79 protein-coding genes (1 of these 79 running past the window's edge) are annotated in these 115343 nt (G+C 38.5%); 40 read left to right on the forward strand and 39 right to left on the reverse strand.

The window, feature by feature from the left end:
• Both NU887_RS06150 and NU887_RS06155 read right to left on the reverse strand, forming a co-directional pair.
• Positions 1 to 2105 (reverse strand): Ig-like domain-containing protein (locus tag NU887_RS06150; RefSeq protein ID WP_258422492.1); only part of this gene is annotated, 2105 nt, incomplete at its 3' end.
• 489 nt (positions 2106 to 2594) lie between these two features.
• Positions 2595 to 9311 (reverse strand): LamG-like jellyroll fold domain-containing protein, encoded by a 6717-nt coding sequence (locus tag NU887_RS06155; RefSeq protein WP_258422493.1) that lies wholly within the window; start codon positions 9309 to 9311, stop codon positions 2595 to 2597.
• A gap of 834 nt (positions 9312 to 10145) precedes the next feature.
• Between NU887_RS06155 and NU887_RS06160 the strand changes: the two genes are divergently transcribed.
• From NU887_RS06160 to NU887_RS06170, 4 genes are all read left to right on the forward strand, one after another.
• The gene (locus NU887_RS06160) at positions 10146 to 10430 is read left to right on the forward strand and encodes a hypothetical protein (RefSeq protein WP_258422494.1); all 285 of its coding nucleotides are present in this window, start codon (positions 10146 to 10148) and stop codon (positions 10428 to 10430) included.
• A gap of 21 nt (positions 10431 to 10451) precedes the next feature.
• A complete protein-coding gene (locus NU887_RS21245; RefSeq protein WP_420839729.1) occupies positions 10452 to 10640 on the forward strand; it encodes a hypothetical protein in 189 nt (62 codons plus the stop codon).
• Positions 10641 to 10669: 29 nt separating this feature from the next.
• Positions 10670 to 10810: a hypothetical protein gene (locus NU887_RS06165; RefSeq protein ID WP_258422495.1), complete on the forward strand. Its 141-nt coding sequence runs from the start codon at positions 10670 to 10672 to the stop codon at positions 10808 to 10810.
• 238 nt (positions 10811 to 11048) lie between these two features.
• On the forward strand, positions 11049 to 15926 hold the full coding sequence (locus NU887_RS06170; protein ID WP_258422496.1) for a LamG-like jellyroll fold domain-containing protein: 4878 nt from the start codon (positions 11049 to 11051) through the stop codon (positions 15924 to 15926).
• 1029 nt (positions 15927 to 16955) lie between these two features.
• Here the strand turns inward: NU887_RS06170 and NU887_RS06175 are convergent.
• Positions 16956 to 17897, reverse strand: a complete 942-nt coding sequence (locus NU887_RS06175; protein ID WP_258422497.1) for a glycosyltransferase family 4 protein — start codon at positions 17895 to 17897, stop codon at positions 16956 to 16958.
• Positions 17898 to 18747: 850 nt separating this feature from the next.
• Here NU887_RS06175 and NU887_RS06180 point away from each other — a divergent pair.
• On the forward strand, positions 18748 to 19683 hold the full coding sequence (locus NU887_RS06180) for a UDP-glucuronic acid decarboxylase family protein (protein ID WP_258422498.1): 936 nt from the start codon (positions 18748 to 18750) through the stop codon (positions 19681 to 19683).
• Positions 19684 to 20242: 559 nt separating this feature from the next.
• Here NU887_RS06180 and NU887_RS06185 read toward each other — a convergent pair.
• The 6 genes from NU887_RS06185 to NU887_RS06210 form a co-directional block, all read right to left on the reverse strand.
• Complete coding sequence (locus tag NU887_RS06185; RefSeq protein WP_258422499.1) at positions 20243 to 21334, reverse strand: glycosyltransferase family 4 protein; 1092 nt, start codon at positions 21332 to 21334, stop codon at positions 20243 to 20245.
• Between the two features lie 383 nt (positions 21335 to 21717).
• The gene (locus tag NU887_RS06190) at positions 21718 to 22149 is read right to left on the reverse strand and encodes an acyltransferase (protein ID WP_258422500.1); all 432 of its coding nucleotides are present in this window, start codon (positions 22147 to 22149) and stop codon (positions 21718 to 21720) included.
• A gap of 133 nt (positions 22150 to 22282) precedes the next feature.
• Positions 22283 to 23200, reverse strand: a complete 918-nt coding sequence (locus NU887_RS06195; RefSeq protein ID WP_258422501.1) for a delta-aminolevulinic acid dehydratase — start codon at positions 23198 to 23200, stop codon at positions 22283 to 22285.
• A 289-nt stretch (positions 23201 to 23489) separates the two neighbouring features.
• Entirely contained in the window at positions 23490 to 24797 is a 1308-nt protein-coding gene (locus NU887_RS06200) for a UDP-glucose dehydrogenase family protein (protein WP_258422502.1), read from the reverse strand.
• A 6-nt stretch (positions 24798 to 24803) separates the two neighbouring features.
• The gene (locus tag NU887_RS06205) at positions 24804 to 25826 is read right to left on the reverse strand and encodes a DUF354 domain-containing protein (protein ID WP_258422503.1); all 1023 of its coding nucleotides are present in this window, start codon (positions 25824 to 25826) and stop codon (positions 24804 to 24806) included.
• A 50-nt stretch (positions 25827 to 25876) separates the two neighbouring features.
• Positions 25877 to 26875, reverse strand: coding sequence for a mannose-1-phosphate guanylyltransferase (locus tag NU887_RS06210; protein WP_258422504.1), 999 nt, complete (start codon positions 26873 to 26875; stop codon positions 25877 to 25879).
• 514 nt (positions 26876 to 27389) lie between these two features.
• Here NU887_RS06210 and NU887_RS06215 point away from each other — a divergent pair.
• The 10 genes from NU887_RS06215 to NU887_RS06260 all read left to right on the forward strand — a co-directional run bounded on the left by NU887_RS06215 (position 27390) and on the right by NU887_RS06260 (position 37793).
• A complete protein-coding gene (locus NU887_RS06215; protein WP_258422505.1) occupies positions 27390 to 28325 on the forward strand; it encodes a glycosyltransferase family 4 protein in 936 nt (311 codons plus the stop codon).
• 1075 nt (positions 28326 to 29400) lie between these two features.
• Positions 29401 to 30510 (forward strand): GNAT family N-acetyltransferase, encoded by a 1110-nt coding sequence (locus NU887_RS06220; protein WP_258422506.1) that lies wholly within the window; start codon positions 29401 to 29403, stop codon positions 30508 to 30510.
• Positions 30511 to 31000: 490 nt separating this feature from the next.
• Entirely contained in the window at positions 31001 to 31936 is a 936-nt protein-coding gene (locus NU887_RS06225; protein ID WP_258422507.1) for a polysaccharide deacetylase family protein, read from the forward strand.
• Entirely contained in the window at positions 31936 to 33057 is a 1122-nt protein-coding gene (locus tag NU887_RS06230) for a glycosyltransferase family 4 protein (protein WP_258422508.1), read from the forward strand. The genes NU887_RS06225 and NU887_RS06230 overlap by 1 nt, the downstream gene beginning before the upstream one ends.
• Before the next feature lie 260 nt (positions 33058 to 33317).
• A complete protein-coding gene (locus tag NU887_RS06235; RefSeq protein WP_258422509.1) occupies positions 33318 to 34991 on the forward strand; it encodes a GNAT family N-acetyltransferase in 1674 nt (557 codons plus the stop codon).
• A 259-nt stretch (positions 34992 to 35250) separates the two neighbouring features.
• Entirely contained in the window at positions 35251 to 35655 is a 405-nt protein-coding gene (locus NU887_RS06240) for a hypothetical protein (RefSeq protein ID WP_258422510.1), read from the forward strand.
• Between the two features lie 283 nt (positions 35656 to 35938).
• Positions 35939 to 36637 carry a hypothetical protein gene (locus NU887_RS06245; RefSeq protein ID WP_258422511.1) on the forward strand — a complete coding sequence of 233 codons (699 nt, stop codon included), beginning with the start codon at positions 35939 to 35941 and terminating at the stop codon, positions 36635 to 36637.
• A gap of 91 nt (positions 36638 to 36728) precedes the next feature.
• Positions 36729 to 37124: a DUF5675 family protein gene (locus NU887_RS06250; RefSeq protein ID WP_258422512.1), complete on the forward strand. Its 396-nt coding sequence runs from the start codon at positions 36729 to 36731 to the stop codon at positions 37122 to 37124.
• Positions 37112 to 37339 carry a hypothetical protein gene (locus tag NU887_RS06255; RefSeq protein WP_258422513.1) on the forward strand — a complete coding sequence of 76 codons (228 nt, stop codon included), beginning with the start codon at positions 37112 to 37114 and terminating at the stop codon, positions 37337 to 37339. Before NU887_RS06250 ends, NU887_RS06255 begins: the two co-directional genes overlap by 13 nt.
• Before the next feature lie 259 nt (positions 37340 to 37598).
• On the forward strand, positions 37599 to 37793 hold the full coding sequence (locus NU887_RS06260) for a hypothetical protein (protein WP_258422514.1): 195 nt from the start codon (positions 37599 to 37601) through the stop codon (positions 37791 to 37793).
• Positions 37794 to 38881: 1088 nt separating this feature from the next.
• On the opposite strand, the gene NU887_RS06265 is transcribed toward NU887_RS06260, so the two are convergent.
• Positions 38882 to 40276 carry an undecaprenyl-phosphate glucose phosphotransferase gene (locus tag NU887_RS06265; protein ID WP_258422515.1) on the reverse strand — a complete coding sequence of 465 codons (1395 nt, stop codon included), beginning with the start codon at positions 40274 to 40276 and terminating at the stop codon, positions 38882 to 38884.
• Positions 40277 to 41408: 1132 nt separating this feature from the next.
• Here NU887_RS06265 and NU887_RS21205 point away from each other — a divergent pair.
• Both NU887_RS21205 and NU887_RS06270 read left to right on the forward strand, forming a co-directional pair.
• On the forward strand, positions 41409 to 42563 hold the full coding sequence (locus NU887_RS21205; protein ID WP_476727038.1) for an MptA/MptB family glycosyltransferase: 1155 nt from the start codon (positions 41409 to 41411) through the stop codon (positions 42561 to 42563).
• A 401-nt stretch (positions 42564 to 42964) separates the two neighbouring features.
• A complete protein-coding gene (locus NU887_RS06270; RefSeq protein WP_258422516.1) occupies positions 42965 to 44599 on the forward strand; it encodes an Ig-like domain-containing protein in 1635 nt (544 codons plus the stop codon).
• A 163-nt stretch (positions 44600 to 44762) separates the two neighbouring features.
• Here the strand turns inward: NU887_RS06270 and NU887_RS06275 are convergent, their stop codons facing one another.
• Complete coding sequence (locus NU887_RS06275) at positions 44763 to 45140, reverse strand: LytR/AlgR family response regulator transcription factor (protein ID WP_258422517.1); 378 nt, start codon at positions 45138 to 45140, stop codon at positions 44763 to 44765.
• A 470-nt stretch (positions 45141 to 45610) separates the two neighbouring features.
• On the opposite strand from NU887_RS06275, the gene NU887_RS06280 reads away from it, so the two are divergent.
• Both NU887_RS06280 and NU887_RS06285 read left to right on the forward strand, forming a co-directional pair.
• On the forward strand, positions 45611 to 47245 hold the full coding sequence (locus NU887_RS06280) for an Ig-like domain-containing protein (protein ID WP_258422518.1): 1635 nt from the start codon (positions 45611 to 45613) through the stop codon (positions 47243 to 47245).
• 133 nt (positions 47246 to 47378) lie between these two features.
• Entirely contained in the window at positions 47379 to 48116 is a 738-nt protein-coding gene (locus tag NU887_RS06285; protein WP_258422519.1) for a hypothetical protein, read from the forward strand.
• A gap of 3 nt (positions 48117 to 48119) precedes the next feature.
• Here NU887_RS06285 and NU887_RS06290 read toward each other — a convergent pair whose 3' ends face one another.
• The 3 genes from NU887_RS06290 to NU887_RS06300 form a co-directional block, all read right to left on the reverse strand.
• The gene (locus tag NU887_RS06290) at positions 48120 to 49334 is read right to left on the reverse strand and encodes an arginine deiminase (RefSeq protein WP_258422520.1); all 1215 of its coding nucleotides are present in this window, start codon (positions 49332 to 49334) and stop codon (positions 48120 to 48122) included.
• A gap of 200 nt (positions 49335 to 49534) precedes the next feature.
• Positions 49535 to 51253 (reverse strand): lysine--tRNA ligase, encoded by a 1719-nt coding sequence (gene lysS / locus NU887_RS06295; protein ID WP_258422521.1) that lies wholly within the window; start codon positions 51251 to 51253, stop codon positions 49535 to 49537.
• A 70-nt stretch (positions 51254 to 51323) separates the two neighbouring features.
• Positions 51324 to 52511 carry a proline dehydrogenase family protein gene (locus tag NU887_RS06300; protein ID WP_258422522.1) on the reverse strand — a complete coding sequence of 396 codons (1188 nt, stop codon included), beginning with the start codon at positions 52509 to 52511 and terminating at the stop codon, positions 51324 to 51326.
• Positions 52512 to 52993: 482 nt separating this feature from the next.
• Here NU887_RS06300 and NU887_RS06305 point away from each other — a divergent pair, with 482 nt between their 5' ends.
• The 9 genes from NU887_RS06305 to NU887_RS06345 all read left to right on the forward strand — a co-directional run bounded on the left by NU887_RS06305 (position 52994) and on the right by NU887_RS06345 (position 62567).
• Positions 52994 to 54091 (forward strand): bifunctional 3-deoxy-7-phosphoheptulonate synthase/chorismate mutase type II, encoded by a 1098-nt coding sequence (locus NU887_RS06305; RefSeq protein WP_258422523.1) that lies wholly within the window; start codon positions 52994 to 52996, stop codon positions 54089 to 54091.
• A gap of 102 nt (positions 54092 to 54193) precedes the next feature.
• On the forward strand, positions 54194 to 55252 hold the full coding sequence (aroB, locus tag NU887_RS06310) for a 3-dehydroquinate synthase (protein ID WP_258422524.1): 1059 nt from the start codon (positions 54194 to 54196) through the stop codon (positions 55250 to 55252).
• A complete protein-coding gene (locus NU887_RS06315) occupies positions 55249 to 56475 on the forward strand; it encodes a 3-phosphoshikimate 1-carboxyvinyltransferase (protein ID WP_258422525.1) in 1227 nt (408 codons plus the stop codon). The genes aroB and NU887_RS06315 overlap by 4 nt, the downstream gene beginning before the upstream one ends.
• Positions 56476 to 56546: 71 nt before the next feature.
• Positions 56547 to 56915: a DMT family protein gene (locus NU887_RS06320; RefSeq protein WP_258422526.1), complete on the forward strand. Its 369-nt coding sequence runs from the start codon at positions 56547 to 56549 to the stop codon at positions 56913 to 56915.
• A gap of 1 nt (position 56916) precedes the next feature.
• Complete coding sequence (locus NU887_RS06325; protein ID WP_258422527.1) at positions 56917 to 57732, forward strand: prephenate dehydratase; 816 nt, start codon at positions 56917 to 56919, stop codon at positions 57730 to 57732.
• A 1-nt stretch (position 57733) separates the two neighbouring features.
• A complete protein-coding gene (locus NU887_RS06330) occupies positions 57734 to 58879 on the forward strand; it encodes a pyridoxal phosphate-dependent aminotransferase (RefSeq protein ID WP_258422528.1) in 1146 nt (381 codons plus the stop codon).
• Positions 58880 to 58906: 27 nt separating this feature from the next.
• Positions 58907 to 59755 carry a prephenate dehydrogenase gene (locus NU887_RS06335; RefSeq protein ID WP_258422529.1) on the forward strand — a complete coding sequence of 283 codons (849 nt, stop codon included), beginning with the start codon at positions 58907 to 58909 and terminating at the stop codon, positions 59753 to 59755.
• A 120-nt stretch (positions 59756 to 59875) separates the two neighbouring features.
• Complete coding sequence (locus NU887_RS06340; RefSeq protein ID WP_258422530.1) at positions 59876 to 60586, forward strand: SIMPL domain-containing protein; 711 nt, start codon at positions 59876 to 59878, stop codon at positions 60584 to 60586.
• Positions 60587 to 60752: 166 nt separating this feature from the next.
• On the forward strand, positions 60753 to 62567 hold the full coding sequence (locus tag NU887_RS06345; protein ID WP_258422531.1) for a metallophosphoesterase family protein: 1815 nt from the start codon (positions 60753 to 60755) through the stop codon (positions 62565 to 62567).
• 10 nt (positions 62568 to 62577) lie between these two features.
• Here NU887_RS06345 and NU887_RS06350 read toward each other — a convergent pair whose 3' ends face one another.
• From NU887_RS06350 to NU887_RS06365, 4 genes are all read right to left on the reverse strand, one after another.
• Positions 62578 to 63156 carry a helix-turn-helix domain-containing protein gene (locus tag NU887_RS06350; protein ID WP_258422532.1) on the reverse strand — a complete coding sequence of 193 codons (579 nt, stop codon included), beginning with the start codon at positions 63154 to 63156 and terminating at the stop codon, positions 62578 to 62580.
• A 38-nt stretch (positions 63157 to 63194) separates the two neighbouring features.
• Positions 63195 to 64319, reverse strand: a complete 1125-nt coding sequence (locus NU887_RS06355; protein WP_258422533.1) for a TIGR03364 family FAD-dependent oxidoreductase — start codon at positions 64317 to 64319, stop codon at positions 63195 to 63197.
• 3 nt (positions 64320 to 64322) lie between these two features.
• Positions 64323 to 65645 (reverse strand): DUF5690 family protein, encoded by a 1323-nt coding sequence (locus NU887_RS06360; protein WP_258422534.1) that lies wholly within the window; start codon positions 65643 to 65645, stop codon positions 64323 to 64325.
• Between the two features lie 81 nt (positions 65646 to 65726).
• The gene (locus NU887_RS06365) at positions 65727 to 66422 is read right to left on the reverse strand and encodes an HAD hydrolase-like protein (protein WP_258422535.1); all 696 of its coding nucleotides are present in this window, start codon (positions 66420 to 66422) and stop codon (positions 65727 to 65729) included.
• Between the two features lie 303 nt (positions 66423 to 66725).
• On the opposite strand from NU887_RS06365, the gene NU887_RS06370 reads away from it, so the two are divergent.
• Positions 66726 to 67295 (forward strand): HD domain-containing protein, encoded by a 570-nt coding sequence (locus NU887_RS06370; RefSeq protein WP_258422536.1) that lies wholly within the window; start codon positions 66726 to 66728, stop codon positions 67293 to 67295.
• Between the two features lies 1 nt (position 67296).
• Here NU887_RS06370 and NU887_RS06375 read toward each other — a convergent pair whose 3' ends face one another.
• From NU887_RS06375 to NU887_RS06400, 6 genes are all read right to left on the reverse strand, one after another.
• On the reverse strand, positions 67297 to 68955 hold the full coding sequence (locus NU887_RS06375) for a metallophosphoesterase family protein (RefSeq protein ID WP_258422537.1): 1659 nt from the start codon (positions 68953 to 68955) through the stop codon (positions 67297 to 67299).
• Positions 68952 to 70043 carry an alkaline phosphatase family protein gene (locus NU887_RS06380; RefSeq protein WP_258422538.1) on the reverse strand — a complete coding sequence of 364 codons (1092 nt, stop codon included), beginning with the start codon at positions 70041 to 70043 and terminating at the stop codon, positions 68952 to 68954. The genes NU887_RS06375 and NU887_RS06380 overlap by 4 nt, the downstream gene beginning before the upstream one ends.
• On the reverse strand, positions 70040 to 72589 hold the full coding sequence (locus NU887_RS06385; protein ID WP_258422539.1) for a phosphocholine-specific phospholipase C: 2550 nt from the start codon (positions 72587 to 72589) through the stop codon (positions 70040 to 70042). The genes NU887_RS06380 and NU887_RS06385 overlap by 4 nt, the downstream gene beginning before the upstream one ends.
• Positions 72590 to 72659: 70 nt before the next feature.
• Positions 72660 to 74216 carry a SusD/RagB family nutrient-binding outer membrane lipoprotein gene (locus tag NU887_RS06390; RefSeq protein WP_258422540.1) on the reverse strand — a complete coding sequence of 519 codons (1557 nt, stop codon included), beginning with the start codon at positions 74214 to 74216 and terminating at the stop codon, positions 72660 to 72662.
• A gap of 28 nt (positions 74217 to 74244) precedes the next feature.
• On the reverse strand, positions 74245 to 77463 hold the full coding sequence (locus NU887_RS06395; RefSeq protein ID WP_258422541.1) for a SusC/RagA family TonB-linked outer membrane protein: 3219 nt from the start codon (positions 77461 to 77463) through the stop codon (positions 74245 to 74247).
• Between the two features lie 603 nt (positions 77464 to 78066).
• A complete protein-coding gene (locus NU887_RS06400; RefSeq protein ID WP_258422542.1) occupies positions 78067 to 79395 on the reverse strand; it encodes a DEAD/DEAH box helicase in 1329 nt (442 codons plus the stop codon).
• Positions 79396 to 79684: 289 nt separating this feature from the next.
• Here NU887_RS06400 and NU887_RS06405 point away from each other — a divergent pair, with 289 nt between their 5' ends.
• The 3 genes from NU887_RS06405 (at position 79685) to NU887_RS06415 (ending at position 82134) form a co-directional block, all read left to right on the forward strand.
• Positions 79685 to 80221, forward strand: coding sequence for a dihydrofolate reductase family protein (locus NU887_RS06405; RefSeq protein ID WP_258422543.1), 537 nt, complete (start codon positions 79685 to 79687; stop codon positions 80219 to 80221).
• Between the two features lie 150 nt (positions 80222 to 80371).
• Positions 80372 to 81478 (forward strand): Gfo/Idh/MocA family protein, encoded by a 1107-nt coding sequence (locus NU887_RS06410; protein ID WP_258422544.1) that lies wholly within the window; start codon positions 80372 to 80374, stop codon positions 81476 to 81478.
• A 152-nt stretch (positions 81479 to 81630) separates the two neighbouring features.
• Entirely contained in the window at positions 81631 to 82134 is a 504-nt protein-coding gene (locus NU887_RS06415; RefSeq protein ID WP_258422545.1) for a hypothetical protein, read from the forward strand.
• A 468-nt stretch (positions 82135 to 82602) separates the two neighbouring features.
• Here the strand turns inward: NU887_RS06415 and NU887_RS06420 are convergent, their stop codons facing one another.
• Positions 82603 to 82866, reverse strand: a complete 264-nt coding sequence (locus NU887_RS06420) for a hypothetical protein (protein ID WP_258422546.1) — start codon at positions 82864 to 82866, stop codon at positions 82603 to 82605.
• 165 nt (positions 82867 to 83031) lie between these two features.
• Here NU887_RS06420 and NU887_RS06425 point away from each other — a divergent pair, with 165 nt between their 5' ends.
• Positions 83032 to 85977 (forward strand): FAD-binding and (Fe-S)-binding domain-containing protein, encoded by a 2946-nt coding sequence (locus NU887_RS06425; protein WP_258422547.1) that lies wholly within the window; start codon positions 83032 to 83034, stop codon positions 85975 to 85977.
• Between the two features lie 138 nt (positions 85978 to 86115).
• On the opposite strand, the gene NU887_RS06430 is transcribed toward NU887_RS06425, so the two are convergent.
• Together NU887_RS06430 and NU887_RS06435 are read right to left on the reverse strand one after the other, a co-directional pair.
• A complete protein-coding gene (locus NU887_RS06430; RefSeq protein ID WP_258422548.1) occupies positions 86116 to 86442 on the reverse strand; it encodes a hypothetical protein in 327 nt (108 codons plus the stop codon).
• Positions 86432 to 86752: a hypothetical protein gene (locus tag NU887_RS06435; RefSeq protein ID WP_258422549.1), complete on the reverse strand. Its 321-nt coding sequence runs from the start codon at positions 86750 to 86752 to the stop codon at positions 86432 to 86434. The genes NU887_RS06430 and NU887_RS06435 overlap by 11 nt, the downstream gene beginning before the upstream one ends.
• A 364-nt stretch (positions 86753 to 87116) precedes the next feature.
• Here NU887_RS06435 and NU887_RS06440 point away from each other — a divergent pair, with 364 nt between their 5' ends.
• Entirely contained in the window at positions 87117 to 90338 is a 3222-nt protein-coding gene (locus NU887_RS06440; RefSeq protein WP_258422550.1) for a UvrD-helicase domain-containing protein, read from the forward strand.
• A 28-nt stretch (positions 90339 to 90366) separates the two neighbouring features.
• On the opposite strand, the gene NU887_RS06445 is transcribed toward NU887_RS06440, so the two are convergent.
• A complete protein-coding gene (locus NU887_RS06445; protein WP_258422551.1) occupies positions 90367 to 90687 on the reverse strand; it encodes a type II toxin-antitoxin system RelE/ParE family toxin in 321 nt (106 codons plus the stop codon).
• The gene (locus tag NU887_RS06450) at positions 90684 to 90893 is read right to left on the reverse strand and encodes a hypothetical protein (protein WP_258422552.1); all 210 of its coding nucleotides are present in this window, start codon (positions 90891 to 90893) and stop codon (positions 90684 to 90686) included. The genes NU887_RS06445 and NU887_RS06450 overlap by 4 nt, the downstream gene beginning before the upstream one ends.
• A gap of 156 nt (positions 90894 to 91049) precedes the next feature.
• On the opposite strand from NU887_RS06450, the gene NU887_RS06455 reads away from it, so the two are divergent.
• Positions 91050 to 93899 carry a PD-(D/E)XK nuclease family protein gene (locus tag NU887_RS06455; RefSeq protein ID WP_258422553.1) on the forward strand — a complete coding sequence of 950 codons (2850 nt, stop codon included), beginning with the start codon at positions 91050 to 91052 and terminating at the stop codon, positions 93897 to 93899.
• A gap of 189 nt (positions 93900 to 94088) precedes the next feature.
• On the opposite strand, the gene NU887_RS06460 is transcribed toward NU887_RS06455, so the two are convergent.
• The 5 genes from NU887_RS06460 to NU887_RS06480 form a co-directional block, all read right to left on the reverse strand.
• Positions 94089 to 95591, reverse strand: coding sequence for a glycoside hydrolase family 32 protein (locus NU887_RS06460; protein ID WP_258422803.1), 1503 nt, complete (start codon positions 95589 to 95591; stop codon positions 94089 to 94091).
• 125 nt (positions 95592 to 95716) lie between these two features.
• Positions 95717 to 96130: a GxxExxY protein gene (locus NU887_RS06465; RefSeq protein ID WP_258422554.1), complete on the reverse strand. Its 414-nt coding sequence runs from the start codon at positions 96128 to 96130 to the stop codon at positions 95717 to 95719.
• A 345-nt stretch (positions 96131 to 96475) separates the two neighbouring features.
• Positions 96476 to 98614 (reverse strand): glycoside hydrolase family 97 protein, encoded by a 2139-nt coding sequence (locus NU887_RS06470; RefSeq protein WP_258422555.1) that lies wholly within the window; start codon positions 98612 to 98614, stop codon positions 96476 to 96478.
• Between the two features lie 61 nt (positions 98615 to 98675).
• Complete coding sequence (locus tag NU887_RS06475; protein ID WP_258422556.1) at positions 98676 to 101318, reverse strand: cation-translocating P-type ATPase; 2643 nt, start codon at positions 101316 to 101318, stop codon at positions 98676 to 98678.
• On the reverse strand, positions 101315 to 102403 hold the full coding sequence (locus NU887_RS06480) for a site-2 protease family protein (protein ID WP_258422557.1): 1089 nt from the start codon (positions 102401 to 102403) through the stop codon (positions 101315 to 101317). Before NU887_RS06480 ends, NU887_RS06475 begins: the two co-directional genes overlap by 4 nt.
• 363 nt (positions 102404 to 102766) lie before the next feature.
• Between NU887_RS06480 and NU887_RS06485 the strand changes: the two genes are divergently transcribed.
• From NU887_RS06485 to NU887_RS06505, 5 genes are all read left to right on the forward strand, one after another.
• Positions 102767 to 106144 (forward strand): methylmalonyl-CoA mutase family protein, encoded by a 3378-nt coding sequence (locus tag NU887_RS06485; protein WP_258422558.1) that lies wholly within the window; start codon positions 102767 to 102769, stop codon positions 106142 to 106144.
• 185 nt (positions 106145 to 106329) lie between these two features.
• Positions 106330 to 106746, forward strand: coding sequence for an OsmC family protein (locus tag NU887_RS06490; RefSeq protein ID WP_258422559.1), 417 nt, complete (start codon positions 106330 to 106332; stop codon positions 106744 to 106746).
• Positions 106743 to 106982 carry a hypothetical protein gene (locus tag NU887_RS06495; RefSeq protein ID WP_258422560.1) on the forward strand — a complete coding sequence of 80 codons (240 nt, stop codon included), beginning with the start codon at positions 106743 to 106745 and terminating at the stop codon, positions 106980 to 106982. Before NU887_RS06490 ends, NU887_RS06495 begins: the two co-directional genes overlap by 4 nt.
• A 27-nt stretch (positions 106983 to 107009) precedes the next feature.
• Positions 107010 to 108008, forward strand: coding sequence for a PDC sensor domain-containing protein (locus tag NU887_RS06500; protein ID WP_258422561.1), 999 nt, complete (start codon positions 107010 to 107012; stop codon positions 108006 to 108008).
• Positions 108009 to 110906: a PAS domain-containing hybrid sensor histidine kinase/response regulator gene (locus NU887_RS06505; RefSeq protein WP_258422562.1), complete on the forward strand. Its 2898-nt coding sequence runs from the start codon at positions 108009 to 108011 to the stop codon at positions 110904 to 110906.
• A 9-nt stretch (positions 110907 to 110915) separates the two neighbouring features.
• On the opposite strand, the gene NU887_RS06510 is transcribed toward NU887_RS06505, so the two are convergent.
• The 5 genes from NU887_RS06510 to NU887_RS06530 form a co-directional block, all read right to left on the reverse strand.
• Positions 110916 to 112226 carry a dihydrolipoamide acetyltransferase family protein gene (locus tag NU887_RS06510; protein WP_258422563.1) on the reverse strand — a complete coding sequence of 437 codons (1311 nt, stop codon included), beginning with the start codon at positions 112224 to 112226 and terminating at the stop codon, positions 110916 to 110918.
• An 83-nt stretch (positions 112227 to 112309) separates the two neighbouring features.
• Positions 112310 to 113575, reverse strand: a complete 1266-nt coding sequence (locus NU887_RS06515; protein WP_258422564.1) for a competence/damage-inducible protein A — start codon at positions 113573 to 113575, stop codon at positions 112310 to 112312.
• Between the two features lie 8 nt (positions 113576 to 113583).
• Positions 113584 to 114369 (reverse strand): SDR family oxidoreductase, encoded by a 786-nt coding sequence (locus NU887_RS06520; RefSeq protein WP_258422565.1) that lies wholly within the window; start codon positions 114367 to 114369, stop codon positions 113584 to 113586.
• Positions 114366 to 114866: a dihydrofolate reductase gene (locus NU887_RS06525; protein WP_258422566.1), complete on the reverse strand. Its 501-nt coding sequence runs from the start codon at positions 114864 to 114866 to the stop codon at positions 114366 to 114368. Before NU887_RS06525 ends, NU887_RS06520 begins: the two co-directional genes overlap by 4 nt.
• Before the next feature lie 136 nt (positions 114867 to 115002).
• Positions 115003 to 115343: the final stretch of a DUF4412 domain-containing protein gene (locus NU887_RS06530; RefSeq protein ID WP_258422567.1), read on the reverse strand. 589 nt of this gene lie beyond the right edge of the window; 341 of the gene's 930 nt are visible here — the last part of the coding sequence; its start codon lies beyond the right edge, outside the window; the stop codon is at positions 115003 to 115005.

Here is a 115343-nt window from a genome sequence, read left to right on the forward strand (position 1 = left end):
CCGTTGGTAGGGTAGTTTTGGTTGGATTGGAGCCGGTATGTAGTACCATTGGTAGTCCCATTGAACCTGAATTCAATTTTTCCGTTGGTTTGGTTCATCAAGAAAAACCCATCCGGAGAACCTTTGGAAATAATGGCCTTTTTAGCCAATGAAGAAGGTTTGATCCATGCGGCAATGGTAATTTCATTGTTGAAATCAAGACTTGGATTGTGGGGAACAGTACCGAAGCTGTTGGAACCGCCACTGAGCCTGAGTGCAAGACCTTCCTGACCGCTTACCCACGACATTCCGGAGGTGTTTCCCACTGTGGCATTATTGCCATTGCCCGAGTGGTCAATGAGTATGTTTCCGCTGTTTTCCTCCAGTTTCCAATAGCCTACAAGGTTAAGATCAGAATGAGTGTCTAGAACTGAAACAGACGAAGAGGAAGTAAAATCCCCATCTTCGGACCTTGCTGTAATGATAGCATCCCCAACAGATAAACCTGTTACCAATCCTGTAGAGTTAACTGTGGCAACCAATGGATTGGAAGAGGACCAAATTACATTTTTATTCGAGGCATTAGAAGGAATGATTGTGGCTGTTATTTGTTGGCTATCACCTACATTAACTGAAGTTGCCGTAGGAGAAGTACTTATTCCGGAAACTGGAACTACAACAGACTCAATTATGGAAAATACAATCGTTGTGGTAGGTCCCTCAGTTCCACTTCTGTTAGACCCTGAATACGGAATTGCAGATAAAGTATAAGTCCCTGCTGGTAAATTTCTACCGCTGTAATTTCCATTGCTATCACCAAATAAAGAATATGGAGCTCCGTTTTCTGTCCTTGATGCCGTGATTGGTCCTGTCAAAGAAATAAACACACTTCCGATTAACGAAGGTAGGGTATTTACTCTAAAATTAAGACTTAAGTTTTGTAGTTGTTCTAAATTTAGAATACTGCTATTTTCTAAGATGATGACATCATCATTTGTACCGGCGTTGACCAAAGTAAAGCTTTCAATACTGATAGAGGAGGTGTTTGGATTAACGGTTATTGAAGTACTTGCCGAAAAATCACCATCCTGAGTCCGTGCGGTAATCAAAGCTGAACCAACGGAAATTCCTGTCACCAAGCCAGTCGAATTTACACTTGCAACAGAAGAATTGGATGAAGTCCAGTTTATAGACTTATTGGTGGCATTTGTAGGTACAACAGTCGCAAAAATCTGTTGCGAACTACCTACCAAAACCAATGCTGTGCTAGGATTGACAGAAATACCCGTGACTCCGATTATTGAAGTGTTTGGTGAAACGGTAATAGTAGAAGTACCTGTGAAATTACCATCTTGAGTTCTTGCTGTAATGTTGGTTGTTCCTTCCGAAACTGCAGAGACCAATCCATTAGAACTAACAGTTGCAATAGCCGGGTTTGAGGAAGACCAAATAACAGTTTTGTTGGTTGCATTTGCAGGTGATACACTCGCAGCGATTTGTTGAGAATTACCAACTAACAAATTGGAATTGCTTGGAGTAACTGTTATACCCGAAACATTTATAATAGGGGGTTGTATTGAACAAGTAGTTTCGAGCTTATTCAAATCTCTTGGGCTTGATGCATTTTGATGAAGAATAATCCTATCTATTAAATGGTAGGAAGACCTTGCGGACAATTCCATCGTATACTCACCCGGTTTATCAAATTGGACAAATATAGGGTAGCCATTTCCATCGTTAGTTTGGGTTGTAAATGACCAGTTTAAATTGCTTGCAAAAGCTTTAAACCAACCTCCTGAACCTGCACCACTGACTGTTGGGCTTTTTCCACTGCCTCTTGGATATAGTTTTATACCATCTTTCTCAGCAAAAAAATCGTCGGCATCAGGAAACCTAACCCAAGCATCGTTATGTTCAGATTTTAAATCACCTCTTCCTACAGCGCTTCGAAATTGAAATTGATAGACTCCAGGTGTATTAATAAATATTGTAGTTGTGATTAGACCATTTCCTGGAACAGAGGTATATTGAGGACCTGTCCAAACTAGATATCCTGACCCGGTAAATCCTGTAACCGAGCTTTGGACAACCCAATTTGGTGAATAAGCCAGGTTTTCAGCTTCCATCACCACTAGACCATTGATTTCCTGAAATTGTGATTCACAATTAAATTCAGGAATTGAAGAATTATACCTTAAAAAATGGTCAAAAATAAGATCTGGATTCCTATTTGAAAACTCCTTATTCAGCAAGGAGTTGGTTTTATAGAGTGTATTAGGAATAAAAGAACTAGATAAAATAAAAACAAACAGGAGCTGGAAAATTGTTTTAATTTTTAGCTGATTCAAAGAGTTGATATAATAATTCATTTTATACTTTTTTATGTAAAAATTTTATTTTAAATAAATGCTTTTTTGATGATCAACAAATAATACTCTAAGAAAAACATGATTTCAATTGGAATTAACAGTCGACTTTAATCTATTTCTCCAAACTGGATTGATTTTTTTTAAAGTTCAATAACGCTGATTTCCAATCTTATAACACCCAATTTTTCCATTACATGATTGGCCTGATTTATATTCAGGCCAATCATGTAATGGAAAGTTCAACTTTTATTTCTTGATAAATTTGACTTGAGTAAATCTGCCATTACCCATATCTAACATGAGCAGATAAGTTCCTGCTGCCATTCTTGATTGTTTAAGATCAAGCAAAATCTCCCCATTTTCTGTAATAGTGGACTGATTGACATACATTCTACCCATCATGTCATATACTAAAATCCCAACTTTTACATCATCTAAGACATTCATTTTTATGGAAAGGACATCTTCCACAGGATTAGGATAAACTTTAAGGCCAAATTTGGAATTTTCAACTCTTTCCTGGGTATTTTTTTCGAGTGCTGAATTATTTTCTTGAGAGTTTGCTGATCCTCCTTTTATGACCGGATTCTCATTGGTTCTAAAGGATCCCCCTGAATTTGCCAAATTTAATATTTCGGTACTGTTTAGTGCTCTTCCGTACAGCCTGACTTCATCAAGGTCACCGGTCCACCTGTTGATACCGTCCCAAGCGCCAATTTGCAGATTGGTGGTATTAGGTCTGATGGTCACAGGAGCGTATGTTGCCGAATTGTCTTCTACACCGTTGATATAGATCACGGATTTTGTACCGTTGAATGTGACGGCGACATGCATCCAAGTTCCGTTGGTAGGGTAGTTTTGGTTGGATTGGAGCCGGTATGTAGTACCATTGGTAGTCCCATTGAACCTGAATTCAATTTTTCCGTTGGTTTGGTTCATCAAGAAAAACCCATCCGGAGAACCTTTGGAAATAATGGCCTTTTTAGCCAATGAAGAAGGTTTGATCCATGCAGCAACAGTAATCTCATTTGTGAATTCGAGGCTTGGATTGTGGGGAACAGAACCAAAACTGCCGGAATTTCCGGTGGGTTTGAGTGCAAGACCTTCCTGCCCGCTTACCCATGATATTCCTGTAATATTTACTACTGTTGCGTTGTTTTCATTGCCTGAGTGGTCAAAGAGTATGTTTCCTCCGTTTTCCTCCATCTTCCAATGGCCTACAAGGTTAAGATCAGAATGAGTGTCTATAACTGAAACAGACGCGGAAGAGGTATAATCCCCATCTTCGGACATTGCGGAAATGATAGCATCCCCAACAGATATGCCAATTACCAATCCTGTGGAATTTACTGTAGCCACATTTTCGTTAGAGCTAATCCAAATAATGTTTTGGTTTGTAGCATTGGTAGGAGAAATGGTAGAGACAAGCTGTAATGTACCTCCAACCTCTATGGATGGGTTAGTTGGACTAATAGATATTCCGGTAACAGGAATGTTGGGAATAACATCATCGACGATGGAAAATTGTATAGAAAGGGGTTTACCTGCTATGCCTGTACCGCCGGCTCCTGTGTATGGAGTAGCAACTATTGAATAATCGCCTAAGGGCAAACTGATGCCTTCATCACCCAGAAGGGAATAAGGTGCCTCATCATCAAATCTTGATAAGGTTACAGGCCCGGTTAAAGATAAGAATACGCTTCCAACTGAAGTTGGATTAGAAATTGCCTTTAAGTTTAATTCTAAGCCATTTATTTGACCCAATTGAACCTGTGAGCCGTCAGCCAGTTCTACCAAATCCACATTGTTTTCATTATTTATCAATGTAAAACCATCAACTTTTAATAAGGAATTAATTATGGGTATTTCTAACTCAAGGCCCATATCATATTTAATAAGCAAATTTGCCTCTGGATTGTCTTTTTCTCCAATATATTCAATTCTTAAAGTGTGGCTTGAATACGGCAATAACATTGAATTTGTAATACCACCTAGCACAACTGTGAAATCCCCTGCATCTATCCCTGTAAATGTGATTTCTTTTAAAATGATACCTTGATTTCCTTCAGAAATATCGATTTCAAAATCTTCTGAAATTCCATTGACCATATTGATAGCATTTGGACCAACGAGAAGGCTCTTTGATATAGAATTTCCAAACGGTTCATTCAATCCGTAAAATTCCATGTTTCTTTGACTTCCGCTTCCTCTGTTAGGTGAACCACCAGCAACGAATAATCCTTTACCCGAAACAATTCCCTGCGTACCATGTCTTCTGAAATTTAGATTGGGTCCTGTTGACCAGGTCTGAGTTTGTGGATCGAATATTTCTGTGATGTTTAGTGCTAATTCATTCCCAACTCCAGGAATTTCACCTCCGGCTATAAGCAATTTATTTTCAAAATTAGCAACGACAGCACCGGCCCTTGGTGTAGGAATATCTAAGCTACTTGGGAGTGTACTCCAAGTTTCTGTTTCAAAATCATAAACATCGACCTCTTTAATCACAGGTCCAAAAGTACCACCCGGTCCACCTGATAACCTCCCTGACGCGACATATATTTTATTCCCAATCGTTACTGCATGAAAATGATCTCTAGGTCGGGGTGCATCGCCCAAAACAGTCCAAATTCCTGTGGAAGGATCAAATTCATCAAAATAAGGCACATATTGACCGTTATGACCTAATTTATTACCTGCAATCACATAGAATTTATCATTATGAACAACAAGACCCGCTGATCCTCTTCTTCTATCTTCGGGGATTTCCGGTCCTTGAAAATATTGCTCTAAAACAGGATCAAAAATCCATACATGGGTCGCTGGTTTTTCATTCGGGAAAGCATTGTCTTCGAAAGCACCGATCACCCAAATATATCCTTTATACTCAGTCGCTTGGAAGTGGTTGAAACTTACTGGGGCTACTCCGCTAAGTGCTCTCCAGCTATCTTGATGGTAATCATAAACATCAATGGTTTTAGAATTTTCTCGGCCACCCATCACATAGAAATTTTCACCCGCCTGTACAAATGAAGCTTCGTGTCTCTCAGAGTAATTTTGATTTTCATTGACAATATTCCAATTTTCGAAAGGAAGAATAGTCCAAGAAAACGTAGTAAATTCTTGATTTGGTACAGGACTATTCGAATCAGTTGCCCAAATGGTTACATTATAGGTTTGGTTGGTTTGTGCAGTAGGGCTGACAGTTCCATATAGTCTTCCATTAACCGGTTCTATGTCAATCCCCGGAGGTAGGTTTAAAGCACTGTAAAGAATTGTACCTATACCTCCTGTGGCGGAACACAATAAATTACCATCAAGTACTTGATTAATAGTATTGATTTGATCCGGGATTGGATTTGTAAAAGATATAGGTGTTGAAAGAGTAGTTCCAATGACCTCTATGGCATTGATTATTGGATTACCTGTTTTTTTGACAAATTCAATATTCAATTGTCCGTCTGATACAATGACCTCAAATTGTTCTACAGCTGCAACACCCTTTCCATATTTCTGTACCAGATCCAAATTGCTTCTAACGGTGCTTCCTTCCAATCTGATATCAAACTTTCTTTGATCGATATTTATCGGACCTTCACTATTTTCACCCAAATAAAGATTAATGATATATACACCGTTTGGTAAAGGTATTGTGTATCGCAAATTACCCGCATCTGTTTTTTCTCTTTGGTTTCCAAAAATTGAATTGAAGGTAGATTCAGAAATATAGCTAGGAATTGATGTATGCTTGTTGTTAAAGAGCAGAGAACTGCTCGAGGAGGTTCCTCCGTTTACAGAATACCCTATCCCATTATACGTGCCGTTTTGATCGTTTGGAACCCAGTTGGGTGCATTATTTTCTCCTATTACCTCTTGTCCACCTGCATTGATTCTGTAAATGATTTGGTTTGCCCTAACGACTGAAATTTCAAAACTTTGTTCTACAAAATAACCGAAGGAGTCAGTGGCCCTCACGGTGATCACTCCTGTATAGGGAGAATCAGGAAATGTCAGGGTAAGCATATTGCCTTCAATCTGAACTCCAGTCAGAGATAATATGGTAGAACTGTATGAAAATGAAAGGTTTTCTACGCCGAAATTATCTCCAAAAAATTGTGACAAATCTATTTCCCTTGGCGGAGAGGATACCTGCCTTGTAATATTGGGAATTTGGTTGGTCAAATAAGGCTGTTCTCCATCCACCTTAAAGAAATCATAATTAATTAAAAACTCTTTTGAAGGATTAGCGGATGTGCCAAAGATACCAACAGCAAGGGGTTTGCTGATGTCCTGGACAGCCTCCAACACTTTCCCTGTGAGAATCATTGTCCCAAGACTAATAATTTCTCTGCTTCCGATTTTTATTTGAGGTTCTACAGTTCCAAGAATAGGATCAGCATTGATAATAAAAACAACTGTTTCGGAACCCATAGGGCGATCTTCAACTGACAAAGGAATAATAATAGGATTTGGATCTTCGATATCGTTAATTTCCAGTGAAGCCTTAATACTGGTTTTGGTTAAAACCAACTTCAAGAAATTACTCTGGGTACCATCACCCATTTGAATACCCATTTCACCATCATGGTCTATATCATAAAACCCATTTATTGCCTGAAATCCCAAAAGTCCGGCTGATATTCGAAATTTTCCTGTTTCATTGCCAACATTGATTCCAAATTGAAAACCTTTTTCTTGGTTATTGGCCAAACCATTTGCTGTACCGCCAGTCATAGCCATCAGCATTGCACCGGCAGCCCCACCATAAATATCGTTTTCTAGTGGGCCAAAACCGGGTTTGTCCAGCCAGTTTAGCCAATTTGGGTTTGATTCTCCATTATTCATCAACCCCGTAAGACCCAATCCTCGAAAACCAAAAGGCCTTCCTAATCCATCCGTTTTGTCAGAGAAAAGTTCATTATTTATAGGTAAGTTTAATACATCTCCTAATTGAAAAGGGTCTAATGCATCAAGTATGCCGTCACCATCATCATCAAGATCATTCAAATCAGAAATAAAATCACCATCAAAATCATTAGGTCTTGAGGCGCCATCGCAATAAGCAGTTCCATTATCAATTTCATCTTGGTTGGTGAATCCATCATTGTCATAATCTGCACTGGGATCATAAAAAGGATCACCTGGAGGAGGACAAAATGGGACGCTTGAAGGGGTAAGAATACTTATTCGACTATCATAAGTCGCCACCCAAATCGTCCCGGGAAATATGTCCTCATCTCCTTGGGTAGTAATGCCAAGAGCATTTCCTCCATTCAAAAACCATTTGTCTTCCTCTAAGGAAAGTAAAGTACCATCAGAATTTAACCTGACCAAATGCAAATAACCATCATTTCTGCCTGCAATAAGTGACCCTTTCAATACCCCATTAAAGTTTGATGCTTTATATTCATCCATCCCATTAGTATTTTTTTTCCACATTGTGACAAATGTAGGTTGCGGACCATTTGGATTTTGGTTTAAGGGGTCTCTATAATCAGCTTCATTTGGATTGGCAAGACTCAAAGGAACAGGAGGCCAGTTGACTGGTAGAGAATTTTGTGCATAAAAATCAAAACCCGGTTGGCCTGGAGCAATGGGTTCTAAAATCTCGGTACGGAATACTTCATTTGGAGTATAGAGTGGTGGTAAATTTACCCAGCCACCATCATCACCAATTGATTTGGTATACAATCCAGCTCCTCCGGGATTAAATGGAAAAGAGGCACCTAAGGAATAAGGGACTCCAGGGTTTGCCCGAATTGGTGTTGGATGCCCTCCATAATAACTGCCAAATTGATAATTATCTTTATCTTGCGTTATCAGTTCCAAATGGTCTTGATTCCTGACCCATTCGCCACTTGGTGATTTCTGGCCACTCGAGTTTCCGGGTTCTAAGCTATTATAATTATTGTTTACTATACTTGGAATCCCTTCATTTTCGGGCAATCCTCCCCAAGTTCCATTTGGCCCATTATCTGAAATAAATATCTTGCCTTCTTCGGTCACAACAAAATCGTATGCATTTCTATAGCCTGCAGAAAAAATCTGTACAGGTCCGTTTTCAACTATCATCCCCATATTCAACCCGTCATTTCCACCAAAGGGATCACCTACATCGATGCCATCATACCCCGGTTCATTGGGATTATAAATCCCATTGACATTTGGCCTTGAAGGATCATCTAAGGTAGGGATGTCGTATTTAAACTTTCTGCCTGATCTAGAATCGGTTTTGGTAGGCAGAACCTCAATTGCATCTAAATCAATGCTTAGCAAAGCAGCTGATAAAGCATATTCTGTAATCCAGGCAAAGCTTGCACTAGGGGCACCCGCATTGGTAAACCCCCCGCTGGCTACCAATAAATATGGTTTTCCATTAATAACAGTATATTCCACTGCATTAGGAGAATGATTTTCCTCTGATCTTGGCAAACCCCGTACCAAATCAACAGCATCCCAATTACTGCCAGTCCAAGTCAATTTTGTAATAATCCCAGAGTTGGTATCCAAGACTTTGTCTCCGGTGGGCCCCCCCCATTTTGGGTCACTGGAACTGACATAAATAATAGGATTTGATGCTGTTCCAACCACATCAATCCCAGTTATTTGTCTGGTTTTTCTTGATGATAAGTTCCCATCCCAAGCAGGTGTTCCAAGGTCATCGTAATTAGGAATGTTTTTGACATTAAAAATAATTTCATGGTTTGAAACAGTGTAACTGTTATTGGCATCTTTAATTATGGTATATACCTGAATTTCCCCTTTTCTTCGGGTTAAATACAAACGATTATCCGGGCCAAAAATTAAGGCTGTACCTTCGGAAGGTGGAGTAAAACCATTAAAATTTAAAGTGCTTAGGTCAAATTGCACGCTTTGACCATAAACAGGTATTTGGCCAAATGCCAAATAAAACAAAATTAGAGAATTTAGGAAAAGAATAGGAAACTTTAAAATATGACTCATGAAGATAAAATTTAATTGTTAAAAAAAACCTAATTTTTACGTTTGAGATAAATAAATTTTAAATGAATAATTAAATTTTGATAGAATAAATGCTATAAACATGGGTTATTTCTTATATTTTTAAAGTGGTGTAGATATACAAATCCATGCAGAAATTATTCTATAATTGTAAATTAAAATAACATTCAAATGTAAAAAAAAAATTTTAAAACGCAATAAACTGAATATGAAATATATTTTTTTGAGTTTAAAACAAATAATTTCTGAGAAACAATTTTTAATGAAGGGTAAGCTCTGCTTATAAAGCCTACCCTTTTTTCTGTATTTTCAGTTTACCACAAAATACAAATCTTTACATGAAAAATATAAATTTCTTCGGAAAGCCAATTTTTTCTCAGCTTCTTTCTTTCATTGACAGAACGGCTTTATCTCAGGTCCAAGCCATAGTCTAATAGTTGTTACTAGAAATTTTATACCTGGCAACATCTTGTGACCATGGTTTTCTTTTCTTTTAATTGAGTAACCTCGCTGTCAGAGCTTTCTGTCGGTCTTTTAGATTGGCAGAACAAACCTATATACCTTGGTATACCATCTCCGATGGTAACAGTAAAAGGCTCAGCAAATTGTTTATCGACATTTACTTGAGACTATTTGAAAATACTGTAATATTTTAACGGATAGCAGACTCAGAATGGAAGTTATTCAAAAGCTGTATATAATTATCTACTATTATAAGCTTGTTCAATGACAATCTTAGGGATATTGGAAGCCCCCAAAAGACTGAAAAAGAAATAAAAATTAAAAAATACGTTAAAATATTTGTTATTCGAGCTTATGGTTAGTGTAGTCAGGTTTACCGAAAGAAGCCGTATTGCCAAACTATCCTTAAACATTTCAATATTCCTGACGTCCCTTTTGTTGTCATGGATATGGGGAATACAGATTATCCGCAATACGCAAAGTGAACTGACAGAGGTAAGAGGTATTTATTTTATCACCAGAATGAGGGAGAAAGCCCTTTACAAAAGTATAAATGAATCCGATCCTCCTGATGAAAGAAACCTTGATATCCTCAAAGACGGAACTTTCTCGGTCAACCATACCGGAAATGGGGAATAAGAGGCTTGGAAGCTAATTAAGATTGCAAATTGGAATTATGAAAACTCTAAACTGCTTATCTTTTTTATAAAAAGCAAAGTTCAGGAAGCCTCCACTATTGCGGGGATATATAAGCACAATTGGCAGATTGAACTGCTGTTCAAAAAGCTCAAACAGAACTTCCCTCTCATATATTTCCTGGGCGATAACCAGAATGAAATTGAAATCTGAACTGGTGCTCCCTAAAATCACTTTTGCTAATGGAAGTTTTCAATAAGACAGTCAAAAGGAACTGGGTCTGCTCCAATATGATTGCTTTGGTCAGATTCCTCATGTTAAATTATATCCACCTGATCAATGTTCTGAACAATCCTGAAAAAGTGCTTAAAGAGGAACTATAGAACTCAGGTCAAACATCTTTTTTTTAACGTATAGGCTTGCTTTTCAAAACAAAATTATAAAAAACTACATTTCCCTCGCATTAAAACTCCTTTCACTATTTTCGATTTCAGTCGACCTTTTGTGGAAAAAAAATGATAGAAAAAAAATTCGGCAAAGTATTTGCTAAGAAATTTAAAAATTCACGTAAGTGATTTTTAAATTAACTATTTATTTGAAAGCCCTAGTAAATCACAAGCCATGTATTTGTTTTATAAAAAGACTCTGTTTCTTGCCTTTATAATTTTTTTCAATTCTCCCTTCGTTTTTTCACAAACTTATTCTGTTTCAGATTTTGATCCTAATCTTCAAAAAGTTATTGCTTTCCCCGGGGCCGAGGGTTTTGGCAAATATGCCTCAGGAGGAAGGGGAGGTCAAGTTCTCAAGGTGACAAATCTTAATGATTCAGGCCCTGGAAGTCTTCGGGATGCTGTAACAAGCTCTGGTTCAAGAATCGTAGTTTTTGAAGTGTCAGGGACAATCTTTTTGCAAAGTCCAATCAACGTGACTAGTCCCGATCTTACGATTGCAGGACAGTCAGCTCCAGGAGATGGGATCACAATAGCTAATCACCGCTTGAACTTCACCAATGCTAAAAATATAATCGTCAGATATATCAGATTCAGACCAGGAGATACCTCTGGATTGGAATTGCAAGCCGGTTTTGGCGTATACATAGACAATGCAATTTTTGACCATTGTACTTTTTCATGGGGCACAGATGAGATTGCATCATTTTACGCTGTCCGAAACTTTACCATTCAATGGAGCATTATCTCTGAAGCCTTAAACAACAGTGTACATTCGAAAGGCAGACATGGATACGGTGCGATTGTAGGTGGTAAAAACGTGTCCTGGCACCATAACCTTCTCGCCCATGCCATCGATAGGATGAATATGTTTGATCATATGGGTTTGTACAAAAACTCCCAAGAACTGGTGGAATGGAGGGGAGTAACTGATTTTAGAAACAACGTAATTTACAATTGGCAGGACCGTGCCTCAACCAACGGAGATGGAGGGAATTTTAACTTGATTAACAATTTTTATAAACCGGGTCCTGCAACTACATCATCTGAGGCCCGAAACTTTTTCTTGAATGCAACAGGAACCTTCAATGGAAGTAGCACGATTTATGGCAAGTTTTTTTTGAATGGGAACATATTGAATGGCAATTCCTCCGTAAGTACCAATAACTGGACAGGGGTAAAACTGGAAACTTCGGAGTTAACAAAACAATTTTTGGAAAGTACAAAGCTCAACTCCGCACTACCTACCAATGTCTATAGCTATATTCCCACTGGTCAAGAATCGTATTTTAGGGTGTTAGATTACTCAGGGGCCAGCTTAGTAAGAGACCCCGTGGATACAAGAGTCGTCCAAGAAACAAGAAATGGTACTTTCACCTTTTCGGGTTCAAAAGGGTCTCGATTTGGCATTATTGATAGCCAAAATGATGTCGGCGGCTGGCCAACACTAAGAAGTCTTCCAACGCCTTTGGATACTGACCGAGATGGTATACCGGACGCTTGGGAATCGGCCAATAACCTAAATCCAATACGTTCCAATGACCGAGAATATAATTTAAGTCCCTACTATACGGATATTGAGATGTACATCAATTCATTGGTGGATATTTTGGTTAAAAACCAATATCCTAACACGCCGCTTACAGTGGTACCTATTTTGCCAGCAGCTAATGCAAACAATATTTCACCAATGGATATTAGTTTTGCTTGGGAACTGGTACCCAACGCAGATACCTATCAAATTCAAATCTCAAAGTCCTCAACTTTCGCCAGTGGCAACATAATACTCAGCAATTTGAGAAACCTCAGTATTGTATACCCGAAATTAGATGCCAACAGCACCTATTTTTGGCGAGTAAGAGGGGTACGTAATGGGGTATCAGGATCCTATTCAAATACAAGGAGTTTTCAAACCAATTCGGTGAGTAATACTCCAGGCCAACCTTTGCTTCTTGAGCCCGATTCTGGAAAGGAAGGCGTTTCTTTAAACCCTGCAGTCAGCTGGTCCAAAGTGCCTAATGCCCTTAGTTATGACTTGCAGATTTCAACGGTTTCCAACTTTTCATCCACTATATTTAGCCAAATAGGAATCACTCCCACTAGTTACCAAAGTCCCAAATTGTTGGAAAACACAACCTATTTTTGGAGGGTTCGAGCCCGAAACTCGAACGGAATAGGATCATATTCGGCCACAGGAAGCTTCAAAACGGTTTCAATGAGTAGTGTTCCTGGATGGGTTATTCCTATTCGTCCGACAAATGGGGTTATCATCAATCCTGTTAATGTGGTTTTGGAATGGGAAAACCTCCCTGAGGCAGACACTTACAGATTAGTAATATCAACTAATAGTAATCTAAGTTCGCCATTTTTAGACAAGTCCGGTCTCACAGATAATTCTTTTACCATTTCCAATCTGGATCCAAATAAAACCTATTATTGGCGAATTGTGGGCGTAAATCGGACTGGGACTGGCTGGTATTCACAAAATTTTTCCGTTTTTAAAACCGGTTCTTTCACACAGGTCCCCGCTGTAATTCAATTGGCCAGTCCAGAACATGACTCAAATATTTTTTCCACTTCGATTACGTTTTCTTGGACGGAAAATCCAATTGCACAAAGCTATACCCTTCAGGTTTCAAATCGGGAGGATTTTGGAACCATGGTGGCCAATATTAACAACATTACTGGAACTTCGAGAACTATTAGCAACCTTCAAGTGAATACGCAATACTTTTGGCGGGTATGGGGAAGCAACGAGGCGGGGAACGGACCCGTGGGAGAGGTAAGGAAAGTGAGATCCGCCTCAGCTTCAACCGTTCCTTCTATTGCAATTCTCTCAAGCCCAAAGAACAGTGCTGTAGTGGGTGCCCAAAACGTGGAGTTCGTTTGGCAAAATCAGCCAAGTGCAGAGTTTTACCGTCTTGAGGTTTCTGAGTCTATAAACTTCAATTCCCTCACTTTTTCCCGTAGCTCGATCAGGGGAACCACCTGGATTGTTCCCCAACTTACAGCCAACAGAACTTACTATTGGAGGGTACGGACTTACAATCCCATAGGGACTGGACCATACTCAGCAATATCTATGTTTAGTACAACAAATGGGGATATAATTCTAGATCAACCAATTTTGGTGTCACCAACTAACGCAGCTTTAAACCAATCTAGGAATCTTACTCTTTTATGGAATCCCGTCCAAAATGCAACGGCTTACGAAGTCCAAGTCTCTGAAAACAGTACATTTTCAACAATTGCATTTTCCCAGACAGGCCTTTCTTCAAACAGTGCAAATTTCCAGAGTCTAATAGAGGGCAAGACTTATTTCTGGCGAATTAGAGCAAAAGCAGGAAGTATCGATTCCAATTGGTCGGCAGTCTGGAATTTTTCAACACAAGGGCAATCCGGAACCAATCCCTTGAATGTAGGCTTAATTGGATATTGGACCATGGAAGAAGGTAGCGGAATGACCCTCATGGATCAATCCGGGAAGAACAACCATCTTAGTATACAAAACACAACAGGTGCGACATGGGTACAAGGAGTAAAAGGAAATGCCCTAGCTTTGGCTGGCAGAAATTTTGCAAGTATTCCACATAACTCTAGCTTGGAAATCACCAGTGCCTTGAGTATGACTGCCTGGGTCAAGGCAACAAGTGTTCATCGAGGTACTATTCTGTACAAATCAGCTGGCAAGGGTTTTGAGTTGTGGTTCACTATTGATGGTAAAATTGAGTTTCGATTGAACAGAGCCTCAAACGGAACAACATACCGAATTCTTTCCAATTTTAGTTATAACAATTCACTTAACCAATGGATACACGTAGCCGCCTCATTTGATGGAAGGACCATGAAAATTTATGTCAACGGTGAAGAAGATGCATCCAAAACATTTACCACCTTCAACATTGGCACCACTTCTGGTAATTTGGTATTGGGATCAATGGATGGAATTCAACGCTGGCAAGGATCATTAGACGAAATTCGTTTGTTTAATCGGTCCCTTAGTCTAGAGGAGATCCTTTTAGCGATGAATAGTAGTTCAATACAAGAAAAACCTCTTTCAGATTTGATTGGCCATTGGCAAATGGAAGAAGGGTCAGGTAATTCACTTAAAGACGAAACTATAAATGGGCTCCATGCCACTTTTGTCGATAATTCAGGCATCACCTGGTCCTCCGGTAAGATAGGACAAGCTATATATTTGACCGGGAAATCCGACCGATTCGCTCTAGTGCCTCATCAGGAAGTCCTTTCAATTCCAAAGGAAATCAGCATTGCAGCTTGGGTAAAACCTAACATTCTTCATAGAGGTACTCTTGTTAGCAAATCGTCAGGAAATGGTTTTGAACTATGGTTGACAATGGAAGGAAAAGTAGAGTTTCGTCTGAATAGGACTAATAACGGAAGTACCTATCGAATAGTTACCCCATACAGCTATGCCGGTGATTTGGGGAAATGGATACATATAGCGGCAACATTTGACGGACGGACAAGCAAAATCTACATCAACGGTGAAGAGAATGTTAGTAAAACCTACGGTACAACGATTGGAATAAGTACTAGTGCTGGAGACCTTGTTATTGGTGCAATGGGGGATATCCAAAGGCTTAATGGTGGTTTTGATGACCTGCGTATCTACGGCAAAGCACTTACTGCTGATGAAGTTTTGGCTTTGGCAAAACCTGCGCAACAGGCCATGCGATTAATGGAGGAAACGAATGAGAAAGGTCAAATCAACAATCCCTCTAAAGCTGTAAATGATGAATTATTGCAAGATCATATAGTCGACGAACAAAAAGGGTTAAAGAAGGTCATTTTGTTTCCAAACCCGGTCGACAGTCAAATCAATTTGCGGAATCTATGGCTTGAAAATGATAAAATTTGGATAACCATCTACGACATTAACGGTCGCTTAATTCTGAATTCATATAGTCAGGTAGTTAATAGTACATTGTATTTGGATATCAATGATTTGGCTCTAAATAATGGTATTTATGTTCTCTTACTGCAGGATAATTCACACAGGGAAGTTTTGCGGTTTTTTAAGAAGTAGATAACTAGAGAGAGGCTATGCGAATTGACTTGGAAAATAAATTTCACAAATTAATGCATAAGTTATATTTGCAGTTAAAGTTGAATTGGTTGTTATATGGAATCTGTTGTCAAGATTCAAAGAAGATTTTTTGAAAAGTGCTGCTAGAAAGTCACTTTTTCTTGTTCTAAAAACTGTCTGAAATAGAAAAAAGTCCTTTTTTAGATTGTAAGACATAAAATTGTCTTTTAAGAGCTCGATAAAGAAGGTACTTCATTTTATCCAATGCTGAACAACTGTATCCATTTGATAAATCCCATATTTCCATATAATTGGCTATATCGCAAGGTTGTAAAATGGAAAAAATAATCAAAAACGATTATTATGTCCTGTTTAGCAGGTACTAGGTTTTTGGATAGAGCAAAGTTCCTTTCTCAAAGGAAAAGGGTGTTTCAAGGACAGCATTTTATTATTTGTGTAAGAAGTTCAGAATGAAGGAAACTTCTAAAATTTGACAACCATCATTTTCTGTTTTCACCCCTGATCTTGGTTTCTAAAGAAAACTGGTCGTCAGAATTAGTTGTCCATCGAGAGTAAGCAGTTAATTTTTCGAAAATGTGGATATCGAATTAATCAAAAAGCTTCTTTGTTGCTTGCTCTGCCGAGCTAGACCAAGAATATACAGCCTACCTATATTCGCTTTTGTATTAATTCACCCGCATGCCCGGTATTTAACAAAATACTTTTGATCTGATCGACATAGATGTTTTTGTATTTTTAAGCAAACGGTCCAATCAGATTCGGGTCCTGCATTAAAATAAGGTCGTTTTCTCCCTGTATATCAAATAGCTTGTGTAGGGGACTTTTTAACTCTCGGTAATGGTAATTTATCGGGTTTAAAAATGGCCAGATCAGCCAATTTTATGGAAAAAGACTTGAAAAGCAGTAAACTATAAAACCTGCATGAGAACAAAACAGCTTTGGGATGACGTTAATTGCCCATGGTCGATTTCTACAACCCTATTTCTAAATTGAAATTAATTTAAATAATTACAAGTAATCAGTTTGTTTGAAAATGTTAAGTGAGTCAATAAATTTTTTGATTTCAGAAACGGAATTTTCCCAGGTGTACTGTTCTTTCACTTTTTTATATGAAGTTTCACCCATTTCTTTGGCAAGAGTCGGTTGGTCCAATAATTGAATTAACCTATCAGCCATGATTTTGATTTCTCTATGATTTACTAAAAATCCTGTTTTTCCTTCTTCTACAAAATCAGGTAATGCCCCGATTTTGAGTGCAACTATTGGAAGTTTATAGGCCATGGCTTCCAAATAGACGATCCCAAAAGGTTCTCTTTTGGAAGGCATACAAAAAATTGAAGCCGATTCGTAAATTTTTTTAACTTCTTTGATAGGAAGTTTGCCCCAAATTTTAACATTTGGAACATCAATCTTGGGATTACATCCTACAATATCCAATTGTGCTTCAGGATGTGCTTTCAGGACTAATTTGAACGCTTCTATCAATTCTGGTCCTCCTTTTCTTTCCCAATCCACACCTACAAACAATATTTTTTTTCGCTGATACCTACCTAAAGGATAAATAATATCTGTTTGAGTGATATTGGCGCCAGCAAAAACGCATTTAACTTTTTTTGGATCAATTTGGTATTGGTTAAGGAGAGAGTTTTTAACATGGTTGCTCATGGTAAATATTCCTTGAGATCTTTTATAAAAATCCTTTTCTTTTCGCTGCCAAGATTTAACATTCAAATTTTCCTCTAAATATTCAGGGTATTCCAGATTAACCAAATGGGTATGGTCTGTATAGATAAAATGAGGAAAAGGACCTATTTTCCCATCAAAATTGGATTGGGTTTGAAATGTGAACAAGTAATCCTGACTTTTTGCGGCATTTTTGATCAACCTATTGGTGAGTTCCCAAAAGTAGCCACTTTTTTTTTCGTTTTCCTTGAGGCCTTTCCGAGTCAAATTTTTTGTAATTGGAATAGCATTAAGGGTCAATAAAAGCTTGTTTTTTAAGGACATCCTTTTCAGAAGTAATTCCAAATCAATTATTTCAATTTCATAGGAATGAAATATTGATTTAAATTCCTGGATTACAGCATTGTTTATGTGAGAAAATGATCCCAAATGGACAAACAATATTTTTCTTTTTTCCATTACCGTATTAAAATAAAATTGAAATATTCCTCTAAATTAATAGAATTTATTGCCCCTTAAGATAGCAAACACTAAAAATATTTCTTTCTTTAAAAACTGATTTTCTTAGGTTCTTTTTGTAAATAATGATTAGGATTTTCCTCAACTTTATATTCAGGAAAGAAGAATTGAAAAAGGAATATCACTCGGTATGTAGCTTTAATTTTCTATGTAAACTAATTATAACAATGTCTAAATTGAAGCAATTTCAAGAAACTATTCAGGCATTTTTTCTTAAATGAAGCTTAATTTTTTTACATTGATGTATATTATTTTATGAATAGCGATCATACACAAACTTAATCCAGAAAAATAAAATGTTATAATATTTTTGTTTTTTTTCTGATGTCAAATCAAGATATCATGTTTAATCGCGTAAAAAAAAATCATAGATAAAATCGACTTAAATTTTTGTATTTCCCCAACCCGAATCAAGCACAATAAATAATGTAATTTTATGAAAATCAAAACCATTATTGATTTTTACAGGTTTAGGTCATTAAAATAATTCTTTATTTATTATGTTTCTACCTGTTAGTTTTAATTTACTTTAAAAAAATAGATTAAGCTCCCATTTTTTAACGAGAATTTTATTTTCTTTGAGTTTAAATTAAAACTTATGAAAAGAATTTTGATTTCTGGGGGAGCAGGTTTTTTGGGTTCCCATTTATGTGATAGACTTTTAAAAGAAGGCAATGAAGTGCTATGTGTTGACAATCTTTTTACAGGAAGAAAAGTAAATATCCACCATTTGTTGGACAATAAAAATTTTGAATTTTTGCGACATGATGTCACTTTTCCATTGTTTGTTGAAGTTGACCAAATTTATAATTTAGCTTGCCCTGCAAGTCCTGTACACTATCAGTTTGACCCCGTTCAAACCACCAAAACAAGTGTTATTGGTGCGATCAATATGTTGGGATTGGCAAAACGTTTGAAAATCAAGATTCTTCAAGCTTCTACATCGGAGGTTTATGGAGATCCTGAAATCCATCCCCAACCTGAATCATATAAAGGATCAGTAAATACAATAGGAATTCGTGCTTGCTACGATGAAGGAAAAAGATGTGCAGAAACTTTGTTTTTCGATTACCATAGGCAACATAAAGTGGATATAAAAGTCATGCGGATTTTCAATACCTATGGGCCAAGAATGCATCCAAATGATGGTAGGGTGGTTAGTAATTTCATTGTCCAGGCCTTGAAGGGGGAAGATATTACTGTTTTCGGAGATGGAATGCAAACAAGGAGTTTCTGTTATGTAGATGATTTGATAGAAGGAATGTATCGCCTTATGAATTCAAGGGACGGATTTACAGGCCCTGTTAATATCGGAAACCCCGGAGAATTCACTATGTTGGAATTGGCCCAAAAGGTCATAGAACTTACTGAAAGTAAAAGTAAATTGAAATTCTTACCTCTACCTCAAGATGATCCGATGCAAAGACAGCCAATCATTGATTTGGCTAGAAAGGAATTGGATTGGGAACCAAAAGTACAATTGAAAGAAGGTTTATCAAAAACGATCGAATATTTTAAGAAAGTTATAAATTAGGTTTTATTCTCTTTTTCATAATCCATATTTCCTAGTTGTTATTCGAAAATAAAATTCTAAAGGGAGCTATCTATAAAATTGGATACAAGTGGGTTATTTTATTCGGGTATATTTTATTTCCATTGAAATAAAATAAGGTTTGAATTCGATTTGACTTAATTGATACTTGCTGAATTTAAACGATTCTCCTAAAATAATTATGGCTGAATCAAGTTTTAGAGAAATTCTTGAATAATGCTTTTCTAGATATTTAATGAGTTTGGTAATTAAACCAACGCAATTACTTAAAATCACCCTGAAAAAGAAGATACAACCTGGAGGCATGTCGAAATAAGATAAAAATCGGTTGTCTTGTTTTGTTAATGAAAATTAGTGCGTTAAAAGAAAAAATAAACCTAATCTTTAGTAGTATTTATCGGATCGATGTTAAGTAAAAAATGTTGAAATGATAATATTCCAATTAATTAAAGGAGGTTATTGAAAGTGAAAGTCTTTGAGCCATTGAGGTTGCATTCAATCCATTTATTTTCATGAGTAAAAATAAAAATTATGAAATCGACTAAATTGTTTCCTTCAATATATCCTCAAGCCTTTTAGCAACCTCCTTGGCATAAAAATTTTCTTTGGCAAACTGAAAGTTATAATCACTGATTTCTTGAATTGCATCTAAGTTAGATAGAAGGTCCTGAATTTTTCCAACTGTTTCTGTAGACAATGCTTCGAAGGGATTAATTGAAATCCCCATTTTTCCCTCAATAAAAAAATCTTTTACTCCTCCAACAATTGAGGTAACCAAAGGTAAACCAAATGCCATTGCTTCCAAAAGGCAAATAGGCATTCCCTCGCCATGCATACTTGGAAATAGAAATACATGGGAGGATAAAAAAGCATCCTTCTTTTCCTTGCCCGAAATATGTCCCAAAAATTCAATATTTGTGATCATTTCAGATTGGACATAATCTTTCAAAGAATCTAATGCTGAACCACTCCCTGCAATTTTGAATTGAAGTTGTTTATTTGGGAGTTGGTTTTGAAGTTCCCTGAATAAATTTACAGCTTCAAAAATTCCTTTTTCCTTTTCTATTCTTGCCATAAATAAGAATACAATAGGAAAATTAGTATGTTCATTCCATATTTTCCTCGAAATTAGGCCATCGGTAAGGAAAGAATCAACTACAGTCGTTTCAATATATATTTTTTGATTAAAACCCCATGAAACCAATTTCTCCTTAAACTCGGAGGCTAAGACTACCATAGAGTCTACTTTTTTGAATGATTTTAGAGGATATGCATTTGATTGCTTGTATTTGTCTGTTTTTATTTCATATTCTTTATCCCAACCATGAAAAAAAACTACCATTTTTTTGTCTAAAAGTTTGAGAATATTGATATACACTTGATCTCTTTTACACCCTGTGGCTGCAAAGGAGGTGTTTATCAAAAAAACATCATATTGGTTATTGATTAAATGAATCAAAAATTTGGAATAATCTAAAATGTATTGAAAAATAACTTTAGGACTTCTGATTGTACTCTTATTCCCCCTGAAAAAAAATTCATAATTATTTCCCATTACTTTTTTGAGGGAGGAAAAATAAACCGCAACCCCTCCGGGTTTGTCAAAATATGGAGTAAGTATCAATACTTTCATAAATCAGTGTGGTGAAAGTAATTCTTAGCAAATCAAATGCTTTAAATTACAAATGCAAAAACTTTCAATAACTTTCAATAACTTTCAATAACTTTCAATTATTCATTTTAAATGTGTAAATATAACAGATAGCAAAATTTCCTTTCAAATTGAAACAATTTTTGTTTTCCATTATTTAAAAACCCAATATTTACTTCCATCCCAATGAAATTGGAATTAGGCTTAAAAAACCTCTTTTTAGTAGTCTATATCCATCAGTGTTTTCAATTACAAACAAATGGGACTATCCAAATTAGAATACTGGATTGAAATAATATTTTGGTTATTGAGGGTTAAGATTTTACTTTCTGGGCATCTTTGTTTTTTTAAACATTTATGTGCTTTCAGTGAAAGTATCTTTTGTAGTTTCTATGATAACTTAAATGATCGATTCTTCTGTTCCTTATTTTTTTTGCAGGATTTCCTGCATAAATAGACCATGGTTCAGTATCCTTAGTTATGACAGAGTCAAGGGCAACAGCCGTACCTTCTGCAATTGTTCTTCCGGGAAGCACGGAGACACCCAAAAAAAGGCTTGCATTATCCTGAATAACCACCGAAGCACCTACGGTAGGGTATTCAGGATCATCCAAATCGTGTCCTAAAGTCATAATTTTGATGTGCCCTGCTAAATCAACATTGTCTCCTATTCGAATTCCTCTCCTTCCATCCAATAGTGAATCGTGTCCAATGGAACAATTCGACCCAATAACAATATTCCAAGGGGAATATACCCTCAAGCCCATTTGGATATTGGTGTCCTTACCAATTTTCATTCCATAAATGTATTTATAAATTAATCTTCTCAGAAAATAACTTGGAATCCTTGATACAATATGGTTGGCAAAGCTTAAATAAAAAAAATGAAAATATTTGATGACTTCACCTTTAAATCCGCTTTTTTTGAACCTATTTGTTTTCATATTCTTTATTATGATTTTGATATAGGTAATAACTTAAACCTGCAAACATCCATGCATTGTTCCAACGCATGAAAATAGTTTTATCCTTGTAATGCTTATGTATCCTAAAATAAAAACCACCGTTTTTATCTTGCATGTTATTGCACATCCATAATCCTACTTTCTTGGCCAAGTCCAACTTTCCAAATCGACTTAAGGATAAGAGAGACTGCGCAGCGGCAGTGCTGTCTATGGGGAAAATTTTGTTGTCATAAAATTTTGGAATCTCTTCATTTTCAAAAAAATTTGTGATATAAAATTGAAGGCCCTTTTCAAATTCATTCTTAAACTCTTGATCCTTACACAAATTCATGTAAGCGTCAATGCAATCCAAATTATAACCGGTATGGTAGTTGTCTGCCCAAGATCTTGCATCATGCATGGCATAAGGCCAAGAACCATTTTCTTTCTGAACCCTTGTCACATATTGGACAGCTGTTTTGGCTATCTTTTTCAATTCAGGGTCTGAATTGAAAAAATAAGCTTGTGAAAGTAATCTCGCTGCTTTTAAAGATGCATTCAATACAAATTGTTTGTCAACCGGCGAATATGAAAAGCAAAAGAGATCACCTTCATAAGAGCGGTTGAGGTCTTTTAATACGAAATTAACAGCATCCAAAATAATTTCTTTGATCTTTTCATTTGGGAAAATCAAATAACTTTCGAAAAGTGAGTTAGTGATGATGCCAGTGGCAACGCTTGTAGGTACATAAGCATTGATTTTTGTATACCTCGCCTCCCAATCAAAATCATAACCCCAACATATACCGCTATAACCAACTGACTTGTTTTTGACCAAAAGTTCGAGAAGAAATCCAATTTCTTTTTTATAAAACGCCTCATCTGAAGGGATTGCTTTTGCCAAATACGAATAAGCTTGAATACAAAGACCGATTGTAACAGGGTTTAGTCCCTTTTTTACACCAAGAACCTTCCTCAGATTGATGGGTATCCTTTTACAAACTTGTTGGGCCCCAAACCTTATCAACCTAGATCTAAGTAGAGGGAGTTTGAAGTAGGGAGACAAAAGAGTATCATAAGGATCGTAGCCTTTATATTTATTGTTTATTATATGCTCCTGAAGTCTAAGTGTGCCTGAAAGAATATCATTCATTTGAAGAATATTATATTTTTTTAAATAAAATGCAACTTATTTACCAACACAAACCATGATAATTGGCTAAATCCTCTAATTCTTCTATTCTAACAAGATCGATTACAGCCGATTTTTTTGAAAGTTCAGATTTAAATTTTTTACCTTCAAAGTTTTTATGGTTGATTAAAATGATATCCGCACTGTCAATGGCTTCCACCGGATCATTGGTGATGAGATCCGATAAATGGGGCAAATGTTCATCTATAAATTGTTTATTTGCGCCAACTAATTTTGAAAGGTGTACGTTTTTATCATATATTGACAAAGAATATCCCTTTCCAATCATTTTTTCTGCCAAATCTACAGATGGACTATACCTCAAGTCATCTGTACCCTCCTTGAAACTTAAACCCATCAAAGCTATCTTTTTCTTTCCTGTTCTTTGTATTATCTCAAATGCAAGTCTTTTTTGGTTTTCGTTAGAATCATGTATCGCATTGAGAACCGGAGAAAGTAAGTAATGGTCATGTGCTAAGGTGACCATACCCTTCAGATCTTTAGGAAGACAAGATCCCCCATATGCAAAACCGGGTTTGAAATAAGCAGGTGAAATATTGAGATGGGTATCTTTGCAGAATATTTGCATCACTTGATGTGAATCTATTTCAAGTGCCTTACAAATATTTCCAACTTCGTTGGCAAAGGTGATTTTTAGGGCGTGGAACGAATTGTTCACATATTTTATGATTTCTGCAACTTCTATTTCAGTTATCTCAATAGGAGCATCAAGTTCTTCATAAATTGAAGCTACCTTTTTTAAGGCAAGTTCATGATCACCCCCAATTACAGTAACTGCAGGGTTATAGTAATCTTTTACAGCCGAACCTTCTCGAAGAAATTCAGGATTAGATACAACGGAAAAGGCAACCCCTCTTTTTTTGCAGGAACTATTTTCTATAATTTCGCCGATTTTTTTATTGGTGCCCGGCATTACTGTACTCCTGATGATGACAACATGGAAGCTATCTTTCTTAGCGAGAGCTTCCCCAATTTGTTCAGCTGTTTTATAAATATAACTCAAATTTAAATGGCCCTGAGGAGAAGAAGGAGTACCTACACAAAGAATACTTACTTCTGAATTCAAAACGGCTTCCTCAGCAAAAACAGTTGCAGTTATTTTGCCTCTTTTAAACTCCTCTAAAATAATTGAATCTATATCTTTTTCTACAATAGTAGGCAATCCCTGATTAATCAGGTCTACTTTGAATTGATTTACATCAACTCCGATGACGTTGTGTCCATTTTTTGCGAGACAACCCAGGCTTACGCATCCAACGTAACCAAGTCCAAAAATTGAGATTTCCATTTTTTTTTATTTAATATATTGTTTGATTTTATTTTCCATAAATGTGTTCATATCATCCCATTCGAGCAATAAATCTTCCCGTATTTTATCTTGAAGGTGGGCTTTAGTTTCAGATTGGAGTGATGAATTAATTGGTGCTATCGCATTTTCCAAAGGGTAATGTTCTAAAATACCACGATCAATCAGCAGCTGATTGGCTTTCATTTCTCTGATACCGCAATAAATGCTAGGGACACCGAGCATAGAACCTTCCCTCGCCATGCTGTCACCCGAAGAAACAGTGAGTTTCGAATAGTAAATGAGAGAATGTATATCCTCTATAGGCTCCTCCAATAGGATCCAATTTGAAGGAAATTTATCTTTGATAGTTTTGTCTTCTAGTGAAAGTAAAAAAGGAAAGTTTTGATCGAGTTGGCTTGAAATACTGCAAACAATGGCATCCATCTGATTATAATAATTAAATGATTTATTGCTTACCTCTCTTACAAAAACGTAACCATAAGGCTTTAATCCAAATTTATCTAAGACAGCGGGGTTTGCTTTGAAGTAGGATGGGCTCAAGTAACTCCATTCCTTTAAACAGTTGAACCACTCAATTTTTGATGATTTCTTTATGATGGGTGGGAAAAATAATTTTGTAGATAGAATTTCGTTTACTTTGTTGATGCCTTTTCTCTCTGGATCATCATAAAACTGTAATAAAGGTACCTTGCAATATAAACATGCCAAGGCCAATGGCGCACTGCTTGCAGCAAGGCAAAGGTCAATTTTTTTTTCCTTAATTATTTTGATAAAATCAGCGGTTCTGACAACATTTCCATCCCAAAAAATTGACCATTTTGTTCCTCTACTACTTCCAACTTTAATGCATTCAAAACTTGGGTATTCCTTTTGTATGATTTTTGGCAATTTTCCCCGATCAAGGTAACAGATAATTACATTCCAACCCTGTCCTTGAAGATTTTTTGAAATGTTTTTAAATAGATTTAATTGAGCTGGATGTTTTATATCGATTAAAATATTTTTCATAATACAAGAAAGCAGAGATTAACTTATTTTAAAATAAATAAAAAAAAAAATCAAGATACAAGACTGGGGCTTTCCTTTTCAAGTTTTTCAAAAACCTGTTTTATTTTTTGAGATTCGTTTTTGTTAAGAATTAAAAATGCATCTTTAGTATAAACAAAGATGGTGTCTCTTAGACCTACAAATTCTAAGTGAATATCTATTCCTATTCCCATATTGCCATTTTCATCGGTCGGATGTCCTTTTGATTTCAGATATTGATAAATCGATTCAAATGAACCCATGTCAGACCATTCAAATGAGGACGGAATCACTTTTATTTTTCTCGTTTTTTCCATAACTGCGTAATCAACCGATATCGAAGGGATTTCCATCGTCTCAATTTCTGGTAAGAAGTTATTTACCTTTTTTCTGAAGGCGTTAAAGGAGGTTTCGAACACTTGAGGAGCATGAAGTTTAAGTTCTTCCAAATAAGCAGAGGCTTTGAAGCAAAACATGCCGGAATTCCATAGAAAGTTTCCTGATTTCACAAAATCAGAGGCAATTTCCAAATCAGGTTTTTCCCGGAAACTGATTACATGTTCCCCTTGGTATTCAATATAACCATACCCTGTCTCTACCCTTGATGGTAAAATTCCAAAAGTAACTAAATATCCATCTTTTGCCAGTTTTATTGCCTTCAATACATTATTTAAATATACGTCCCGGTTTTCAATCAAATGATCTGATGGAGTGACAAATAAAATATCGTCAGGCTCTGAGGAAAATGCTGCGAATGCGATGGCAGCTGCAGTATTTCTTGGACATGATTCAATTATTTCATCATAATCTTGAATCCCCAATGAAAGTAAATCAGCATTTGATAATGAATAATTATCTTTATTTCCAACTACCATAATTTGATCGCAAAATCCTTCATTTCTAAAAACGGTCTTCTGAAAGAGGCTTTGGTTGTCAAAAATCGGTATATATTGTTTTGGCCTAGACTTCCTGGAAAGCGGCCATAACCTGCTTCCAACCCCTCCCGACAAAATTACATTTATGATTTTCATGAGATAGATAGTTTATTAAATTAGATTGAAATTGATGTAAAAATAACACAAAAAACAAAAAACAAAATATAAAATACAAAAATATATATTTAAATTGGTTTTTAATCAAAAGTATCTTCTACAAATTTCTCCCAAAATGCTACATACTTTTCAAAAATAAAATAATTCTTTGAAATTGCACACCTGTTTTGAAAACAAACATTTGAAGAATGTATCTGATTGCCATCAAATTAAGAAACAATGCAGGATTTTTTTTTGAAGGATATATTGGTTAGGAATGCTAAAATTAATTAGTATTGGAATTTATTTGATCGAAAATTTATCTTAAATGGATTCCAGAAAAATGACAATTTTATTTTTTATCGGTTCCTTAACCTCAGGAGGTAAGGAAAGAAGATTGCTTGAACTCATTACTTTCTTGGGAAGGAATGATAAATACCGGCTTGTTTTGGTAACTAAAAAGACTGAAATTTATTTCGAAAATTTCAAATTTCTAAATATCGAATGGGTGCAAATGGAAAGTGAAAAAATTGGTTTAAAGACTTTTTCTGGCTTTTTTCAAATTGCAAAAAGAGTAAAACCCGACATCATACACACATGGGGTAATATTCAAACCTTAGTAACTATACCTTTTTTGGTAAAATTCCATAAGACAAAACTGGTAAATAGTCAAATTACTTCGGCCCCACCGAAAATTTTTTTAAAAGAGAAAATTGTTTCAAACATTAACTTCTTCTTTTCGGATGTAATCCTTTCTAACTCTTTTGCGGGCTTGGAAGCCTACAACCCACCAAAATTAAAAAGCAAAGTGATTTACAATGGGGTTAATTTTAATCGATTCCAAAAATTGTTACCCATAAATGAAATAAAAGAAAGATATGACTTAAACAAGAAATTTACCTTTGTTATGGTTGCCTCTTTTTCAGCAAATAAAGATTACCTAAGATTTTTTAAAATTGGAATTGAAATTGGAAAAATAAGGGATGACGTCAAATTTATTGGGATAGGATTTTTTAAGGGTGGTGGAGAGGGCCTTTTTCAGGAATGCGAAAAATTGACAAGTGGACATCCTAATCTTGTGCCAATGGCAGGAACCACCCATGTTGAATCCCTCATCAATGCAGCTGACATTGGGGTGCTATTTTCGAACAAAAAAGTACACGGGGAAGGAATTTCCAATGCATTGATTGAGTATATGGCTTTAGGTAAGCCTGTAATAGCAAATGATGCCGGAGGAACCAAAGAAATTGTAGAGAATGAAATTAACGGATATTTGGTCAATGACGAACCAGAGGTGGTTATTGCTAATTTGATAAATGATTTATTAAATGATCCTGAAAAAATGGAAACTATGGGGAAAAAATCCAAAGAACGGATATTCAAGGATTTTTCTTTAGACAGGATGGGTAAATCTTTTGAGGAAGTTTACAATGGTTTGATTTTGGAATAGGTCAATTCTTTTTCCTTCAAATCATTGTTTGCGTAAAATTTAGGATTATCTCATTAGAAAATTTAAATAAATAAAATGAATAGTTTAGGTATAATTTACCTGTCCTGATTGAAGCAACGAAGCATGACCCTGAGTGAGGTAACAAATTATAGGCCATTGACCAATTAAATTGAAAGTCATATGTCCTAACTAGAGAAATGGCTTTAAATCAAATAATGTTAAAAATACCTCGATTGAGGATGGTAACATTCCATTTAATTACTGATAAATATTTTTTTGAAGGAAATTTGTGGAAGGTATTCTCGATTTGATTTGAAATATTGACTATCCTTAAAATTATTGTACCTGTGAAATCTTCTTGCAACTTTCATTTCTGATAATAATATTTGTTTTATTGATATGATGGTCTTACCCCATAAAGCCTTATCTATTGAAGAAAATAAAAATTGAATTTATCTCTGCAGACTTCCAAAAGGGTTTAATAAATAGGTTAATTGGTGAACTTGCTTAAATTTAATTGATCGAATTACCTATGGTAAGTATGAATTATAAAATAATTCACACATTTGTAAAAGAATAGAAAATATCCAAAGTTGTATTCATTCCTTATCTCGTTAATCACCAAATTATTTTTCAATTAATTACTACCAAAATGCTCGATATTGAGTCCCACAAAAACACAAAAATACGGTTTCTAGAGGGTGATGTTTGTCTGAAAGAATTAAAGGAAACTGAATTATTGAAACAATGGAAAGATCTGATTGATAAGTCAAAGTCATCTTCAGTTTTTCAAACTCCTGATTTTGTGGTTCCTTGGATAAAAGAAAATAAGAATGAATTTTCACCTTTATTTGTTTTACTGTATTCCGAAAGTGAATTGGTAGGCCTTTTGGCCCTAGCCAGAAAAATAGACCCCAAAACAGGAAGATTATCCAAGCATTTAGTCGGTGCAGGACATTTTTATGCACTTTACCAGAATTGGGTACTTCTCGAAGGCTATGAGACTGTTTTTTGGGAGAAAGGGCTTTTAGGTTTAATTAAACATATTCCGGGTTGTGAAATCAACCTGAAATCATTGCCAAATTTAACTGCATACCAAGGAATAACTTCTAAAAATAGCGTTCTGAAATACAGTGCTATTGAAAAATATCATAATCCCATCCTTGACTTTGAATCTGAGGATTTTCAAAAAATAATCAATAAAAGGCATTTTAAGGCAAAATATAATAGAGTTAACAAATCAGGTAACCTTCACTTCGAAAATTTGACTTCCATGGAAAGGCTTTTGTTAGCTTTGGATCAAATTGAAGTATTTCATAATCTAAGGCAGGGTGCAGCTTTCAATAAAACACCATTTCCTTTGGATAAAGATGAAAGAAATATATTTATTGAATGGTTTAAAAAGGGATTGCTTCATGCAACAGCTCTTTGGTTGGATGACAAATTAATTGGAGCCATCATTATGATCAGAGATGGTAACCATACTGTCCATTTGGCCGGATTGATAACTTATTCTCCATTTCATGGAAGATATTCTCCTGGTTTGGTTCATTTATATTTGCTTGTTTTAAGATTAAAAGAGGAAGGGTTTCATTTCTTGAAGCTATCACCCGGATATGATTCTTACAAAGAAAGGTTTTCTAATGATAATGAAGAGATATACGAATTGTTAATTTCCGGGAATAGAATTGCTTTAATGAAAAGAAACCTCAGGGTTTTTTTTAGAAGAATAATACTAAAAAAGGGAATCCGACCCATGGAGTTAAGTGTTTGGATAGATAAAAACCGTGCAGCTTTCAAAAATAAATTGTTCAGATTCAAAAAAGGAAATGCACATAAAAACGTAAATTGGAGTCACATTTTAGGGAAAATTAATCCGGAAAAAGAAGTAAAAATATTAGATGATTTTGAATTCAAAGTATTAGACCTCACCCAATTGCTTCTTGTAAACGATTGTACTTTTGAGATATGCAGATGGGAATTCCTTCAGGATGCTTTAAAAAGATTGGAAGAAAACCAACTTTTTTTTACACTTACTGACAAAAAGAGATTGATTTTGTGTGTTTGGTATAATAATCCCGATGTTGTATCAAAAAAAATTAACAAATCGGAATTTCCTTATAATTCTAATGATATTTTTGCAGCCTTGGATGTTGATTTTAATCAATTAAAATTCTTGAAATAAAGTACAAAATTTAATTTGATAGTAAACACAAAAGTTTTTGATCAATGGAATTTTTATTTGATTTTTATAAATATTTTTGATCGAATTTCACTCACTTAAATTATTGAGAATATATAGTAATATTCCCTTGTTGAAATCATTAAAATGGCAATTAAATCGAATTCTTGGATGATGACCCAAAAATCCTATCCAAAGGCCTTCATATATCTTGTTTCTTATAAATTATTGAGAAACCGGTAAAAAATAGTTGGTTATCTCTATTTTTTCTACCCTATTTATAGCTGCCAATTAAATGACACTAAGGATTAAAATCTAGTTCTAAAGATTATAGGTTGTGCTCTATTTACAGTAAAAGAATATTTGAAAACCTGAGTCCTACATTAACCTATTTGTTGAAATTGCTTTAATTCTTATAACTTTATTTTCGCATCTTGGTCAACATATATTTAGGAATTAGTAATTTAATTGAAGAATCCCTTCGGCTATTGATATGAAATTTAAAAACACTGTCATAAACTTCCATGTAATTAAAAATTCAGATTGGATGGAGCGTATTTTTATTTTACTTAAAAAACATTATAATTTCGTTTCACTTTCTCAGCTTGAGAATTTCTACTTTAGAGGTTTAGAACTTAAGAATGCCTGCCATATTACGGTAGATGATGGAGATTTAAGCGTTTATACCCATTTGTTTCCCCTAGTAAAAAAATATAAGATTCCTATTTCAATTTATGTTTCGCCCCTGTGTGTCAAAACAGATAGCAATTTTTGGTTTCAAGAAATAGTTGGTTATGATTTTCAAAAGTTATTTGAGTTTTATTCAAAGATTTATGGCAGTACATTACGATTCGAAGGAAGGCACCAACTTTATGCAGTTTTGAAACAATTACCTATAAAAGATTTGATAAATCTTATTGATGCTTTTAGGTTGTCACAAGGTATTGAACCAAAACCTCGAATGGGGCTAAATTTAGAACAGTTATTAGAATTGAAAGCATCAGGACTTGTGGAAATAGGTGCACATACTTACAATCACCCAATTTTGGCCAATGAGGATATGAATACAGTTGTGTTTGAAATTAAGGATTGTATTTTGGAGTTAGAGGATATGATTGGTGAAAAAGTAAAATGGTTTGCATATCCTAATGGTGTACCTACCCTAGACTTTTCCAATCGCGAAATGGAATTACTGAAAGAATGTGGAATCAGATTGGCCTTTTCAACAGAAAACAAAAGGTTTTCGATGGAAGATAATCCCTTAAGTATTCCTAGGACAGGAATTTCTAAAGGAAACCTATCTTTTATTTATCTAAAATTGCTTTTTGGTAGCGGTTGGGATATATTGAAAGAATTATTTAATTCAAATAAAGAAATTAAGATTAGAAAAAAATATTTTCAGAAAGGAAAAAGGCTTAATCTTTCATAATGAAATCAAATGGACTAAAAGTACTTGTTTTCGTTCCCCATTTTTTCAAACAGGGGGGGGTTGCCTTGTTTTATAAATCATTACGGCCATTTTTCGGATCAAACTTCAAATATTTTTTCAGGGGGAATAGATCCTCACACAATGAAAATTGGGCAATTTTCAATTATTTCATTGATTATATAAAGTTTTTAATTCATTTATTATTTCACAAAACTGATTTTATTTTGATCAACACTTCCTTAGCCAAGTCCGGATGCAGTAGAGATGCTGTTTTTATTTACATACTTAAGCTTTTTCATAAAGATTTTATGGTTTTTTTTCATGGTTGGAATAAGGACTATGAGCAAAGGATTGAAACAAACAAAGGGTTTAATAAATTTCCGTTAAACCAGTTTAAAAAAGCCTCAACTGTGGTTGTATTGGCAAAAGATTTTAAATCAAAATTGGAGTCTTGGGGGTTTGATCAAAAAATATACTTGGGGAAAACAGTTGTGGAAAATAACTTGATAGAAGGATATGTTAACCCTACCAAAAAATTTCTGGATGAATCTATTTTCACTTTTATTTTTTTAGCGAGAGTAGAAAAGGCAAAAGGTATTATTGAAGCACTTCAGATTTATAGGCAAATTCAACTTATTAATCCGAGCAAGAAAATGCAATTTAAGATAGGGGGAGAGGGTAGTTTTCTCAAATCTGCCAAGGATTTCGTGACGATGAATAATATTCAAGATGTTCATTTTTTAGGTCATGTAGAGGGTCTTGAAAAGAGACTTCTTTTGGAAGAAGGTCATTTTCTCCTTTTTCCGTCCTATTCTGAGGGAATGCCATTGTCAGTTTTAGAGGCAATGGCATTTGGGATTCCTTGTATGGTTACAGCTGTTGGAGGCTTAAAAGATTTTTTTGTTGACAAAGAAATGGGTGTATTACTTGAAGACCTGGATATGATAAAGGCCGCAGAAAATGTGAATGCGATCATTAACGATCAAAATTGGTTAATCCAAATTTCAGAAATGAATTACCATTTTGCCCAAAAAAATTTTCTTGCTTCCCATGTCGCAGAATCATTAAAGGAACTTATTGTTGACGTTTATAAAAAGAAAAGTCATGCTCAGAAATTTTAATGGGCGATCTTTTGTGAAACCAATTATTTTAAAAAAATTCTATTCAATGAATTGGCATACACTCAAAATTTCAACCTAAATTAATTTTGGTGTAAAGACCTGAAATTTAGAAAAATTAAATAATCACACAATTAACACCTTTATTTTTAGGTTAACATAGTATGCCAGTTTTTAAATTTAAAATACCTATTATTTTTCTACCTTAATTTTGGGAATCCATGTTTGTGGGTATATAAATTAAAATTAACCATCAAAATCCGATGAACAATTACAGTTTACATTTGCCATTGCAGTCTCGAGCTTTAATTATAAATGAGGATTTCTTGAGGGCATGGGATGAATTACATTCTTTCTGCCCTTGGGCTACAATTTTTCAATCAAAAGATTTTGTTTTGACATGGTTTCAATGTTTTACAAGCCATGAACCTACCATAATTTGTGATTGGGATGGTAAATCCATATCAGGACTATGGGTTTTGACTGAGTCAAATGGAAGATTTACGGGTCCGGGATTTGATTTAGCAGAATACCAAGTATGGTTATCCACGCCTCAAAGGCAAAATGATTTTGTGGAATCCGCTTTGAAAGAATTTCAAAAGACTTTTCCTTCTAAATCCATTTACATGAAATATGTCCCTGGAACTACACCTCTTGATGTCTTCAAAACAAGCAGCTTTCTTAAACATCATTCATTTTTTAGACATTACATTCATCCAATCATGCAAACGGATAAAGAAAGCCTTCAACTTGAACTTAAAAAGAAAAATAGAAAAGAGAAAATTAATCGTTTAAATAGGATAGGAGAATTGCGCTTTTCAAGAATAACTGATTTTAAGCAATTTGAATTATTGATCGATGAAATGGCATTGCAAAGTGATTTTCGGAAGGGTGCCCTTTACAACAAAACTTTCTTTTTTAATGAACCTCATAGGAAGGACTTTTTACTTCGATTATTTGATTTGGGGCATGTTCATGTAACTTCCCTGTCAGTTGACAATATACTTATCGCATCCAATGTTGGGATAATGGGTACAGATATTGTCCACCTTCAAGGAATAAACTGCCATTCCCCTTTCTATTCAAAATATTCACCTGGAATCTTACATTTTTTAATGTTAGGAATAGAATTAAGTGATACAAACATCCCCTATTTCGACTTGACTCCAGGAGGGGCGGATGGGTATAAATCCATTTTAGCCAACAAACAAGGAGATGCGTTTGAATGGTGGTTTGGCCCCAAAACCTTTGCATGGGGGGTGAAATTCAAGGAAAATTTAAAGCAAAAAGTAAAAAAAGGATTGGAGAAACAAACTAATACGGCTTTCAATTGGAAAGAAATCTTTGATGCTTATCTTATTTGGAAAAATTATTTAATGGGTTTTAAAAATAAAATATTGAATGCCCAAATACCATTCACCACCTATTTCTTAGGTTCAAAATCCACATGTATAAGACTTAATGTCTTAGATATTTTAAGGCCATATCACGGTGAAAGTTTAACTGAAAATGAAACATTGAGTAATCCTATACTTCGCAACAACAAAATTTCGGACCTTTTCTTTTGGGACGAAAAAAAAGCAGGAATACCTAGATCATCTTTGTTTTTGGATTGTCTTAGCAGAATTGAATTTGGGCAACAAATGTTTACGTTAACGCAAGACAATGAACTATTTGGAGTTGTTTGGATAATCCCAATTGATGCCAAAAGAAATAATGAAGAAGAAAGGAACATTTCTGGAGAAAAACAATACGTTTTATTATGTTCCTGCTATGAATTAGGCAGAGAAGAGGAATTATTAAAAATGTTATCCAATATTCATAGAAAATCAGTTCCAGAAGATTTTCATTCAAACTGTATTTTTGAATTAGCAGATAATCAAAAAAAACTATTGAATTATATAAAAAATAAAAAAACCCAATTTTCTAAGGTATAAAGTAGAAATTCATGTTGAGGTAGTTTTATACCGCCTTTCTGACCAAAATATAAGTTTTCAGGTTTTAAGATTAATTCAAAGTTTTTGAATCCGGCATAAAGGAATTGATTGTTTATTTCAATGTATAATGCTTTACCCGATTTTTAGATCCAATTCAAAAGTAGCAAGATAAACCGACAACAATTATGACTATTAGAACAATTACAACTTTTCAAATTCGGCAACCTGAAAATCCGAGAGGACCTAATTACTTACTTTTATGAACGGTTTGAAGGAAATGCACAGTTTAATGAACACTCCCCTGACAACCCGAAAACTCGACAACCATTATAATAATTATAACAATTATAAAAATAATAACCATTATAACAATTACAACTCCCAATCTTCCACCCTTCCAAAAATCCTTTATCCGTCTTCCAACCTTAGTTCTTCCCAGCGCCATTTTTTCATTCTTAATTCATCAATCTTCATCTCCACAAGAAAATTTCCCTTCTTCCCTCCTGAAAACCTGATACTAGAAAATCGGACTTCCCTAGAACCTGACAACCTCGAAAACTCCAGAACCATTACAACAATTATAACCATTACAACTCCCCATCTTCCATTCCTCCGAGTAGGAGCAAAGCCCTACCAAAGTAGTACCAAAGTAGTAGCAGAGTAGTACCAAAGTAAGGGATAGTGCGAGCTTACCCCCCTAGATACATACTTTCTTAAAATTCTCCGACTTCACCACCCCAACTCGATAACCGGACTCCCGACAACCATCACAACAACTACAACCCTTCCAACCCCAAAAAAATAAGCCGAATAACCCTTAAACAAATAACCTCCAATCCTTCCTCATTTTCCTAACTTTCCTTTTTTTCCGTATAGTACACTTTCGTTATGATTTGAGCAGACTTAGTTTCAATTTTGAGTATGTTTCACATAAACCATAACAAAAAATGGCAAGACAATCCAGTTTCTTAAAGTTAGAAGGCACCATTGGAGATGTTACCTTTTACAAAGGAGCAAACGGTTCCTTTGCAAGACAAAAAGGAGGAATCAGCAAATCTAGGATCCTCAATGATCCTAATTTCCAGAGGACTCGGGAAAACCTCGCAGAATTTGCAAAGGCAGCTGCAGCCTCACAGCTTTTGAAAAATGCTTTCAGGGAAATCACACTCAGGTCAAAGGACCTCAGAACCCACAACAGGCTCTATGCCCTGGCAATGAAAGTAATCAAATCCGATCTCGTAAGCCCAAGAGGAGAAAGGAACTTCGCTTTGGGTGACCATAACCTGATCAATGGCTTCCACTTCAATGTCAACTCCCTTTGGGGTACAGCAGTGTTTGTCCAGCATACCATGGAGACTACGCCCACTGACCTGAACGTGGCATTTCCTGAGTTTATTCCTGGTACCAAACTAGCAAGGCCAATGGGAGCTTCACACGCGAGGATGTTTTTGGTGGCTACTGCCCTAAACCTCGCAGAGGGTACTTATGAGACCAACTTGGTTTCATCTGTGGATATTGAAATCAACCAGCAGCCTTTAACAGGGTTTCAGGTTTCCATCCCCAAGATTGCTACTGCCGGGACCATACAGGTCTATGCGATTGGGGTGGAGTATATGCAGGAGGTCAATGGGGGAATGTACCCATGAATGACAAAACCCACAATTCGGCAAAAATCATCTTTATCGAATAGGACCATGCTGATACACCTCGAACGCGAATATTGGCCCGGTGGTACCAATGGCACCATCAGGTTCGACGGATACAAAATCTGCCATACCGTTATCCACATGGCGGAGAAACAACCCCGATTCTTGTATTCCTGAAGGGGCATACCCTTTGGAAAGGGAATATTCTGAGGAACACGGTTGGCACCTTATTATCAGGGATGTATCTGGAAGGGGATTGGTCAGAATCCTGCCGCAGGCTCCGAAAATTGGAGCTGCCACCTCAATCACTCCTGTTTCTAAAATCATTGGAGAAGGACGGGGGTCACAATCACGCCATGCTTTTGAAAAGTTCAAAGAATTGGTTTACTCCATCATGGACCAGAATGAGGATGTCATCCTTGAAATCAGAAGTTTTCCAGATGCGGCTTTAAACCTTGTGCAGTTTGAACTCTCATGGATGGATTAGAGATACAGCCGATGATGGAAGGGATCATCTCCCTTTTACTCACCATCATCACCTACCACCTGAGTTCCATTTCCCGGGAAATGAAGCAGTTCAAAAAGGATTACAGCGAACTGAGAAACACCTGTAACGGGCTGATTTCTGAGCAGGTATCCATCCGGACCAAATTGGATGGGTTGATGAAAAAAACCAAAAGGAAACCGGAATTACCGGATTGAATAATTTAATTTAAAATTAATCAGGGGTCAAAGTGATCCCTGATTTCTTAGACAATCAACTATAGATGTCTAAATTTATTTTGAAAAACATTTGTGATAAATTGAAATTAAACTTATGTTAACATTAGTTTACGTGAAAAACAACATGGAGTGACCTATTCACCCACAGATTTTATGGTCATTGACCTTTTGCTACCGGAAGGGCCTATCAGACTTCCCTTCCCCGGTTTTTATAACTTATGTCTGACCCAACATGAGTATGGCAAAAAGAGAACGAAGTGTCATTTATGCAAAGGACATCATGAAAATTACAGGAAGAAGCAAAACATACGCTTATGGTTTGCTCAAGAAGATTAAGGCTTTTTTCAGTAAAGATAACCACCAGTTGGTCACTATTGATGAATACGCCCGATTTCATGGTATACCGGTTGAAAAGGTGATGGAATACCTCTAAACAAAAATGGTGGGCAAATTGTCTCTACACCTTTGGTTTAGGTTTCCTACACCCTATAGGATCGAGAACTGGTATTCTTCCGGCCATTAGCCGCTTGAGGTTTTTTGTGTTTCTTTATTCAGGTCTTTTGAATTCCCTGAACACGGATCGTACAAAATTATTTGGGTTCTGACTTCCAGGAGTAAAAAAGTGGTGATGGTAGGACAGCGTTCACTAAGGTATTTTTATCGAAGATTTGCTTCTCGGCAGGACAATTTATATGTCCGTGGTGCGGTTTCAATTAAAATTGCTTTGAATTCTAATCACTTCCTGTTTCATTTATTTAAGAAAATTCAAGAAACAAACAGAATTCAAAAACAAAATAATGTCTCTAAGGAAAGGAGGAGGGATCAACAAAAAAATATTGAGGCAATCCTGCGAAAACCAACGTCTCACCTTTTGTCTTGAGGCACATTGTTGTTCCTAGACTTCCTGCTGTTTTCTTGGATGTAACTGCTTAAGAAGGTATTGCTCCGAAGTACAACAAACTTTTCATTCTTGGTTATTTTCACCTACGTATCTATTCAGCTTTAGTTTTAGTGGCAAAATTTTGCTGTTAATTTTACCAAACATACATATCTTAATATGAAAGGGATGATTTTTCTATGGTAGAACAAGATAAAACTTCAACTTCGTTTTTTTATTACTATTGAATCCAATTTTTTGCATGCACACATTTTTTATAAAAATTCCTGAATGAAAGTGAAACGGATAATTTAAAGACCCGGTAGAAGGTCGATAATTCCAAACATAGGGAAATCAGGATACAGTCTTTTGTTAAATTAAGGAATTAAATATTGGATTTTATTTCACAAAAAGTAATATGGCTTTTAAGAAAGAAAATATCTCCTGCCTTTTAGAAGGCAGGTTTTTTTCTAACCCAGTCCAATAATGAAAAGGAAAAAAGTAATCAGCTAATTTTATCTTAGAAATCTCTCAAATTTAAATTTTGGATGTGATACTTAACTTGTGCCTTTAATATTTAAAACCAAAAAGGTTACCCTATGCTTGGGTAACCTTTTGGATTTTATTAATGGATTATGAAGGACTTAAAATGCTTCCTCATGCGTCTTCTTACCAAAAACTGTCAACCAGATAATTTTGATATCGAAGAGTAAAGTCCATTTTTTCAAATATTCCAAATCATGGGAAGTTCTTTGTTTCTTTTGTTCTTCTGTCTCCATGGGACCTCTCCATCCATTTACTTGTGCCCAGCCTGTAATTCCCGGCTTGTAATAATGCCTGACCATATATTTATCTTCAGTTTCCTGCATCACTTGATTGAGGAATATCCTATGTGGACGAGGACCTACTACACTCATCTCACCCGTCAATACATTGATAAACTGAGGCAATTCATCCAAACTGTATTTTCTTAGAAATTTACCGATTTTGGTTATTCTTGGATCGTCCTTAACTGTCGATTGAGTCCCTCCAACTACACTGTCATTGGTTTTCATCGACCGGAATTTAAATACCTTGAATTGTTTCCCACCTTTTCCTACCCGAATAGGGGTATAGAATACCGGACCTGGAGAATCCATTTTTATCATTATACCGATAACCACAAATATTGGAGAAAGAAAAAGCAATACTGTGGATGCAAAAACAATATCAAAAATATTCTTTAAAAGGTTTGGAAACCAATTATCCAAGGGCAACTGTCTTATATTGACCAACTGTAGATCTCCAAATTGGTAAGTTTTAAAATTCTCACCAAATATTCCCTGATAATCGGGAACAAAACGAATTCTCGTCCCATGATAGTCAGCAATTTCCACAATTGATTTAATTTTATCCATTTCATTGTAAGGCAATGCAATGATGATCTCGTCAGCAAAATTATATTTTAAATATTCCTTTAAGCTATCAAGGGTAGCGACGGTCCTTTCATGCTTGCTTTTTCCATTTACCTCAGGGTTGCAATCAATAAAACCCTGAACTGCAAACCTCGCGTAAGAACTTGATTCTAAAAACCCTGCTACTTTATTTGCCAATTGACCAGAGCCTGCAATTAAAGTTGTACTCATTTTGGTTCGCCTTTCCTTGATTGGTGCGGCCAACCTGATTACCAAAGAATTTGTGATGATTCCCAAAGAAGGTATGCCTGCCAGGATTGCAATCAATAAATTCCTAACATCTTTTGGGAAAGAAAATACCAAATAAAGTATTCCGATGATTCCTGCCAGAATAAAGTAAGTTTTGAAATACTTACTTAATCTTGATTTTACAAATGAACTCCCAGTCCATTCTACATATAATTTATTAGAATAACCTATGATTAGCCAAAGTGAGATTAATCCAAGCAAAAAGACAATTTCCATTTTTTGGAAATTGAGGTCATTGATTCTGTAAAAATACAGTGAAATAAAGAATGCAATTGTCAAGCTGATTACGTCCCAGAAAACCAGAATTGGAACGTTTGATTTTTGATGATTTGTCATAGCCTTTAAAAATTTAATTGTAAGATAGATTATCGAGCGTTTTACCGTTTAAATAATTAACTGAAAGATGAAATGTCATTTTAGGCTTTAGAACGGTTGCAAATATACATAAAATTGTATTTCAATTCCGTTAATAAGCTTTTAAATAATCATGTCCACCAGGTTAATTTTCTCCGTTTGATGCTCCAAATATAGAAGCATAAAATTTAAATAAAAATAAAATGCATAAAAAATTATTCAAAAAGCAAAAAATATGATTTAAAAACTAAAATAAGATGAAATGATTTTTTAAAAAAAATGAAAAATAAATTCATATGTTTTTTAAAATTTCGAATTTTGGAGGTCAAAAGCTATTAAAATTTAATTTTCCAACAATTATTTACATTTTTTTGATACTTACATTTGGCAATAAATACCAATAATGTGTTTTTTTTATTTTTTGTGAATAATTTATGTTCCGATAAAATCAAAAGGACTTTAATCTCAGAAATTTGAATTACAATGTATATGCCAAATCAAGGATTCTATACTTTCCTAAGTTAGAAAAACGTAAAAGTTGGATTTGGAAGTTTGTTTTTCTATAAATATTTAGAAACTTAAATTCAGTTTATACAATTTCAGAAAAATTGATGAAAAGCGTTCCTCAAATACTGTCATTTAAACCTTGGAAAACTTGAACAGGATAATGTGAAATTAAGGGTATGTCACATAGGATGGTTTGATTTGGGTCTTTTTTATTAATTGGGTAAGTAAGGGTATTCTTTTATTATGATCCGCAATTAACATTTAATAATTACTCCTAAAAGTCATTTACTATGAAATTGCAAACACCTTATTCAAAAGAAATGTCAGCCAAATTTTTATTTCCTTATTTAGTGACAACTATTTAAGATAGAAAAATATGTCAATAAAAACTGCCAACTTTAAAATCGATTATTTACAATAATTAAACTACTTGGATTTGAAATTTTCAATTTCCTTCTTTTTATACCTTATTTCCATTTTCTTTTTGGGTTATTGGATTCCAAGGGAAGAATTTTGGCTGACTTTGTTTTTTTATACCACCTGCTTTTTATCTTATTTCATAATTTATTCTGAAATAAGTGAAAAGGGTTTTTCTTTTAAATTTGGAATGCTTTGGGCATTGGTATTAAGGATTACATTAATCTTAGCAATTCCAGAACTTTCAGATGATTTTTACAGATATATTTTTGATGGACACTTGCTGAAATTAGGCCTTAATCCATATTTGACGTCACCATCTGAAATACTACCAATGTTGGAAAAAACTTCAGATTCCTATTTAGGTTTTCTGTTTGAAAACTTAAATTCTCCTAATTACTTTTCGATTTATCCTCCTTTACACCAAGCATTTTTTTACTTAGCATCTCTTGCAGGTGAATCTTTGTTGAAGAACATTATAATCCTTAGAATTTTCATAATTCTTTTTGATTTTTTGAATATTTACCTGCTTTACAAAATCATGAACCTGTTAAATAAACCAATTTCAGGAATTTGGTTATATGCTTTTAACCCGCTTGTGATCATCGAGCTCACAGGGAATCTTCATTTCGAGGGTTTGGTTTTGACGGGTATTTTAGGCTTGGTTTATTTTTGGATCAAAAAAAGAAAAGGGTTTGCAGCCTTGGGTTGGTCCTTTGCCATAGGAATCAAATTAACACCCTTAATTCTTGGACCAATACTGTTACTTGGTTTGAAAAGAAATAAAGTATTTTCTTTTTTTCTATTTTCTTCAGTTTTTATTTCAACCTTTTTATTTCCTTTGATTTTCTCAAATGGATTTCAAAAATTTTGGCAAAGCTTTCGCCTTTTTCAAAGCACATTTGAATTCAATGCCTCTTTGTACTATTTGACAATTTGGATTTCAAGGTTTTTCATTGACTATAACCCCATTGCCTACGTCGGACCTATATTAAGTTTTGTGGCTTTCGTCTCCATCATTTTTTTTAGTTTAGTATACAAGGCAAGGGATAATGAAAAATTATGTTTAGGGATCATATATGTCTACCTTATTTATCTACTTTTCCAAAATGTTGTCCATCCATGGTATATCATACCGGCTTTTGGAATCAGTGTTTTGACTGGGAGTAGGATTTTTTTGGTTTGGACAGGGTTGGTTTTTTTGTCCTATTATACTTATTCAAATGAGAATTTTGATGAAAGTGGTGTTTTACTGCTGGTAGAATATGGGATTTTATTTGTCTTTATTTTAAAGGAAATTTATTTTAAACCTCTATCGCCTAAAAACAAACCGGGGATTGAATAATTTTTCAATTGCCGGTTTTTAGCGTATTTGATGTTTCTTCATGATAATTAATTGCATATCAGACCCTTATTTTTTTGAAAGACGCCATGATAAAATTCTGTTTTTTTAAATCCCTTTAAAATTTTCTATTATCATTTCGTTCTTAAAAAATCCGATTGTTTTTAAAAGATTTTATTTTGTTATTTGTTTGAATACAAGAGCTTAAGTTCAGTAGGTATTGTACTTTACTTTAAGTAGTCGGATCAAAAGACGAAGCCCAAATTTTGTGTTTTGATTTCCAGTAGTAAATGATTGTAGCCCGGTAATTAATTAATCAAAATCATTTCAATTGTAAATTCCTCCACTTTCTCTTTCATAGAATGCTGGCTGATATTATTGAAAATCTGAGAAATTTAATTCACATGGGAAAAGTGACCTTTAAAATTGAGTTTTTAAACTATTTGGGCTATACACAAAAGATCTGCATACTGTTTGTTTTTTTTATTGGGTTGAGTTCATGTGCAGGCAATCTTTTTGAGGATGAGGATTTCATTGATGATATAAGCATACAGTACCAGTCCCTTTCTTCCAAATATGGTAAAATCGGTATTTCTGATGCCGCCAATGATGGCATAGAGGAGTTTTACTTTCTTGCTCAAACTGTTGAAAAGCAACCAAAATTTAATGGAAAATTCAATCCGGATTTATCCCCAATTGTGGAAATAAGTGATGATTTTGATTTCAAAGTGATTCATCAAAGATTCACTTTAAATGAAAATGGGGAAAGTAAAGTTAAGATTGACAGGCAAGGGGAATTCTATTTTGTGAATTGGAACACACTTCAATCAAAACCTACAAAAGGAAAAATTTATAGAATCAGGGTTAGGGTAAATGACAATATCCTCGGTTTCGCAGATTTTGCGATCATATCAAACAATGCCAGAGAACCAAACAGTAACATCCAAACCCTGAGGCTAAATGAAAATTTGAAGTTAGCCTTCAGGATTGAGCAAAAAATATGTCCTGCAAAAATTGAATTGTCACCCAATGAAGCGACTGTAATGGTCTCCGGTAAGCAGCAGTATGTGGCTAGGGTCTACAATTATTATGGAGAAGTCCTGGAAAATCAAAAAATTAACTGGTCCGTTTCGGATGAGGAAATTGCTTCAACAGATCAAAATGGACTTGTGGTTGGGAAGAAATTTGGATTTTCAGCTGTTAAAGCTACTGCAAATGATGTTTCGGCAACCGCCTTTATTTTTGTTCAAGAAAATGATGATTCCCCCCGTCCTGGCAAGGATGTCGTTGTATTCAATGATGTCAATCCTTTTTTTGACGAAGGCATAGAGAATCCCAATAACCAATTGATGGTCAAGAATCTTGTCAATTTTTCTACACCCGGGATCAGGAATCTCGGTACCAAAATCTGGTTTGATTGCGGCAGATCCTCCGCCCATCTGAAAGAAAACCCCATTCCTTGCGGTTCCTCATCACGTTATGATCCTCTAAGGAATTTGATCAGAAATGAAGGATTTGTATTGGAGGATATTTCCTCTTCAGCTGGTACATTGATTGACATTCCGATTGATGTCAAAGTAATTTTTTTATGGCTTCCAACTGTTCATTTCCAAATCGAAGAAATCAATACACTAAAGAAATTTGCAGAAGAAGGAGGAAGGATCATTTTCATTGGGGAGTGGGATGCATTCTATGGAAATCAGGGATTGGATGTAGAAAATAAATTTTTGATCAACATGGGAGCATTCATGAGAAACATAGGAAAGGCAGTGGACTGTGGTTACAACACTCTCCCAAGCGCGTCTTTGAGAGCCCATCCAATAACAAGGGGAATTGAAAACCTAACCATTGCCTGTGCTTCGGCAATTGAATTGGGACCGAACGATTTTGCATTGTTTTATGATAAATCCAACCGCTCGGTACTGGCAGGCGTCGCCCAAATCGAGACTCAGCCTATTTCTGAATTGGTTTCTATGGGAAATCTTGAAGGGTTAAATCTTAAAATCAAATCAAATTCAAAAAATACTGCTGGCTATTGATAATGGGAATTGAAAAAAATGATTGAATCATGATAAATCCTGTGGTTATCTTTGGTGATTTTCCAACAGTGATTAAATGCTACCTTTCACTACCAAAGGCCTTTTAAATTGAGTTTTATTAATGTTTTTTGGATTTTGAGAGGTAATTATATTTTTAGAATTTTCAGATTTTTGGAACGTTGTCGAAAATTTCATTTAAAATCGTTTCTTTATTCTGGGTAATCCTAATCTTAATCCCGTCAACCATTTCTATCGTTCCTCCTTCAGATTTCAATATTTTTTTTATATAAATAGGATTGATTAAATGGGAATGGTGTATCCTGATGAAACCTTTTTTTGAAAAATAACTACATATTTCCTTAAGATTTCTGGACACTATTCTAACTTCAGTTTGTTTGGCATCATGAATATTGGGTGAGATTATTTTACAATAATTCCCATTTGCTTCACACCTTATTATTTCATAGATATTTAGGATTTCAAAACCATTCAATATAGGGATGGCAATTTTTGATATCATCATATTTTTTATCCTTTCCATGGTTTTATTAGGGTATGGATAGTATACAAAGTGGATTATTTAGAGGGCAATAACCCATTTAAAATCAAATAATTTATAATCAAAACATTACAGATTCAAAACAGAGGTACTTTTTAATACTCAAGCAGACATATTTTATTTAACCAATCATCTTGGAAAAAAGTAATTCCCACTTTGATTAATAATAAATATATGAAATTAAAATGCTGAAAAAACTATTTGTATAACATTTTTTTAGGGTTAAATAAATATTAAATATTTAAAAATAACTATTTTGAAGATTTTTTACACATTCAAAATAGGCAATGGTACCAAAAATGAAGGCAACTGTACATTGATCTCTCCCAATAAGAATTGTTTTAACCTTTAATGGATTGGAATTTCTAATTTTATCATTCCCAGCAGGTTAAAAAACGATTTTACTTCATTCAATAACTATATCAAATTCTAACCTTTAATTTTTAAAAAAAATGAAAACCTATTTTAATTACTTCAAGTCTATTCCAAAATTTAATCTTTGGAAAATTCAGTTTTGGCTGTTTTTATCAGTTGTTTTGGTAGCATGGTCATGTTCAGAAAGCATTTTTGACGATGAGGATATCAATAACGACATCGCCATTTTATCTCAATCATTATCCTCCACTTTCGGGAAAATGGGTGTTTCCGATGCTGCAAATGGTGGCAATGTGGATGAATTTTATTTTTTGGCACCTACCATAGGCCAAGAGCCAAAATTCAATGGAAAGTTTAACCCAAATCTATCGCCAATAGTGGAAATCAGTGATGATTTCGAATTCAAGACTGTACTTCATTCATTTTCAAGGGAAGGATCAGGTTCAAATAAAATCATTTTAAATTCTGTAGAAGAGTTTTATGAAGCTCAATGGGATACTTCAAAATCAAGGGCGGAAAAAGGGAAAATATACCGGGTTAGGGTTCGAATTGGGGAAAAGGTTTTGGGATTTGTTGATGTGGCGATCGTTTCCAAAGAAACCAAAAAATTGGATAACAATATCGTACCATTGGTCGAAAAACAAACTCTAAGAGTTGTATATAGGCTTGAAGATAAAACATGCCCTGCCCGAATTGAAATTACACCAAAAGAAGCGACAATACTGGTAGATGGCGAGCAAAAATTTGAAGCAAAAGTGTATAATTTTTATGGAGAGTTATTGGAGAATTTGAAAGTTGAGTGGTTTGTTTCAGAAGAAGAAGTTGCATCAGTAGACCAAAACGGTTTGGCAAAAGGTAAGAAATTTGGTTTGACCAAAGTCAGTGCAAAATCATTTGATGTGGAAGGTTCTGCTGATTTGTTTGTGCAGGAATCTGTAGCACCTCGTCCAGGTAGAGATGTGGTGGTGTTCAATGATGTTAACCATATTGATAATACTTCATTGAATAATCCCAACAATCTTTTATTGGTTAGGAATTTGATTAATTATACTACGGTTGGTGATAGGGCAAATGGTACCCGCGTATGGTTTGATTGCGGAAGAAACTCTGGCTATCCTGAATCTTGCAATACCTCTGGAACCCATTCGAGACTACATAATGAAATCAGGAATTATGGCTTTGACCTGGATTTTATCAATTCATCCAATACACCATTGACCTCAATTCCTGATGATGTCAAAATCCTTTTCTTGTGGCTTCCAAAAGTTCAGTTTTCTGTTGCGGAAATTAATGAGATGAAATCATTCGCTGAAGAAGGCGGAAGAATTATTTTTATCGGAGAATGGGATGGCTTTTATACCAGTGTAGGTTTGGCCGTGGAAAATCAGTTCCTAATTAATATGGGTGCTTTCATGAGAAATGTAGGAAATGCGGTTGATTGTGGATACAACATTCTTCCTGGCACATCCTTAAGGCCCCATCCAATCATGAGAGATATGACGAATGTGACCATTGCCTGTGCATCTGTAATCGAACTAGGACCAAATGATTTTGCCCTTTATTATAATTCGAGAAACAACCTCGTTTTGGCAGGCGTGGCTCAAATTGATACTGCACCAATAACCGAATTAAAAAGCAGCAGGCTTGATCCTGGGTTCCTTAATGCCCGTAGAAATGCCGAACTTGATCCTGAAAAATCTACAGGGTACTAAAAAGAACTTAAAACTTAATCAAATCAACCTGAGGGAAATCAAATTTCCTCAGGTTTTTTTATTTTAGGGGAAAAGATTTTTATGGAGTAATTGACTTGTTACATTTGAAACCATATAAATTCAAAAAGAGTCTATGAAATTCCGACCCGTCTGTATCATTGCCATTTTGATTGGTTTGTTTACCTGTTGCACCCCATCTGCTGAAAAAAAAGCAAAAGCAATCATCGAAAAGTCAATTATTGCTCATGGGGGTGGAGAAACTTGGAAATCTTTAAATTCCTTTTCATTGGAAAAAGAATCTTGGCTATTTCTTGAAAATGGAGAGGTTGAAACACATTCGGTCCAAAACCTTGAATTTAGGCATCAGCCTTTTTTTGAAGCTAAAATTACCTGGAAAAAAGACAGCCTTGTCCACAAAGTGATTTTTGACGGAGTTAAGACAAGGTATTGGATGGGGGAAAATGAAATCCAAAATGAGGGCTTTTTGGATAGTAAAAAAAAGGATATTGATGCTGCTTACTATGTATTGACAAAACCTTTTGACCTATTTGAGCAAACCAAAAAATTAGAGTATCAAGGGGTTCATAAATTGGAAGATGGGAGGGAAGTAGAGACTGTTCAGGTGATTGACGGCGATCCAAATGATCCTGCTGTGGATATTTGGTGGTATTATTTTGATAAAGAATCTTTTCAGATCATTGGCTACAAAGTCAAAACCAGCGATCATTTCAGTATGGTATATAACTTAGATTGGGATAATTCAACCGGATTACTTTTTCCCAAAAAGAGAGAAAGCTATCGGGTGGATAGCTTGGGAAATCATTTTTACCTGAGGGCGAAATATGACTTTAGAAACTATTCAAAAGAATAGCTACTAGATTTTTGCCCTACTCAGTGGCATAGTCATACATCTAGGTCCGCCAAGTCCCCTTGATAGTTCTGATGATGGGATTTCAAGAACTTCTACACCCATATTTCTCAAAGCACGGTTGGTGTGGATATTTCTGTTGTAGGAAATCACCCTTCTTGGCCCTATTGCAAATACATTGGCACCGTCAAACCATTGCTCTCTCATAGAATAATCAGGTTTTCCGTCAGCTGTCGAAAGGATTTCAAGATGAGGAATTTCTTTTTCCAAAACTGTTAAAAGGGATTCATTCAAAACCTGTCTTTTGATATTTACTTTGTCGTCATGTATATCTTTCAAAGTGTAAAGTGAAGTCTGAAGGACAGAGTTTAATGCATCAGGATAGGTCAACACAAGGTTTTCATCCAAGATCGTAAAAACAGTATCGAGATGCATGTATTGTCTTTTTTTAGGCAAATGAACTTCATAGACTCTTTCGACGCTTCCCTCAGCCAATAAGGCTTTGGCTACATGGTAAATTGCTTTTTCATCTGTCCTTTCAGAATTTCCGATGGCCACAGCATGTTTGGATAAAACAATTACATCCCCTCCTTCAATACTTGGCGGGGAATCATGACCGTTGATAGGATAGAGACGGTTTACATGATCTTTGAAATCAACATGGTTTTCAAATATTGCCCTAAGAATATTGGCTTCCCTTTGTCTCCCTTCTTTTTTCATACTTGAGAAAATGATTCCTCCGGGGGTAATGGCCATGGGATCCCTTTGAAAATACAGGTTGGGACTTGGAGGAATGACAAATGCATAATCCAACAACTCGCCTGAAGACAGGTTTGGGATTTTCCGTTTGAGTTCATGGACTTTTACTCCTGCAGTCAGGGCCGTTGCGCATTCAGCTGTGGACAATCGGTCAAGAATATGTTCCTTAAAATGGGTCAGACCGGATTTAGTCAAAGCGTCATGCATGAGTTTTTCCAATATTCCCCTGTTAGAGAGAACCTGAATCAACAATTCATGAAGCCTATATACCTGTGCTCCGGTGGTTTGTTTGATTAGGTCAGTAAAAAAATCATGCTCCTTTTGCATCGCCTCAAGATAAGGAACATCCTCAAATAGAAGTAATTCCTTGTTGTAAGGAGTAAGCCGGTCAATTTCTTTTCCGGGGCGGTGCATCAAAACCGCTTTCAAAGTTCCAAATTCTGAGTTGAGACGTAGGTTCATATACTTTAAAGAATGGTCTGTTTAATTGATAAATAATTAACAATTATATTTAATCATTGTAAAATTATCAAAAAATAGTGTAAAAATTTAATAATATAAAAAACTGAAATCAAATTTTATTGATGGGATTGGATGTTCAATTCATAAAAGAAAAAAGACCGAAAACATGTTTTCGGTCTTTATTTAGAATTATTCCTATATCAAGAAAGCCATTTCTCTACATCCTCTTTTGTAGGATTGGAAACTTCTAGTTTCAGTTTCTTTCTCCTTCCGCAAACATCATTAAAGAGCTTGTTTGGATCCATTTCTTTCAACTGCTCGATGGTTTGGATATTCATGTCTCTGATTACAGGCAGCAATCCGATAGGGATGCCCAATTCCATAAAATCCTCATCTGAAGCGATTTTCAATTTCTTTTCAGGCCTCATTTGCGGGAAGAATAGGACTTCCTGTATGGTGGTTTTGTTTGTCAGCAACATCGTGAGTCTGTCTATTCCGATTCCCAATCCTGAGGTTGGAGGCATGCCGTATTCCAAAGCACGGAGAAAATCCTCATCCATGGCCATGGCCTCATCATCTCCACGAGCAGCCAATTTCAACTGATCTTCAAACCTTTCCCGCTGAACGATCGGGTCATTCAATTCCGAATAAGCATTGGCGATTTCTTTTCCATTGACAAATAGCTCAAATCGTTCCACCAATCCTTCTTTGGATCTATGTTTTTTGGCTAAGGGTGTCATTTCTACAGGATAGTCGGTGATGTACGTTGGTTGGATCAGATTGGCTTCCACTTTCTCGCCAAAAATTTCATCAATCAATTTGCCTTTACCCATGCTGTTGTCCACCTGAATGCCCAGATCTAGACATACCTGTCTAAGACCTGCTTCATCCATTTCGCTAACATCAATTCCCGCATATTCCTTGATGGAATCAAACATCGTTAACCTTCTATATGGCCCGGCAAAATCAATCTCTTTGTCAGCAACTTTCACTACAGTATTACCATGGATAGAAAGGGTGACTTTTTCGATCAAATCCTCGACCATTTCCATCATCCAGATGTAGTCCTTATAGGCTACATAGATTTCCATACTTGTGAATTCGGGGTTGTGGGTTCGGTCCATTCCCTCATTCCGGAACATTTTACCAAATTCATATACGCCTTCAAAACCACCGACAATCAATCTTTTGAGGTACAATTCATTGGCAATCCTCAGGTAAAGAGGCATATCCAGGGTATTGTGGTAAGTATTGAACGGACGTGCTGCTGCTCCTCCATGAACCTGCTGCAGGATGGGAGTTTCCACTTCCAGCCATCCGTGGTCATCAAAGTAACGGCGCATATTGGTAATGACCTTTGACCTTGTTACAAAAACCTCTTTCACTTCAGGATTGACCGTAAGGTCCACATACCGCTGTCTATATCTCATCTCAGGATCCGTAAACCCATCATAGATATTCCCTTCTTCATCTCTTTTTACGACAGGAAGGGGTTTGATAGATTTTGAAAGAATCTTCAAATCTGTGACATGGAGAGATATCTCACCCGTTTGGGTAGTAAAAATATAGCCCTTCAAACCAATGAAATCACCGATTCCCAAAAGTTTCTTGAATACTGTATTGTAGAAAGTCTTGTCTTCATCAGGGCACAAATCATCCCTTCTGAGGTAGATCTGAAGTCTTCCCGTAGAATCTTGGATTTCAGCAAAGGACGCAGAACCCATGATTCTTTTGGTCATCAATCTCCCTGCAATTGAAATATCCTTATAGTCAGTTTTTCTATTTTCGTAATTTTTATGGATATCTTCTGCTGTCACGTTGACAAAGAATGATTCAGCAGGGTAGGGGTTAATTCCCAACTTCATCAATTCTTCCCGGTCTTTTCTTCTTTCTAATTCCTGTTCGCTTAATACCTGCATTTCTCTATATGTTCAGTTCAAATAATTTTTAACCAATAACCAATAACCAATAACCAATAACCAATAACCTCTATTTCTTAGCCACTTTTCGCCTTGCGATTTCTCTTTTTACCAAGTCAAATTCCCTGCTGCTTTGGCCGGCAACCGAGGTGTTTTCTTCTGCCCTTCGGGATAGGTAAGGCATTACTTTTTCTACCGGTCCATAGGGGACGTATTTTACCACATTGTAACCGGCTTTTGCAAGGTTGAAGGAAATGTTGTCACTCATTCCATATAGCTGAGCAAAATATACACTTTCCTCTGAAGGGTTGATTCCATATTTTGAGATCAATTCCGTCAAAAGGTAGTTGCTTTTTTCGTTATGGGAACCGGAGACCAAGCCCATCGATTTGATGTTTTCAACACAAAATTCAAGGGCGGCATTATAATCCTTGTCTGAAGATTCTTTGGTTGGTTGGATGGGGCTAGGATATCCTTTTTCTGCGGCACGGTCTCTTTCCTTCTCCATATATGCTCCCCTGACTAATTTAGCGCCCAGCAAATATCCTTTTTCCAAGGCAACCTTATGGTCTCTTTTCAATTTTGCAAGTGAATCATGCCGGTACATCTGATAAGTATTGTACACAATGCAGGATTGCTTATTGTATTTTTCCATCGCATCATAGGCCATTCCATCGATCACATCCTGGAACCAAGATTCCTCCGCATCTATCAATATTTTGGTATTTGCTTTATAGGCTGCTTTACAAAGCTCATCAATCCTGATTTTGAGTTTATCGAATGAAGTCTTTTCCTTATCATTTAAAGTTTTACCATCTTGGATTTTGGTCATGATCTCAAAATCACCAAGTCCTGTGACTTTAAATACGGCAAAAGGAATATTTTCATCACCGGCGGATCTTTCTATAGTCCTTAGGATCTCATTTTTTGTAACTTCATAACTCGCTTCATCGCCTTCTCCTTCTACAGAATAGTCGAGGATGGTATGGATATGATATTTGGCCAATTCTTCTAATGCATGCTGACAATCATTGATGTCTTCTCCTCCGCAGAAATGTCCAAACATTGTTTTTTTCATGATTCCCTTGATGGGGAGGCCAAGGGCAAAAGACCAGTTGGCAAGCTTGGTTCCAACACTTACAGCTAGATTGTTGTTGACTGTAGCGAAAATCAGGTACATTTTTTTTAGCTCGGCATTGGATTTTGAAGCAAAGGCAACTTCAAGATTTTCAAAAGAAATATTGGGTTTGACAGGCATATAACTCAAATTACGGGGCAAATATATTAAAAAAACCTCATGGGGTAGGGGAATGTTTTGTTATTTGATGCCATATATAATGGAGTAAATTACAAAAACCTGATTATGAATGTTTGGATATATGAATATCCAATAATCAGCGAAAAAGCCAATTTGATTTCATCTTTTTCAAACCCCAATGCAAAATTATATTTTGAAATATACTTATTTTCTGATTGTACTTATTGAATTCTTAATGGTTCGTCTGATTTTTGAATAAAGAGTAAGAAATTATTTATAAATTAATTTGTTTTTAAAAAAGAGGCTCTTACTTTTGAAACATGTTAATCGCAGCATTCGCCTTCTTTAGCTTTTATTACTTTTACTTTCGTCTTCAAAGCCGAATCGGAGCTGCTTATTGTCTAGAAAAAATCTAAAAAATCATAAAGCAAAAAAAGCCCGGTTCGAAAGAGTCGGGCTTTTTTTATTAAACCTATCAAATCATGAAAGACCATTTACAAATCAAAGACTGGGGATTCGGAATAGAAGGCCATGTCATCATCGCAGGACCTTGTAGTGCTGAAACTCCTGAGCAGATCGAAAAAGTCTGCCTGGACATGAAAAAAGAAAACATGGTTCCTGATATGTTCCGCGCAGGAATCTGGAAACCTAGAACGAGACCGGGAAGCTTTGAAGGAATAGGTGAAGAAGGTTTGAAATGGATGGAAATTGTGAGGCATCACCTCAATATCCCCATCACAACCGAGGTTGGTAATGCTGCTCACGTGGAATTGGCATTGAAACACAAAGTCGATGTACTTTGGGTAGGAGCCAGAACTACTGTCAATCCATTTGCAGTACAGGAAATCGCCGATGCGCTCAAAGGAGTGGACATTCCTGTGATGATCAAAAACCCAATGAATCCAGACTTGCAGCTTTGGATCGGTGCTTTGGAAAGAATGCATGCAGTCGGAATCAATAAATTGGCGGCAATCCACAGAGGATTTTCTGATTCTTATGACAAAAGATTCAGAAACAAACCAAATTGGTCTATGCCGATCCACTTGAAAAGAGAGTGGAAAGGAATGGAAGTGATCAACGACCCGAGTCATATTGTTGGAAACAGAGAAGGAATTCTCGAAACCGCGCAGAGGGCAATCAATTTTGGTCTTGATGGTTTGATGATTGAGACTCACCATGATCCGGATAACGCCTGGTCTGATGCCAAGCAGCAGGTTACGCCAAAAAGATTGAAAGAAATCCTTTCTTTAATTGATTTCAAAGATACCCTAGGAAGTGAAAACCCTGGAGAAAGATTGAATGATTTGAGATCTGCAGTTGATCATTTGGACGATCAATTGTTGGATATTTTACAGGAGAGATTTTCCTTGATCGATCAAATCGGTGCCTATAAAAGAGAACATCACCTTACTGTATTCCAATCTGACAGGTGGAAATTTGTCATGGAATCCAGGACCCAAAAAGGAGTGCAGAAAAACCTTTCAGAGAAATTCATGAAAGAATTGCTTTACTGTATCCACGAAGAATCTGTGAAAAGGCAGGAAAAGCAATTGAGAGAAGCTGATCCCGTGAAAAAATGAAGGTAAGAAGTAAAAGGTAAGAGGTATCTGTCCTCACCTCTTACCTCTCACTTCTTACCTCCCAAAATAGATTTTCTATTTATACCTTAAATCCCCAATATTTTGGAGTCAGTAATATTTTCAAATAATATCTCTTTTGATTTGAGTAAATACCTGAATCAATTGGGCTATTCCCAATTGGGAGTGATCTCAGATTCAAATACTTCAAAATTCTGCTATCCGATTATCGAGAAGCTTTTGCCGGAAGGCCATAAACATTTTTCTTTTCCTGCCGGCGAAGCCAACAAAAACCTCAACACCTGTTCCCAAATCTGGCAATGGATGACAGATGAAGGCTTTGACAGAAAAGCTTTGATCATCAATCTTGGTGGGGGAGTAACAGGCGACATGGGAGGTTTCTGTGCGGCAACTTACAAAAGGGGAATCCGATTTATCAATATTCCGACAACTCTGCTCTCTCAGGTGGATGCCAGTGTCGGTGGAAAATTGGGGATTGATTTCAATGGTTTCAAAAACCACATCGGCGTATTTACCCAACCTGAACTTGTTTTGATTTCTGAAATTTTCCTTCAAACCCTTCCTTTGGAGGAAATGCGTTCGGGTTACGCTGAGGTTTTGAAGCACGGCTTGATCCAAAATGCCAATTACTTTTCTTGTCTCAAAATCGCAGATTGGGAAAAGCAAAATTGGAGGGAGATCATCGAAAAGTCTGTTCAGATCAAAAGGGAAGTGGTAGAAAAAGATCCTAAGGAAGCTGGATTGCGAAAAATTCTGAATTTTGGACATACGATCGGCCATGCTTTCGAATCTTTTTATCTCAATACCGATAAACATTTGCTCCATGGTGAAGCCATTGCGGTAGGGATGGTTTGCGAGGCTTTTCTTTCCCATAAAAAATCAGGATTGCCAAAAGAAGATCTCCAAATCATTACTGATGCCTTGACTGAAATTTACGGGTTTTTTCAGTTTTTCGAAGCTGATATCGATGATATCATCAAATTGTGCAGTCAGGATAAAAAGAATGAAGGATCAACGGTAAACTTTTCACTTTTGAGAAGAATAGGCAATTGTGATTACAACATCAAAGGAACAGCCGAAGAAATCAAAGAAGCCATCTCATTTTACCAATCATTAACTTCACAAGTTCAATTAAACCAATGAATCCAACCTTGGAAACTTTATTTCTAAGCCAGATTAGTGCTTTTCAACCTACAGTCATCCCGCTTCCATCGTCCAAAAGTGAAAGCAACAGGGCATTGGTCATCGATGCGCTTACCGAAGGTGAGAACAAATTAAGCAACCTTGCCGAAGCGCGTGATACCCAGACCATGATCAGGTTGCTAGGAGAAAATCCTGCAATATTTGATGTCTTGGATGCCGGTACGACAATGCGGTTTTTAACTGCTTTTGTTGCTGCAACCAATCAAAATAAGGTCATGACCGGAACGCCCCGTATGTGTGAAAGGCCAATCGGGATTTTGGTGGATGCATTGAGAGAAATAGGTGCGGAAATCCATTACATGAATAAGGAAGGTTTTCCACCTTTGGCCATTCATGGCCTGAAAGAACAAAAAACAAATAAAATCACAATCCGGGGAAACGTCAGTTCCCAATACATTTCAGCACTGTTGATGATTGCGCCGGTGCTTCCTATGGGACTCGAATTGGAACTGACAGGAAAAATCGGATCGAGGACATATATCGAAATGACCCTTGAACTCATGGCTGCTTTTGGTATAAAGTATGCTTGGGAAGGAAATTTCATCAAAGTTTCCCATCAAGCTTATCAACCTACCCAATTCAATGTCGAAAGTGATTGGTCGGGAGCAAGTTATTGGTTCAGCTTATTGGCATGTTCAGATGAAGGAGAATTGTTTTTGGAAGGCCTGAAAGAAAACAGCCTGCAGGGTGACTCCAAAATCGTGGACATCATGGACAGGCTTGGTGTCAAAAGTGAATTTCAAAATGGTGGGGTCAAACTCACCAAACAACCTGTCAAAGGACTTGATTCCTGGGATTTTACACATTGCCCGGATCTTGCACAGACAGTGGCTGTGACTTGTGCGATCATTGGTCAAAAGACAAAATTTACAGGATTGGAAAGTTTGAGGATCAAGGAAACTGATAGGATTTATGCTTTGCAGCAAGAATTGGGGAAGTTCAATGCCCAACTCAAAGAAGGAGAAAATGAAGTTTTTACCTTGATTCCTTCCGTGACAATGCCTAATGAGGTCCATATTCACACCTATGATGACCACAGGATGGCCATGGCATTTATGCCGCTGATGACCAAAACGAAGGTGATTATCGAAGATCCTTCAGTGGTTAATAAATCGTATCCGAGTTTTTGGAAACACGTTTCCTTAATAGACATTAGACATTAGACATTAGACAAAAGACACAAGACTTTGGGTCTTTCCTCTCACATCTCAAATCTCCCGTCTCACATCTAGAAATGAAAGGCACCTACACAATCCTTCTTCTGATCCTTTCCAATACCTTTATGACCATGGCCTGGTACGGGCATTTGAAATTCAAAGACTTGAAGTGGTTTGAAAATCTCGGTTTGATCTCGATCGTTTTGATCAGTTGGGGAATCGCTTTCTTTGAATACATATTTCAGGTTCCTGCCAATAGGATAGGGTTCAGAGAAAACGGCGGGCCTTTTTCTTTGGTAGAATTGAAAGTGCTTCAGGAGGTAATCACTTTGGTTGTATTCATGATTTTCACTTTGGTGTTTTTCAAGAATGAAACCATCAAACTAAACCATATCATCGGCTTTGGATTTCTGGTTTTGGCAGTTTATTTTATTTTCAAAAAATAATATGAAAGTCGCCATTCAGGGAATTCCGGGATCTTTTCACCATCAGGTTGCGCTAAATTATTTTGGGGCAGAAACTGAAATCGAGGGTTTCAGGACTTTTGAGGAAGTCGCCAAGGCAGTTCAAAGAAGGGAGGTTCCTTACGGAGTCATGGCGATCGAGAACTCCATTGCTGGAGCCATTCTCCCAAATTATGACCTTATCGACAGGCACGGTTTACATATTTTTGAAGAATACTACCTGCCGATTTCCCACAACCTTATGGTTTTGCCTGGGCAAAAAATCACGGATATCAAAGAGGTAAAATCCCATCCTATGGCATTGCTTCAGTGCAAGCGATTTTTTGAGGATTATCCTGATATAAAATTGATCGATGATGTGGATACGGCTACTGTTGCAAGGCGGATTTCTGATGAAAAAATCAAAGGATTGGGTGCCATTGCAAGCTCGACAGCCGCAAAAATCTATGGTTTGGAAATCCTAGCCCATGACATTCAGACGATCAAAAACAATTTTACCCGTTTCATACTCCTGCAAGAAGACAAACCGCAGCAATCTGAAAAACCCAATAAAGCCTCATTCAAAATCACTATCAGAAATGAAAAGGGAAGTCTTGCCAAGCTCCTGACTTTGCTCAGTGAAAATGACCTTGACTTGAGTAAAATCCAATCCATTCCGGTTATTGAAAATCCCTGGCACTATGCGTTTTTCATAGATGCGCAATTTGACGATTACGCCAAATACCTGAAGGCCATCGACGCCGTCAATCAAAATGGGGGAGAAGTGAAGATTTTTGGTGAATATGTAAGCAGGAAATAAGATGAAGGGATTTTCCAAACGGACAGATAGCATTCAGGAATATTACTTTTCCCAAAAACTCAAAGAGGTCAACCGACTGCGGGAGGAAGGAAAGCCAATCATCAACATGGGAATTGGAAGTCCGGACCTGCCGCCTCATCCATCTGTTGTAGATGCTTTGCACCAATCTTCTTCATTGCCAACGAGCCATGGCTACCAAGGCTATCAGGGAATTCCTGCTTTGAGAACCGCCTACGCTGATTTTTACCAAAGTCATTATGGGGTAAACTTATTAGCCGATGCGGAAATATTGCCCCTATTGGGTTCAAAGGAAGGTATCATGCACATTTCCATGACTTTTTTAGACGAGGGAGATCAGGTTTTGGTCCCAAATCCCGGTTACCCAACCTACACTTCTGTGACCAAAATGCTTTTGGCGGAGCCTGTTTATTATGACTTAAAATCAGAAAATGGCTGGTATCCTGATTTTGATGAACTCGAAAAAAAGGACTTAGGCAAAGTCAAACTGATGTGGGTCAATTATCCGCATATGCCTACAGGCGCTAAGGCTGATTTGAAGGTTTTAGAAAAGCTGATTGCATTTGGGAGAAAGCATCACATCATAATCGTCAATGACAATCCCTACAGCTTTGTTTTGGAGGATAATCCAAAAAGTATTTTCCAGATTACAGGAGCCAAAGAAGTAGCTTTGGAACTCAATTCCCTCAGCAAAACTTCAAATATGGCCGGTTGGCGGGTTGGTTTTGTCGCAGGTAAACCCGAATGGATCACTGCCATCACCAAAGTCAAAAGCAATATGGATTCAGGGATGTTTCTCGGAATCCAACAAGGGGCCATCGCAGCCATGTCATTGGGAAGGGATTGGTATGGAGGACTGAATGAAATTTATTCCAAAAGAAGAAAACTGATTTGGGAATTGGCAGAAAAATTGGGTTTGGAATTTGAAAAGGACACAGCAGGCATGTTTGTATGGGCTAAATTGCCTCAGGGAAAAACATCTGATGAATTGTTAGATAACCTACTTTACAACAAATCTATTTTTGTTACACCCGGACATATTTTCGGAACACAAGGGGAAGGTTACATAAGATTTTCACTTTGTGTCAAAGAGGAATCCATCAAAGAAGCAATAAATCGATTATCATAAACGCATCACCCACATATATTTTCAACAATGAAAAAAATACACATTATCGGTTTGGGTCTATTAGGAGGATCTTTTTCCCTAGCATTAAAACAAGTTAAGCCGGAAATCCATTTTACCGGATTCGATTCCAATCCCCAAAACCTTCAGGATGCACTTACTTTAGGCATCATCGATGAAGCCAAAGAAAAGGCCGATGCGGACACAGATATCATCGTTTTGGCCACGCCTGCAAATACTTTGTCAGAATTATTAATCCAAACTTTGGATGAAATTGGTTCTGAAACATTAGTGATGGATTTCGGATCGACCAAAGAATTGCTTTGTCAGGCGGTTGCAGAGCATCCCAAAAGAGATCACTACCTGGCCGGCCACCCGATAGCAGGAACAGAATATTCCGGCCCAAAAGCTGCCAAAGCGGACCTCTTGGACAGAAAGGTTTTTATCATCTGTGAAATGGAAAAGACGGACATCCACCTGAAAGCCAAAGCATATGAGATATTGGAAGCGCTGAATATGAAACTGCGGTTTATGGATCCTGAGGAGCATGACAAGCACTTGGCCTTCGTTTCCCATCTGTCGCACATTACTTCGTTTATGTTGGGCAAGACCGTTTTGGATAAAATGGAAGATGAAAAAAACATCTTTGACATGGCGGGAAGTGGTTTTGCTTCGACGGTCAGGTTGGCCAAAAGTTCGCCGGGAATGTGGGCTCCGATTATGCAGGAAAACAAGAAAAATATCCTTGAGGCTATGAGCTTGTACATTTCTAACCTTTCGAAGTTCCGTGATAAAATCATTGCCGATGACTACGAAGGATTGTACCACGAAATGGAAAAAACCAACAAAATCAAGGATATCCTGGATTTGGGGAAATAATCAAGTTTGCAGTAATCAGCCTCTGTACAGTATCCACCGGCAACTTGTTTTTCTGTTTACTGAAAAAAAACTGGCCTAAGTTTTGAATCTTCCGTACAAGACTTAAAAAAAACCAATATTATGAAAAAGCTACTATTTGCATTGCCGTTTTTATTCCTGTTGGGATCTGTTTTTGCACAGGAAAATATTCCGCTTATTCAGGTCGAGGGAACAAGCGAACTCAGCATCATGCCGGATGAAGCATTGATGTTTATCAACCTCTCAGAAAAAGCACTGAAAGTTTCCGAGGCTACCAATGCACTGAACAAGAAGACAAAATCAATTGAGGATGCTCTCAAAAAAACCAGGGTAAGCGGATACACTTTTACCGTGGACAATTATTTTGTCAATGTCAACAGGGTTTATTCCAACAACTCTTCCAAAGACAGTGGCTATGTTGCTGCCCAAACCATCAAAGTCAGGGTAAAAATTGCAGAACAGAATTTGGTGAAAATCACTGAAGCATTGCATCAGACGACAGATATGACTTACAATGTGCAGTTTCAGGTTTCGGATGCCTTGAGAAAATCATCTGCTGCCAAATTGCTCGAACTCGCCATTGCTGATGCAAAATCAAAAGCAGAGGTAATTGCAAAATCATTGGGGTTGTCAAAACTCCAAGTCCATAATGTCACCTATACCTCAGGAAATAACAACTACATGCCCGTCATGCGTAATGCCAAAGCCATGTTGGCCATGGATACGAGTGAATCATACCAAGAACCGACTTTCAGTCTTGAGGAGCAAAAGCTCAATGACAGGGTGATGGTTTCTTTTTCATTTTCAAAGTAGAAATATGAAAAAGTAAGAATATCAAAATTGAAAGCCACTGCTGAAAAGTACCAGCCCTTTTTGGCGGTGGCTTTTCTGTTGATGATTTTATAGCAGTTTCTTAACAGCCCCTTCATCTCTTTTATTTTTCTTCTGTTTAGTATTGGTAAACAAAAATCCGGTTCCAATGCTGACATTCCTATTCCTTTTTTCCTTCCTGTTTCCAAATATTTCGATTCAATCCTCTGATTCAATCTCCAAACCTGCCAAAGAATTCTGGTTTTGGAATCAGTATGACCTTCCAAGAAATGCAGCTACAAAGTCTTCTGATGAAACCGTTTATTTGAAAGATTTTAAAAAGTTTGGTTCAGGTTTTTCTGACTCATCAAACAGCCTGAATCAACCGGTTTCTTCTATTTTTCAGCTGTTTGAAAACTTTTCTGTCGGTTTTTCCAAACCGTTTACTTTGGAGTTTTTGTTACTCACCCATGTCAATAATCCGGTTGGGATTTCTTGGGAATTTTGGAAAGAAGATGATTTGGAATTGGCTATTTCGGTATTTGATAAAAAAGTGACTACCGGCATGATAGAAAAAGGGATTTGGCAGAATTCAGAATTCAATTCCAAATCCTGGAAAAAATACTGGAATCACTACTTGCTAAACTTTGATGGGAAAAACATCACACTTTTTGAACAAGGCGAAATGGTTTGGCAAAAGGAATTGGACAAAACTTTGGAAGGAAGTCAGTTGGTCTTAAAATCCTTTTTGGAAAAGGAGCCTTACATGGAAGCCCATGATTTAATAAAGAAAGCGGCGATATTCAACCAAGACCTCACAGAACAGGAAATTGCCAGTATTATTTCGAAAGTAGAAAAGCAAATCAGTGCAGGAAAGCTCTATTCTGACAAGTTCCATTTGATGGTAGGTCCATATCTCAATGATATTGGTGAGAATTCTGCCCAATTGGTTTGGGAAACAGATCGGGCCTCCAAAGCCATCTTGACCTATGGAGAAAAACTTCCCTTGGAAATGTCTAAGAATTTTGACTCAGGAAACGATCTCATCAGAACCATTACTTTAGAAAATCTGAATCCCGGGACAACCTATTTTTACAGGCTGGATTTGGAATCTGAAAGCGGAGAGAAATTATCTACTCAGGTTCTTTCTTTCCAAACAGCAAAGCAAAGAGGCAATCCTTTTCTTTTTGGAATCATCAGTGATACAGAAAGCAGACCGCAGGTCAATAACCAAGTTGCCCAACGACTTTGGGAAGAAAGACCTGATTTTTTGATTCATCTAGGGGATCTGACGGATGGTGGATGGAAAGATTCCAAGTTTGAGTGGACAATGGAATATTTTCAGGGAACGGGGGTTTTAACTTCAAGGATTCCCATTGCGACTGTTCCGGGAAATGGGGACGGAGACCTTCATTGGTACAAACAATACCATCCGCAATCAGGTGAAAAGGGCTTTTACCGTTTCGATTACGGAGACGCTTCCTTTTTTATGCTCAACAGCAATCCCCGAAAAGACCTTCAGAAAGGAGGAGAACAGTATGTTTGGCTAGAAAATGAAATGGCCAAAAGTGGAGCAAAATGGAAATTTGTCGTGCTTCACCATGCACCTTATTCTGCAGATGAGGATGATTATGGCAATACCTGGAAGGAACCCGGAAATCAGGGTGATTCACAACTGAAAGACTTGATTTCACTGGTTGAAGCCAATGAAGTTGATATGGTTTTCTTCGGACATCTGCATACTTATATGCGGTCGCATCCTTTGAAAGGGGACAAAGTCGATTCTGAAAAAGGAACAATCTATGTGCAGGCAGGAGGATCTGGAGGCAACTTGGAGGACAATGCCCCTGCCAGAACCTGGTTTACCGCAAAAAATTACAGAGGACATCATTATTGTACCGTTCAAGTCGTTGGGGATTTTTTGGAACTTAGAACTTACAATCTGGAGGGTGGCTTGATTGATTCTTTCCAAATAAAAAAGTAAAATCAAGAGCTTATTCCATATTTTCAAAGAAATAAACAACGAGCATCCTTACTATTTCCTTTCCTTCATTGACGGGATTGTGCTCCAATCGTCCGTCAAAAAGCATGGAATCTCCTTCAAAAAGTTCGACGGTCTGATCACGGAAAATGTATTTGACTGTACCCTGAAGGATATATTTGAATTCAAACGCATCGGTGGTTACAAAATTTCTAACTGAACCGGGCAAGATTTCGAGCAAAACAAAATCGACTGCTCCTGATTTGATTTTTCTTGTGAAGATGCGCTCGTACTGATAGCCTGAAGCAGGTTCTTTTTCGAATTTGCTGTATTCTTCTTTCCTGAGAACCAAAACTGGAGCTTCCCTACCATCAAGGCTAAGGTCATTGAAAAAGAAGTTCAGATCCACTTCCAGGGCTTTGATGATCTGCATCAGCACGAGCAGCGATGGGAGTGTCCTCGAGTTTTCAATCTGTGAGATCAAACCCTTCGTGACGCCCGCCCTTTCGGCAATTTCCTGAATGGTAAGGTTTTTATCCTTTCTGATGCTTTTGATCTTTTGGCTGATCTGAACCAAGATTTCGTTTTCCATAATGAAAAATAGCAGGATATCTAAATATACCCTAGTCCTTAGCTTATTTTCTCTACCACCTCTTCGCCTAGACCAAATGAAAGCGTCATTCCCGCTCCGCCCATTCCATTGACAATCCAGACTTGTGGACTTGCCTGATGGATAAACTCCGTCGCTCCATCAGTCATCTTGGGGTAAATCCCATGCCAGGAAGATTCCAAAGTCCAGTCTTTGAAAGCCGCAAAAGTTTTCAAAAAATCAGTGATTTTTTTGTTGATATCCTCCCTGTCAAACGGATCCAAATGCCTGCCATACTCGTGGCTGTCACCGATGGTCAGTTGCCCGTTTCCATTTTGGGAAACCATCACATGGATACCGAGATCCAATAAATCAGGATATTGTTCCTCATATATAGACTTGAGTTTGGCCAAAGAAGGAGCTACATGAAAACCTTTGTAATGGATAAAGCTCAGGCCTGCACAAAGCGGCGGTCCGATACGCCAATTCTCCGGTTGCTTGGCAAGGCGCATCATCTGAAGTTTACATTTGGTGATGGGAGTGGCATCAAAAATTTCGGGATAGAGCGTTTCAAAATCTGCTCCGCTACAGACAAAAATCTGCTCAGCTTCCCAGGTTTGGTTTCCTGACCTGACTTTGTTTCCGTTGATTTCAGTGACTGCCTTATTCCATTCGAAGGTTACATTTTCTAGAGATTCAAGGAAAGCAGCTGTTTGCCAGATGGCTTCCCTGGGATCTACGATCATTTCTTCTTCTGTCCAAAGTGCACCTTTGAGCCCATTTACGATAGCGGCCTTGCTCTTTTCTGCGGTCTGTGCTGGATTTAAATGAAAGGCTGATTTGATGCCCTGCATTGCTGCCACATATTCTTCGACCACCTGATTTTCCAGGTCAGTATATGCAAGGTGTAATGATCCGGTTTCTTCTGCCCAGAATTTTGCCTTCTTGCTCATTTCCATCCAAATTGCCCTTGATCGCATAGCCCTGTCAAAGGTCGGACCTTGTGCTTGTCCGACTGGCCATACCATTCCAAAGTTCCGGATGGATGCACCAACCGGTTTGGGATTTCTTTCGATGACGGTGACTTTCCAACCTTTGTTTGAAAGTGCTCTTGTGACGGCCAATCCGACGATTCCTGAGCCAATGACGATTGCTGATGGTTGCATGGTTTATATTTTTGAAGCCAAAGAAATGTTTTCAACGGTTCCCGACTCGTAGGTTTTTGTTTTTCTTTTAAAATATAACAGAGTAAAAAGCATCATTCCTGTCCCGATACTTAGCATCACCAAGATGCCTTGGGTGTAGAAAAGGTGCCAACTCATGTCCTGCAAAATACCAAACTGTTTGATGGTGACGATACCCACCGAACCCAAATATCCGAAGCTATCTGCCAGGTACATCAGGAATCCCACATTTCCTGCTGACTTGAACGAGGCAATCAGCCTGTCAAACAACAGACAGTTGAATGGAATGTAGCCCATATAAATCCCTGTCCCGGTCAAGACAACCCAAAGGAAGGGTGGAATGAGGCCCAACTGTAGCAAAATAGTAGCGCCTACGGCCAGGACAAGTCCTGCAATGATGATCCAATGGTATAGGAACAGTGCCTTTTGGTTGTTTTTGACCAAAACCAAGAGCGCCATCATGACCAAAAGAATTAGGGTAATAGGAATTTCTGTTTGTGTAAGTAGCTCAGGATTGACATTGATTCCCATTGTCTCCCATATTTCCACCGCAAAATTGTCTCTGATGTCACGGAGCGCGGTAAGCACCACATAGACCAACACAAGAATGATGATTCCCGGCTTGAAAGCATTGAAGAAATCAACTCTTTCTTTTTTGGACATGGGCGTTCGGACAGAGCGCAAGGCCACGTCTTCGCGATTTGGTGGAGGAGTCTGATTGAGCAAAATAACAGAAATCACAAGCAAAGGCATGAAAATTCCACCCGTCCAAAATGGCATCCAAAGTTCGGAGACAGCCCATTCGTCCATCAGGTATTTACCTATTGTTTTGACCAAACCGGAGGAGAAAACAAAACTGACAGCCAGGATACTTCCCATCATTTCAGTAAATTTTCTCCCTTCCAGGTAATGGAAAACCAATCCCCAAATCAATCCCAACGGAAATCCATTGACCAAAAAACAAAGGATATTGAATGGTGCTGGTAGTACCGCAAAACCCAACAATCCCATCCACGAAATGCCGATTAAGGTTAAAATCAAAACCGCCCTCCTTTCAGGTTTGAGTTCTGAGATCATTTTGATACCATAGAATTTGCTCGCCATGTAGCCAAAAGTCTGCGCCAAAATCAGCCAGACCTTCAGGTCCATTCCCATAAATAACTCCCCCTCAAAAGTCGCTGCCGCAAAAGGTTTTCTAAAAGCATACATGCTGCTATAAGTCAAAAAGGCCATCACTGCCGCAAACAAACTCATGCTAAAGTTGCTGCTTTGGGCAAGTTTTTTTGAGACGAAAGGAAGCTTCAGCATGGGAAAAAAATAGAAATCTGAGTCGTTTTTTAAGGAACTCTCCAAGGGTTCCGAACCCTTGGAGAGTTTGGGAGACTTTGATTATTGGTCGATCAAATCCAGAATTTCTGTCAATGAATTGACGATGTGTGTAGGGTGATGCTTTAGCAGTTCTTCTTCTGAGAACGCTCCTGTGGTTACTGCTATATTCATCAGGCAACCTGTGTTGATTCCTTCATTGACATCGACTTCAGTGTCACCTATCTTGATGACTTCCTTGGGGTCCTTTATTCCTAGTTTTTCCATCATCACATGGATCATATCTGGAAAAGGCCTGCCTTTTTCCACTTCATCGCTACATACTGTGACGTCAATCAGCGGGGAGTTTTTCCAACCCACTCTTTCTAAAATTACATCTGTAATATCCCTGCTAAAACCTGTATCAAGGCCGATTTTAATTCCTTTTCTCCGAAGTGCATTGAATGTATCTTCCGCATCATCCATAGGCTCTATGCCGGGTGCATGACGGTAATATTCGATCATGTTTTGGACAAAATCCTCGTGTATGGCATCGATGAGATTTAAAGTAATGATTCCTTTATCCGATACATGGTTGGATAGAATATCACGGATGGCCAATGGCTTAGGATATCCCATCTTTTCGTTTGCCTCTGCCAATGTCACATTTTCAAAACCATGTTGGAGAAATGCATGCTGAAATGATCCTGCCACATTGCTATTGTCTTTTATGGTTGTCCCCGCGATGTCAAAAACTGCGAGTTTGATGGCTTTTTTCATTGGTGATATCTATTGATTTTGATGTTCTTGGTTTGAAATAAAGTGTTTAATTCTCATCCATTTGATTTATTGAATTAAACATAAGTTTAGCAAAAATAAACTTTGTGGAATTATTATTCAAAAAAAATACAATTACTATTCTGTTAACATTTAAGTCGCAATTGATGATTTAGCCTTAATCAATAAATAAATCATTAAATTACTCTTGATTTCAACATTTTTTTATTTAACCTTTTCTTAATTTAAATTCTATCGTGAATCGAATCGGATAGATTAATTTAGTATTTATAAACATTCAACAAAATGATGAATTCCCTTTCAAAGGAAGAAAGAGTCAAGATGGTTTTTGACTTGTATGAAAAATTTGGTCATGCGGATTATATCGGTGAACCCGTTTCCCAGATTGAACATATGTGCCAATCCGCCCAACTTGCCCAAAAAGAAGGTTATGACGACGAAGTGATTTTGGCAGCTTTTTTCCATGATTTGGGCCATTTGTTTGCCATGGATCGAGATCTTGAAAATATGGGAGGCTTTGGAGTAAAGAGGCATGAACAGATAGGCGCGGACTTTTTACGTGAAGTAGGTTTTCCTGAGAAAGTAGCCAAACTTGTTGAAAACCACGTGCAGGCAAAACGTTACCTTACTTTCAAATACCCGGAATATCTACAAAAACTTTCCGAGGCAAGCCTGATGACTTTGGGTTATCAGGGTGGTGTCATGACCTCCATGGAGGCCGGAAATTTTGAAAAAGACCCTTTGTTTGATCTTTCGCTAAAAATGAGAACTTGGGATGAATTGGCAAAGGAAGAAGAAATCCCAGTTCCGGATTTGGGATACCTTAAGGAAATGGCGCTGAAAGTGATCGATTGACTCATTTTTCAAGAGAAAAGGAGTCAATCACCTTTCCTGATTGGTTTACGGCTTTGAATTCCAGCTTTTTGTTAGTGGCATCAATCCTGCCAAAATGGTGCTCACGGATGAGTTTGTCCATAATAGGAAAATCTTCTTTATTCCCTTCAGACTCCAATCCCCCTCCGGCGCCACCAAGAATCAAAATGGCAGTCTTTCCATTTGGATGATCCAAGATCAACCTTTCATAGTCATGGGTATGGCCCGAAATCACCAAATCGGCCAAACCTGATTCCCAAACCGGTTTCAACAAATTTTCTATGCTTTGCTCCCCATGATACCCTATCCAACCTTGACTGAAGGGTGGCTGGTGAACCAATATGATTTTCCAGGCAGCATCTTTCCATTTCTTTGATTTGATTTCCTGTTGAAACCATTCGAATTGCTCCGTATTGGCCGGAATCCCGACAGGAAAGTTTTCATTGGGGTCCAAAGCGATAAATGAACAAGGCCCTGTTTGCCAGGAATAGTAATTTTTTTGGTTGTCTGCTTTGAGCACTTTTCGGAAAGGCTCAGGAATCCAGGTTTGATATGAACCATCATAATCATGGTTTCCTGGAAGTAAATAATGGGGAACAGCAATAGGTGAGAGGTACTGAAGCAATTTTTGGTATTCACTTTCAAGTCTGCCGTTTCCTACCAAATCACCGATTCCTACGGTGAAATCAGGATTTGCCTCTTTGATCTGTTCAAGGATTTTTTCAAACGATTTCCATCCTCCTTGGCTGTCTGCCCAAAGTGCAAAGCTGGTTTGGATTTTCGATTCCACCGAATTGGAAGTGTAGATAGGAGATTTGGTCTCTGACATCTCAAACCTGTAATGTTGGATTTTCTCATTGGGTAAAAATGCAGAATAGACTCCATCATCTTCAATCGCTAAAGTAGAAAGATGCAGGTTTGCCGAATCCTTACCATAAAAAATCCATGATTCATGTCCCTTTTCTCCTGTCCACCTGAGGAGAATTTGGTCTTTATCATATGGTAAAATAACCGGATCAGAAAACCAAATGGGATACCTTTTGGATGTCATCTCATCAAAATCAACCTCTTTCTGCCATAGCATATGCTTATCCTCCCTAACCTTCCCAAACCATTCTGAATCAAAGTTTATAGTGGCTTTTTCCCAGGTTGCAATCGGAATCCATTTTACAGTTCCAAGGCCGCCTGCCACAGCATTGTTAATCACTCTAATGGTAATTTTTCCATTGGTTTTAGGGATTTGATAGACATGATTTTTGTCAGGAAGGATGGGATTGTCATCTACCCAAACCTGTTGTCCATCGTCTGCACCAACTATCAACACTCCATTTTCCAGTTCAAAATCTCCGGAGTACCAGATGTTGGAATTGGGAGTTTGGATGCGGTGCGGAAGGTTTATTTTCAAGCCTGATTTCAGATTTGGAATTTCTGCTCCTATTCCTTTCAAAGTGTCCCAACCATGGAATTCCCAACCGATGGACAATTCATGGATTTCATCTTTTGGTACAAAATCCCAAACAGATCCCATTGACTTGTCCTTCCAATAGGACATGAGAGAGGACGAAAAAGTCGATTTTATTTCCTGCTCTTTAGGCTGGCATCCACTCAAGAGAATGAGTAAAATGAAAACCTTGAATCTCATTTTCCCAAGATTGTAGGAATGACTTCCCCTGCTTTTGTGACCGGATATTCAAATCCCAACAATTCCACCATCGTCCTTGCCACCTGCATAGCAAAGCTTTGCCCTTCTTGCCTGACTTCACCTAGTGCAGGTGTGTCAGGTCCTATGGCTGCTATCCAGATTTCATCTGAATTCGGTGTATTGACAGAATGGCTCTTCCAGTTTACTTTGGGATAGACTCCCCGGCCATGGTCTGTCATGATGATCATAGTAGTCTTATCTTGGTATTGGGGATCATTTTGGACAAAATCCCAGATCTCACGGATGTAAGCATCAGTCTGTCTTGCTGAGAGCAAGTATTGGTCATACCTATCGTCGTGGCTGTAATCGTCAGTTTCACCATATCCTATATAAAGGACTTTTGGCTTCCTTGTTTTCAACTCCTCCATCGCATAATGGTGGGTAAAAAAATCCAACCTCACACCGCCCCAAGGACCACGAATCTCATCTTGTGCACGGTTTAGGAAAGTCTCGATTTCAGTCAAATTTTCACCTTGGGCTTTTTCAAATCCTGCATTTAGTTTCAATCCGTTCCTGTCTCTGTTGAGGATAGCAGGGAACACATCCCAAGATGCAAAAGCTGCAATCCTATTTTCAAAACCTTGCTGCTTCTGGAGAAATTCCAAGAAATTAGGGTTTGGGTTATTTTCTTTGCTGTTACTATTGATGCGCTCATCGTCTGGATATCCTGCAAAAATCTCATTGTAGCAAGGTTTGGAAAATACCATCCTGTTTTTATCATTCACTTTGCTGCCAAGTTTTCTGTTGCCATGCAACTGTCCTTCCTTAGCAATGACTTCCCAAAAGAAAGGCATCAAAGTTTCCCTTCTGACTTTTGGGTCGAGGTGCCAAAAGGTTTCAGTGAGTTTTTCGGGATCCTGTGCGTATTTCGTATCCACTACCAAAAGAGAGTCTGCACCTGAAAATACCTCCTGCCATCTCAAACCATCCAAAGTGATGAAAATCAGGTTTTCAGTTTTAAGATTTTGAGATGAACTTTCCCGAATCAATCCCAGAAATACTAATCCGATCAAAAGTAATTTTTTCATACGTTGAATGTGTCTTGGTCTTGGATAAGGTTTCCCATCTGCGGATCTGTTTTTGAAGGCAAGCCGGTTTCTATTCTTCCTGCAAGTCTTCTTTCAAATGACTCATTGTCTTGGATTTTTAATGCATAATCGTACCAACCAAAACTTTTCTCGGTGTCCAATATGATCGTTTTCTCTGAGGTTGGATTAAGGGATATTTCAGTCCTTACTTTGCCGTAGGCTTGGTCTTCCAAGACCAAGTCCAGTGTTTTGACCTTGTCGTGGTTATTGATAGTGAGAATCAACTTGGGATTTTTAGGGTCTTTGAGGTCGTATGTTGCATTGACTTCGACCAAAGGTTCATTTCTCATTCCTTTGAAACTTCTGAAAAACCCATTTGGACCATAAGCATCCAAGTGGTATAGTCCGTTTTCAAAATTGACCAAAGGCCATTGGTAATCTAGGTCTGTCCCCGGCTCCAAGGCAAAAGACCATACTTTCATCGGCAGCCATTTGCCGTTTTCCAAATATTTGGCAGGAGCATAGACTTGGAAGGGTACCCCTGCTGTCTTTTTCCCAAATACTTTATCAGAATTTTGAAAAACTATCCTGAATGATTGTTGAAAGAAATCCATTCCCCCATCAAGGTATAATTCATAAGTGAGCGCATTGGAATTTCTTGTTCCGGCTTCCTGCTTAGGTAGGACTTTGGATTTCCGTCCCGCTTTTTTGACCGTTTGGATTTCGGTTGAGGTAAGGGGCCCGAAGTTGTCAGGCAGGTTTTTGAAACTTGCTTGGTGGATCATTTTCATAAATTCTTGCTGTACTACGGGTTTTGGAAATTCAATTTTCTCGCCATTATAGGGTCTGAAAGCAGAAGTGAGGTCACCACAAACGGTCCTTCTCCAGCTACTGATATTGTCTTCTATGATGTCTTTTCCTGTTTTGTGTTTCAGAAATTTCTCCAAAAACATCAGCGAAGAGGTTAGATCACAGACTTCTGAGTTGACCCAGCCACCACGTGTCCAAGGGGAGGCGATAATCAGCGGAACCCTATATCCCAAGCCAATCGGACTTTGTCGGGCATTCTTAGATTTCATCCCAGGTTTGGAGAGTTCTTCCTCCATGGTGACAAATTCGTCCTTGGTTTCGATGCCTCCTGTTACTTTTCCGGAATTTAGATCTGTGGGATGCGGGGCTACAAAAGGAGGGATATGGTCAAAATATCCGTCGTTCTCATCATAATTGAGTATAAAAATGGTCTTCTTCCAGACTTCAGGATTTTCGGTCAGGATGTTCATTGCCTCGGAGACATACCATGCGCCATACCAGGGGGCCGATGGATGGTCAGAGAATTTTTGCGGGGCAACCAGCCAAGATACCGTTGGGAGTTTTCCTTCTTTGACATCTTTGCGAAATTCGTGGAGGATGTCGCCTTTTGGGATCTTTGTTTTGAAGGCTTTTCCATCTTTTTCATATTCCATCCATTCTGTCTGGTGAAAATCCGGATCCTCTGAATTGATCGTAAAAGCTTTTTTGTGGAGGTTTTTCTCTGTTTCAGAAAGCTTGTCAAAGTTGTCCGGATGATACTTCACTAAAGTTTCCTGGACATATGCCAGCTTTGCTTTGTTTTCCTCCATTGCTTTTTCTATTCCATCGACGGGATTGGATTTCATCCTATGCTCTAGCTGGTCGATGGATTCTTGGAGTTCTTTTTCTGCTTTTTGTAAAAATGGGTAGTGGCTTTTGGCAAAACGAACATGGTATTGCTTGAACCATTCCAGGTTATTGTCTGTGAAGTTGGCTAAAAATGATTCGTCTTCGTCCTCTAAGCCTGATGACAAGCTGATTTCATTTTGGTAAACTCTCCATGATACACCGTTTTCTTCCAGTCTTTCAGGATAAGTCTTCCAATCCACTTCTTTGGAATAGGTGGCTTCAGAGTTGCGGACAACAGAAAAGCCGTCTTTGGGATTCCTGCTTTTTCCGGTCCAAAAATACATCCTGTTGGTAGTGGTACCGGTCAGGGCTGAGCAAAAATGCTGGTCGCAAACTGTAAAAGCATCTGCCAATGCATAATAAAAAGGGATGTCTTCTCTCTTATAATAGCCCATGGTCAAAGGCACATGGCTGAATTCCTTGTTTCCTGGTCTTTTGGATTCTACCCATCCATCATATTTTCCTTCATTCCTTGCATCAACCTGATTTTCCCAAGAGTGGGGAATGTCACCCATCCAGGTGGCTTTGGTATTTTGTATATCGAGGTGAAATGGCTTGTAGGTATTTCCTGCTTTGTCAGGTTGCAGCCATACAGGCAAGCCATTGGCAAGCTTGATCGCTCTTGGGTCATTGAATCCCCGGACTCCCTGAAGTGAACCCAAGGCATGGTCAAATGACCTGTTTTCCTGCATCAAAAAAACAATGTGTTCGGCATCTAAAAAAGTCGTGCCGGCTTCCGGACTGATAGCCATGGCTTTTTGGATGGCTGCAGGGATTCCTCCCCAAAGCGCCATACTTCCTGAAAAAATTGCTGCCTGCTTGAGAAATTCTCTTCTGTTATTTTTCATGGGTATTGTTTAAAATTCCTGCCTGTCCCGGTATCCGGAACAGGCAGGAATCTATCATTTTTCAATTAAATTATCTAGCTAAATCCCACCAAACCCTAGTAGAGATTCTGTCTTCACCTTGCCTTGCTAGTGCAGCTCTGTAGTTGTCTTCGTTCAAAGCCTGCACAGAAGAAGGATACATAAACCTCCTTGGAACGTTTGGTTCAAAAGCGGCCGGTCCGGGTACAATTGTTGGGATACCTGTTCTTCTCCAATCGTACCAGTTTTCCAGACCTGAGAAATAAAGGGCAATCCATTTTTGGGTACCGATTTTCGCAAGTTTTTCAGCTTGAGTTCCTGTGTAAGCTACACTTGGTTGGGTAAAGTATTCTGTTCCAACCATGAGTCTGTCAGCGATTTGTGGAAGATTTACTAATCTGTATCTAGCTTCGTAGTAGTCAAATGAAGCGTTGATGCCATTTAGGTAATATTCCTCAGCCGAACCTGTGCTGATATAATCTCTTTCTCTAGCTTCTGCAAGGAGAAACTGTAATTCTGAGAAATTCATCAATATGGTTTGGTATCCTGTTGGGTTTGCACGGGGAGTACAGGCAGAACATGCCCATAGGAAACCTACCCTTGAAAGGAAGTTGGAACCTCCTTTAGCGGGGTCACCGGAAGGGGAATATTGCAAAGCTTCTTCGTCTGAAAGCCCATTGGGTACTCCGCTATAATCATCAGGGTTACCGACTACACCCGCACCGGAGGCATTGGTAGGCTGTGCATATGCAAAAAGCCTTGCGTCATTGAGTCCTTTCAAGGTTAATTCCATGTTCTTGCTCAACCTGTACTCGTCAAAAGAACCTGAACGGGTTGTGTATAGATTGTGCTGATTGGGTACGTCCGAAAGATGCTGGAGCACCCCATGGTCATCATTACCTGTGAAAATCGGAAACTGTGCCGGGTTTGCTAGAATTTGTTGCAATTCAGCAGAAGGATTTTTTCTCAAAGAAATCCTCATCAAAACCCTGATGCGAAGTGAGTTTGCGAATTTTTTCCATCTGACAATATTTCCACCAAAAAGGATATCCCCCCGAACAGCTTCATTGCTTGATCCAAGAAGGTCGTTTGCTTCCCTCAAATCCTTCAAAATACCTTCATAGATGGCTTCTTGTGTATCAAACTCCGGGTAGTTGATACCGTCCTTTGCCTGGGTGGCCTGTGAATAAGGTAACTCACCATAGGCATCTGTCATGAAAGAATACTGAAGAGCACGTACGACTTTGGCTATTCCGACATAATTATTCTGGCCCAAGGGCTCAGAGATTTTGATGATATTGGTAATGTCCCTTTGAGAATTGTAAAAACTGCCATAAGGATCGCCAAAAGGTCCCCAATTGTAACGGTCCTCATTAGTAAACTGGATTTTGGCAGTATACTGCATGACCACATTTCCGATTCCCCATGCCTGACCTGCATGTTGGTTGGCGGTTGTCCTGAGAATCGTCGGCAGTAAAAGAGAAGAAGGGACAGTTTCCGGTGAATTGGGATTGCTGTTGATTTCTTCAAAATCACTTGTACAGGCTGCAAACCAACCCAATTGAAGGGCTAGGAAGGCAGTGAATAGTTTTTTGATATTGGTTTTCATAACAATATATGTTCAGAAATTTTTCTGGTTAAAACTTAAGGTTGATATTGAAACCGATACTTCTCGTAGATGGGAAGGACATATTTTCAACTCCAGGCTGGAGGGTACCTCCAGACATGGATAAGGTTTCTGGATCGAAGTGTGGGTTTTCGGTCCACAAAGCAAGGTTTCTGGCAACAAGGGAAATTTTGATGTCCTCAAAAGGTGATTTTCTGATCAATTCTCTAGGGATATTATATCCAAGAGTTACCTCTCTCAGTTTCACATAAGATGCGTCATATTTTGCAGCCTCCACATTATTTCGCTCGTAGTACCTGTTGTGCCAGTTTCTGGATGTGATTTTGATGGTATTGGGAGTAAATGTGCCATCTGCATTTTGGATGACTCCAGGGCTGATGATTCCGTTGCCTTCCACAGAAAGGTCATACCCGTTTTCTCTTCCAAGAAGGGTTTCTTCCAATTGTCCCGAAGTGCTTCCGATGGTTTTGGTTCTTGAAACTACAATTCCTCCATATCTGATGTCAAACAGGAATCCGAGGTTAAAATTTTTGTAGGTGAAGTTATTTTGGATACCAAGCATCCAATCAGGATTGTAATTTCCCTGAAGTTTCAATTCCGAATCCCTCAAAGGAGTTCCTGTGCTGTTATGGATGATTTGTCCAAAATATGGGCTGTTTTCATCTTCCACTCTGGCAAAGCCGACACCATAGATATTTCCCATTCTTTCTCCGATCCTTGCCTGTACAAAGGCTCCGTTTCTCTCTGTCAAGGTGTATGTATCAAGACCTTCAGTCAGTTCAAGGACCTTGCCTCTATTTCTTGTAAAGTTTGCCACAATATCCCAACGGAATCCGCTTTGCTTCTTAATTGGATTAGCAAGCATGACGATCTCAATACCTGAATTCTGGATTTTTCCTGCATTGATGATTCTGCTGTTATACCCTGTTGCGATGTCCAATGTGATCGGGATGATCTGGTCCCTTGTGACATTATCGTAGTAAGTGAAGTCAAAACCCAACCTGTTTTCGAAAAACCTCAAATCAAGCCCAAATTCAGTAGAAGCTGTTCTTTCAGGCCTCAAATCTGCATTGGAAAGAACTGAAGATTCTGTCTTTGCTTGGTCAGAACCCCATGCCACTTGGTTGTTAAACACATTGGTCAAACTGTAAGGGCTCGTATCATTACCGACTTCTGCATAAGCTGCACGTACTTTTACCAAACTGACACTTTTTGGCATCTGGAACATATCCGATACGATGGCACTCAAAGTCGCAGATGGATAGAAATAGGAGTTGTTGTTTACAGGCAATGTTGAGGACCAGTCATTTCTTCCCGTGATGTCCAAAAACAGGATGTTTTTGTAACCAATTTGTCCAAAACCGTAAAGAGAGTTAATTTTTTTGGTGCTGTTAAACTGAGAAGTCTGGAGTGCAACTGCCGTATTGGTGAAGTTGTATATTCCCGGGATAAGAAGCTCAGGCGCCACCACCTGCATGAATCTGTTTTCTTGAGACATCAGGTTGCCACCAAGTGCAATATTGTAAGTCCAGTTCATGTTTCCTGTTTCAGAATAAGAAAGCAAGAAATCAGAGTTTCTTTCCATAAAATAGACATTGTCTTCTCTGTAATTTCCTCTCGGGAAACGCTGTGTAGAGAAAGCCCTTTTTCTGTCTCTCAACTCATTGTAGGTATCCAAACCGGTCCTGACCATCAAGTTTAGTTTTTCGGTGATTTTGTAATTAAGAGAAACGTTTCCAAAGACCCTGTCTTTCTGTTGTCCATTGGTGTTTTCAAAAACGTTGAAATAAGGATTGTCGTGGTAGTTGTAGTTATAGTTAAACTGCTGAACTCCTTCCAAGCCCGGCATCCAATAGTCCCTCAGGTTACCGGTGTTCAACTGACGGCCATACCAAATCCACAGGTACATCAGGTTTTCTGTACCATAACTGATGTTTGGCCTGTTGCCTGAATTTGTGTTTTGGTAATTGAAAGTTGAGTTCAGAGTGAGTTTATCCGGAACAATGTTGATTCCGGTATTCATTGCCAAAGTATTCCGCTTCAAGTCCGTATTTGGCACAATTCCTTTCTGATCAAGGTTGGTCCATGAAAAACGCACATTGGCTTTATCATTTGCAGCGCCGACTGAGACATTGTTTGCCAAAGTCACTCCGGTCTGGAAAAAATCGTTAATGTTATTCGGTTGGGATACCCAGGGAGTAGGAGTAATTGTACTTCCTGTAGGAGCATTCAAATCACCACCTCTAAAGCCCGGAATATTTCTTGGTGAATCAAATTGGGGAATAAGTAATCCCTTGTCCAACTCAGGACCCCAGCTCTCATCTACGCCGTCCGCAATTCCTGAGCCGGCACCATCCACAAAAGAAAACTGGCCGTTATTGCCTTGGCCATACCTGTCCTGCCATTGCGGCATTACCAATGGACTGTCAAATGTTGTATTGGAATTGATCGTCACTCCAAATCCTTTTTTGCCTTTTCCTGTTTTGGTGGTGATCAGTATAGCACCGTTTGCAGCACGTGAACCGTACAAGGCTGCGGCAGCTGGACCTTTCAAAACCGTCATTGAAGCGATATCATCAGGGTTGATGTCACCGGCAGCATTTCCATAATCCACTTCCTGGTTTCCGCTTCCTGATGAACCGGTAAGGTTATTACTGATAGGAATTCCATCCACTACAAAAAGAGGTTGGTTAGCATTGATGTTCAAAGAAGATTCTCCACGGATTGTTACCCTGGTGGATCCCCCTAAACCACTTGAACCGTTTGTTACATTGACACCGGCCACTCGACCGCTAAGAGAATTGAGCACGTTGGTTTCTCTGGCTTCAGAAAACCTATCTCCATCCACGGTCTGTACGGCATATCCCAAAGCTTTGGCATCACGCTCCATGCCAAGTGCAGTGACCACTACTTCTCCGATTTCAATCCCTTCTTGTAAAGTGATATTGATGATGGATGAATTACCGACAAGTCTTTCTGTTTTTTCAAATCCAATAAAGGAAAAAACCAGAGTGTCGGAAGGGGTAGTCATTAAATTATACAAACCATCCAGATCGGACACGGTGCCTCTGTTGGTGCCTTTGACCAGTACACTTGTACCGGGTAGCGGTTGCCCTGCCGGGTCAGTAACTTTTCCTTCGACCCTTTTTTCTTGGGCGATGGCTGATAGTGTCAATCCAAAAAAGAGGACCAACATCCATCCGACGCGCTGTAATCTTGCCGTTTTCATGTTGTTTTGGTAGAAATTTTTGATATAGTTTGATTTAAAAGTTTTACCAAAGCTAAACTTTTGAGTTTTTTTACCGGTTAAGAAATGGTTAACTTAAGGTGAATTAATTTTATGTTAAATGATTAAAAAATGCCTTTTTTCGATCAAATATGAATATTTGGGAGATAATATTGGAGGGTAAAAAAGATGTAGTGTTTAGTAAAAGTTAGGTTTTTGTTAAATAAAAAAGTATATAAATAGTAAACAATAGGGAGGAAAGGATTAAGTACCTGAAAGTACTAAGTACAATGTACCAAGTACTAAGTAGCTAGACAGTGAGAAGAAAAAGGTAAGAGGAGCAGGAGGTTTAAAAAATTGGAAGTTTCCTGGGTTGGAAAAGACTTTGGTTTGGAAGTTGCAAAAGAATTGAGTAGGTATATGTGAAATTGAAGATAAATAGGAATACCTCATTGCTATTCTATCATTCCGTATTATGGTTATAATCTCGCACGTTTCGGGCTGAGATAAACTAGATTAAGGATATTCAGTTAACCATATAATCAATTAACCAATTAAACCCAAATCAGTTAACCAATTAATCCTTTAGCCAATTAACCAACAACCTCACCTCGCCACCTCAATTTTCACCTTGCTCTTTTTCAGTTTCTCATTACGGATTTTATCAAGGGTTTTTTCGACTTTCGATCGTTTGACAGCCACATAAGAAGAAAAATCCAGAAGTGTAATCAACCCGATGTCCGATGTTGTCAAGCCTCCTTTTTGTGTGAGCAAACCCACAATGTCGCCTTTGGAGATTTTATCTTTTTTGCCAGCACTGAAATACAGGCATTCAAAGGATGATGGCTGCACAGGTGCCAAAACCTCCGTCACAGTTGTTTCCTCAACAGATTTGTCAATATAATCAGGCAGAACTTCATCATTTGCCAAAATCAGATAGCCGTTGCCTTCAGCATGCATCCTTGCGGTTCTTCCATTTCGGTGGGTAAATGCATCTTTTCGTGGAGGCAACTGATAGTGAACCACGTGCATGATTTCGGGAATATCGAGGCCACGGGATGCCAGGTCGGTTGCGATCAGGAGATTGTAAACTCCACTGCGGAATTTGATCAAGTTTTTTTCTCTGTCAATTTGTTCCATTCCTCCATGCAGGACCCCATGTTCAAATCCATTTCCGGTCAGCAGCATACTGATCCGGTCCACCGCATCCCGATGGTTGCAAAAAACAAGGCAGGGTTCATTCTGAAATCCCGCCACCAAGCGCATCAAAACCTGGACTTTTTCCTTACTCGAAGTATGGAAAAGTTTGAGTTCAAGTTTGGAATCTTCCTCGTCCTTCAGGTAATTTATAGTAGTTGGATTGCTGAATGGCAGGAAGTCAGGCAATCTCTCCAAAACCGTAGCTGAAGTCAGTAAATGTCGCTGTGTCTGGGTCTTCAGGCCACGGAATATAATCCTCAACTGCTCATGGAAACCCATTTGCAATGACTTGTCAAATTCATCCAAGATGATCATTTTGATTCCTTTTGTATCAAAAGATTCCTTCTGGACATGGTCCGAAAGTCTTCCCGGCGTTCCAATTACCACAGCAGGCGCTTCGCTGAGGCTGTTTTGTTCGACCTTCATGGCATGACCGCCATAGACAGTACTTACTTTGAAAGGAGTTTTCATCCCCTTAAAAACTTGCTCGATCTGTATCGCCAACTCCCGTGATGGGACGATGATCAGGGCCTGGACTTCCTTTAGGTCTTCCTGAAGTGCATCCACCAAAGGAATCAGGTAAGCCAATGTCTTCCCCGAACCGGTAGGTGCCAAGAGCATGATATTGTCGGTTTTGGCAGCACTTTCTATAAAGTCCGATTGCATTTCATTGAATGCATCGATAGAAAGGTTCTTTAAATATCTGGCGTGGGATGAAGCGGTATTTTCTGACATGGGGCAAAGGTACGGAAATAAAGTTTGGAGGAGGAGGGAGTAATTAGGTATGGATGGAAATTAGAATCTTTTACTTCTGGGGAATTTCTTTTTGGAACACCGGTGGGGAGGAAGAAATTTTACCGGTCCGGCGAGGCAAAGTGTGGGCGAGGATTAAAATTACTTGTCCCGATGATTATCGGGATTGGTTACTTTTTGTTTCAAGACAAAAAGTGACACATGAAGAGAACTTCAAAAATTTGATTTAATGATTATTTTAGCTTTTTTGAATAAGGAAAAACTCCAACCTATGGACCGAAAACTCATCTTATATATCGCTATGAGCCTGGATGGCTATATTGCAAAGAAGGACGACAACATTGATTTTTTGAATATGGTCGAAGTTCCGAATGAGGATTATGGCTATGCAGATTTTTTGCAGGGCATAGATACAGTCATTTGGGGAAGGAAGACATTTGACAAAGTAGTTTCTTTTGGTCAGGGTGTTCCCCATCAGGACAAAGCGGTTTTTGTTATTTCAAGGACAAAAGAAGGAAAGCAAGAACATGCCACTTTTCACAATGATGTAGTCGATTTGGTCCGAACACTCAAAAATCAATCAGGAAAGTCGATTTATTGTGATGGGGGAGCAGAGATCGTGTTCGAACTGCTGCAACATCGGATGTTTGATACTGTCATTGTCAGCGTGATTCCACACCTGCTTGGAGATGGTATCCGCTTATTCAAGGAGGGAAATATCGAACAAAATCTCCGATTCAAAAGAGCCATCACCTATCCTTCGGGCTTGGTTCAGTTGTGGTATGAGGTGAAAAAGGAAAATGCCTGAAAAGCGTAAAGGATTAGCGTTTAATTCATTCACTTCAATTGGTGGAAAGGTGATCTGAAAAGGAATTACTTTGTCTGCTAGCCTTTTTTCTACATTAGATAAATGAAAATTCCCATCTTGTATATTCCATACTCCAACCCAAGTCAAACCATGAAAAACCTCCTCCTTTTTCTTTTCATTTGTTCCTTTTTTTTTCAATACTCATTTGCACAGCAAAGCAGTAAACCAGTTCGCATGGCGATGATGGGACTTTCTCACGGACATTCGCCCTGGATTTTCAATAGAAAAGACAAGACTGATGTGGAATTGGTGGGGATCTACGAACTGGATGCAGCCCTTGCTGCAAGCTATGCCAAGCGCTACAACTTGGATCAAAAACTGTTTTTTACCGATGCCAAAGCGATGCTTGATGCTACAAAGCCGGAAGCGGTTTTGGCTTTTGGTTCCATTTATGCCCATTTGGAAGCCGTGGAACTCGCCGCTCCTCGAGGGATTCATGTCATGGTAGAAAAGCCGCTGACATACTCTCTCGACCAAGCCAAGAAAATGGAAGCTTTGGCCAAAAAACACGGAATCCACCTCCTCACCAACTTTGAGACTTCCTGGTATGCAAGCACCGAGAAGACCTATCAATTGCTTCAGGATAAGGAAGCTTTTGGGCCGATCCGCAAAGCTGTTTTCCATCATGGACACCGGGGTCCCAAAGAAATCGGAGTGGGGAAGGAATTTCTGGATTGGTTGACAGACCCGGTTCAAAATGGCGGAGGAGCACTGATTGATTTTGGTTGCTATGGTGCCAATATCATGACTTACCTGATGGAAGGGCGTAAGCCTATTTCCGTCACAGCCATTACCAACACCTACAAACCGGACATTTATCCCAAAGTGGATGATGAGGCGACAATCATTTTGGATTATGGAGATGCACAGGCGATTATCCAAGCTTCTTGGAATTGGCCTTTTGACAGGAAGGACATGGAAGTTTATGGAAAGACCGGTCAGGTAATCAGCGAAAACAGGTCAAAGATGCGGACACGGATTTGGGACATTCCTGAGGAAAAAACCTTCGAAGTTCAGCCCGAGGAAGTCGGGGTGTATGTAGATCCTTTTTCCTATTTCGCAGATGTGATCCGGGGCAAAATCAAAGTGGAAGACTACAACCTTTATTCTCTGAACAATAACATGATTGTCGCAGAAATCCTCGATGCAGCTAGGAAGTCAACGGAAAAAGGGGAGACGGTATTTTTGGGGAAATAGGGGTTTTGAGAGGTTAGATTGAAAAAATTCTTTTAGTTTTATTGGATTTCTTACCTCAATGTTTGGGAAAGCATCCTGAATTGGAATGCTTTCTCTTACTGTTGGACAAAGAAAGATGTTAGCGGTAACCTTAGACGACCAACATTACGACAATGACGGACAAGAAAATTGACATAGACCAAATGATGATTGACGAGTGGCGACAGCTTGGTTTCTACTACGACCTTGACGAGAGACTTGGCGTAAACCAATGGAGATTTTACGGTAGCAAAAGCGGACTTCAGAATTTCGTAAAACTTCTTGACGATTATACGAACAGCCCAAGTCGGGACATAGTTTTTGAACACGACCATTACGGACCATATATGTATTTAAAAATTATTACGCTTGACGACCAAGCAATAATTACTGACAACGCTATAGGTGGGACAATTGCTGACTTGAAAAAATTAAGAAAAATCATTGCTGACAAACTAAGCAAAGCAGAGCCTGGACAAACTTTTAATATTGACAAGGACTACGGAATAAACAACACAGTTACAGCCAAGTTTTTTGTAATGGCTGACAACTTTGATCCCGTTTCAATGGATGAACTAATTGTATCTGGCCGACAAAAAATAGTAAATCATAAACACTCCCCTCAGGGTCTGGATTAACGTTTGATGTTAGGGCTAGGTGTAATTTGTAATTACACCTTTATATTTTTTGGAATTTGTAATTCCAATTTTCCTAAATAGCAGCATTTATTGAATCTCATCTTTCGACCGAAAACCAATGAATTTTTTCGTGTCAATATTGTATCAAATCGTATCAAATCGTATCATTTTGCAAATGTGGGTTCAAATTGATTTTTATTGCATAAAAAAATAGTAAGCCAAAAAACATAAAACGATTAGTCCTAAAATAAGGTAATAAAGCCTGGTAATCATTTTGGAAACCGACCTTCTCCAAAATCTATGTGCCCTGGATTCCAGGTAGAGCGTGGGGTTTCTTTTTTCCAGACTTACATCTTGAGTTGCATAGGGATTTTCAGCCATTTTCTTGCGGCCTTTTCTGAGGTTCTTATTGTCCTGAATCGATTGATTCATCTGTGACATCATCCCTTCCGCACCCATAAATTTTTGTTAATTAGTAATTAGAAAATAAGCCAAGCAACCCATAATCACAAATCCCAAAGCCACATAAACCCATTTGGTCAACCTGATTGCAGAATCTTTTCTCTCAAATCGGTGGTCGATCAATTCTTTGGTATAGGTTGAATTTCTCTTTTCAGCCTCGATAGATTTTGAACTATAAGGATTGTCTCCCAATTTACTTCTTCCGGACTTGATGTTCCGGTTGTTTTTCAAAGAGGAGAGCATGTTTAAAACCGATGTTCCGCCTGACATAATTCGTTTTTTAATTCCTAATTTCAATTTAAAAAGAAAATCCAGACCCTCAATAGTAATATCCATTTAGTATCAATAAAATATCCATTCCATTTCAAAGATTCTATTTCACCTTAATTTCAAAATCAATATCGCGAAGCATTTTCTTTTATTTATTTTTGAACCATGACTTTGACCAAACCTAACCTATTGCCTTTATTGGAGAATTTGGCTACCCAATTAGAAGGGGAACTTAAATTTGACTCTCTTACCAAAACTCTTTATGCCACGGATGCTTCCGTATATCGGGAGATTCCTTTGGCTGTCGCCTTCCCAAAATCAGAATCCGACATCCAAAAACTGATCCTTTTCGCTAGTCAAAACAAAACTTCCCTGATCCCAAGGACAGCGGGAACTTCACTCGCAGGACAATGTGTCGGTAATGGTATCGTGGTGGATGTGGCAAGAAACTTTACCAAAATCCTGGAATTCAACAAAGAAGAAAAATGGGTTCGCGTGCAGCCTGGAGTAGTCCGGGACGAACTCAACCAATTTTTGAAACCACACGGATTGTTTTTCAGTCCGATTACTTCCACTGCAAATCGTGCCATGATCGGCGGGATGGTGGGGAACAATTCCTGCGGGACGACTTCGATCGTCTATGGGACCACGAGGGATAAGGTTATTGAGTTGAAAGTTTTTTTGAGTGATGGTTCGCAGGTGGTTTTTGGCGAATTATCCCAAGCTGAATTTGAAGCCAAGTGCCATTATGAAACTTTGGAAGGACAGCTTTACCGTCAGGTCAGACAGGAACTTTCCAATCCGGAAAACCAAAAAAACATTGAAGAACAATTTCCAAAGAAAACCATTCACCGCCGCAATACAGGCTATGCAGTAGATGTTCTTTTGGAGTCCGAAATATTTACCGAAGGTGGAGGAAAGTTCAATTTCTGCAAGCTATTGGCCGGTTCGGAAGGAACATTGGCCTTTACCACAGAGATCAAAATTCTCTTAGACCCTGTTCCTGATCCATTGGAAATCGTGGTGGCCGCGCATTTTGAATCCATCCACCAAAGCATGAAAGCCGCGCAAGTGGCGATGAAGCATCCTGCGACTGCTGTGGAGCTGATGGACAAAATCATTTTGGATTGTACCAAAGAAAGCATTGAATACAGCAAAAACCGCTATTTCGTTGAAGGCGATCCGATGGCATTGCTGATGATTGAATTCACTGGAAAAACTGAAGTTGAAGCAAGGGAGAAAGGAGACAAACTGATTGCTGACCTGAAAGCTGCTGGTTTGGGATATGCCTATCCAGTGATCGGGCCTGACCTGACCAAGTCCGCCTGGGCTTTGCGTAGTGCAGGTTTAGGGCTTTTGGCGAATATTCCCGGCGACCCAAAAGCCGTGGCATGTATTGAAGATACCGCGGTAGACATCGATGATTTGGCGGATTATATTGATGAATTGGATGAAATCCTCAAGGGATTCAACCAAAATCCCGTTCACTATGCCCACGCCGGTGCAGGGGAAATCCACATGCGCCCGATTTTGGATTTGAAGAAAAAGGCCGATCAGGAGGAGTTTTACAGGATTTCCGAGGCTTCTGCCAAGTTGGTCAAAAAATACAATGGTTCCCTCAGTGGCGAACATGGAGACGGCCGTGTCCGTGCGCCATTTATACCGATGATGGTGGGTGAGGAAAATTACCAATTGCTCCGCAGGGTAAAATACACATGGGATCCTGATAATATATTCAATCCCGGCAAGATTGTGGACACAGCACCGATGAATACTTCATTGAGGTATGAAGCCGAAATGGTGACTCCGGAGCAACACACCCTGATGGATTTCAGTGCAGCAGGGGGCATTTTGAGGTTGGCGGAAAAATGTAACGGTTCAGGTGACTGCCGCAAACTGCCGGCATCGGGTGGCACGATGTGTCCAAGTTATCAGGCTACAAGAAACGAAAAAGATACTACCCGTGGCCGTGCAAATACTTTACGTGAGTTTTTGACTTTGGACAAAAAAGAAAATGCCTTTGACCATCCGGAGATCAAGGAGGCCTTGGACCTCTGTCTTTCCTGCAAAGGATGTACTGCCGAATGTCCATCCAATGTTGACATGGCCTCGATGAAAGCGGAATTTCTTTATCAATACCAAAAAACCCACGGAGTTCCTTTGCGCTCCAAAGCCTTTGCCCATATCAATGAACTGAATGGATTGGCGGCAATCCTTCCCGGTTTAGCCAATTTTACTTTGTCTAACGGAATTACAGGAGGATTGATGAAATCGGTATTGGGAGTTGCTCCAAAAAGGAATTTGCCTGAAATCAGTAAGGTAAGTTTGAGAAAATGGTATAAGAATAATTACAACAAACTTCCCGGAAAAACACCTGTGATCAAATCTTTGTACCTGTTTATAGATGAATTTACCAACCATAACGATACCCAAATTGGAATCACGGCGATCAAATTGTTCAAGAAGTTGGGTTATGAGGTGAAGGTAGTGGACCACGAGGAAAGCGGCCGTTCTGCTTTGTCCAAGGGTCTACTCGAAAAGGCAAAGAAACATGCAGAAGCCAATGTGAGGGTTTTTCAGGATATTATCGATGGAGATCATCCTCTGGTTGGAATTGAACCTTCTGCTATTTTGAGTTTTAGGGATGAGTATCCAAGGATCGTAGGAAAAGATTTGGTCGAAGGGGCAAAGAAACTGAAGTTCCACACCCAAACCATAGAGGAATTTATCGGAAAGGAAATTGCTGCAGGAAACATCAAATCAGAATCCTTTACTGAAGAAACCAAAAAAATCAAGCTTCACGGGCATTGTCATCAAAAAGCCTTGTCTTCCATGACTTGGACGCAGAAGATGCTTTCCTTACCAAGAAACTTCAGTGTCGAAACCATTCCTTCAGGTTGCTGCGGGATGGCAGGGTCATTTGGCTATGAGTCCGAGCATTATGACATCAGCATGCAGATTGGGGAGATGGTCTTGTTTCCGGCTGTAAGGAAGGCTGAAGAGACAACACTAATTGTTGCACCGGGAACATCCTGCCGTCATCAGATAGCAGATGGCACAGGCAGGAAAGCCAAACATCCAGTCGAAGTAATGTGGGAGGCCTTAAAATAAGAAATAGATTATTTTGTATAAAACATAACCGGGACAATGGCTATTCAAGACATTGTCCCGGAGTCTGTTAAAGCTGAAATTGTGTTTACGGTTTTTTTCAGAGTATAAAACTCCGGTTAAAAAATGAATACTATTGCCTTACTTGATTGATTTTAAAGTCTCGATGAGTTCTTTTTCTGGAAATTCAGTTGGCTGATTTTTGTTATATGCTGCTATCAGGTACACATTATTTTGCCTGATGCAAAAGTAGACCTGTAGATTTGGCTTTTCCCGGCTTTGCCTCCCCATAGACCTGTAAGCCAATTTTATCTTGAAAAACTGGTTTCCAAGCGGAGTTCCGGTGTCAGGGTTTTCCTCTAATCTTTCCAATAATAATTTAAAGTCGTGGCTGAAGGAAGGATGTTCTTTAATTAAGTTTTTGAGCTCTTTTTTAAAGTTATCCGTGCAAAGGATGTTAAAGTTCATTCAATAAGTCTTTAGCAGGTTTAAGTTTGATTTTACCTTCAAGATGTTCCTTGATTTGACTGACGGCCTCAGAAAGGTTCTCAGGGAGTATGATGACTTTTGGTTCTTTTACAGGTAAAGGAGCTCTAGGAGGTCTTACCCTTTCATACTTATATAGTTTCTCCTCTACTTGAGGGGATGTTGCATTACCATCCCATATTTTTTTTGGGGGAGGGGTTTTTGGATGCAGAATTTTGACATACTTAAAGTTGCTGAGCACTTCAAGGAAAAAATCTGCTTTTTCATCTTTTATGCTGATTTCAATTTTCATATTGTTTTATTAACATTTTTTTTTTTTGAATTTTGACAATAAGAATAGTAAAAAAATAATGTTTATAAAATAAATATTATTATTTTATCTTTCTTTTTTTCATAAAAGAACCAAAAATAAAGGTTGTTCAATATTTTTTTTAAGTTGTATAGATCAATAATTATAGTTCAATTGGATTTTTGCTCAAACTCGGATATGGTGAATTGTATATTTTTGTCTTTAGACGGTCACTTTGGCTCAAAATAAACCTGAAATTATTTTTTTAGAAATAGGATAAAAGCAAAAATTTTAGATTGACATTCTCCGTCAATCGTTTTTTTATCCTCCGTATTTCTACTTGTTTTGTCTATCTTGATTTTTGAAAATGGAAGACAGAAACTTTATCATTTACAAATCCTCAGCAGGTTCTGGTAAGACATACACCCTTACTATGGAATACCTCAAATTGGCCTTAAAATTTCCTGATAATTTCAAATCCATCTTGGCGGTGACTTTTACCAATAAGGCAACTGCCGAAATGAAGGAGAGAATCATCAAGGAATTGAAAAGGCTGAAACATTCCATTCAAACTGACCAGAAAATGGATCAGGAATTATTGGACGGTTTGAAAATCAGTGAGGAAGAATTGAAATCCCGTGCTGCTCAAGTCCTTACTGCCATACTGCACGATTATGGGAGGTTTTCTGTCAGTACGATCGATAGTTTTTTTCAAAAGGTAGTCCGCTCATTTGCCAGGGAAATGGATCTCAATGCAAAGTTTGAGGTTGAAATGGATCAGGATGCAGTTCTTGACCGCGTGGTAGACCGAGTGGTAGCAAAGGTGATGGATGATGAGTTTTTGCACAAATGGCTCGTAGATTATGCTGTCGAGCAAATCCAAAACGGCAAATCCTGGGATATCCGAAAAAATATAAAAGAACTTGGAAAGCAGATTTTTCAGGAAGATTTCAAGAAATATGGGAATAAGATCAGGGAATTTTTGAAGGAAAAAGAAAACATCAAAAACCTGAATGCTTTTGTTCGCGAAAGGAAAGCAGAACTCATCAAGGTCACACGTCAACTCAAGGAAGAAGCCAATCAGATCCGAATCAACAATGGTTTGGAATGGACTGATTTTTCCGGAGCGACCCTTTCTTTTGCTAAAAAGTTTGATCTTTTGGGCGACCGTTACCATCCTGTTCCCGAACTCAGCCCGACGCAGGTGGACAAAATCGACAATCCTGAAAGTTGGTATAAGAAAAAAGATCCGAATATGGAGCGGATCGAAAGTGCTTATCATCAGGGATTGAACCTGATCCTTTCTCAGTTTGATACCCTATTGACCAAATGGAATACTTTAGAGGCAATATCCAAGAATATTTTTGTTTTTGGGATTTTTAGAAACCTCCTTGAAGAACTGACCCTTCTCAAAGACGAGGAAAGCATCCTGTTAATTTCCGATGCAAATGAGTTTTTGAAAGAAATCACCAAGGAAAACGATGCTCCTTTTATCTATGAAAAAGTGGGCAACCAATACAGGAACTACCTGATTGACGAATTTCAGGACACCTCAGGGTTTCAATGGGCAAGTTTCAAACCATTACTTGAAAACTCACTTTCCCAAGGAAATACCAACCTGCTTGTAGGAGACGTCAAGCAGTCGATTTACCGTTGGAGAGGAGGGGAGATGAAGCTTTTGCTTGAGCAAGTCGAATCTGAAATCGGCGCCCAAAGGGTCAGAAACGAAAACTTGGACACCAATTTTAGGAGCCTTCCCAATATTATCAACTTCAACAATGCACTTTTCAAGCAGCTTCCCAAGGTTTTTGAAGAGGTAGTGGAAAGAGTCTATAGTGCAAGCGATGCAGGGATTATTTCCCGGGCATACCATGATGTGCACCAAAAGGTCTCTGACCGAAAAGCCAATCTGGAATCGAAAGGAAAAGTTCGATTTGAATTTATCGATGTCAAGGAAAGTGAGGAAGAGGGAAAATTTGACGCACAGGCACTTTCCCGACTTCCAAGAATCGTGATGGAGTTACAGGACAAGGGGTATCAGCTTCGTGATATTGCTTTTTTGGTCAGAACGAAAGATCAGGGAGTGGCGATCGCAGATACTTTGATGGCCTTTGGAGCAGACAATCTCGTACTTCCTTACAGCTTTGATGTACTCTCGGATGAGTCCATGTACCTACAGAAGTCGGCTTCAGTCAAAGCCTTGGTTGCGGGATTGAATTACTTGCATGAACCGGAAGATAAGGTACAGTTCAAGACGATGTGGTACTATTATTCCGTTCTGAAAAACGAACCGGTCAACCATGACTTGTTTGCTTTGGAGAAAACCCCCGATTACTTGGTCAAAAAGGAAAAGTCATTCAAAAAAAAGGAGACAATTCTTTTGCAGTTGCCTTTGATGGAGGCAGTGGAGGAGTTGATAGGGGAATTGGAGCTTCAAGAAAATGGCTTGGAGAAGGCTTACATATCGGGTTTCAAAGAAGCGGTCTATGATTTTACTGCCAACAACCGAGCCGATTTATCAGGATTTTTGGAGTGGTGGGAAGAAAACAAGGAAAAGCGGACTGTCAAAATCCCCGAAGGACATAATGCCATGAGGATACTTACCATCCACAAATCTAAGGGGTTACAGTTCAAAGTGGTGCTTATGCCATTTTTGAAATGGGAAATTTTTGATACCAGAAAGGGCAATGTGGTTTGGTCACCTTTTCAGGATTCTGAAAGGAATTTATCAGCTATCATTCCTTTGACTTTGAATGGCAAATTGGCCAAATCAGATTTCAATGAAACCTATTCTGAGGAGGCTACTTTGGCGTATCTGGACAGTCTGAATATGATTTATGTGGCTTTGACAAGGGCAGAGGAAGTGATTTGGGGTTTGGTGCCTTTTAAAGAAATCAACAGTAAATCTTCTGAAAATAACCTTGAAATCCACCTGCAACAAATACTTAGCGGATCTTTGGATCGCACCGGAGAATTGAGTCTTTCCGAATATTTCGATCCTGAAACCAAGGTCTTTGATTACGGAGCTTGGCCAAAAATGGAAACCAAGAAAAAGAAGGAGAATAATATGCCACAACTCCGGTGGGCATACCAAAATTGGTCTGAACTCCTGAAGGTGAAACAGTATGCCGTTGATTTTTCTGCAGAAGGAATGGCACAGCGGAAAAAGCAGAATTTCGGTTTGTTGGTTCATGAGATTTTGGAGAAATCCGGGACATTGGCCGAATGCCAATCTATCCTGCAAGCCTTTTACTACGAAGGAAGAATTTCAGAAGAGGAGCGTCTTCAGGTAGAAAGCCAACTTAAGGGATTGTTTGCTAATCCGCTTTTTGCTTCTTGGTTTGATACAGAAGGCGTTTTATTGGCCGAACAGGGAATCCTCCTTCCGGGAGGAAAGCAAAAGCGGCCGGACAGGATTATTCTCAAAGATAACGAGGCTCTCATCGTGGATTTTAAGACAGGGGAAGCCTATGAAAAGTATGAAAAGCAGGTTCACGAGTACATGGACTTGGTAGCTAAACTGGCAGCAAAGCCGGTCAGAGGATTTATATGTTATTTGGAATCAGGAAAAGTGGTAGAGGTAGTTTGAAATTATTCCCTAGGTCCAAATCAGAAAATCAGAGAGAAGTTTTGGAATGCCATTTATTTGGATCTTGAACTGGGTGAATAATGGCCTCAACCCTGACAATTTTATTTTCTTCATCTACTCTGAAATGTGCAAGATGTGGAAAAGGAACAATTTCCAAAAATCGGATATCTCTATATCTAATTTGATAATTCAGCGGGTTTTTGTTTAGTTTTTTGATGTTTGTCCTGACAGCTTTAAGAAATCTTTGGCCTAGAATTTCACTTTTTGTTTCTTTCCTATAATGGGCTAGTGAATCTTTGATATCGTCGTAAACCTGTGGGTTGAATATTACTGTGTAAGATTTGATCATAAACCATTTTCTAATCGGTTTTCGATTTCTTCCCAAGTCAAATATTCTTCAGGAGAGGTTGACTCCATCCGGCTTATAACTTCTCTTTTTTGCCAATCAGGGATATCTACAATTTCATTTTCCACTTTTTCAAGTCCAAGTTTTTGGATCAATTCCATAAAAAATCCATACATATTCTCCGGGATATTAATGGTTACTTGTTTCATTTCACACTTTTTTAGATATACCTGTGATAAAGATATAAATCTTGACTGAAAATTTCCGCAATAATGCAGGAGGAATTAATTCTTGACATCTACTGTCATTGATTTTTTACCTTCCTTTAAATCCGTTTCTTTTGTAGGAGTACTTAACTTTCTTTCATGCATAGTTTTTTAAGAAATACAGCAGCTTCCATTCTTCAAGAATATCAGGAACTCCAAAATCTGGTGATCGTTTTGCCCAATCGACGGGCTGGATTGTTCTTTACACAACATTTGGGAGCATTGATAGAGAAGCCGACCTGGATGCCGGAGGTAAAGACGATTGAGGATGTTTTTTACCAATATGCCGGGCAGCGGCCTTCTGACGATTTGACTCTGATATTTGAGCTTTATAAAGTTTACCAAAGCCTCCATCCTGAACCGGAGACTTTTGACAGGTTTTATTTTTGGGGAGAAATGATCCTCAAAGACTTCAATGACTTGGATCAGTTTATGGCTGATGCCAAAAAACTCTATCTCCATCTATCAGAAATCAAGGAACTGGAATCTGACCTCAGCTTTTTGAGCAACAACCAGATTGAATTGATCCGTCAATTCTGGAATTCATTTGAAAGGCAAGACAGAAGCCATCAGGAAAAATTTCTGAAGTTTTGGCAAATGCTCAGTCCATTGTATCAAGCTTATCAGGCTTCTCTGGAAGTTTCAGGATTGGCTTATTCAGGAAAATTATACCGGAAAGTAGCACAGTCATTGGAAGAGATTTCAAAGCCCGAAAAGCAATTTATTTTCATCGGTTTCAATGCATTTACAGGTACGGAAGAGAAATTGATCAAGCATTTCATTTCTGAGTTTGATGCCAGGATTTTTTGGGATATCGATGGGTATTACTTGGATGATGCCAATCAGGAAGCGGGACTTTTCTTTAGGGAATATCAAAAAGACAAAATCTTTGGACCGACATTTCCAAAGGAAATTCCCACCCATATCCAAAACAGGAAAGCCAAAATACATACCTATGCCACTCCACTCAAAACCAATCAGGCGAATTTGGTTGGGTCTATTTTAGAAAAAGGAGGACAGGATGAAAATTGGGAGGAGACCGTGGTGATTTTGCCGGATGAGCAGATGCTGTTTCCAATTTTACACACCTTGCCCGGTCAAATCGACAAGGTCAATGTGACAATGGGCTATCCCGTCAAAAATGCCCCTGTGTATGCTTTTCTGGAGGCTGTTTTGGAAATGCAGCGCTTTATCAAAGTCGAGGAAGGCAAGGTTTTATTTTACCATCAGCCTGTCAAAAACCTGCTGTCTTCGATTTACCTCAAAGCTGAAAATGAGTCTTTTGTAGCAAAGACTTTGGCAGACATGCAGGAGAAAAATCAAATCTATATTCCTGAGTATTCGCTCCATCAAGGAGGCACTTTGTTCCAGCTTATCTTTCAGCAACTCAAAAGTGAAACCCTATTTCCATATCTCTCTGTCCTGATGGAACAGCTTGCGGAGAGATTGACCGATGAACCATTGCAGCGCTCGTACCTATACCAATGCTTCAAGCAGTTGAACAGGTTAAGGGAAATTTTTGAAAAACAGGAATCGACGACTGTAGGCCGCGAGTTTTTTATCCGATTGTTCAGACAGGTATTCCGTGAGGTGAAATTGCCATTTGAAGGGGAACCGTTGCAGGGATTGCAGGTCATGGGTGTGTTGGAATCGAGGAACCTGGACTTTCGCCGTGTGATTATTTGTAATATGAACGAGGACAGTTTTCCTCCTTCAGCCGGGCTCAATTCCATGATTCCTTTTAATATCCGAAAGGCGTTTGGTCTGCCTGTTCAGGAACAGAATGATGCCATTTATGCCTATACTTTTTACAGGCTTTTGCACAGTGCGGAGGAAGTTCATATGATCTATACCACTGCTTCCGATCAGGGCAAGGCCGGTGAAAAGAGCCGGTATATCCAACAGATGATGGTGGAGATGGGAATTGAGATGAAGGAAGAAATCATCTATGTACCCATTGACTTGAAAAATACAGATGCCATTTCCATTCACAAAAACCCCGAAGTGCTCAATTTGCTGGAGAGGTATGTGGTTACTACCGAAGGTTTTTCCCAGACTTCATTTTCACCTTCTGCTTTGAGTGTGTATCTGGATTGCAGACTTAAGTTTTACCTGCAATACCTCGCCAACATTCAGGAAAAAGATGAGGTGAAGGAGGAAATCGATGCGGCGGTTTTTGGAAATATTGCCCATTACAGCATGGAATTTCTCTATGATGGATTTAGGAAAAGGAAAAATCGGGATGTTCTTGAAAAAGGAGATTTCGAGGATTTGAGGAAAAATTGGGTCTTTCCATCGATCGAATTGGGGGTGAGGAAGTTTTATCACTTGGAGGAAAATGCCGATACCAAACTCAGTGGACAAATGGCTATTGTCCGGGATGTGATGCAAAAATACATGGTACGTTTGCTGGAGATTGATGAAAAAGATGCGCCTTTCCGCCTGGTATCTATGGAAAAAGCCCACAAAGCCCAATTTGAAATCAACACTGGAACCGGAATCAAAAAGATCAGTCTCAAAGGATTTATCGATAGGGTGGATGAGAAAGAGGGTACTATTAGATTGATTGATTACAAATCGGGTGGTGACAAAAAGGATTTTACCAATGTGGCAAGTCTTTTTGATCGGGATGATAAAAACAGGAACAAAGCAGCCATGCAGACCATGTATTATGGATTGCTTTATCAGGCCATGCATCCTGAAAATTCCAATCCTCTGAAACCTGCGCTATTTAATTTCAAGGAGATTTTCAAAGAAGATTTCAATCCATACCTCAAAAACAAAGAACAAAAATCTGAAGTACAGGACTACATAGAATATGCAGTCGAATATGAATCAGGTTTGAGGAAAATGCTTGAAGAAATGTATGATCCTGAAGTTCCTTTTTCTCAGACTGATGACTTGAAAAAATGCGTGTATTGCCCCTATTCAGGTATTTGTGGAAGGTAAGTATTGAATTAATGAAACTTTTCTGCCGCCAATGTCCGTGTCTTCACGGACATTCTTTAAGTGAATTTGGCAGTGGAAACACTGCCAAATGCGAAAAGCTCGCCCAGTCTGTGCCTTCATTGGTGTATCCCCAAGATTTTGTAAAAATTTGGCAGTGGAGACATTGCCAAAGGCGATAGGCTTTTTTGATTACCAAATTGACTTGAGATAATGCATGGATCCAGGATTTTCAAAGCTTGTAAGTTTTAATCTACTGTAAGGCTCAGTCGGAAAAACCAATTCCGTCATGACCATTTCGCCATCATTGACAAAAATCTCAACAGACGAGCGGTCGATGTATATTTTGAGGGATTTTACTTCCAAACCATTAAGCGGAGCGGTATGGATTTTGGCAAATCTTGCTTCGAAATCTACCAAACCTGAAGCTGTTCTGTCAAAAACCAAATTGTCATCTGACTTTTTAAAAATGACTTTTTCTCCTTTTTCGTTTGAAAGTTCAATCTCAAAATTACTTCCGACGGTCGGTGTCAATTCTAATTCCACCAATTCTTCTTCCAATGCTATGGATTTTTCTGTGATTTCAATAGTGGATTTTCTTAAGGCTTGTAATTCTGCAGCAGGCCTTGAGGCTACTAGAAAGCCATCTCCAGATTTAACCAATTCTAGACTTCTAGGCAAAGTTGTCGCCGATCGCCAAGGGTGGGTTGGTACGACTTGGGCATAATCCCAATTGCTCATCCAACCAATAAAAAGTTTTCTACCGTCTTGTTCCGGTACATTGGACCAGGTGACCCCAGCGTAATTGTCCGCACCAAAGTCCAACCATTTGACATCTTCATGTTCTGCTGAGAAGTTTTTTCCATCAAAGTCTCCAATAAAATATTGGGTTGCGGAGCCGCCGTTTGGACCTCCGGGATTGATGCTGACAAACAGAACCCACTTTTCAGTTCCGTCTGATGCTTTCAATTGGAATAAATCAGGGCATTCCCAAACGCCTCCATAAGCCGCCCAATCCGGGTTGAAGGAACTTTCCAATGTCCAGTCCAATAGATTTGGAGAAGAATAAAAACTGATCCTGTCCAAGACCGCCAAGGACATGACCCATTTGCCAGAACCATCTTCTCTTTCTACCCATGACACTTTTGGATCTCTGAAGTCTTTGATTCCCGGATTTTTCAACACAGGATTCGCGGCGTATTTTGTCCAGGTTCTGCCTTTATCTGTGCTGTATGCTATCCCTTGAGTCTGGAAATCGATTCTTTTTTCTTTTTCTCCCACAGGATCATGGTAGGTATAAATGGCTACCATGGCGGGATTTTCTTTGGTTCCCAAACCACTTGTGTTGTCGTGGTCGATCACTGCCGAACCTGAGAAAATATATCCCAAAGAATCGGGTTCGATGGCCACAGGAAGGTGCTCCCAATGAACCAAATCAGTGGAAATCGCATGTCCCCAATGCATCGGCCCCCAAACGGTACTGTCTGGATAATATTGGTAAAACAGATGGTATTCCCCATCGAGATACACCATGCCATTTGGATCATTCATCCAGTTGTCGGTAGGCGTAAAGTGATATTGTGGTCGGTGAGGTTCGTTGTTTCCCCTTTCGGACTCTTGAATTTCTGACCCTTTTGGACCACAAGAAAAAATCATAAATAGGAACAGGGTTGATCTGAGAATATTTTTAGTCATCATGGTTTCGTAAGCAGGGAAGTCAAATGATATTTTTTAGAACAGAAATTGAATTCAATCTAATAACAAAATGTGGAGTTTGAATAAAAAATTTCAAAATGCCTTGTGTTAAACAAAAGGAGAATTTATTCTGGTAAGTCTGCGAAGAAACTGTTCACATAAGTTTTTTGTCCCTCTTGAAAAAGGTTTATCACATTGAAATTGAACATTATTCCCTTAGGGGATTTAAGAAGTTTCATATAATTTAAAAGCCTTGCCTCATCAATGTTGGGTATTTTTTCAACTGCTTTTAGCTCGACTGTTATAATATTTTCTATGAAAAAATCACACCTAAAATCAGTCCTTATTTCTAAACCTTTGTAATTAACAGGAACTGACATTTCAGAAATAAATTGAATTCCTCTCAATTCAAGCTCATGCGCCAAGCATTTATGGTAAACACTTTCCAAGAGACCTGGCCCCAAATGTTTATGAACCTCAATTGCCGCCCCGTTGATTTTGTAAGTGAGATTGTTAAGGTAAGTCTTCGTTACTTTCATAAAACAAAACTGGATTTAATAGTTTAATTAAAAACTACAAATAAAGCCTTAAATAAAAAAAATACTAGTTTAAGAATAAAATATTGATTGATTAATTTGACAATAATTAATGAACCACAAAGACACAAAAAAATACAAAGGACCTGATTCAACTTTGTATCCTTTGTTTCTTTATGGTTGTTAAATTTATTGCTATCAAAGCAGGAGAGTTTATTTAAAGATTAAAAATAGTATAGTTATTTTTTGAAACGAATTTCATCTGGTTTTTGTGTAAAAAAAAGAACCACAAAGAGACAAAGGACCTTATTCAAATTTGTGTACTTTGTTTCTTTGTGGTTATAATATTTAAAGCTTTTTCAGCCCCTTTATTTCTTCTTTACTTGCTTCCTTGATGCTGATGGCATAGCCACCGCCGGGAGCGCTCATTTGGGAAAGCTTGGATTTGAAGGTGACGACCTCTTTTCTGATGTTGTAGGCTTGGGGATTGTTTCGGTAGTGAGCGTCTTTTGCATCTGAATAAATGGTCGCAATGTAGGTTTTGCCTGCATCCAAGAAGTCAAAATTGATGTTGGAAACCCTCTCACTCGTTCCGTTCACGTTTCCGACAAACCAATTCGAAGCCCCTTTTTCTTTCCTTGCAATCGTAAGGTAGTATCCGGGTTCTGCTTCCAGGTACCTGCTTTCATCCCAATCCAAAGCTACATCTTTGATAAACTGGAATGCATCGGGAAACCTGTCGTAATTTTCCGGTAAGTCAGCAGCCATCTGAAGCGGGCTGTACATTGTCACATAAAGTGCAAGTTGGTTGGCCAAAGTACTGTTGACCCATGAGTTATTCTGTGGATTGATTTTGCTGATATCCATTTCAAAAATCCCCGGAGTATAGTCCATCGGTCCTCCAATCAATCTTGTAAATGGAAGGACAGTCACATGGTTTGGTTTGGAACCGCCAAATGCCTGGTATTCTGTTCCCCTGGCCGATTCATTGCCGATCAGGTTAGGATAGGTTCGGCCGATTCCCGTCGGACGAACAGCCTCGTGGGCATTCACCATGATTTTGTAGTCAGCCGCTTTTTCCAAAGCATATTGGTAGTGGTTGACAATCCACTGACTGTAGTGATTCTCTCCTCGGGGAAGTATAAAACCCACATAGCCGCTTTTCACGGCATTGTAGCCATTGTCCTTCATGAATTTGTAGGCCTCATCCATGAACCTTTCGTAGTTCCTGACAGAAGAAGACGTTTCGTGGTGCATGACCATTTCTACGCCTTTGCTCTTGGCATAATCTCGGATTCCCACCAGGTCAAAATCAGGATAGGGCGTGAGGAAATCAAATACAAAATCTTTGGAATTGCCAAACCAATCTTCCCAGCCAACATTCCATCCTTCCACCAAAACGCCATCAAAACCATGTTTGGCCGCGAAATCGATATATTTTTTGACATTGGCAGTCGTTGCACCATGCTTGCCGTTTGGCTTCGCTTTGGAGAAATCAGTTTCTCCGATTCTCACTGCAGGAAACTCGTCTGTATACGCCCAAGAACTTTTTCCGGTGATCATTTCCCACCAAACACCAACATATTTCATGGGTTTGATCCAAGAAGTGTCTTCTATTTTGGAAGGTTCGTTGAGGTTGTAGGTCATCCTTGATGCGAGGATTTTTCTTGCGTCGTCGCTTACGATAATGGTTCTCCATGGCGAATGGCTTGGGGTCTGCAGATAGCCTTTGTCCCCCAATACATCGGGTGTCAGCCAGGATTCGAAAACCATATTTTTATCATCGAGGTTGAGGTGCATGGTCGAGTAATCGATCAACGCCGCCTCGTGAAGGTTTATATAGAGACCATCATCCGTTTTCATCATCAGCGATGTCTGTATTCCTGTAGGGGAAAAGGGCTTTTGCGCTAAATTGGCTGTAACAGCAGATGCCATCAAAGGCCTGATTTCAGATAGTTTGGATTCGGTGTAGTCGTATTCTTGCGTATCATAATCTCCAGCAATCCAAAAAGCAGTATGGTCTCCTGCCATTGCAAACTGGGTTTTTTCTTCCTTGATCGCGAAATGCGCAAGATTAGGCTGGGAAGGGAATTCATATCGGAATCCCAGACCATCATCATACAGACGGAACCTGATGACCAAGGTCCTGCTTGTTTCTGGCTGCGTTAGGGTTACAGCCAACTCATTGTAATGGTTTCGGATCTCTTTTTCCTCTCCCCAGACTGGAGTCCAGGTTTCATTTTTGGAGTCTAGTTTGGAATCTTTCAGGCTGAAACCATCTGTAAGAGAAGGCTTGTTTTTCAGCTCCAAACCCAATTTGCTTGGCTTGATGACTTCCTTTCCTTTGAAAGTCAGTTGGTATGTAGGATGGCCTTCGATCAGTTCGAAGTTTAATTTTAGGTTACCATCTGGGGATTGCAAAGTCTGAGCCCAAAGTAGGATAGTCCAAAAACTCAATAGAAGGGATAGAAAGATTGATTTTCTCATGGGATTGATGTCAATGATTGTTGATGTAGCTGAGATTGGTCACACAAATTAGGGCTAGTTTTTATTTGAACCTAAAATATTTGAAAACTTCGGTGATCCAAAATACCAGAGAAGTAATGCCCGCCCAAAAGATGAATTCCCAGAATGTGATCGGAATAAATTTAAATAAAGTAGCCATAGAAGGAATCTCAATAATTATGATCTGAAGTAAAATAGAAATCAAGAGTGTATAATTCACCCATTTATTGCTGAAAAGCCCGATTTTGAAAGTTGAACCTTCAAGGTTCCGCATATTGAGCACATTAAAAAGTTGACTGAAGGCCATGGTTATAAATACTATGGTTCTGGCTTTTTCTAGGCTTTCCGGGAGGTAATAGAGATAAGCTGTCAAAGAAATTCCGGTCATTAGAATGGTGTTGATGATCAAAAAAGGGTAGACTGATTTGTTCAGAATATTCTCTTTGGGATCAATGGGTGGAGATTGGAGCTCGTTTCCTTTTCCTTGTTCGGCAGCCAAAGCCTTGTCGCAAAAGCCGTCTGTTACCAGATTGATCCAAAGAATCTGAGTAGCTGTTAGGGGCATGGGCAGTCCAAATGAAACTGCCAATATCAAGATCAATATTTCCGCAAAATTGGTAGAAATCAAAAAGAATGAGGTTCTTCTAGCATTATTGAAGACAATTCTCCCTTGCTCAATAGCCTTGACGATGGTAGCAAAATTATCATCAGCCAAGACCATCATTGAGGCATCTTTGGCCACATCAGTGCCCAAAATCCCCATCGAAATTCCGATGTTGGCCTGCTTTAATGCGGGGGCGTCATTTACCCCGTCACCTGTCATGGCAATCAGTTCACCCTGGTTCTGAAGGGATTTAGCGATGTTGAGTTTCATCACAGGGGTAAGCCTGCAGAATACATCGGATTCTTGGACAGCAAGGTCAAAGGTTTCCTTTGACATTTTTGAAAGATCGGAGTCGGTATAGACCTTTTCTCGTCCTTCTTTTACAATGCCAACAGATTTACCAATCGCCAAAGCGGTGTCAGCATGGTCTCCCGTGGCCATGATTACCCGAATACCTGCCAAATGGCAGGATTTGACGGCTTCATATACTCCCGGGCGGGGAGGGTCCATCATCCCTGCCAACCCAATGAATTCCAGGTTTTGGTCTGATTGGGGACCGGTGTGTTCTTCCTTAATGGCAAGGGCCAATACCCGCAGGCTTTCCTTGGACCAAGAAGAAATTTTTTCATTTATGATGGATTTTTCAGGCTCATCAAGGGTTTTTGTTTCCCCGTCACTCAGTTTAAGTGAGGTACAGATCTCCAATATGGATTCTGGCGCCCCGATATAAAACCTGATTTTTTTTTCTCCTTTTTCCACCAAAGTCGAGCGGTATTTGATGTCGGAGTTAAAGGCCACATCCTCAAGGATGGTATGGTCTTTGGATTTCCCCGCTTTGTTTCCCAACACCAAAAAGGCCGCCTCTGTCGGGTCACCTGTTACGACCAACATGCCTTTGTCATCTTCTTGTATGGCCGAATTGTGACAATGGGAGGCTATCTCTAGCAATAAATCGATGGCTTCGATGTCTTCTTTTTGCCCAGATAATTCCCCCTCACTGTCCCATCCTTCACCAAGTACGTCCACCTCTTTGGCATTGGGAACCCATACCTTTTTGATGGTCATGGTGTTTTGGGTGAGTGTCCCTGTCTTGTCGGTGACGATCGTGCTGACAGATCCGAGGCTTTCTGTTGCTGTGATTTCCCGGATGATCGCATTGTTTTTTGACATCCGATGTGATCCCACTGCCATGACGATGGAAAGGACTGCAGGGAGTCCTTCCGGAATGGCGGATACAAGTGCCGCGATGGAAATCAACAAAATCTCGTTGATCTCAAAATCATTAAAAAAGTAGGCTACCACAAATAGCACTACCGCACTCGCTATGGCTATGAGGGCCATCTGACGGGCGAGCTTATCAGTTTTGTTTTGGAAATTGGTCTTTTTGGGTTCTATCTGCAGGATGCTGGTGGCGATTTCACCAATTTGGGTCTTTAAACCTGTGCCAGTTACCACGGCTTTGATTGATCCTCCTGCCAAAAAAGTGCCTTTCCACACCATATTTGATTTTTCGGCCAAAGGAATTTCACCAAAAAGGGTATCTGAGGTTTTGCTGACAGGTACCGATTCTCCCGTCAGTGAAGCTTCTGATGTCCTTGCATTTTTGGCATAAATAACCCGCGCATCTGCTGGGATATTATCTCCCTCTTCCAAAGCAATTATGTCCCCCGGTACCAATTCCCTGGAATTGACGGTCTGCAACTCTCCGTTTCGGATTACTTTGCATTGTGGGACGAGCAGGTTCTTGAGTGCAATCAGCGCCCCTTCCGCTTTGTATTCCTGAACAAATCCAATAATGGCATTGATGATGATTATCGCAAGGATGACGTAAACATCAACGTAATGCTTTGTAAAAAATGAGATCAAAGCTGCCGCCAAAAGGATGTAAACCATCAGGTTGTTGAACTGCTTCAATACAATTTTCCAGATGGGTTTTCTACCCGCATCAGGAATTTCATTGGGCCCAAACTCCTGTAATCTTTTTTGCGATTCTTTACCTGAAATCCCGTCCTCCCTGCTTCCCAGCTGTCGCAGGAGCTCTTTGGCTTCAATGCTGTGGGGATATGCAGGCAATGAAATCATTTTTGGATAGCCGTCTTCACCATGACAAATTCACTGATATTTTCCTGGTCCAATATCCCGAGAAAATGACCGTTTTCTATTACAAAAGCAACTTTCCTACTTTCTGTGAGCATCCTTTTCCAAGCCTCATCTAAGTCTTCTTCAGTTTCCACTTTCATAGGATTCATATCAGCAACTTTTTCAATCAACAGGTTTTCTCCACCCTCCTGCAATCCCTTGATGATTTCATTTCTGCTCAATGTTCCTACCGCCACATCGTCTTTGACCACCACAAAATGCGTTGCCTGGGAATTGAGTAATTTCTCAACCGCCTTAGAAAGAGGTGCGTCAAAACCGAGAATCTGGAATTTCATCATTATCGCATCTTTTACTTTAAATCCCTTGAGCAAACTTTCCTGTTGGGTATGGCTGACCTCAGCTCCTGCACCAAGGAAAATAAACACCCCGATCAGAACCAAAATGGGGTTATTGAAAAGGCCAAAGAAAATTAAGAAAATAGCCAAAAACTGACCGATACTCCCTGCGATTTTGGTCGCTTTTGCCCTTGGCATACGGATCGCTAAAAATGCCCTCAAAATCCTTCCTCCATCCATAGGAAATGCAGGAATGAGATTGAAAAGTGCCAGGATCAAATTTGCAGAAGCAAGGTAAAGGACGATGGTGCTTGGGCCGATTTTGATACTTTCGAGCTGTTCCAGATTGGTTATATCAAATCCGGTAAAATTCAGGACAAGAGATAAAATCAAGAATATCCCAATATTCACCAAAGGGCCTGATATAGCGACCCAAAGTTCCTGCTTGGGTTCTTCGGGTAATTTTTCCAGCCTGGCAACACCACCGATAGGATACAAGACGATGTCCTTGGTCTGGATTCCGTATTTCTGGGCGGCCAAAGCATGCCCAAATTCATGAAAAACAACACAGGCAAAAAGAGCCAAAACAAAGATAATGATCCACAGAATGTCCATCCCTGGCATTCCCTGACGTGAATTAGAGATGATAATCCAAAGTAGCAAAAGTGAAAAAGTCCAATGGATATAAACCTTTACATTTTTGTAACTTCCCAAAGACAAGGATAATTTCATAAGAATCAAGTTAAAGTGTATGGTTGAATCCGAATTTAAGCCATTTTATCGGTGTACCCTACAAAGAAAATAATCAGAAATCTCAAAATTGCTGATATTGGTCAGGAATAAAAATGATTCTCTTTTTTGGAAAACAGTTGTGGATTCCCCTGAATTTTGAAGGGAAATCCAAAGTCTGTTTGGTGATAAGAATTATGGATATATAATTCCAAATAATGTTTGGATATGACCGGTTTTTTGACCTTTCGACTTTTTTATTTTTCTTATATTCGCATTCGATTATTTATGAATTAATTTATTCCATTTATCATCCAAAACACTGATGATCTTCGGCTGTTTGTAGGATATATTAACCCAAATAAAATGTCATTTACCCAAGAGATTTATAAACCCAAAAACCACATCAGACTTGTTACCGCTGCCTCTCTTTTTGATGGACATGATGCCGCGATCAACATCATGAGACGGATCATCCAGGCAACAGGCTGTGAGGTCATCCACCTCGGACATAACAGGTCTGTTCAGGAAATCGTCGATTGCGCCATTCAGGAGGATGTGCAGGCGATTGCGATCACTTCTTACCAAGGTGGACATGTGGAATTTTTCAAATACATGTTTGATTTGCTTCAGGAGCAAGGCGCAGGTCATATCAAAATTTTTGGTGGAGGTGGAGGCACAATTTTGCCCGAGGAGATCAAAGAACTGCATGAATATGGGATCACCCGGATTTATTCACCCGACGACGGACGGGCGATGGGTTTGCAGGGTATGATCAATGACCTCGTAAGTACCTCTGATTTTCCTGTTGGGGATGATTTCCAAAACATCAAACTGGACAAATCGAATCAATCAAGCATCGCGCGGATTATTTCTGCTGCGGAGAATTTTCCTGATGAAAGTAAATCCCTTTTGGAAGAAATCAGAAAATCGGCAAGCAACAGCAAAGCTCCAGTTTTGGGAATCACCGGTACGGGAGGAGCGGGTAAATCTTCCCTTGTGGATGAATTGGTCAGGAGGTTTTTGATTGATTTTACTGATAAAAACATTGCGATTATCTCGGTAGATCCTTCCAAAAGAAAGACAGGAGGAGCACTTTTGGGTGACAGGATTCGGATGAATGCCATCAATCATTCCCATGTTTACATGCGGTCGTTGGCCACAAGGCAATCCAATCTCGCCCTTTCCAAATATGTGCAGGATGCGGTAGATATTGTCAAAGCAGCTGATTTCGACTTGATTATTTTGGAAACTTCAGGAATCGGTCAGTCAGACACAGAGATCATCGAGCACTCAGACATGTCATTGTATGTGATGACGCCCGAATACGGTGCCGCCACACAATTGGAGAAAATCGATATGCTCGATTTTGCGGATATCATTGCATTGAACAAGTTTGACAAAAGAGGTGCGCAGGATGCCCTCCGAGATGTCAAAAAACAATACAAACGCAACCATAACCTTTGGGATATTGCTGATGAGGATATTCCAGTTTATGGGACCATTGCTTCGCAATTCAATGATCCGGGGATGAATAACCTATACAAAGGAATCATCCATAAAATGGTAGAGAAAACGGGCGTTGACCTGCAGACTTCCTTTAAGCTCAGTAAGGAAATGTCTGAGAAGATCTACATCATACCACCTTCCCGAACCCGATACCTTTCAGAAATCTCCGAAAATAACCGTGGTTATGACAAGTGGGTGGCTGCCCAGAAGGAAGTAGCTCAAAAGCTATACAGCATACAAAAATCCATAGAGGCAGTCAAATCCACCAAAGTGTCTGACGTTGATAGGTTGGTCAAAGAACTTCAGGAAGTCTATGCGCAGGTGGAATTGGAGCTTGATCCCAAGAACAAAAGATGGCTTGAACAATGGCCTGAAAAAGCCCAAAAGTATGTAGATGATTTTTATGTGTTCAAAGTTAGAGACAAGGAAATCAAGATTCAGACTTATTACACTTCCCTTTCACAATCCAAAATCCCGAAGATTTCCCTTCCTAAATATGAAGCTTGGGGAGATTTGTTGAAATGGGGACTGACAGAAAATGTACCTGGAGAATTCCCTTACACGTCGGGCGTATTCCCTTTCAAGCGGGAAGGAGAAGATCCAACGAGAATGTTTGCAGGGGAAGGCGGACCTGAGCGTACCAATAAGCGTTTTCACTATGTATCTAAAGGATTGCCAGCCAAAAGACTTTCAACAGCTTTTGATTCAGTGACTTTGTATGGTGAGGATCCGGATTACAGACCTGATATCTATGGCAAAATCGGAAATTCCGGTGTCAACATCTGTTGTTTGGATGATGCCAAGAAGCTGTATTCAGGGTTTAACCTTACTAACCCGATGACCTCGGTATCCATGACGATAAACGGTCCTGCAGCAGCCATGACGGCATTTTTTATGAATGCAGCCATTGACCAGCAATGTGAGATTTATATCAAAGAAAATGGATTGGAGGAAGAAGTCAAATCCAAAATTGAGGCTATTTATAAAGAAAAAGGTGCTGTAAGGCCTACTTACAATGCACCTATTCCAGACGGAAATAATGGCCTTGGGCTGATGCTACTCGGCGTGACAGGTGATCAGGTTTTGCCGAAGGAAGCCTATGAAAAAATCAAGGCATTTACTTTGGCTAATGTCAGGGGGACGGTACAAGCTGACATTCTCAAAGAAGATCAGGCACAGAATACCTGCATTTTCTCCACTGAATTTTCCTTGAGATTGATGGGGGATATGCAGCAGTATTTTATTGACCAAAATGTCAGAAATTTTTATTCTGTTTCTATTTCGGGTTACCATATTGCCGAGGCCGGAGCCAATCCGATTACCCAATTGGCTTTGACACTTTCCAATGGTTTTACCTATGTGGAATATTATGTGTCAAGGGGAATGGACATCAATCAATTTGCGCCGAATCTTTCTTTCTTCTTTTCCAATGGAATTGATCCGGAATATGCAGTAATCGGAAGGGTTGCTAGGAGGATCTGGGCAAAGGCAATGAAATTGAAATATGGTGCGAATGAGCGTTCGCAAATGCTCAAGTACCATATCCAGACTTCAGGGCGCTCGCTACATGCACAGGAGATTGACTTCAATGATATCCGAACGACCCTTCAGGCGCTGTATGCGATCTATGACAACTGCAATTCCCTTCATACCAACGCTTATGACGAAGCCATCACCACTCCGACAGAGGCTTCTGTTCGCAGGGCTATGGCGATTCAACTGATCATCAACAAGGAATTGGGATTGGCAAAAAATGAAAACCCGATCCAAGGAGCTTTTATCATCGAAGAACTTACAGATTTGGTGGAGGAAGCTGTGTATAAAGAGTTTGACAGGATTACCGAAAGGGGAGGAGTCCTAGGTGCTATGGAAACGATGTATCAAAGAGGTAAAATTCAGGAAGAAAGCCTCTATTACGAGACTTTGAAGCATACCGGAGAATATCCGATTATCGGAGTCAATACATTCCTGTCATCTGAAGGTTCACCGACTGTCATTCCGGGCGAGGTCATCCGTGCCACTCAGGAAGAAAAAGAAGCCCAGATTCAGACGCTTCTCCAACTTCATGAAAAAAACGCTGACCTTACACCAAGCCAATTGAACGAACTGCAACATGTCGCTGTTCGCAATGAAAATATATTTGAAAGACTGATGGAAGCTGCCAAAACCTGTTCCTTGGGTCAGATTACTAGATCACTTTATGAAGTTGGTGGTCAGTATAGGAGGAACATGTAGGGGAGGTGGGAAGTTGGATGCATGGAAGTATGAAGTTAGAAGTCAGAAGTATGAGGTGATGAAAACTTAACAACCAGACAACGCAAAGCAGACAACAATTACAACCACTATAACTATTACAACAACTAGAACCCAATAACCAATAACTCAATAACCAAATACCATTAACCTATAAACCAACCGCAATGAGCAAAAAACACGTCACCGTCAGAATGAAGGCGGATATGGAATATGAATCCACCAATCACTTCGGTAACAAAGTGGATATCGATATGTATGACAGCGAGCACAAGAAAGCCCAATCTCCCATGGAATTGCTTTTATCGGCTTTGGGAGGTTGCTCCGCTGTGGATGCTGTCTTGATGATGAAAAAGAAGAGAAGGACCATCACTGATTTTTTCATTGAGATCATAGGAATCAGGCACGAGGGCATTCCAAAATATTATACCGAGATTGATATGAAGTTTGTGTTGGTTTCTCCCGATGCCACTGAGGAGGAATTTGCAAAAGTTGTCACTTTGGCGGTCGAAAAATACTGCTCTGTAGCTTCATCTTTGAAGTCAGAAATCAGACATATCTCTGAAGTCAGGAGACCGGGATGAGGGTAGTCAGCGAGTTTTCAAAGGACGGGATCAGGGTTTCGGTGTTTTCTTGGAACAATAAATACCTGTTAAAATATGAATTGGGCCCTATGGAACAAACCTTCAAGATTCCGGAAACGGACATCTTGGAGGAATCTGACCTGAATTCATTTTATCAAGGGGAATTTTTTGATCAGGTAACCTTAAGATTTAAAGAAATGGGTGAAAGCTTTCAAAAACAGATTGAAAATCTTTAGATTTAAGAATTAACTTAATTGCTGAACATGAAGAGTTTATTCTATTTCTGTTTTTTTGTCTCTATTTGTTTATTTTCCTGTTCCCCGCCTAAAGAATCTGAGAGCACAACAGATTTCTTTGAAATCAATTCTTTCATTTCATTACTTGAATATGACCTTGAAGTTATTGAGGAAGAAATTGTGCGTCTCGGTAGATTTTCCGAAAATCTTTTTGTGGATAAGAAAAACAAACTCGCAAATGCCGATCCCGATAAATACGAAATAGTAGGCGTTGCGGCCAATTCCGAACCCGGGGCCAATCCTGAAAAGAGCTCTCTATTTATTCCTACCATTTCAGACAATAAAGAAGCGGTCAAAGAACTTATTTTATTGACCAATCCTTTGGATGATGAATTCAAAAGAATTGTAAGGGAAATCCCGGTAATATCCCAGGTTTATTTTAATTCCAAATACCATCTAAATAGGCTTTACCCTCCCTATGATGTAAATTTATTGGAACCAGATATTAATGTTACAAATTTCAATTTTTATTATCAGGGAGATGAGAAAAACAATCCTTCGAGAGTTCCTGTATGGGTGGATGAGATTTACATAGATCCTGTGGGTAGGGGTTGGATGATTACCTTGACATATCCTGTGTATGCAGAAAATGAATTAAAAATGGTATTGGGATTTGACATCACACTGAATGATATAATTGAAAATTACATCAACAAAACCTCAAATCAACTCCTCATCATTGATGGGACTGGGACAGTGGTGGCAGGAAAGGCCAAGGCTATAGAAGCCCTTTCATTACCTTCTTTGAAGAATTATACCTATACACAAACCATCACCTCAGACAGCTACCGAAAAGAAGATTTTAATTTGTTCAAAAGCAAGGACAAAAATGTGCGAGTCATAGCAGATAAGATCATAAATTCAGGTGAGAAAATCTTATGGCTTTCTGAAAATAAAACGAAATTAAAAATCATTTGTCAGAAAATGAGCAAGCTAGATTGGTATGTACTTGAAATCCAATTTTAAATGAATCCCCAAAATTATAAAATCCCCAAATCTGAAACTGGTTTCTACAGTATCCTGGTTGGATTGGGGATTTTTGTTGTTGTATTAATCACATTTTTGGGAACAGCATTTTTTCAGGTTCTCAATGACAATCAAATCAATTCCAGTAAAATCAACTTAAACAAGCAAGTAGAACTTTCCTCCAAACAGATAGAAAAGAGGTTTACAGCCTTTTATGACGATATGTTCTTTTTTGTGAATAATCTTGAGCCTTGGACATATGAAAAGGGTGACAATGAAGTTCTGGCATTTGAGAAAAGAGCAAGAAGGATTTTCAACAACCACCGTGATTTGTTGGATACTATTACTGTTTTTTTTCCAAATCAGACTGTGGTCTTTCATTTCGATAACCGAAACAATTTTATCAAGGAATACCTGGAAAGTAAAAAAAATCTTCCTTTTCCTGCACAGAATGAACTTCACTTAAACAATTTTACGACAAATGTATCTATCAGTGCCAAGGTGAATCTCGAAAGATTTTTTTTCGACGAGATGACAAATTATTATCTTGGCATATCGGGTGAGAAACTAATTTTTTGTGATGGTAAGCTAAGAGGAGCCCATGACCAAACACTTAAGGGCGGTTTTTCTATAGAAGAAACAATCTTGAATCAAATGTTGATTCAGGTCGCCGATGGTCTTAAAGGTGACTTTCGGGGTAATTTTTCAAACAAAAACGAAGAGAAAGAATTTGAAGCTTTGATCCATCATTATCCCTTCTCACTTTATCCATTAAAGAGTAAATTTTCCACTGTTTTTGTTGTCGACCGAAACATAATAACTACAGGTATTTTCAGTACCTATTTTTATCTGATTTTAGCTTTACTCATTTTATTGGCACTTGTAATTTTGATTTTGTTTAAGTCGATCAAAAATTCTCAGTTAACAAATGAAACGCTATCCAAAAATGCCAATGAGATTTCAGAATTGTTTAGGAGACAAGCTCTCCTGTTGCACGAAACCAAAGGCTTCATTTATTTCCAAGATGAGATGGGTAAAATGACAAGTGTAGGTGGCGAAGTCAAAGCTGTACTTGGATATGAAAAAGAAGATTTCAGGAAGAATTTTAAGGATTATATTTCAAAAAAGGACCGTTCCAGAATAGAAAAAACCATTTCGGAATCAATAAGTAAAAAAAACGGAAGCATTTCATTTGAATTGGACTTTAAAACCAAATCAGGTAAATACAAAAGAACCAAGATTTTTGAACGACTTGAATTTGATCAAAAAGGAAACTTTATTGGAAATGTCGGAATCTGTACCGATATACAGGAAAAGTATGAGAGAGAACAGGAAATCGTAAAAAGCGAAAATAGGTTAAGGGCTGTACTGAACAGTCTCCCGGATCTTATTTTTATTTATGACAATGAAGGCCGATACCTTGATTATTATGTAAAAGACCAGAGTCTGTTAGTTGCGCCTTTAGAAGGTGCTATTGGGAAAAAATTGATTGATATTTTACCCAAAGATTTGGGAAATCAAATACAGCAAGTCTTTAACCACACGATTAAGACCGGAAACATGCAGACTGCGGAATATGAAATTGATATTCCTTCGGGTAGAAGGTTGTTCGAAGCCAGATTTTTTAGACTTGATAATGACAAAGTAATGTCAATAGCCCGAGACATCACAGGTCAAAAACTTTGGCAGAGGGGTTTGATGGAGGCAAAAAAAGCAGCTGAAGAGGCCAATTTAGCCAAATCTGAATTTTTGGCCAATATGAGTCACGAGATCAGAACTCCCATGAACGGGCTTTTGGGAATCATTCCGCTCCTGGAAGCTACTACATTGGACGAAAAACAGAAGGAATACCTACAGATTATCAGAGATTCGGGTGATTCCCTACTGAATATTATCCGAGACATTCTTGATTATTCTAAGATTGAATCCGGGGAGATGACTCTTTATAATTCAGTATTCAAACTGAAGGCGGAAATTGAAAAAATATTTAAAATTTTCTCGGGCCTGGTAAATGAGAAAAACATCCAATTTACCTCTCATTTTGATGCTTCTTTACCTGAATATGTCGAACTGGACAAAGATAAGTTGAGGCAAATTTTGATTAATATCATTGGTAATGCAATCAAATTCACACCCTCAGGTGGTAAAATCGAAGTTGATATTACAGGAGAGATGGTTTTTGAAAAGCATGTTATTTTGAATTTTGAAGTGAAAGACAACGGGATCGGGATTCCAAAGGATAAAATTGAGATGTTGGCAAAACCATTTGTCCAACTTGACAGCAGCAGTACAAGAGAACATCAAGGAACCGGCTTAGGGTTGGCAATTTCCCAAAAAATAATTGAGTTGATGGGGGGGGAACTTTTGATAAATAGTGAATTTGGTGTTGGTTCCGTTTTCTCCTTCAATATTTTCGGGAAAGTTTGGAACAGAAGCGATAACTTTTTGGAATTGGTGGAGGAAGAGGATGATAATGAAGATTTTATTTGGAAAAATATGGCTCAGGAATATCCTCTTAAAATCTTGTTGGCAGAGGATAATTCTACTAACCTGCTTTTTATGGATATGTTGATGACCCAACTTGGATATAATTATGATGTCGCAAGAAACGGGTCTGACGCTGTCCGTATGGCAAAAGAGTCAGATTATGATCTTGTTTTGATGGATATTCAGATGCCTGTGATGAATGGACTCGAGGCGACCAAAATAATTAGGAAATCACGGGGAAGAAAGATTACTATTGTAGGATTGTCTGCAAATGCTTTCCAAGAAGATGTGGACCAAGCTATGGAAACAGGAATGGATTCCTATCTTACCAAACCACTGAAAATAAATGAAATTACAAGTGTGATCCGTTCCTGTTCTTCGAAGAACGGCATAAAAAAAGAGGTCAATTGACCTCTTTTTTTATAATTCAGTATTAAGATCAAATGCCTCCAAATAGTCAGCTACTCTTCTGACAAATATTCCTCCTAAAGAACCATCGACAACTCTATGGTCATAAGAATGTGAAAGGAACATTTTGTGTCTGATAGCGATCACATCGCCTGTCGGTGTTTCTACTACAGCTGGTTTTTTCTGAATAGCTCCAACTGCAAGAATCGCAACTTGTGGCTGCATGATAATAGGTGTGCCCATTACGTTCCCAAAAGAACCCACATTGGAAACAGTAAAAGTCCCTCCACTCAATTCGTCGGGTGAAAGTTTGTTTAAGCGGGCTCTGTTGGCTATATCATTTATTTTTTTTGAAAGACCGATGAGGTTGAGTTGGTCTGCGTTTCTCACCACAGGTACAATAAGGTTTCCGGAAGGCAAAGCTACAGCAACCCCAATATTGATATCTTTTCTTTTGATGATTTTTTCACCGTCCACTGAGATATTGATCATAGGAAAATCTTTGATGGCCTTGGCAACAGCTTCGATAAAAAACGGCGTAAAGGTCAAACCTTCTCCTTCTTTTTTCTTGTACTGATCTTTTACTTTATTTCTCCATAATACGATATTGGTCACATCGGCTTCTACAAAAGAAGTTACATGGGCAGATATCCGTCGTGAATCGACCATTCTTTGCGCGATCATTTTGCGCATTCTGTCCATTTCTATGATTTCATCCTGAGCTGAAATACTCATTTCTACCCTAGGAGAAGTTAATACAGGTTGTACTCCCGAAACTGAGAGATTGGATATCCCGATATTTCCTTCTTTACGGTTTTTTAAGTATAAGAGAATGTCTTGTTTGGTTACCCGGCCATCTTTGCCTGTCCCGGATATGGAGACCAATTCAGATTTGCTGATATTTTCTTCTTTTGCAATGCTCAAAACCAAAGGCGAATAAAACCGGTCATCTCCTGACTGTGGTTCCCCTTGGGAATAGGAAGAAATCACTGCAGTTGTTTGGGCCGGTGCCGCCGCAAGCAGTTCTTCTTTTGGGGATGTTTGGGTTTTTTCCTCATTTTGAGATAATTCAGAGGCTTGAGCAGTTGATTCAATGATTGCAATCGGAGCACCTACAGCAACAACTTCACCTACTTTGACCAATATTTTTTTTAAAATACCGGCATGAGTTGCTGGCACCTCAGTGTCCACTTTGTCTGTTGCAACCTCCAAAACGGATTCATCTTGTTCGATGAAATCCCCTTCTTTTTTTAACCAAGTGAGTATTGTTCCTTCAATAATACTTTCACCCATCTTGGGCATCAGCATTTCTACATTTGCCATTTTTTTATTATTTAATTGGGTTTATTTCCAAGTTTTAAAATTAAATTTTATTTTAACCAATGCAAAATTGGTGAATAATATTTTTATTCTGTTTTTTCTAAAATGGACAGACGAAGCAAATTCAAAACTGCTACGGCAGTCAATTGAATATTTAGCATCCTGTCTTGGGTGAGCTGCAACTTTTTGGTCACGGTTTTTCCTTCAAAATCACATGCAATCCAAACTGTTCCCACGGGTTTTTCTGCCCATCCACCTCCCGGGCCTGCGATTCCGCTACTTGCCAAGCCAAAATCTGCATTGAATTTCTTCCTAATGTTTTCTGCCATTTGGATGATTGTTGGTTCACTCACTGCACCGTAGGTTTCAAGTATTTCATTTTCAACACCAAGTAATTTGTTTTTGAATGTATTGTGGTAGGGAATCATACTACCCTGAAAATAATCACTGCTCCCAGCAATGCTTGTAATTAAATGGGAAATATATCCCCCTGTACAACTTTCTGCCAGGGAAACTTTTTTGTCCTTTTGCTTTAGCAATCGGCCAACAGTTTCTTCAAGCGTTTCTTTGTTGTAACCATAAATATACTTTTCAATTAGCGGCTTTACTTTTTCGATTTCATTTTCCACATCATTTTGAAGGTCAATTGGATCTTCCCCAAAGGCAGTCAACCTAAGTTTTACCTGACCCAAAGATGGAAGGTAGGCGAGTTTAATGTGGGATGGGAGGTTGTTTTCCCAATCTTTGATCAGGTCAGCAAGCCAACTCTCACCAATGCCAACAGTTTTTATTACTTTATGGTAAATATTTGGAAGTGTAAAAAGCGATCTGATTTTCGGAATGACATGCTGAGTCATCAGGTTTTTCATCTCATGGGGCACTCCTGGCATAGACATCCATTTCTTTCCATTTTCTTCAAACCACATTCCCGGCGCTGTCCCAAGATCATTTGGGACATAGTTGCATTTGGTAGGTAAGTGGGCTTGGAATCTGTTAAGTTCAGTCAATTCCCTTCCTCTCTTTTCAAAAAAGGTTCTCACAGCTTCTAATGCTTCAGGAACCATTTCAATCCCACAACCAAAATATTCAGCCAAGAGTGGTTTGGTCAGGTCATCGTTGGTTGGGCCAAGTCCACCTGTAATCAAAATTATGTCTGCTCTTTTTTCAGCATCTGCAAATGCTGCAAGAATTGAATCTCTATTGTCTCCTATTGTCGACCTATGGACTACTCGAACACCTATCTTGTCGAGTTCCTGACTGATCCATTGGCTGTTGGTGTCTGTAATCTGACCATATAGTAATTCATCACCAATGGATATAATCTCGGCTTTTACTTCTTTATAATTGACCATATTTCGGTTTACCTGACTTTCGCTTTTTTTATAAATTTTGAAAATATCAAAGGGAAAAATCTTTTTAAGGTAACTGCATAAATCTCTTTTCCACCAATATTTATTTCTTCTTTTTTGTTTGAGATGGCTGCAACTATTTTTCTTGCACAGACTTCAGGATTCATTCCTTTGTTTTGGGCATCATCCATTTGCTGTAGCGGGGTTCCATCTCCGGTCAGTGCATTGATAGAGACATTAGTCCGGATAAATCCAGGATAAACCATCGTTAGAGCGATTTTATCCTTGTGATGCTCTGCTCTTAAAGTATCAAAAAAACCATGAAGGGCATGCTTTGATGCTGCATAAGAGGATCGATATGGGGAACCGAACTTGCCAACGAGGCTGCTCACTACGGCAAAATGACCTTTTTTATTCTCAATAAAATGAGGAAGTAGCGCTTTGCTCAATCCAATTGTGCCAAAAAAATTTACTTCCATGATCTTGCGGTCCTCTTCCAATTGGGTATCATTGACAAGCGACCGTTGGCTGACTCCACCATTGTTTATCAAGACGTCAACTTTTCCAAAAGCATTGATTGCTTCAGATACTTTGTGAGAAAAACTTGGTGTATCTGTGAGATCCAAAGGTAAAACATGCACATTTTCTGGTTTGAAGACTCCGTTTTTTAGGGATTCAAGTTTTCCAATGTTTCTACCGGATATGATCAATTTACAATCAGTTTTGGAATTTTGATTGAATAAAGCTTCTCCGATTCCTGATGTTGCTCCGGTATTCCAGATTACCTCTTGATTCATGGTTTAGATTTTTTATAAACCACAAAATCAAAATCATATTCATTTTTCTCATCCTTGAAGTAGGAGGTAGTCGATACAACTTTCCATTCGTTTTTATCAATTTCAGGAAAAAAAACATCTCCATCAGGCATCGCATTTACTTCTGTTACCATCAATTCATCTGCGATAGGCAATGCCTGCTTATATATTTCTGCACCTCCAATAATAAATACATTGTCTAATTTTTTGCCGATACATAATTGTATGGCCTCTTCCAATGAATGAGCGACCATATGCCCTTCAGGAACTTTAAAATCCTGGTTATTGGTAATCACAATGGATGTTCTGTTTGGGAGAGGTTTGCCGACTGACTCATAGGTTTTTCTTCCCATGATGATGTGGTGACTTGTTGTATGGCTTTTGAACAACTGTAAATCGGCTGATAGCCGCCAAATCAATTGATTGTCTTTGCCAATGACACCATTCTTCGCCTTGGCAACGATAATAGATATTTTCAAGATTTATTGAGTTTTGGGCTAAGTTACCAAGGATTATTTAATCAAGAAATCCAAAGTAAAAAGAATAGGATTTTCAATTCAGGCTTATGGAAGAAAAAAAGCCTTGTTTCCCATCACAAAAAAATTGAAATCAGATTCATTTCATGGATTTTGTGATGCTTGGATAATCCGCCATGACAAAAGTCTCTTTGCTGTTTTCCTGTAATTCGATGGTAACCATGTCTATTTTGCTTTTATCTACTTTGCTCACAACATGGGCTTCCATCATATTTCCGGTAGGTAGATTATTGAAAAGGTCAGGGTTTTGGTCTTTCATTCTCGCCGTCAGAAACGGATTGTTTTGGCTCCAAAAAGGGGTATTTCCGGTAATAGGGGTTTTTGTAACCCAATAGTGGGTGATGTTTTCATCTGTTTCGATAAGGTATTCTTCACATTCCTTGCCTAGGATGGTTTTGGAATTTCCGGTTTTTTTGAAGG

This window comes from Aquiflexum gelatinilyticum (assembly GCF_024741135.1).
Classification (GTDB): domain Bacteria; phylum Bacteroidota; class Bacteroidia; order Cytophagales; family Cyclobacteriaceae; genus Cognataquiflexum; species Cognataquiflexum gelatinilyticum.

Bases quoted from the DNA above. Each gene is read 5' to 3' on its own strand.
- NU887_RS06185 (WP_258422499.1), bottom strand. From the start codon at position 21,334: ATGAAAGTATTGATACTTACTCCATATTTTGACAAACCCGGAGGGGTT.
- NU887_RS06455 (WP_258422553.1), top strand. From the start codon at position 91,050: ATGCATAGTTTTTTAAGAAATACAGCAGCTTCCATTCTTCAAGAATAT.
- NU887_RS06200 (WP_258422502.1), bottom strand. From the start codon at position 24,797: ATGGAAATCTCAATTTTTGGACTTGGTTACGTTGGATGCGTAAGCCTG.
- NU887_RS06360 (WP_258422534.1), bottom strand. From the start codon at position 65,645: ATGCTGAAGCTTCCTTTCGTCTCAAAAAAACTTGCCCAAAGCAGCAAC.
- NU887_RS06515 (WP_258422564.1), bottom strand. From the start codon at position 113,575: ATGGTCAATTATAAAGAAGTAAAAGCCGAGATTATATCCATTGGTGAT.
- NU887_RS06355 (WP_258422533.1), bottom strand. From the start codon at position 64,319: ATGCAACCATCAGCAATCGTCATTGGCTCAGGAATCGTCGGATTGGCC.
- NU887_RS06410 (WP_258422544.1), top strand. From the start codon at position 80,372: ATGAAAAACCTCCTCCTTTTTCTTTTCATTTGTTCCTTTTTTTTTCAA.
- NU887_RS06490 (WP_258422559.1), top strand. From the start codon at position 106,330: ATGAGCAAAAAACACGTCACCGTCAGAATGAAGGCGGATATGGAATAT.
- NU887_RS06250 (WP_258422512.1), top strand. From the start codon at position 36,729: ATGGCACCATCAGGTTCGACGGATACAAAATCTGCCATACCGTTATCC.
- NU887_RS06470 (WP_258422555.1), bottom strand. From the start codon at position 98,614: ATGAGAAAATCAATCTTTCTATCCCTTCTATTGAGTTTTTGGACTATC.
- NU887_RS06270 (WP_258422516.1), top strand. From the start codon at position 42,965: ATGGGAAAAGTGACCTTTAAAATTGAGTTTTTAAACTATTTGGGCTAT.
- NU887_RS06345 (WP_258422531.1), top strand. From the start codon at position 60,753: ATGCTGACATTCCTATTCCTTTTTTCCTTCCTGTTTCCAAATATTTCG.
- NU887_RS06460 (WP_258422803.1), bottom strand. From the start codon at position 95,591: ATGACTAAAAATATTCTCAGATCAACCCTGTTCCTATTTATGATTTTT.
- NU887_RS06450 (WP_258422552.1), bottom strand. From the start codon at position 90,893: ATGAAACAAGTAACCATTAATATCCCGGAGAATATGTATGGATTTTTT.
- NU887_RS06210 (WP_258422504.1), bottom strand. From the start codon at position 26,875: ATGAAAATCATAAATGTAATTTTGTCGGGAGGGGTTGGAAGCAGGTTA.
- NU887_RS06225 (WP_258422507.1), top strand. From the start codon at position 31,001: ATGAAATTTAAAAACACTGTCATAAACTTCCATGTAATTAAAAATTCA.
- NU887_RS06375 (WP_258422537.1), bottom strand. From the start codon at position 68,955: ATGAGATTCAAGGTTTTCATTTTACTCATTCTCTTGAGTGGATGCCAG.
- NU887_RS06505 (WP_258422562.1), top strand. From the start codon at position 108,009: ATGAATCCCCAAAATTATAAAATCCCCAAATCTGAAACTGGTTTCTAC.
- NU887_RS06320 (WP_258422526.1), top strand. From the start codon at position 56,547: ATGAAAGGCACCTACACAATCCTTCTTCTGATCCTTTCCAATACCTTT.
- NU887_RS06340 (WP_258422530.1), top strand. From the start codon at position 59,876: ATGAAAAAGCTACTATTTGCATTGCCGTTTTTATTCCTGTTGGGATCT.
- NU887_RS06395 (WP_258422541.1), bottom strand. From the start codon at position 77,463: ATGAAAACGGCAAGATTACAGCGCGTCGGATGGATGTTGGTCCTCTTT.
- NU887_RS06415 (WP_258422545.1), top strand. From the start codon at position 81,631: ATGACGGACAAGAAAATTGACATAGACCAAATGATGATTGACGAGTGG.
- NU887_RS06475 (WP_258422556.1), bottom strand. From the start codon at position 101,318: ATGATTTCATTGCCTGCATATCCCCACAGCATTGAAGCCAAAGAGCTC.
- NU887_RS06420 (WP_258422546.1), bottom strand. From the start codon at position 82,866: ATGTCAGGCGGAACATCGGTTTTAAACATGCTCTCCTCTTTGAAAAAC.
- NU887_RS06370 (WP_258422536.1), top strand. From the start codon at position 66,726: ATGATGAATTCCCTTTCAAAGGAAGAAAGAGTCAAGATGGTTTTTGAC.
- NU887_RS06305 (WP_258422523.1), top strand. From the start codon at position 52,994: ATGAAAGACCATTTACAAATCAAAGACTGGGGATTCGGAATAGAAGGC.
- NU887_RS06495 (WP_258422560.1), top strand. From the start codon at position 106,743: ATGAGGGTAGTCAGCGAGTTTTCAAAGGACGGGATCAGGGTTTCGGTG.
- NU887_RS06215 (WP_258422505.1), top strand. From the start codon at position 27,390: ATGGAAAGTGAAAAAATTGGTTTAAAGACTTTTTCTGGCTTTTTTCAA.
- NU887_RS06500 (WP_258422561.1), top strand. From the start codon at position 107,010: ATGAAGAGTTTATTCTATTTCTGTTTTTTTGTCTCTATTTGTTTATTT.
- NU887_RS06380 (WP_258422538.1), bottom strand. From the start codon at position 70,043: ATGAAAAAATTACTTTTGATCGGATTAGTATTTCTGGGATTGATTCGG.
- NU887_RS06155 (WP_258422493.1), bottom strand. From the start codon at position 9,311: ATGAGTCATATTTTAAAGTTTCCTATTCTTTTCCTAAATTCTCTAATT.
- NU887_RS06330 (WP_258422528.1), top strand. From the start codon at position 57,734: ATGAAGGGATTTTCCAAACGGACAGATAGCATTCAGGAATATTACTTT.
- NU887_RS06400 (WP_258422542.1), bottom strand. From the start codon at position 79,395: ATGTCAGAAAATACCGCTTCATCCCACGCCAGATATTTAAAGAACCTT.
- NU887_RS06425 (WP_258422547.1), top strand. From the start codon at position 83,032: ATGACTTTGACCAAACCTAACCTATTGCCTTTATTGGAGAATTTGGCT.
- NU887_RS06160 (WP_258422494.1), top strand. From the start codon at position 10,146: ATGGTTAGTGTAGTCAGGTTTACCGAAAGAAGCCGTATTGCCAAACTA.
- NU887_RS06275 (WP_258422517.1), bottom strand. From the start codon at position 45,140: ATGGAAAGGATAAAAAATATGATGATATCAAAAATTGCCATCCCTATA.
- lysS (WP_258422521.1), bottom strand. From the start codon at position 51,253: ATGCAGGTATTAAGCGAACAGGAATTAGAAAGAAGAAAAGACCGGGAA.
- NU887_RS06435 (WP_258422549.1), bottom strand. From the start codon at position 86,752: ATGAAAATTGAAATCAGCATAAAAGATGAAAAAGCAGATTTTTTCCTT.
- NU887_RS06510 (WP_258422563.1), bottom strand. From the start codon at position 112,226: ATGGCAAATGTAGAAATGCTGATGCCCAAGATGGGTGAAAGTATTATT.
- NU887_RS06480 (WP_258422557.1), bottom strand. From the start codon at position 102,403: ATGAAATTATCCTTGTCTTTGGGAAGTTACAAAAATGTAAAGGTTTAT.
- NU887_RS06255 (WP_258422513.1), top strand. From the start codon at position 37,112: ATGGATGGATTAGAGATACAGCCGATGATGGAAGGGATCATCTCCCTT.
- NU887_RS06240 (WP_258422510.1), top strand. From the start codon at position 35,251: ATGAACGGTTTGAAGGAAATGCACAGTTTAATGAACACTCCCCTGACA.
- NU887_RS06170 (WP_258422496.1), top strand. From the start codon at position 11,049: ATGTATTTGTTTTATAAAAAGACTCTGTTTCTTGCCTTTATAATTTTT.
- NU887_RS06325 (WP_258422527.1), top strand. From the start codon at position 56,917: ATGAAAGTCGCCATTCAGGGAATTCCGGGATCTTTTCACCATCAGGTT.
- NU887_RS06465 (WP_258422554.1), bottom strand. From the start codon at position 96,130: ATGAAAGTAACGAAGACTTACCTTAACAATCTCACTTACAAAATCAAC.
- NU887_RS06285 (WP_258422519.1), top strand. From the start codon at position 47,379: ATGAAATTCCGACCCGTCTGTATCATTGCCATTTTGATTGGTTTGTTT.
- NU887_RS06290 (WP_258422520.1), bottom strand. From the start codon at position 49,334: ATGAACCTACGTCTCAACTCAGAATTTGGAACTTTGAAAGCGGTTTTG.
- NU887_RS06190 (WP_258422500.1), bottom strand. From the start codon at position 22,149: ATGAAAATTGGTAAGGACACCAATATCCAAATGGGCTTGAGGGTATAT.
- NU887_RS06245 (WP_258422511.1), top strand. From the start codon at position 35,939: ATGGCAAGACAATCCAGTTTCTTAAAGTTAGAAGGCACCATTGGAGAT.
- NU887_RS06350 (WP_258422532.1), bottom strand. From the start codon at position 63,156: ATGGAAAACGAAATCTTGGTTCAGATCAGCCAAAAGATCAAAAGCATC.
- NU887_RS06430 (WP_258422548.1), bottom strand. From the start codon at position 86,442: ATGAACTTTAACATCCTTTGCACGGATAACTTTAAAAAAGAGCTCAAA.
- NU887_RS06230 (WP_258422508.1), top strand. From the start codon at position 31,936: ATGAAATCAAATGGACTAAAAGTACTTGTTTTCGTTCCCCATTTTTTC.
- NU887_RS06445 (WP_258422551.1), bottom strand. From the start codon at position 90,687: ATGATCAAATCTTACACAGTAATATTCAACCCACAGGTTTACGACGAT.
- NU887_RS06335 (WP_258422529.1), top strand. From the start codon at position 58,907: ATGAAAAAAATACACATTATCGGTTTGGGTCTATTAGGAGGATCTTTT.
- NU887_RS06520 (WP_258422565.1), bottom strand. From the start codon at position 114,369: ATGAATCAAGAGGTAATCTGGAATACCGGAGCAACATCAGGAATCGGA.
- NU887_RS06260 (WP_258422514.1), top strand. From the start codon at position 37,599: ATGGCAAAAAGAGAACGAAGTGTCATTTATGCAAAGGACATCATGAAA.
- NU887_RS06315 (WP_258422525.1), top strand. From the start codon at position 55,249: ATGAATCCAACCTTGGAAACTTTATTTCTAAGCCAGATTAGTGCTTTT.
- NU887_RS06440 (WP_258422550.1), top strand. From the start codon at position 87,117: ATGGAAGACAGAAACTTTATCATTTACAAATCCTCAGCAGGTTCTGGT.
- NU887_RS06300 (WP_258422522.1), bottom strand. From the start codon at position 52,511: ATGCCTGTCAAACCCAATATTTCTTTTGAAAATCTTGAAGTTGCCTTT.
- NU887_RS06485 (WP_258422558.1), top strand. From the start codon at position 102,767: ATGTCATTTACCCAAGAGATTTATAAACCCAAAAACCACATCAGACTT.
- NU887_RS06405 (WP_258422543.1), top strand. From the start codon at position 79,685: ATGGACCGAAAACTCATCTTATATATCGCTATGAGCCTGGATGGCTAT.
- NU887_RS06235 (WP_258422509.1), top strand. From the start codon at position 33,318: ATGAACAATTACAGTTTACATTTGCCATTGCAGTCTCGAGCTTTAATT.
- NU887_RS06265 (WP_258422515.1), bottom strand. From the start codon at position 40,276: ATGACAAATCATCAAAAATCAAACGTTCCAATTCTGGTTTTCTGGGAC.
- NU887_RS06365 (WP_258422535.1), bottom strand. From the start codon at position 66,422: ATGAAAAAAGCCATCAAACTCGCAGTTTTTGACATCGCGGGGACAACC.
- NU887_RS06390 (WP_258422540.1), bottom strand. From the start codon at position 74,216: ATGAAAACCAATATCAAAAAACTATTCACTGCCTTCCTAGCCCTTCAA.
- NU887_RS06385 (WP_258422539.1), bottom strand. From the start codon at position 72,589: ATGAAAAATAACAGAAGAGAATTTCTCAAGCAGGCAGCAATTTTTTCA.
- NU887_RS06165 (WP_258422495.1), top strand. From the start codon at position 10,670: ATGGAAGTTTTCAATAAGACAGTCAAAAGGAACTGGGTCTGCTCCAAT.
- NU887_RS21205 (WP_476727038.1), top strand. From the start codon at position 41,409: ATGCTTTGGGCATTGGTATTAAGGATTACATTAATCTTAGCAATTCCA.
- NU887_RS06280 (WP_258422518.1), top strand. From the start codon at position 45,611: ATGAAAACCTATTTTAATTACTTCAAGTCTATTCCAAAATTTAATCTT.
- NU887_RS06180 (WP_258422498.1), top strand. From the start codon at position 18,748: ATGAAAAGAATTTTGATTTCTGGGGGAGCAGGTTTTTTGGGTTCCCAT.
- NU887_RS06205 (WP_258422503.1), bottom strand. From the start codon at position 25,826: ATGAAAAATATTTTAATCGATATAAAACATCCAGCTCAATTAAATCTA.